The sequence below is a fragment of the Bradyrhizobium sp. MOS002 genome (assembly GCF_003020115.1).
In the GTDB taxonomy this organism is placed as follows: Bacteria; Pseudomonadota; Alphaproteobacteria; order Rhizobiales; family Xanthobacteraceae; genus Bradyrhizobium.
Map to the genome: position 1 here is coordinate 114,689 of NZ_PYFX01000003.1, position 115,343 is coordinate 230,031.

The following is a 115,343-nucleotide window of genomic DNA, read 5'->3' on the forward strand; positions in this document are numbered from 1 at the left end:
CGCTCGACGACGTCTTTCGACACCACCACCGCGGCAACCGCTGCCGCACCGCCGCCGAGCGATTTTCCAAGCGTCACGATGTCAGGACGGCTTTCGGCGCCCTGGAACGCGAACCAGCGCCCGGCGCGACCCGCACCGGTCACCACTTCGTCGGCGATCCAATATGAACCAGCCTGCCGCGCGCACCGCGCCACCTCATCCTGATAGGCGCCGTCGTAATAGATGCCGCCCTGCGTGTAGTCGATGATCGTCGCTGCGGTATCCGAAAGCAGGCGCGTGGCATCGGCCAGATATTCGCTGGGGGGAACATTGTTGGCCGGCGCGCCGTAGATCGCGCCATCCGGCGCCGGCAATATCCGCACCGGCGCCATCGGCGCCGGCAGCTTGGAGCCGCCGGAGTGCACAGCGAGGCCGCCATGCCATTGCGGCTGCACCGTCATGCTGCGCGACAGGCCGGTGATGCCGTGATAGGCGCGTTCGCGCGTTGCCAGCGCGGACCGCTGCGTCAGCGCCTGGCACAGCGACAGCGCCATGTCGTTGGCCTCGCTGCCGCTGATGCAGAAGCGCACCGCACCGACCCACTCCTCTTCGCCCTTGAAGGCGGTCGCCATCAAATCGTCAGCGGCCTGCTCGCGGCCGACCCAGGTCCAGCCTTCGTTCACGACGGGGGTGTCCGCGGCACGGCGGATCGCCTCCACCATCGCGGGATGGCGATGGCCCAGCCCGCCGCCGGTGTTGCTGCCGTCGATGAGCTTGCGGCCGTCTGACAGATGAAAATAGACGCCCTCGCCGCCGACCACGGCCATGGGCGCGCTGTCGCCGGCATTCAGCCCGGTTCGCAACAATCTGCTCATTGCAATCCCTTCATTCCGCGGCCCCGGCGCCGTAGCCACCGCCGCCGCAGGTCTCGATCGTGACGAGATCGCCTTGCTGCAGCACCAGGTTCGACTTGCCGTCGATCGCGACGTTCGCGCCCTGCCTGATCAGCGAGATGCGACAGGCCTTGCCGGGCTCGCCGCCCTGCATGCCGAACGGCGCTATCACCATGCGCTCGATGCAGGTGGTCAGGTGCATCGACGGCGCCAGAATCCGATAGGTACGGATGACGCCGTCCCCGCCGCGATGGGCTCCCGTGCCGCCGGAATGCCGGCGAATGGCCTGCTGCTCGACTTGGATCGCGTAGTTCGCCTCGATCACCTCGACCGGCGTGTTCGAGGTGTTGGACAGATGCACCCGGGTCGCCGAGATGCCGTCTCGATCGTGACGCGCGCCCTCGCCACCGCCGTGGACCTCGTAGAGCATCTTCCACGAACCGTTTTGCCGCGGTTCGGCAAAAAACAAGACGCCCGCCGTGGTCGCACCGCCGGCAGACAGGCGCTCCGGAATGGTATCCTGCATGGCGCGGAAGATCGCATCGACGATGCGCATCGACGTCTCGTGGTTGCCGGCCGCCACCGAGGCATTCCACCCCGGCTCCAGGATCGAGCCCGGGCGCGTGATGATTGTCAGCGGCCGCAGCGCGCCCGCGTTCTGGTGCATGTCGCGCCCGCTCATGATGCGCGCGGCATAGGCCACTGCGGAGCGCGCCATGAACGGCGTCGTGTTGCAGAAATTCGAGACGCGGTCGCAGCTTCCCGAGAGGTCGAAGGTCGCTTCGTCGCCCGCAATGGTGATCTTGACATGAATGCGCGCGGGCGCGTCGTTGACGCCGCCGTCGTCCAAATAATCCTCGCCCTCGTAGATGCCATCAGGCAGATCGCGCAACGCCTCGCGCATCTCGAATTCGGAGAGATCGTGCAGGCGCGACTGCGCCGCGGTGAAGACCGCCTTGCCGTGCTCGCGGCAGAGCTCGACGATCCGCTTCTCACCGGCTTTCGTTGCGGCGATCTGGGCGAGAAGATCGCCCTCGCAGGACTCGGGATCCCGAACATTGGCCTTGAGCAGCTGCACGATCGGCGTATTGACGCCGGCTGCCGTGGCGATCAGAACCGGCGGAATGCGCATCGCTTCCTGGAAGGTGTCGATCGCTTTCGCAAAATAGCTGCCGGGCCAGGTGCCGCCGATATCGGGCCAGTGTGCGAGGCTGACCACGAACGCCACGATTTCGCCGTCGACGAAGACGGGGCGCACGACCTTGACGTCGTTGAGATGGTTGCCGCCGAGCGGCCCGACATTGTAGATCAGTGCGTCGCCGTCGTTCAGGCTGTCGCGCGGCACCACCTTCAGCAACTCGAGGACCGTATAGGCCATCGCGCCGAGATGGATCGGGATGTCGCGGCCCTGTCCGACCAGGTCGCCGCGGCCGTCCGTGATCGCCGACGACAGGTCGCCGGCCTCGCGCAGCAGCGGCGAGCGCGCCGAGCGCGTCATCACCAGGCTCATCTCCTCGGCCGCGGCCGAGAGCCCGTGCCTGATGACTTCGACGACGAACGGATCGAGCTTCATGAGGCCCCCCGCGTCAGGAACAGATTGCCTGAAACCTCCGGCCGCGCCTGCCAGCCGGGGGGGACCACCACGGTCGACCATGCGTCTTCGATGATGGCCGGGCCGCTGACGATCTCGATCAGCGAGGCGCGATCGATGATGCTTGTGGCGATGTCGTGAAAGCCGTCGAACGAGCAGATGCGCTCGCCGCTGGATACTGTCCTGACCGCGACGGCCGGCCGGCTCACGACGGTGCTCGACGGGCGGCGTGCCTGCACCCGCACGGATTCGATGACGCAGCTCTCGCCCGTCGCATAGCCGAACAGCTCGTGGTGCCGGGCCAGAAAATCCTTCTTCAGCGTGTTGACGTCGAGCGGTCGCACGAACGGTACCGGAATAGCGTCGTTTTGCGCCGCGTAGCGCATCAAGGCCACCAGCTCGACCTGAATCTCGGTCGCGGCAACGCCGTTGGCGATGAGCGGCGCCGACGCATCGTCGATCAGCACTCCGATCCGCTCGGACACCCGGGCGAGGTCGATGCCGTCGAGCGCGGCGCGCAGGGTTTGCTGCTGGAGGAAGCTGAAATCGGCGGTGAGACAGCCCAGCGCCGAAAACGCGCTGGATGCGCTGGGAACGACGACGTCGGCGATCCCGTAGAGATCGGCAAGACCCGCGGCGTGCATCGGGCCGCCACCGCCAAAGGCGAGCAGCGTGCAGTCGCGCCCGTCGATGCCGCGCTCGACCGTGACACGGCGAAGTGCGCGGGCCATGGTCGCATTGGCGACCTTGATGATGCCGAGCGCGGTTTCGGTCAGGCTCAGCCCCAGAGTGCGCGCGATCGGCGCGATGACATCACCGGCGGCCTTGATGTCGATCCCGATCCGGTCGCCGAGCCTGGTTTCGGGATTGAGATAGCCGAGCACGGCGTTGGCGTCGGTGATGGTCGGCTCGGTACCGCCGCGGCCGTAGCAGGCCGGTCCCGGCTCGGAGCCGGCGCTTTCCGGTCCGACCGTCAGGCCGCCGGGGCCGTTGCGGACGATCGATCCGCCGCCCGCCCCGATCGAGTGCACCGCGAGCATCGGCTGGCGCAGCGGCTTGTCGCCGAGCATGCGGCCGTCCGTCATCTCGGCCTGGCCGTCGACGATCAGGCAGACGTCGGTCGTGGTACCGCCCATGTCGAAGGTCAGCATCCGCGATGTGCCGAGCTGGCGCGCGATGCTGACGGATGCGGAGACGCCGGCCGCGGGGCCCGACATAGCCATCACCAGCGGCCGGCGCTTCACGGCCGAGATCGGAACCATGGCGCCGGCAGAATGAAACACCTGCAGGCCGGGGCCGATCGGCAGCCGCTGCTCCAGCTCGCTGAGATACTCCACCGCGATCGGCATGGCGGCCGCGTTGAACACGGTCGCCGAAGTCCGCTCGTATTCGCGCGCTTCGGGATTGACCTCGTGCGACAGCGAGACGTGAGCAACGACGCCCTTGAGCCGCTCGCCGAGCATTTTCTCGTGCACGGGATTGGCATAGGCGTGAAGCAATGCGACCGCGACACTCTGCACGCCGGTCTCCTTCAGCCAGGCCACCAGGCGCCCGATCTCCGCTTCATCCAGCGCCTTCAGCACCTTTCCTTCGTGATCGAGGCGCTCGGCAAGCCCGAAGCATCGTTCCGGCGGCACCAGCGGCGGTGATTTCGGCGGAATGTCGAGACGGTAGAGATCGCGGCGGCGATAGCGCGCAATCTCCAGCACGTCGGCAAAGCCCTCGGTCGCCACCAGCGCCACTTTCGGCAGCCGTCCCTCGACGATGGCGTTGGTCACGCGCGTGGTGCCGTGGACGAAGCGCTTGACCTCGCTCTTGCGCAGGCCCACCGCCTCGATCGCTTCCAGCATCACCTGAACCGGAGCCTGTGGACGCGATGGCACTTTCGCGATCCTTGCCTCCGCGGGGGAGCGCCGGATCGCGATGATATCGGTGAAGGTGCCGCCGATATCGGTGCCGACCTCCCAGTGATTTTCGTCAGTGCTCATGTGTGGGGTCAGCTACGGCCGACGTTCGAACCGGACGCCGGGTGCTTCGCGTCGGTCGCCAAGTTCAATTCCAAACCGAGAGCGCTCATCATCATCCCCTGTCATGCCACTGCTTGCGAGCGTGCGACAGAGCGATGGGCTCGGGATAGGGCCGGAGTTGTCGCAACGCACAGGACCAGCCCGGGACCGGCGCGGCGCGCCGAGGCACATTTTAGTGCAGCTCTGCCCGCATCGAGAGCACGTCGGTGCGGATCGTTTCAGGCGAGATAAGTGCAGCGCACCACGAATTTCCCCGGACGAAACGCGATATCCGTTGCATTGCAATCCAGGCGCGGCGTACGGACTGTCTAATTTGCAGGCGATCAACCGGCGCTACGGGCCATGCGATTGCTCATGAGCTATGCATGGCAGTCGGCTCAGCCTCTCTTTATTGTACGATCAGTAAGCGGTATTTTGCCCGCTCAACGCATCGCGACCTCGCCCCGGCTTTCAGGCTGCGAATGACGGACGCAGGCGGCGCCAGCCGATAACGATGCCCGTGATGGAGAACAGAAAGCCGAGGGCGCAGAGCCCGACGACCAAACCGTCGCGCAGCAACGGATGCGCGACGAGGACCGGAAAATCCAGCGTGTGCAGCGCACCGTAGAACCAGCGATAGGCCCGCCGCGATGGATCCAGCCTTTGCAGCAAATTGCCGTCGGCGCCGTCGATATCGAACCAGAGCTCGCCGCAGTGCGAGCGGTAGACCGGGCCACCCGGGACGGTGGACTGCGCGGGATAGTTGTCGTTGTCGCCAAGTGCGGACGGTGCGCCGCAGCCGGCCGCGAGGCGCGCGGTCAGCACTTGGACCTCATGCCCATCCAGATATCCCGTTGGTCCATCGCGGGGCGCATCTCCTGCCTTGATCAAGGTCTGACCGGCAAGGCCCGTCCGATCCCGCCGATAGAGAGTGCCGTTGAAGGAAAACCATTCGATTTCACGGGCCGACGGCGATACAGGCTGCCGATCGAGCGATGGGGCAGCTGTCCAGTTCGGTGGGGCGTTCATCACGCTGGATTCAGCCGAAATCAATTGCCCGCGCGAGAACAGCCGCCCGTGATCCATGGAGAGCCAGCCACTGAAAATCCAGGTCAGCACGAAGACCATCGATGCGAGGCCGATGAGATGATGCAGGGCATGCCAGCCCCGATAGGGCGAGCCAATCAGACCGCCGCGAGGTTTGATCCGCGCAAGCCCGAGCACAGCGCCAAGCAAAGCTGCGATTAGGGCCAGCAACGACAAGGTCCAGACCACGCGATCCCACAGCGACCAGTTGCTTCGCAGGACCGTTGGATAGATCCAGTGCAGCACACTCCCGACCAGATTCCAGGCGCGCTCGTAGCGCGTCGTATCCAGGACGATCTCGCCGGTGAGCGAGGAGACATAGACCTCCGTTGCGGCGGCGTCGCCCAGGCCAACCCGAAACAGGGGCCGGTGGCGGTCGAAGCCGTTCGGCACGCTCCATTGGTCATAGTCCGAGCGCGCAACGATCGCGGCCCGCGCGGCCCGCGCGGCCTCAAGCCCGCGGCTGCTTGCGTGATCTCGCGCGATGGCCAGCGCGACGTCGGAAGACGCGACCGACGCGTCGCCCCCATCGGAGGCGCGGACTGCGCCTGCGCGCGATTGCCCCGTGACGACATAGACCGGTCCGTCGCTGCGCTGGATCAGGCGAACGCGCGTCGCATCCGCGATCCCGCTCGCGGCCACGGCATTGTCGACCGCAACCCTCGTCCCAGCGCGATCCAGCGGCACGAGTCCGGCAAAGCGTTCCGCTTCCGTCAAGGACGGAAACGGAACGAAGTGCATCACGATTCCCGTCGCGAACCACATCGCGAACAGCAGGCAGAACGCGATCCCGAGCCATCGATGCAGCAGGACGATCGCGCGCATCATCGATCAGTGTCCTACCATTTGAACGCAGCCGAGATCTCGTAGGTCCGCGGCGCGCCCAAGAGGATCTGGTCGGGATAGAACGGATCGCCCCAGATCGCGTAACGCTTGTCGGCGATGTTGCGCACCCGGAAGGTCAGGCGGGCCTGGTCGACCGCATTGAACACCGTCTTGGGGATGTCGACGAAAGCATAGACGTCCGCGACAGTGTAGGCCTTCAGCGTCACGGTGTTGGCATCGGTGTTGTAGCGGTCGCCGACATGGCGGCCGGTGATACCGAGCTCGACTGCCCAGGGCGTGAAGAACCGATACGACGCGCCGGCATTGGCGACGACGCGCGGCACGTTCGGCGGCGTGTTGCCGGAGAACGAGCCGCCGACAAAATTGTAGTCGGCGTAGCGCGCATCGACATAGGCGATGTTGCCCCAGAGACGCACAGGCTCGATCGGGCGGACCGAGGCGGCAAGCTCGACGCCCTTCGACTCCTGCCGTCCGGCGAGGTTGAGCTGCATGCCGCCGGCGGCGGCATAGACGTTCTTGCGCAGGATGTCGTAGGCCGAGAACGACCACTCCGCCCGGTTGTCCCAGAACAGGTGCTTGACACCGGTCTCATAGGTGCGCGCGGTGGTCAGGTTGAGCGGATCGGTCGGATTGAGCAGGAAGATGTTGTTGGCTGCGATGTCGGCGCCGGTGGCGTACTGGCTAAAGAAGGTCAGGCCCGGAACGGCTTCCCAGGTGTAGCCGATACGCCCCGTCGTCGGGACCCAGGATTGCGAGAACGGGAAGTTCGCCTTCTCCAGACCGAACTTGTCGGTCGAATTGCGGTCCAGCCCAATATGCTCGACACGCAGGCCACCAACCAGCGCAAAGCTGCGCGTGAGCTTCAGCCGGTCCTCGAATGACAGCGCCTCATTGTCGATGCGCGCGGTCTGCTGCTGGATGGTGAGCAAGCCGTAGTAGCCGCGAGGCGGATCGACCAGCGGAACGGAATCGCCGGGGAAATTTGCGGCGCCCGGCCGCACGAAATCAAGGTAGCTTGAGGACAGCGTCGTGACCAGGCGGTTGTCAAAGCCGGCGATATTCGCGTCCCAAATTAGGTCGGTGATGTTGCCGACCAGGCGTTGGCTGTGCGCGACGTAGAAACGCTCGCGATCCACCATGTTGGTACCGGAATTGAATGCCTCGACCTCGTTATTGAACCACGTGCGCTCTGCGCCGTAACCATAGGCCTGACTCTTCAGCGTCAGGTCTGGTGCGAGCTTCAGCTCGAAACCGCCGCGCAACCACACCTCCTGCGCGACGTTGCGATTGTCGAGGACGTTGTAGTTCGTGTTGAAGGTGCGGTCGTCAATCGTGACGGCGCCGAGATTGGTTTTGTTGTAGTTCGAGACATAATTGCCGGACACGATCCCCGTCGTCGCGTGGGAGCCGCTGAAGGCAATCGGCACCAGCGGCGAACCCCAATAGGCTTTCGAGCGATCCTCGCGGTACTCGATCGCGCCCCAGACCTTGAGGCTATCGGAGATGCGGTAGTTGAGCTGGCCCGACACGTCGAGCGTCTTGGTGTTGGTGTCGTCGGCAAAGCCGTTGAGCGAGGAACGACTGACGTCGAAGCGGTAGTCCAGCCCCTGCACATTGGTGCTGCCGCCCGAGCCGTAATGCGCGCGGAACGAGTTCAGCGAATCCCAGGAGAAATCCGCCTCGTTCCGGATCGCTCCGGTGTGCGGCTGCTTGCTGACGAAGTTGATCGCGCCGCCGGCGGCGCCCTCGCCTGACATCAGTGACGCCGGACCCTTGAGGAATTCGACAGCCTCCAGATTGGCCGTGTCCATGATCCGCGAGGTCATGTTCTGCGGACCGATCTTGATGCCGTTGTAGAGCGTATTGATCTGGCTGTTGGTGAAGCCGCGCATGGAGAAAGCCGAAGGCTCGGCCGGATTGTCGCCGGCTGTGACGCCCACCGCGCCCTGCGCGACGTCGGACACGGTGCGATAACCCTGCTCGCGCATGGTTGCGGCCGAGATCACCTCCACGGTCGCGGGCGTTTCGCGCACGGTCAGGCCAAGGCGCGAGGCGCTTTCGGCGACGGCATTGGTGTTGAGCGGCGATTGCGCCGCTGCGATCGGCACGACAGGCTTGGGCACTGCGGATGCAGTCACCGGCCGGCGCGCTGCTGCGCGGCGTGAGCTCTGCGCGTCCCGTGCGGCCGGGCTGGCCTGCCTGCGGGCTTGTGGCGCCGAGACCTCGACAGGCGGCAGTGGCTCGCGGGCCTGCTGCGCCAAGGCCGCTGGCATGTCGATGGCGACAAAAGATGTGAGCGCGGCGGATGCGAGCAGGAGCGCGCGCGGTCGTACAATGTGAACAGGAGACACGGTCTTGGACCTCGGTATGACGTCAGTGGCACGTCACAGCGAACCAAGGTCCCATCTTCCGGCTTGTAAGCCTTCCGATGAAGCCGAATGTCTGTACTCCCCGACCGACATCTTCGCGTGTGACCACGGCTGACGGCAGGTCTCCTGGCTCGCGGGTCAGTACCTTGCGTCGCCTTCCCGGGACCGAGACACCCAGTGGCACGTGACGCAAGATTCGCCGCTTACAGTTGCGGGGGCAGCCACGGCATTGGGGACAACTTCCCCGCACCGCATTCCCTTTTCATCCCCTCTCGGGGAAACCGTCGCGAGCATCTAGGATTACGATCCAGACAGAGTCAATGTGTCAGGTGCGGCGTTATTGCCACAACGAGCAGTTTCCTTGGAGATAAGCATGGAAGGCGAGACCTTCCTCTGGCTGATACGGCACGCGCCCGTCGATGGCGTCACCGGGACCATCCATGCAGCCGACGCGCCGGCCGATCTCGGCGCTCGGGCCCAGCTGGAGGCGCTGCGGCAGCGCCTGCCGCGGGACGCCGCGAGCTATGTGAGCCCCGCGCGGCGCACGGTCGAAACGGCCCGCGCGCTCGGGCTCGAGCCGGTGCAGGTGGACGAATTCAGCGAGCAGAACTTTGGCGACTGGACCGGCCGTCGGCATGACGAACTCGCCGCCACCGGTGGCGAGGCCTATGCACGGTTCTGGAGCGATGCGGCGCGTGGACGGCCGCCGGGCGGCGAAAGCTTTGAGGATCAGGTCGCGCGGGTCCGGCTGGGTCTCTCGCGGATCGCAGCCGGGGCCGCAACGCTCGTCGTGCATTCCGGCACGATCCGCGCGGCGCTGTGCATCGCGCTGGATCTGACGCCACAAGCGGCCCTGCGCTTTGTGATCGATCCGCTGTCGCTAACGCGGATCGACCGGCTCGCGACCGGCTGGCGCGTCGTCTACGTCAATCAGCGGACGATTTGATCAGGCCGGACGATCAGGCACATTGGCTTGCGCAAAGGTCGCCATCCCGTTGTGGAGCGCGCAGGCCGACCGCACCAGCGGCAGCGCGATGGCAGCACCCGATCCTTCGCCGAGCCTGAGATCGAGGCTGATCAGCGGCTGCACGTTCAGCGCGCGAAGCACCAGCCGATGCCCCTGCTCCGCGGATTGGTGCGAGGCCAGCAGGAACGGCTGGCACGAGGGATTGAGCCGCGCCGCCACCAGCGCCGCGACCGACACGATGAAGCCGTCGATCAACACGGGGATGCGGCGCTGTGCAGCCGCGATAATTGCACCACAAATCGCCGCGATCTCGAGACCGCCGACGGCGCACAGGATCTTTTCGGGCGAACCGCCCGCAATGCCATGACGCGCGATCGCGGCGTCGATCACCCGCGCCTTGTGCGCACGCCCGGCCGCGTCGACGCCGGTGCCGCTGCCCGCGATCTCCTCCGCGCTCACGCCGAGCAAGCCGGCCGCGATCGCCGCCGATGTCGTGGTGTTGCCGATGCCCATCTCACCGAAGATCAAAAGATCGGGTTGCCCGGCCTGCGCGCGCGTCACCGCACGTAGGCCGGCTTCGAAGGCGAATGCCAGCTCTGTGGGGGTGAGCGCAGCTTCGGCGCTGAAATCGCGCGTGCTGCTGCGCGGTTTGTCGGTCACGATTCCAGCCATCTCCTCGTGCGCCAGCGTGCCGGCGTCGACGACCTCCAGGCTGGAGCCCAGTTCACGCGCGAGCACCGAGATCGCGGCACCGCCGGAGGCAAAGTTCGCCAGCATCGCGATGGTCACTTCTTGCGGATAGGCCGAGACGCCCTGGGCAACGATGCCGTGATCGCCGGCGAAGATAATGATCGGCACCCGCGCCGCGCGCGGTTGCTCGGTTGCTTGCAGGCCCGCAAGCTCGATCGCGAGCTGCTCGAGCCGGCCGAGCGCGCCGGTCGGTTTCGTCAGTTGCGCCTGCCGCGCCACCGCCGCCTCGCGGTGGACTGCGGAGCTATCGGGGCACTGTTGGTAGACCCATTCGGGGAGCATACTGCCTCGCTTGCCTCACGGCCTGCGCTTGAGGATGTAACTGTCCATGATCCAGCCGTGCCGTTCGCGCGCTTCCTGCCGGACGGCGACGATACGCAGGCCGATCTCGCCAAGCGCGCCGGACATGACGACCTCATCGGGCATGCCGAGATAGGCTCCCCACCAGATGTGCAGGCCCGCCGGATCAAGCGACTGGAACGCCGTGCCGCCGTCTAGCATCACCACCACGGTATCGACACCTGCCGGCCAGCCGCCATCGCGCAAGCGACGTCCCGTCGTGACCAGAAAGGGCTCGCCGATGTCATTGAGCGGCAGCGCATGCGCCGCACACAGCGCCTGGATCGAGGTGATGCCGGGCACGACATCGATGTCAGGCAAGGGATTGAGCCGCCGCGCAATGCGCAGCGAGGAATCGTAAAGCGAGGGATCGCCCCAGATCAACAGCGCGACCTTGCCCTCGCCTTTGAGATGATCTGCGATCGTCTGCGACCAGGCCGCGGCCACGGCATCATGCCAATCGTCCACGCCCTTGCGATAGTCCGCTTCAGCGGCGTCGCGGACGGGCAGATCGAACTCGGCGATGCGCGTCGTGTCGCTGGTGAGCACATCGGCACAGATCGTCCGCCTGAGATCGGCGAGGTCGGATTTGGCCGTCCCCTTGCGCGGGATCAGGACGAGATCGGCCGCGTTAATGGCCGTGATCGCGGCGCGCGTGAGCTGCTCGGGATCGCCGCAACCGATGCCTATCAGGGAGAGCGTGAGCATCGTGGCTGCGAAGGGCGGCCATCACGGCCGCCCGTTCGCTTGTCTCTAGGCCGCGTTGTGCAAACGCGGAGTGACGAGGCCTGCTGCGGTGACGCCGCGCAGCGACTTCGCCAGCGCCAGCACGCCGAGATCGGCGAGCGGCTCGATCACGATGACCAGCGCATAGGACGCCGCGAAGGTCGCGATGTTGGCGAGATTGGTCGCACCGAAGCCGGAGCCATAAATCGCCCAGAACGCCACCCAGGCGATGACGCCCGCCTGATAGGTCGTCGAAAGTGCCAGCGCCTGGCGGTACTTCAGATCGACATAGGCCGTGTTGCGCGAAATGATTCGCGTGGCGATCGCCTGGATCCCGAACAGCGGAACCAGCAGCGTGGTGACGTTCATGCCATATTGCGGCAGGTCGGGCGGCTCGAAGAAGATGCCCTGGAACAGCAGGCCGAACGCGAGGCCGAAGGCCGCAGGCGCAGCTCCAAACAGCAGGAACAAGGTCGAGCCGAGGATGAAGTGCACTTCGGAGACGCCGACCGGGAAGTGCGGCAGGATCTCGAAGAAGATAAACACGAGTCCCGTGGTGGCGAGTGTGCGCGCCGCGAACGACGTGATGCCCTGCTCGCGCACGGTCTCGACGGCGAGCTTCAAGGCAACGCCGCCGACGGCGACGCCGGTTGCGTAACTCAACACGAGCTTGGCGTCCGAGACTAGTCCTGGTTCGATATGCATGGCTCAGATCCTTCTTGCCGTCACACCCGACGGCCTTGGCCTCAAAACGTGCACGGCCGGTCTCCTGGCTCGCGGTTCACTGGGAGTCTCCGGCCTTCCCGAACCTTGCGGCCCAGTGGCTGATCGAAGTCCCTCACCGCTTACAGTCGCGGGGGCGGCTGAGGTTTTGGGCGCCGCAACTGGGTCCGCCCATCCCCATTCCCGATTATGCTCCGGCGCTTTGCGCCGCGTCGAGCACCATGCCTCTCCTGTGTGCCCCTTTCGCCAGCCGGGCGTCAAGTGGCGAAGGGCGGCCGAGACCGTCATGACGGATAATCCCCCGCCAGCGCGCCGAACAGGATGACGGCCGCCGTGGAGGCCGCCCCGCCCCGCGCAAGCTGCTCGGCAAGCTCCGAAATAGTGGTGCGGACCAGCCGCTCATCGGCACGGCCGAGCGATTCGGCGAGCAAGGCCGGCGTGGTTGGGGCGAGGCCGTGCTCGATCAATTTTGCGACAAGGGCCGGAAACGTCCGGCGGCCCATATAGACCACAGTCGTCGCTTCCGGATCAGCCAGCGCCACCCAGTTGAGGTTTGGCGGCAGTTCGCCGGTGATGTCCGCGCCGGTAATGAACTGCACCCGGCGCGCGGTATGGCGCCGGGTCAGGGGAATCCCGGCCTGGGCCGCAGCGACGCAGGCCGTCGTGACGCCCGGAATGATCTCATAGCCGATGCCCGCTTCACGCAACGTCTCGAGCTCCTCCTCGAGCCGGCCAAAGATGCCGGCATCGCCCGACTTCAATCGCACCACGCGCGCGCCTGTTACGGCGTAGTCGACCAGCAGGCGGTTGACGTGGTGCTGCTTGGTCGAGGCCCGCCCTGCCCGCTTTCCCACCGCGACGAGATTGGCGCCGGGCCGGGCCAGATCGAGGATCGCGCCCGAAGCAAGATCGTCATAGAGCACGACGTCGGCTTCGCGCAGGCGCGCGGCACCCTTGAGCGTGAGGAGCTCGGGATCGCCGGGGCCGGCGGAGACGAAGGACACAAAACCGCTCACCGGTCCTCCGCGATCAGATGGAAGAACGTGCCGGTAGCTTGCCCCCGCCGCGAGCCGGTCTCGGCGATGACAGCGCCTGTCGCGTCGTGCACGACCGCCAGCGGCGTGTCGGGCTGCGCCAGAATCGTCGAATAGTGGAATTCGTGGCCACGCAGGCGTGCACCCGCCTGATGCCCCGGCATCGGTGCGGCGAGCTCGGCGAGACGATAGCCCAGATGCATGCGGCGTTTGGCAAAGCTCGTCTCCAGGCCGAGCAGGCCCGTCATCTCGTGGCTGATGCCGTCGGCGTCGGTCAGGGCGCTGCCCAGCACCATATAGCCTCCGCATTCGCCGTGCACCGGGCGCGTCTCGGCGAAGGCGCGCAATCCGCTGCGGAAGCGCGCATTGGCCGCGATCTTGCCGGCCTGCAGCTCGGGATAGCCGCCAGGCAGCCAGCACACATCGGCGCCCGGATCAGGGCCCTCGTCAGCGAGCGGCGAGAATGTCGAGATCTCGGCGCCCGCCGCGCGCCACGCTTCCAGCATATGCGGATAGACGAAGGAGAACGCGGCGTCACGGGCCAGCGCAATGCGCTGGCCCGGCGGCGTCACGTTGACGTGGCTTGCGGCAGGTTGCGGCGACCAATTAGCAGCCGAACGCAGCACCGCGTCGAGATCGACATGTTCGGCGACGAAGCGCGCGGCCTCGTCGATCAGCTTGCCGATCTCCGCCTGCTCCTCGGCCTGCACCAGTCCGAGATGCCGCTTCGGCAGGCTGATTTCGGCATGGCGCGGCAGTGCGCCGAACACGGCGATGCCGGCATCCAGCAGCGCGCGTCGCACGAGGGCTTCGTGGCGCGGGCTGGCAACGCGATTGAGCACGACGCCCGCAAGGCGCACGCCGGGACGGTAGTCACGAAGGCCCGCGGCGATCGCCGCCGCAGTTTGTGCCTGTCCCGAAGGATCGATCACCAGCAGCACCGGCCAGTCCAGCATCTCCGCGATGTCGGCGGTCGCCCCCGTGCCGCTGACGCCACGCGCGGCGACGCCGTCGAACAGGCCCATCGAGCCTTCGGCCAGCACGACATCGGCGTCAGTGCCGCGGCTGACGAGATGCGAGATCGTCCCGCGATCCATCGCCCAGCTGTCGACGTTGACCGAAGCGCGTCCCGTAGCGGCGGCATGAAATGCGGGATCGATATAATCGGGGCCACTCTTGAAGCACTGCACCCGCAATCCGCTGTTGCGCCAGGCGCGAGCAAGCGCCAGCGTCAGCGTCGTCTTACCGACGCCGGAGGCCGGCGCGGAGATGACGAGCCCTGCCGCCATCACGACACCTCCGGAAAGCGCGGCTCGGCGCCGACCGGCCGGTAGCGGCGGTCATAATCGGCAGCATAGAGACGGCTCTCGGAAAAATCCGCCGAGCCCAGCGTCTTGCCGACCAGGATCAGCGCGGTGCGCTCCATCTCGCTGCCGACGGCAGCATCGAGTGTTGCGAGCGTGGCGCGGACGATGCGCTGGTCGGGCCAGCTCGCACGCCAGACGATCGCGACCGGGCAATCCGCGCCGTAATGCGGCGTCAGCTCGGCAATGACCTTGTCGAGCAGATGGATCGACAGATGGATGGCGACCACCGCGCCCGTGGCGGCGAAGGCGGCGAGCTTCTCACCTTCGGGCATCGCGCTGGCGCGGCCCGGCGTGCGCGTCAGCACCACCGATTGGGCAAGGCCGGGCAGCGTCAGCTCGGCCTCCAGCGCAGCCGCGGCGGCCGAGAAAGAGGGAACGCCGGGCGTGATGGTGTAGGGAATGCCGAGCGCGCGCAGGCGGCGGAGCTGCTCGCCCATCGCCGACCAGATCGAGAGATCGCCGGAATGCAGCCGCGCGACGTCCTTGCCGTCGGCATGCGCGGCAGCGATCTCCGCGACGATTTCGTCGAGCGACAGCGGCGCGGTATTGACGATGCGCGCACCGGGCGGGCAATGCGCCAAGACGCCCTCGGGCACCAGCGAGCCGGCGTAGAGACAGACCGGACAGGCGGCGATGAGGTCGCGGCCGCGCAGCGTCAGCAAGTCAGGAGCACCCGGCCCGGCGCCAATGAAATGCACCGTCATGCGCCGTCTCCTTCCGCGATCGCCGCGGTTGCGGTGCGATCCTGCGAGACCACCCGCGTCGCGATCAATCGCGCGCGAGGCCCGGCCGCAGCGAGGGCCGCCGCTTCGGCGACCGATCCCGTCCCGAACTTTTCCGCGACGAGTTTTGACTGCGTCGGCGTCTCGATGCCGGCCAGCATTTCGGCGGCGACCGCCTTGATCGGCACGCCGCATTCGCGCGCAAGCTGCTTCAGCGCGTCCGCGTCGGCCTTGTCGCTGATAGTCGCTACTGCTGCGAGGCCTTCGGGACCACCGGCCGCCAGAAGCGCCTCACGCAGCGAGGCCAGCGTGACATCCTTTTTGAATCCGAGCCCAGCGACCTTCATCGGACCGCGCTCCATTGCACCACGGGCCGCACCGCCGCCCAGGACCGGTAGCGGCCAAGCGGAGTGGCATGCGCAATCTCGACCCGCATCAAGTCGCCGCCGTGGCGCTGGTGCAGCTCACCCAGCAGCGCTTCCGTTTCCAGCGTTACTGAATGCGCGACCAGCCGCGTACCGGGCGAGAGTCGCGACCAGACCGCGTCGAACATCGCGATGTCGAGGCCGCCGCCGATGAACACGGCGTCAGGCGCGTCCAGCGCAGCAAGGGCTTCCGGCGCTTCACCTGTAACGATGGTGATCCGATGCGCCAATCCGAACGCGGCCACATTGCTGCGGATATTGCCGGCACGATCCTCGCGCGCCTCGATTGCGATCGCCGTCCCGCCGCACAGTGCCCACTCGACCGAAATCGAGCCCGAGCCCGCGCCAATGTCCCACAGCCGTTCACCGGGACGCGGCGCCAGCGCCGAGAGCGCGAGCGCACGGACGGGTCGCTTGGTGATCTGGCCGTCATGGGCGAAGAGTTCGTCCGATAGTCCGGAGCTGCGAGGAAGACCCTGCGTTCCTCTCGCCTCCACGGCCACCGCGACCAGACTTCCGGCAAGATCGCCTGCGAAGCTGTCGGCGCGATGCGCGTTGATCCTTTCGCGCGGCCCGCCAAGCGCGGTGAGCGTCCAGAATGCCGAGGCACCCCATCCGCGCGCCGTCAGCCATTTCGCGAGATCGCCTGCCGCCTTCGCGTCGCGCACGAGGCAAATGATGCGTGCACCTTGCGCCAGATGCGGTACGAGACGCTCGAATGGCGCGGCATGGAGACCGAGACAGGCAATCGCTTCGAGGCGCCAGCCTAGTCGCGCGGCGGCGAGCGAGAAGGTCGACGGCGCGGAATGTGCAATCCACTCGCCGGCGTCCAGCCTCTCGGCGAGGCTCGTGCCGGCCCCGTGCCAGAACGGATCCCCGGAGGCGAGCACGACCGTTGGCTCGCCGCGGCGGCTCAGCACGATCTCTGCATCGAACGGCACCGGCCATGGACGGCCGCGCCCGCTCACGCCGGCCAGTGCAAGATGCCGTTCACCGCCAAAGACAGTTTCGGCCTCATCAAGCGCCTTTCGGCTTGCTTCGGACAGCCCGGCGAGGCCATCTTCGCCGATACCGATGATGGTCAGCCAGGGATCAGCCATGACGCGCGCCCTCATTCTGGGCGGAACGGCCGACGCGAGCCTGCTCGCGGCGGAGATCGCGCGCGCAGGCATCGGCGCCGTTTATTCCTATGGCGGCCGCACACGCGCGCCCGCCGGTCAGCCGCTGCCGACACGTATCGGCGGTTTTGGCGGCGTCAGCGGTCTTGCCGATTACATTCGCAGGGAAGACATCACGCATGTGATCGACGCGACGCATCCCTTTGCCGCCGAGATGAGCCGCAATGCGGTCGCGGCATGCGCGGAAACCGGCACGCCGCTGATCGCGCTGGAGCGCGCGCCCTGGATGAAAGCGCCCGGTGACAACTGGATCGAAATTCCTGACGTCAACGCCGCGGTCGCCGCACTGCCCGAGGCGGCGGCAAATGTGTTCCTCGCCATCGGCCGCCAGCACATCGCGCCGTTCGCGACCAAGCCGCAGCACGCCTACACGCTGAGATTCGTCGATCCGCCCGATGCGCCTCTGCCCTTCGCCGCGGACGTCATCGTGTCGCGTGGGCCTTTCACGCTCGAGGGCGAGCTGGAGATGATGCGCGCGCGAGGCATCACCCGGATCGTCGCCCGCAATTCGGGCGGCGACGGCGCGCGCGCCAAGATCGGCGCAGCCCGCAGGCTCGGCCTGCCCGTGATCATGATCTCGCGACCGCAACTGCCGGAACGATTGCGGGTCGAGAGCGTGGCCGCGATCATGCAGTGGCTGGGTCATCGGGCCTGCCTCGGCGCATAGACCCAGCGGCCAACGCGGCGCGTCTGCGAGTTGCCGACGATCACCAATGTACGCATGTCGGCCATTTCAGGCGTCGCTTCGTTCAGCCTGACGGTCTCGATCTTTTCATCAGAGCCGCTGATCGCGCGCGCGAAGATCACGAGGCGCTCGCCGCAGCCGGCCTCGTTCAACACTGCCAGCGCTCGGCCAAATCCTTCCGGACGGCTCGCCGAGCGCGGGTTGTACATCGCAATCGCAAAATCGGCTTCCGCGGCGAGCCGCAGGCGCTTCTCGATCACCGTCCACGGCTTGAGATTGTCCGACAGGTTGATCGCACAGAAATCATGGCCGAGCGGCGCGCCGGCGCGCGCGGCAGCCGCCAGCATCGCAGTGACGCCGGGCAGCACCCGGATCGGCAGCTCCTGCCATTGCGGCGCCTGTTCGAGCGTCTCGAACACGGCGGAGGCCATCGCGAAGACGCCGGGGTCGCCGGAGGACACGATGACGACTTGCCCGCCTTCGGCCGCGCGCCGCAGCGCCTCGCTCGCGCGCTGCAGCTCTTCGCGATTGTCGGAGGGATGCAGCGTGAGTCCCGGTCGCGGCGGCACGCGCGCGACATAGGGCGCGTAGCCGAGAATGTCGGTCGCGGCGGCAAGCGCGGCGGAGACCTCGGGCGTCACCAGCGCATCGCTGCCCGGCCCGAGGCCTGCGATGGTCAGCGTGCCCGTCATTCGGCGGCGTCCGGATGCCGGCCCTTGCCGTGCACGAGCACGATCGCGAAATACGGGCAGTCGGCGGCATCGATCTCGGCGAGCCGCACCACGCGCTCGCCCGGCATGGTGCCGCGCTCGACCAGCCACGCGTCGTCCAGCCGTCCGGCGGACGCGAGCGCGCGGCGCACCTTTGCGAGATTGCGCCCGGTCTTCATGATCACGAGCGCATCGGAATCGCGCATGCGGCGTTCGAGCTCGTCCTCGGCGAGCGTGCCCATCAGCACCGTCGTCACGTCATCACCGAGCGCGATCGGCTGTCCGACGCCATTCCAGCAGCCGACCATGCCGGGAATCCCGGCGATCACCTCGATCTCGACGCGGCCCTGCAGGCGCGTGTGCAGATGCATGAAGGAGCCGTAGAAGTAAGGATCGCCCTCGCAGAGCACGACGACATCGACCGCGCGCGCCAGCCGCGCCAGACGTTCCGACCATTCGTCGTAGAAGCCAGCCAGCAGCTGGACGTATTGGGGCGTGTCGAAGGCGATCTCGATGGTGACCGGATATTCCATCGGATATTCGGTGACGTCGGCAGCCAACATGCCCTCGACGATGCGGCGCGCCTGGCCGGGCCGGCCCTTCTTGCGGAAATAGGCGACATGCCTCGCGCCGCGTACCGTGCGATCGGCGCGCACGCTCATCATATCAGGGGCACCGGGGCCGAGACCACAGCAGATGATGCGTCCCATCGCTATTCGCTCCGGCTCGCCAGCGCGTTGACGGCGGCGACCGTGATCGCGGAACCGCCGAGGCGGCCCTCGACCGTGAGCGCCGGCACCGGCGGATCGGCCATCAGCGCAGCCTTGGATTCGGCCGCGCCGACAAAGCCGACGGGACAGCCGATGATCGCCGCGGGCCGCGGGCAGTCCCGGTTCTCCAGCATGTTGAGGAGATGAAACAACGCGGTCGGCGCGTTGCCGATCGCCACGATCGCGCCGTCGAGATGCGGCCGCCACAGTTCCAGAGCCGCAGCCGAACGGGTGTTGCGCATGGACTGCGCGAGCGCGGGAACGGTCTCGTCGCCCAACGTACATACGACGGCGTTGGCCGCGGGAAGCCGCGCGCGCGTAATTCCTTCGGAGACCATGCGCGCGTCGCACAGGATCGGTGCGCCCTTCTGCAAAGCTGCGCGCGCAGCGACCGCCATACCTGATGTGAAGCGGATATGCGCCTCCAGGCCGACCATGCCGGCGGCATGGATCATCCGCACCACCACCTGCTCCTCGTCCGGCGTGAAGCGCGCAAGATCGGCTTCGGCCCGGATGGTCGCAAAGGACTGCCGGTAGATCGCAGCGCCGTCGGTCTCGTACGAGTGCGGCATCAGTGCCCTCCCATCAGGATGGAGGGATCTCCGACGATGTCATCGCGGTTCAGTCCCCGCAGGATGGGCTCATCGCGTGTCGACCCACCGCGCACGAGGTCGAAGCCCGCGCCGGTCGCGACCAGAGTGATGGCGGCCGGACCGGAATGGGCGCAGCCCTTGGCACAGCCGGAGACGTGTAACCGTGCGGCCGCGCCGATGTTCGGGGCCAGGGCCGCGGCAAGGCCGCGGGTATCGGCATGCGCCTCGCGACAGCGTGGCGCACCGCTGCAGGCGATGACGCGCAGCGCAGGGTCGTAGGGTTCGGTGATCAGGCCTGCTGCGCTCGGCATCGCGCGCTTGCCTTCGCTCAAAACCATCCGCCATGGCGTCATGCGCAGCGCATGTCCGCAACCGGCGAACTGGTTGAGCGTCGCATGCGCCATCTGTCCGAAGGCGACCCCGACCATCGCGCCTTGCGAATAGAGGCCGGGCCGCGCCGCAGCCATGATCGGCGCCGGCTCGGCTTCGCCGCGCAATGACGCCGGCAGGACTGCACCGGCGGCAAGATGCGCCGCCATCCGCCCTCGCCCACCCCTGGCGCCGCCTGAGATCACGAACCAGTTGGCGAATGCGAGAGCGGTGGTCACGGCCTCGCCACGCGCGACGGAGCGGCCGCATTTGTCGCCATCAGCCCGCACCAGCAGTCCGCCGGAACGATCGCGCTCGATCCGCACATCCGCGGAATCGCCCGCAAGCACGCGTGAGGTCCCGTCATCGATGGCGAAGCCGAACTTGGTTGGAAGTTCGAGCTGGCTGTCGACGAGCGCCTCCTCGAGCTCGGCTGCGAGCGATTGGGTCGCGTCGCCGGCACGCCAGAACGGCGTCACGAGGATGTTGCGACGGGATTCGGTCTCAGCATCCTGGTCGAGCAGCGCCAGTTGCGAAAGGCCGTCGAGCAGCAGCCTGTGGCTGGTCTCGTTGACGCCCCTGATCTGGAGATTGGCCCGGCTGGTCACGTCGATCAAGCCGTTGCCATGGCGTTCGGCGAGATGGGCCAGTCCGGAGATCTGGGCCGCATCGAGCCGTCCGCCGAACGGACGCACGCGGACCACGAGCCCGTCGCCCGATTGCATCGGGCGCAGCGCGCCGGGACACCAGCCCTTGACCACCGAAGCGCTCATGACGCCTCCCGCAGCGCCGCCGCGATCGAATTGCGGCGCGTTCGCCAGAGCGAGGCCTCATGCAGGCGCGTGAAACACGTCTCCATCGCGGCGAGGGCCGCCGGATTTTCGCGGGCCATGAAGGCGCGGACGTCGTCATGGCCGAGCGTCGCATCGTAGTAGAGGTCGAACAGATGCGGCGGCACCGCGCCGGCCAGATGCGCGAAGGCGGCCATGTGCTCGAGCGTTGCGGTGATCTCGGCGGCTCCGCGAAAACCGTGGCGCATCATGCCGGCAATCCAGGCCGGATTGGCCGCGCGCGCGCGGACGACACGGGAGATTTCCTCGGTCAGCGTACGCGCATGCGGCTGCTCGGGGCGCGTCGCATCGAGATGATAGAGCGATGGCGCTGCCGCGCCGAGATGTGCCGCGGCGGCCGCAATGCCGGCTTCATGCGCGGCATAGTCGGCGGCGAGCAGAAGATCGGTTTCCGGCAAATCCTGCACGTGCACGAAAGCATCGGCGGATGCGAGCCGCTTCTCGATACCGGCACGATCGAGTTTGATTTCGCCGTCGGCCGAGAACGCCCATGACGATGCCGAGAGCCACGCTTCGCCGGCGGCTTCGCGCGTCTCGGGCGTAAAGGCGTCCGGGATTGCCGAGAGACCCACGCCGTATTGTCCGGGACGCGGCGCGAACACGCGCGAGGTGCGATGGCGATATGGATTTTCGTCGCCCTCGTCCTCGCGGGCCGACAGCGCCTCGGCTGCCGCCTCGAACAATTGCGCAAGGCCCGAGAAGACGTCGCGAAACAGACCCGAGACGCGCAGCGTGACGTCGATGCGGGGCCGGCCAAGCTCGGCAGGTGCGATGATGTCGTAGCCGGTCACACGGCCGGAAGCGTGATCCCAGCGCGGTGCGAGGCCAGCCAGATGCAGCGCCATGGCAAATTCTTCGCCCGCTGTGCGCATCGTCGCCGAGCCCCAGAGGTCGACGACGAGGCCCTTCGGCCAGTCGCCGTGATCCTGCAGATGACGACGGAGCAATTCTTCGGCAAGCTTGATGCCTTGCGCATGCGCCGACGGCGTCGGCACCGCGCGCGGATCGACGGCAAAGAGATTGCGTCCCGTGGGCAGCACGTCCTGGCGGCCGCGATAGGGTGAGCCTGACGGCCCCGGCGCGACGCGCCGTCCTGCAAGCGCCGCCCGCAAAGCGTCGCGTTCCGCGTCACCGCAGGCGCCACGGCCGAACACGTGCAGGCCGTCGCCGAACTGGCTTTCCTTGAGATCGCAGACGAAGCGGTCGATCCGCGGGATCGCTTCGGCGGGCGCGGCCGCTGCATCGAGACCAAGATCGTCCTCAAGACCGGCAGCACGCGCCTCGTCGCGGATCGCGGAGATCAGACGCTGGCGGCGGGCGGGATCGAGGCCATCGGCCGTCGAGTACTCGTCGAGGAGCTGTTCCAGCCTGCGCAGCCCGTCTGGCACCGCCGATGCTGCAAGCTGCGGCGGCAGATGGCCGATCGTGACAGCACCCAGGCGCCGCTTGGCCTGCGCGGCCTCGCCGGGGTCGTTGACGATGAAGGGATAGATGACGGGCAGATCGCCGATCAGGGCTTCCGGCCAGCACGCCTTCGACAGCGCCACGGATTTTCCGGGCAGCCATTCCAGCGTGCCGTGCGCGCCCATGTGCACAACGGCATCGCAGCCCTGCCCTCGGAGCCAGAGATAGAACGCGAGATAGGCGTGGCCCGGCGTGCGGGCGAGATCGTGATAGTCGGCATCGCGCGTGGTCGCATCGCCGCGCTCCGGCTGAACCGCGATGATCGACCGGCCACATTGAATCGCGGCGAAATGGAACGCGCCGTCGCGACAGCCCGGATCGTTCTCCGGCGCGCCCCAGGCTTGCGCGAGATCATCCTGCAAGGATTGCGGAAGGCGCGAGAGCGCAGCGCGGTAATCGGCAACGCTCCAGCTCAAGGTCTGCTTGAGCAGCGTCTCGCCGAGTCCGTGGACCGGCGCGACATCGAAGCCGGCCTCCGCGAGGTCCGACACGAGGGCCTCAACTGAGGCGAGCGCATCGAGACCGACCGCATGCGCGATCTGATGCGGGCGGCCCGGATAGTTGGAGAGCACGAGTGCCATCCACTTTTCGGCGGCCGGCTTCTCCACAAGGCGCCGCCAGGCCGCAACGCGCGCGGCGACGGCCTTCACGCGCTCCTCGTCGGGCCGGTGTGCCAGATGCGAAAATTGCAAATCGGGATCGCGCATCGCGGCCGATTTGAAGCTGACCACGCCCGCAAACAGGCGGCCGTCGACCTCGGGCAGCACCACATGCATCGCGAGGTCGCCGGGCGACAGGCCGCGGAGCGAGCTCGCCCAGTCTTCGCGCCGGGCCGTGGAGAGTGCGACCTGGAACACCGGGCAGGATGCGGCATCGAACGGCGTCGTGCCGTCGTCGCCCATCGCCGAGAACGCCGTCGCATTGACGATCGCGGCCGGTGGATTTTGAGCAAGATACGTGCGCAACCAATCCGCAACGCCTGGAGCCTTCAGCGAGGTGATGAAGAAACCGTGCGCATCAAACCCCTTCTCACGCAGTGCGGCGATCAGGGCATCGACCGGGCCGGTGTCGGCAGCGGTGAGATAGGAGCGATAGAAGGCCACGAGCGCGCGTGGCCTGCCCTCGCCCGACGCCGGCGCGGCAATGACACCGCGCGCCGGATCGTAAAAGCCCGTCTCGGGCACGGTCATCTCGCCGATAACAGGTCCCGCATAGAGGCCCGAGGCCAACGCAAGCTGCGCGATCGCGGCTTGCGATGCGACGGGCCCGCCGGTGTCGCAGAGCACCTTGAGCCGCCGCAGTGTCGAGACCGGCAAGGTCGAATACGCATCCAGACGCGTATCGTCGCGGCCGTCGGCCGGCAGCACGGCCAGCACGATGCCGCGCTCCTTTGCCAGTTGCTGCAGGGCCGCGAGTCCATACGACCAGTAGGATTCCCCGCCGATCAGACGCACGAGAATGCCGCGCGCCTGCGCAAGCGTGCGCTCGATATAGGTGTCGACCGAGAGCGGGTGACGGAGTTCTGCGAGATTGACGAGCCGCAGCGACGGCAGGCTGTCGCGGCCACGGCGCCAGCCGGCCGCGAACGCCGCCAGATCGGAATCCGAATACGAGAGCACCACGAGATCGGCCGGGCCCTGGCCGATGTCCCTTGGTATCGCGGTCTCCTCGAGACCGCGGCTCTCGCGGAAGACGACGTGCATCAGACACCAAGTCCCACTTTGATCGCGGCCTCGTCGATATCGCCGTGCTCGCCGATCACGACCAGCTTTGATTGCCTCGCACCCGCGCCCCAGGGTTTGTCGAACTGGTGGCGCACGCGCTCGCCAACCGCTTGCAGCAAGAGGCGCATCGGCTTGCCTTCCACCGCGATGTAACCCTTGACGCGCAGCACGTTTTGCTCGCGTGCCAGTCGCTGAACGGATTCAACCAGCGCGTCGATATCGGTGACCTCGGGAAGGTCGATCACGACGGAGGCAAAATCGTCGTGCTCGTGATCCTCCTCGCCGTCGTGATGCGAGGGACGCGCGGCGAGATCGTTCTCGGCGGCAGCGCCGAGGCCGAGGATGAGGCGCGCGTCGATCGCACCGTCGGTGATCGCCAGCATGGGCACCCGGCGTGACATCTCGGCGGTGATCGCCGTCTTGGCGGCTTCAATGCCCGCGCTGCCGGCAAGATCTGCCTTGGTCAGCAGCACGATGTCGGCGCAGGCGATCTGGTCCTCAAACACTTCCGACAGCGGCGTCTCATGGTCGAGACTCCCGTCCGCCGCGCGCTGCGCCTCGACGGCGTCAGGGTCGGGCGCGAAACGGCCGGCGGCGACGGCTTCGGCGTCGGCCAGCGCGATCACGCCATCGACCGTGATACGCGAACGGATCTCCGGCCAGTCGAACGCCTTCAGCAGCGGCTTGGGCAGCGCCAGGCCCGAGGTCTCGATCAGGATGTGATCGGGCTTGACGGCCCGCGACAGCAACTTCTCCATGGTCGGAATGAAATCGTCGGCGACGGTGCAGCAGATGCAGCCATTGGCGAGCTCGATGATGTTCTCTTCCGGGCAATTCGCATCGGCGCAGGATTTCAAAATCTCGCCATCGACGCCCTCGCTGCCGAACTCGTTGACGAGGACCGCGAGCTTCTTGCCGTTGGCGTTGGCAAGCAGATGCTGGATCAGCGTTGTCTTGCCGGAACCGAGAAAGCCCGTGACGACCGTGACCGGGACTTTTGCGAGCGAATTCATTCGGCGGCCTCCGGCACGACGGCCAAGGGGGGAATGGGGGGAATGCGGGCAAGCGATTGCTTGCGGAAAATCTCCGGGCGGCTGCGCCAGGGTACGAGGCCATCGGGGGCGGCCGCATAGGCCGCGGCGCCCGCGACCACGTCGTTCGCATGCGCATCCGACAGACGGCCATAGACATAGGACCAGCGGCCGGGCGCGCTGAGCGCGACCGAGCAACCTTGGTTGCATGCCGACAGGCATTCGACGGGAACCACGCTGACGCCATCTGGCACGCCGGCCTCGAGGATCGCGCCATGCAGGCGCTGGCCCGGCGTCGTCTCGCCCTCGCCAAGCGTCTGGCCGGCGCGGCAGGTGATGCAAACATGAAGTGTGACGGTCATCGCTTCTTCCAGAATAAACAGCGGGAAGCGAAGAGGCCCACGAACCGTTCTTGCGAAGGCCCGTTTCCCCGTCGCGGAACACCCCGTCCGCCGGTCCAAAATCGTCCGCGCTGGCAGGTCTCCCGGCTTCCGGAGCAGGGTTTCCCCTTCGATCCCCGCCTTCCCGATCCCCCAGGGGATCAGTGGCTTCGGGCATCTCTCCGGTCACGGTCGCGGGGGCGGCTGCATTTTGGAACCAAATCTTGCCGATTCGGACCCTATCGCATTCCCTCTTCGCCTGTCGTAGGACAGGAACCAACGCGGGGTCACCATTTGCCCCCGACCGCCTCTTGTCAAGCCGAAGGACCCCGTCCGATGACGTCAGAACCGGATACCCAGACGGCCGACGAAACCGACGCCCGCCACGCCTCGAAAATGGCGAAGAAGAAGGTCGCCCGCGACAAGATCATGGCGACCAAGAGCGGCGAAAAGGGCCTCATCATCGTCCACACCGGCGCAGGCAAGGGCAAGTCCTCCTCGGCCTTCGGCATGATCGTCCGCTGCGTCGCCCACGGCTTCCCCTGCGCGGTCGTGCAGTTCATCAAGGGCGCCTGGGATACCGGCGAACGCCGCATGCTCACCGGCCATTTCGGCGACCTCTGCCAGTTCCACGCCATGGGCGAAGGCTTTACCTGGGAGACGCAGGACCGCGCCCGCGACATCGCGGCCGCGCGCGCCGGCTGGGAGAAGGCCAAGGAGCTGATCCTCGACCAGAATCTCCGCATGGTCGTGCTCGACGAGATCAACATCGCGCTGCGCTACGACTATCTCGACATCGCCGAAGTCGTCGATTTCCTGGTGACCTCGAAGCCGCCGATGACGCATGTCGTGCTCACCGGCCGCAACGCCAAGGACGAGCTGATCGAGATCGCCGATCTCGTCACCGAGATGACGCTGGTCAAGCATCCTTTCCGCTCCGGCATCAAGGCGCAAGCCGGCGTCGAGTTCTAAGACACTCGCGATGGCGCGCGCATTGATGATCCAGGGGGCCGGCTCGGACGTGGGCAAATCGCTCATCGTCGCCGGCCTCGCACGCGCCTTTGTGCGACGCGGCCTGCGCGTCCTTCCGTTCAAGCCGCAAAACATGTCGAACAATGCGGCCGTCACCGTTGACGGCGGCGAGATCGGCCGCGCCCAGGCGCTCCAGGCGCTCGCCGCCCGCGTCGAGCCGCATACCGACATGAACCCGGTGCTGCTCAAGCCCGAGACGGATGTCGGCGCGCAGGTGATCGTGCAGGGAAAACGCATCGCGACCGCGCGTGCGCGTGAGTATGCGGCGATGAAACCGTCATTGATGGGGGCGGTGCTGGAGAGCTTCGAGCGGCTGAAGGCGCGCGCCGATCTCGTTCTGGTGGAGGGTGCCGGCAGCCCGGCCGAGGTGAACCTGCGCAAGGCGGACATCGCCAATATGGGCTTTGCACGCAAGGCCGACGTGCCGGTCGTGCTGGTCGGCGATATCGACCGCGGCGGGGTCATCGCGCAACTCGTCGGCATCAAGACGGTGATCGACCCGGATGATGCCGCGATGATCCAGGGATTTGTCATCAACAAGTTCCGCGGCGATCCCGAGTTGTTCGACGACGGCTACAAGCTGATCGAACAAAAGACCACATGGCGCGGCTTCGGCGTGCTGCCCTGGTTCGCGCGGGCCGGCGAGCTGCCGGCCGAGGATGCACTGGGCCTGAGCGATGCGCGCAAGCCGGGCCAATGCAAGATCGCCTGTCTCGCGCTGTCGCGGATCGCCAATTTCGACGATCTCGATCCGCTCAAGCTCGAGCCCGGCGTCGATCTCGTGATGGTGCGGCCGGACGAGGCCATTCCCGGCGACGTGCGCCTCGTCATCATCCCCGGCTCGAAATCCACGCGCGGCGATCTCGCCTTTCTGCGCGCCCAGGGATGGGACATCGATCTCCTGGCGCATTGCCGCAGAGGCGGCCATGTGCTCGGCCTCTGCGGCGGCTATCAGATGCTCGGACGCAGCGTCAGTGATCCCGATGGGATCGAGGGCCCCGCCGGCGACACAGCGGGTCTCGGCCTTCTGGATGTCGAGACCGTGATGAGCCCGCAGAAGACACTGACACGTGTTGCGGCCGTGCATGCAGCGACGGATCAGCCGATCGAGGCCTACGAAATCCACATCGGCCGCACGGATGGGCCGGATCGCGCGCGGCCATTCGCAAGGCTGAACGGCGAACCGGAAGGCGCGATCTCGCGCGACGGACGGGTGCAAGGCAGCTATCTGCACGGCCTGTTCACGTCGGATGATTTCCGCAAGGCGTTTTTGGCGAAGCTCGACGTTCCCGCCGGCGCCGAGCCCTATCACGCCAGGGTCGAGAGCGCGATCGATGCGCTCGCCGATCACATCGAAGCCCATCTCGACGTCGAAGGCCTGCTCGCGCTAGCGCGCTAGCGCCTCGGCCAGGTGCTTCCATTCGGATTCGCTGCCCGGAATCCCAAGGCGCAGCCATGTCGGTTCTCGCGCGAACACGCGCGACCAGATGTGGCGACGCGCCAGCTTCTCCAGCGCGGCAAGCGCGTCAGGCGTCTCGTAGAGACGAAACAGCTGCGTCCCGCCAACGAGCGTCCAGCCTTGCGACTGCACCATGCTGTCGAGACGAACGCAGTCTCGCGCGAGCCGCGCGGAGGTGGCCTCGGCCCAGGCATCGTCACGCAGAGCACGGCAGCCGATCGCGATCGCCGCTCCCGAGACCGGCCAGGGCCCCGACATCGATGCGATCCTGGCAATGTCGGACGGATTGCCGAGCGCGAAACCAAGCCGCAGACCGGCAAGGCCGTAAAACTTTCCGAAGGAGCGCAGGATCAGCAGCCCCGGCCGGTCCTCGGATGCAAGCGACAGCTGCGGGGCCACATCGGCAAAGCTCTCGTCGATGACGAGACGACCGACGCGCGGCAGCAGCGCCAGCAAATCCCTTGGTGTGTGGCATCGGCCGTCAGGATTGTTGGGATTGACGACAATGGCGACGTCGGCGCCGACCAGCGCGTCGAGCTCCCCGACCTCCTGGACCTCCCAGCCTGCGGCCGAGAGGACCCCGGCATATTCGTTGTAGGTCGGCGCGAGGATGCGCGCGTGGCCGGGTGGTGCGAATTGCGGCAGCAGTTGAATCGCGGCCTGTGCGCCGCCAAGCGCGACAACTGCCGCGCTCGTGCGGTAAGCGTGGCGCGCCGCCCGATGCAGCGCCTCGATCTCAGCGCGCGACGGCAACGCGCTCCACGCGCGCGAGCTCACCTCGCCCACGGGATAAGGCAGGCGGTTGATCCCGGTCGACAGATCGATCCAGTCCTCCGCGCGACCGCCGAAACGCTGCTGGGCCTGATCGAGATTTCCACCGTGCTCGCGCATGCGCTGTTCTTTCACGCGAAGGCCAGGATCGCAAGGATGCCGGCGACCAGCAGCATGGCGCGGCGGTAAACCGTCAATCCCCGATCGATGTCGGCGGCAAGCGGATCGCGCGCACCTTCATTCAGCCAGGGCTCGTTCGTGGTGCTGCCGTGATAGATCCGCGGACCGCTGAGCCGCACACCCAGCGCACCCGCCATGGCTGCTTCCGGCCAGCCGGCATTGGGCGAGCGGTGACGTCGGGCATCCCGCGTCATGCACGACAGCGCCTCTGATCGCCGTGGCGCCAGCAGCACGAACAGAAATCCGGTCAGCCGCGCCGGAATGAAATTGGCGACATCGTCGATGCGCGCCGCGGCCCAGCCGAAAGCTTCGTGACGTTCGCTGCGATGGCCGATCATGGAGTCCAGCGTGTTGATCGCCTTGTAGCCCAAGATGCCGGGCAGGCCGAACAGCGCGCCCCAGAACACGGGGGCGACGATGCCGTCGGATGCATTCTCGGCGAGGCTCTCGATCGCCGCGCGCGCGATGCCGGCCTCGTCGAGCGTCAGGGGATCGCGGCCAACGATGCGCGAGACGGCCTCGCGTGCGGCGACGATGTCACCGGCCCGCATCGCGTCTGCGACGGCAGCAACGTGGTCGTAGAGCGAACGCAAGGCAACCAGCGGCCAAGCGAGAACGCCGACCAGCACGATCTGGATCCAGCCCAAGGGAAGCAGGCACTGAAGCGCCCAGCCGAGCGCGACGGCGAGCGCGATCACCGCGAGCGCTGCGGCGAGACCAGCGGCGCGGCGAAATGCCGGCGGATCGGACGCACGATTCCAGGCGGTGTCGATGGCAGAGATCAACCGCCCCAACCAGGTGACGGGATGGCCGATCCGCGCGAACACCCACGACGGCCAGCCCAACAGGGCATCCACCGCCATCGCCACCGCCATCGCACCCGCAAAACCCACACCCGTCTCCTGTTCCGCCCCTGTTGCGCAAACCACAGCCGGAGCGCAAGCCCCCAACTGCCTGATTTCGGCTTTGTCTTTGGCCGCGTTTGGTGATTAGTCAGGCCCACAGGAGACCTTTATGGCCGTCATCTTGATCACGGGCGGAGCGCGATCGGGCAAGAGCAAGCGCGCGGAAATGCTCACGCGCGCCTTTCCCGGGCAGCCGGTCTATGTCGCGACGGCCGAGGCCCTCGATGGCGAAATGGAGGCGCGCATCGCCAGCCATCGTGCGCGCCGCGAGACCGACTGGATCGAACGCGAGGTGCCGCTCGATCTCCTGCCCGCGCTGCTCGCAACAGACGGCGGCGGCGCGCGGCTCGTCGATTGCCTGACGCTGTGGCTCTCCAACCTCATGCATGCGGAGCGCGACTGGGAACGAGAGGTGAGCGAACTCGTCACCGCCCTGCCCCGCCTTAAGAGCCCCGTCGTCTTCGTCACCAACGAAGTCGGCCTCGGCATCGTCCCCGACAATCCGCTGGCGCGGAGCTTCCGCGACGCCGCCGGGTTCATGAACCAGGCCATCGCGGCCGTTGCCGACGAGGTCGAGTTCGTGGTCGCCGGCCTGCCGATGAAGCTTAAATGATGCCGCGCGACGAAATCTTGCGAGAGGTCATCAGCGATCTCAGGATCGCGGCATCGTTCGTGACGATCCTTCCCGTCGCCTCGTCGAAGCCAGCCGGCGATGGGGCCATCGCGCGCGCGACCTGGGCGCTTCCCGTTGCGGGGCTGGCGGTCGGGCTTACCGGCGCTTTGGTTTTTGCGAGCGCCAGCCGTTTCGGGCTGGCACCGAACCCTGCCGCCCTGCTCGCGCTGGCCGCGACCGCCCTCGTCACCGGCGCGCTGCACGAGGACGGCCTTGCCGATACTGCCGACGGGCTCGGCGGTGGCCGCACGCGGGAACGCAAGCTCGAGATCATGCGCGACAGCCGGATCGGCACCTATGGCGTCTGCGCGCTGATCCTGTCGTTCGGCCTGCGTTGGAGCGCGCTCGCGGCGATCGCCAATCCGTGGGCCGTCGCGCTCGCGCTGTGCGCTGCGCACACTGCTGCCCGCGCGGGATTGCCGGCCTTCATGTCGCAGGTCGCACCTGCGCGACCTGACGGGCTGTCTGCGAGTGCGGGATCACCGCCGGGCCGCAGCATCGCCATCGCCTTCGCTGTGGGGATCCTCGCGCTCGTGCTCGCGCTTGGGCCGGGCAAGGCGCTGGTGAGCCTGATTGTGCTCTCCCTCGCCGGCCTGATGCTGGCGCGACTTGCCATCCGCCAGATCGGCGGGCAGACCGGCGACATCCTCGGCGCGTTCGAGCAGATCGGCGAGATCCTGATCCTGCTGGTTGCCGCAGCCTTCCAGATCGGAGGCTGACGCGATGGTCGCGTTCGACGACACCTTCCGCCAGCACTTGCGCGAGCTGTTCGTGTGGCGCCGCGACGTGCGCCGTTTTCGCACCGACCCGTTGCCGGACGGCGCCATCGATCGCCTGATCGAGACGGCCTGTCTCTCACCCTCGGTCGGCCTCAGCCAGCCCTGGCGCTTCGTCATCGTCGATGACGCCGCACGGCGTCGCGCCGTGATCGACGACTTCAAAGCGTGCAACGCCGACGCGCTGAATGCCTATACCGGTGAACGCGCAGCGCGCTACGCCACGCTGAAACTGTCGGGTCTCGAACAGGCCCCCGGCCACCTCGCCGTGTTCGCGGACAAGGCCAGCGATGTCGGTCACGGCCTCGGCCGCGCGACGATGCCGGAGACGACGGAGTATTCCGTGGTGGCGGCGATCACCGCGATGTGGCTTGCCGCGCGCGCCGAAGGCATCGGGCTCGGCTGGGTATCGATCCTCCATCCGGATCGCATCCACGCCAGCCTCGACGTGCCGGACACCTGGAAATTCATCGCGTATCTCTGTATCGGCTACCCGGAAGTCGAATGCGACCGGCCCGAGCTGGAACAGGCGGAGTGGGAGCAGCGGCGGGGCGCGGAAGAGTTCACGCTGCGGCGTTAATCAGACCCGCATCGCAGTCCATCGCCTGTCATTGCGAGCGCAGCGAAGCAATCCAGAATCTTGCCGACGAATCAGTCTGGATTGCTTCGTCGCAAGAGCTCCTCGCAAAGACGACGGAGAGAGCTTCAGCTACGACCTGCTCCTGCCGGCGACCGCCGCCACAGGCGCGGGGGTTTCCTGCTTCTGGAACATCAACAACGGCCGGAAGATGACACGGCCGTAGGCCTCGTAGTGGTTCTGGGTCGAGACGGCCATCTTCAGCGGCGTCGCGTAATTTGCCTCGAACGTCATGAACGATGCGTAGGTCCAGGAGAAGCCGACGCCAACCGAGCCCAGCTCGGTGATCCCTGGGAACGTCGAATACACCGCGCCCCAGTCGGTGAAGATGTAGGTGTCGAAACCCCTGAGCCATTGCGACCAATTGTAGTGCAGCTCGGCGTTGAAATAATAGCCGCTGTCGCCGGACGCCGAGTTGGAGGGATAACCGCGCACGGTGGTGGGACCGCCGATCGAGAAGATCTGATCGCCCGGCAGCAGCTTTTCCTGTGTGTACTGCCAGCTCGCCAGCACATTGGTGCTGAAATTTGCAGGCCCCGCGGCGCTGGTCGCGATCAACGAGCCTGTATAGGTGTTGAACGCGCGGTTGTTGCCAAGCACGTGGTCTTGCCATGCGATGTAGTTCACCGCCGGCGAGACCGTGATCGAATAGGTGTTGCCGGAATTGGTCACCGAGAGGCCCGCCGTGGCCTTGTCGTAATGATCCTGAGTCACGGCGACCGTGGCGAAGCGGCTGACCGTCTTGCCCTCGGTCTCCGCGGCGTTGAGCAGCACCAGCCAGTTCTGCGTCACCCAGACCGGCTGGCTGAAATTGACTGCGGCCTGGCTCGAGCGTCCGGTAACATCGAGCGCGACGAACGGTCCCTGGATGATCTTGATCTTGCCTTCGGTATAGCTGACGCCGGCGCGGCCGCCCCAGGGATTGACCGGGATGCTGTAGGCGACGTTGCCGTTGAGGTTGCCGTCGGAACGAACGCCGTAGAAGGTCAGGCGGTCGTCGACGCCGAACAGGCCGTGGCGCTTGTAGAAGGCCCCACCCTCCCAGCGCCCGGTGTTTTCCGCCCCCTGGTTGTCGGTGAACAGCTGCAAGGTGTCGACCGGCGGCTCGATCACGGCGAACTGGAGATCGGTCAGGCCGAAGCTCGTGCCGGGCTGGAGCAGCGCCTTGATCTGCACGTCGTTGGTCCGGTTGAACCAGATTACGTCGCGATTGAGTTTCGGAACGTCGAGGATCTCGCCTTCGGGCTCCTTCACGCGCTGGAGGATGTACTCGGTGCGGGTCTGCTTGTTGCCCTCGATGCTCGTCTTCTGGAGCCGGCCTTCGGTCAGCTTGACGCGGACGATGCCGCCCTTGGCATCCTGCTCGGGCAGCGTCGCTATGCCCGTGACGATGCCGCGCTCGGTATAGATGGCGTTGATGTCGGCGACGAGCTGCAGCAGCGAGGCGATGTCGACGCTCTTGCCGACATACTTCTTCGCGATCTCGTCGAGCTCGGCCGGAGTGATGAACTTGGAGCCGTCGAACTCGACCTTGCGCAGGCGGAATTTCGGGCCGCCCGGCTTCAGGAGCTGGGACTTCTCCCGCTCGCCGCCAATCACCGCCGGCCCGTTGAGCTTGGGCGGCGCGCTCTGCTGTTCGAGCTGCCGGCGTTGCCGGTCGACATCGTTCTGAATCACGCCCGGATTGATCGACGGAATCTGCGCCCGCGCGGGAGCGATCCAGCTAGCTGCCAGCCCAACCCCTAACGCTGCCCCCCAAATCCGCATCCCTGGTCCCGTTACCATGCCTGTGCGAGACGGCCGACGGCCGGCTTCGCCGCCTCGATCGCCGCGTCCTTCCAACCGGCGCGTCCCACGCGCTGACCCTGCCGGCGCAGCTTGCGCATGTCGTTCAGTCCCTCGACGTTGACGGCGGGACCAGAGCCGATGGTCTCGACCGGCCGCGGCGTCAGCAGCGCATCGAGCCGCGCCTTGCCGGAGAGACCGAGCAGGTAGAACGTCCCCCCATCCTTCTTCGCGAGCCAGGTCTCTATGTTCTCGCTGCCCTCGCCGTCGACCGCGATGTTGCGCACCATGCTGGCGCCGGTGAAGTCGTAGCAGCAGGTGTGAGTCGGCCCATAGTTGCTAACGGTTGCCGAGACGTTGCCGGTGTAGAACACCACATAGGCGTTGCTGACATTGGCATTCCCGACCTGGCTCATCGTGAACACGCCACCCGGCTGGTAGAGCTGGAGCGACGGCCAGTTGGACGGCGCCGGCGTGCGGTTGTTGAGCAACACCTGCTGGGTTGCCGTGGTCAGCATGAGCTGGCCCGGCACATAGCCGTTCAGGATCGCGACCGCGTGCGCGTCGGTCCAGAAATTGGCGTCTACCACCTTGAACTGGTTGATGATGATGCTGTCCGGATCGATCGAGATATTGGCCGAAGTCGCGACGCCGCCGTTGTAGCCCGTGATGTTCATGATCAGCGGAACCGACGGGTTCGAGCGGACCTGCTCGCCCTTGACGTTGATGGTATCGGCGGCGAGATCGAGCTCCTTGACCACGCTGACCCAATCGATAGTCAGGTCGCCCGATGAAGTCAGCTTGATCACATTGCCGCTGACCCGGTCGAGCGAGACCGATCCGGCCACATCGAAATGCGTATCGCCGCTGGCCGAGATCGATCCGCCGCGGAGCGAGCCGGTGTCGGACTTGACGTTGAGGTCGCCGGCATCGCCGGGTATGCCTGTCGTCGTGAGCTGGTTGAAGACGATGTCGTTGACGGCGTGCAAGGTCTGTGTGCCGCCACTGATGGCGGTGCCAACGGTAATCCCCCCGGCAGTCGCGGTGACGTCGAGTGTGCCGCCGGCCGAGAGATTATCCCAATGAACGATGGTGCCGCTCAGGACCGCGTTGCCGGTCGTGGCCGTGAGGTTATGACCGGTGTTGGTGCCCGCCGCGATCAGCCTTGCCGAGCCGTTGGCCGAGACCGAGCCCAGCGTCGGCACGCCGCCCGACATCACCGTCTGCGCCAGGATGAAGCCGTTGTCGGCCGCGACATTGATGTTGCCGACGTCGCCGCTGTTGCCGGTGGCCGCGAGCGACTTGAACGTCACGTTCTGGGTGGCGTGAACCGTCTGCGAGCCGCTGCTGTCGGCGGTGCCGATGACGATGCTGCCACTGTTCGCGACGGCGCTGAAGGTGCCGCGCGCGCGTGCATCCGTACCTGCCAGCACCTGGTCGAGCGTCAGGCCGCCGGTGCCGAGGATGTCCACGCTGCCCTTGGCCGCCGAGAGCAGGCTCGCCTCGGTGTCGGTCAGAGACTTCAGATAGATGTCGCCGGCACTCGTGCTTGCCGACAGCCGCGCGGCACTGAGGATGAACCGGCTCGCCGCGTTGCCGATGCCGTTGGATGCGCTCAGCGAAACTTCGGCGCCTGAGCCGGACGCGACGAATTTGGTCTGGCCGTCGCCATTGTCGACGATCGCTCCGAGCGAGGCGACGCCGCCGGCGGTGACGATGATCGAAGGCGCGTTCGAGGCCGCCGCATAGGACAGCGACGAATTCAGCTGGCCGATGGTCGCGTCGCCGGTGGTGGTCACGGAGATCACGCCGGCCGCGTTGATGGCGGAGTAAGCTCCCATCGACAGCGTCGCGGCCACCAGCGTCACCCCGCCGGAGCTGCTGGTCGCAACCACCGGCGCCGCGCCGGTGCCGGCCGCGAAGGTCATGCCCCGGTTGGCGAGGAGCTGCATCAAGCCGCCGCTGGCGAGGTCGGCATTGATGGTGAGCGCGCCGCGCGAAACGTTCAGCGTCAGTGCGCCGCCGGATGTCAGCGTCCCATAGGTGCCGCTGGTGCCGACCACGAGATCGCCGGTGACCGCGAGGATGCTGAGATCGCCGACCGCAGAGCCGGTCACGGCGCCGGAGATATTCACCTGCACGGGCTGGAAGGTCGAGCCGTTGAAGCCGATGCTGCCGCCGGCGCGCAGATCGAGGTCGGTGCCGAGAATATGGATCGCGGTACGGTCCGTGAAGCCGGATTCGGCATAGATGCTGCCGGCCGCCGCGAGCTGGATTGCATTGCCGGCGGCGATGTTGCCGAGAATGAGGTCGCCGGTGGTCTGCTTCACATAAATGCCCTGCGCCGACGAGACCTGGTCGAGCTGATCGTTGGCCGGGTCGGCGAAGGCGATCTGGATCGCGTTCGCGTTGGTCGCGGGATTGCTTCCGGCAGCCCCGGGGGCGCCGACATTGCCGTGCTCGGCGATCAGGGTCAGGTTGCCGATATCGCCGGAGATCACCGGTGTACCGGTCACGCCGGCAGCGGCGGTGATGCTGGTCACGGCGTCGAGCTTGACGTCTCCGCGGCCGGTCACCTCGATGCCGTTGGCCTGCGCGGCCGCGATCGGGCCGTAATTCGCAGTGATGCCGCCGAGCGTGAGGCTGTTCTTGCTGCCGAGATAGACATTGGTCAGTGCCTTAGCCGAGATCGCGATCGGGTTGTCGACAACGACGAGGTTCTGCTGCGACAGGCTGACCGTATAGGTCACGACCTGGGTCGTCGGATCCGTGACCGCGCCGACGGTGAGCTGACCCGGACCGGCCGTCGCCAGCAATCCCCTCTGCGCCGACGTCAGCGACGAGGAATCGACGCTGGTGAAGGTGAACGTCTGGGGCGCCGCCGAATTGCCGACCGAGCCGTGCGGCGCGTAGAGCATGATCTGGTTGGCGCTGACATTGGCCACGACGTTCTCGTCGATCGGCGGCGGTGCGGCGCCGACGGCCGACGACGACACGGTGTAGGCGAGCTGGCTCTGCGTCCACTGCGCGCCCGCGGTGATGATGCCGTAGACCCGCTCGGTCGACGCGAGCGCATAGGCGTAGTTCGCATTGTAGGTGTTCAGTGCCGTTTGCAGCGCCGTATTGCTCGGCAAGCGCTGATTGGCTGTCGTTACGCCGTCGAACAGTTTCGTGAACAGGGTCGCCGACAACGAGCTGCCGAACACGGTCCCCAGCGGATCTGCCGGTGCGGTGCCGAGCAATGTCGTCAGCGAGGTCTTGAGCTCGTCGGTCGTGATCTTGCCGAGCAGGAACTGATCCCTCAGGAACCGCGTCGTGGCCTCGACCTTCATGTCCGTCGTCGAGACGTTCGCGGGATCGATGCCGAGCTTGGCCGCCACTTGCGCCCGCAGCACGGTCAATCCCACCGAGGTCGGGTTGTAGGTGCTGCCGTTCGCGAAGGCGATGTTCTTGAGCTGGAAGTAGTCGTTGTAGGCCGACGTCACCATCGACTGGTAGCTGTTGACGGCGTTGGTGGCGGCGTTGCCGCTGAGCAGGTCGAGGCTGGTCCAGACGTCCTGGAGATGCTGGCTCTGCGCCTGGGTGAGACCGACCGCTGCCCTTCCGTTCAGGATGCTGGCCTGGTTGCCGTCCGAGCCGGCCGCCTCCAGGAACACCGGGCCGCCGCTCGACTGGACCGTGCCGAGGCGCAGATCGCCCTTGGACTGCACGATGTAGGTGCCGGTCGCCGAGGCGCTGTCGAGAACCCCGCCATCGACATTGCCGCCGGCCTGAATCGTGCCCGTCGCCTGGATCACGAGCGGATTGATGTTGGTCAGCGTGCTCGCGCCATTGATGACGGCGCTTGTCGCGCCGATCGCGCCGGCGGTGGAGTTGATCTCGACGTTCTTGCCGATCACGACGGGGTTGGCGACGTCGTAGGGCGAGGCCGAGTTGATGTCGCCGGTCGCCGAGATAAAGACGCTGCCCTGCGGCGTGCTGCCTGCCGAATTCACCTTCACCTGATTGATCGAAAGCGAGCCGACGGCCGCGATCGCGATGTCGTGGTCGATCGAACTGGCCGTCAGGCTGCCGCCATAGACCTGCACCTGGACGGGAACACCGTTCGCGCCGATCGTGCCGATGCCGCCATCCGCCGAGAGAATGACGCTCCGTCCCGATATCGTCGGGTTGTTCGCGTTCGTGCCGCTGGTGATAGCCGAATTGGCCCCCGTGGCGCTGACCGTCGTCGTACCCGAGAGGTTGTTGATCGGACCGTTGACGACGATGCCGGAGTTGGAAGTGACCAGAACAGTGCTGTTGCCGCCGCCGCTGAACGAGATGTTGATCGGGTTCGACGCCTTGACCGTATTGGTCAGCGTCAGGGTCAGGTGATCGTAGATATTCTGGTACCAGTCGTATTGGCCGTCCGCTCCGCAGCACTTGTCGGAATGGGTGTTGCCGCCGCCGGTGTGATAGGAACCGGTCGCGGTGACGACTTCCTGGAAGTTCGAGGTCTGTGGGCCAGTGCTGCCGCCGCCGCCCTGGGCCTGCTGCACGTCCGAAACCAGGCTGATGGTGCGGGTCCAGTTCTGCCCGGTGGCCGAATTGGGCGTATAGTGCCATCCGTAGTCGAACTGCGTCGAGCTCGTCGGACGATCCAGCGTAGCCGTATCGACCCACTGGTAGAACATGTTTGCCTTGGTCGCGTACTGGATACCCGCCGTGCCGCTGAGGCTGGTCAGCATCGTGTCTGTGTACTGGCTCGCATTGACGCCGCTCGTTTGATACGTCGACACCTGCTGGCCGCCCGCAGCGGACGGATTGTAGACGTACCACGTCGTCTGCTGCTTGAGCTGATCGACGATCTCGATCACGCTCGGCGCGCTGACGCCGGTATTGATGGTGTTGGTGACGAGCTGCAGGCCGGTTGTGTTGTTGACCGTGATCGAGCCGGCGCCACCTTTGACCGCAATAGTGCCTTGGGAGACACCGTCCTGGGTCGAGGTCGAGATGATCTTGCCGTTCAGATAGACGTAGCCGCCCGAGCCCTGCACCACGCCGTTCACGAGGATCTGGTCGGTGAGAGCGTTGTACTTCACCCCGATCTTGATGTCGCCGGCGGCCTCCGTCGTCGCAGACGCCGTGATGTCGTAATAGCTGCCGTTCCGCGCGTTGACCTGGGCCTGGGCGAAGTCTGCGCCCGCATTGCGGCTCTTGAGGTCGTTGATGGCGGTCAACGTGGAGCCGCCGATGTCGACCGAGTAATCGCTGCTCGTGCCGCTCTGGATGGTGCCGTTGATGTTGATGACCCCGGCCGAGATGATGATCGCCTTGCCGAAGATAAAGGGCGCGTTGGCCGGCGGATTGGTCCCCGTGCTCGAGTTCGCGGCCGAGTTCGAAGACGCGGTCTTCGGCGTAATCACGTCGGGCTGGATATTGACGACCTGGAAGTAGGCAGAGCACCCCGCGCAATTGAATGGCGAGTAATACGTAGCCGTGTGGTTGGTGGTGGTGGTGTTGCCCTGTGCATCTGTCGATGTCGTGGTGTAGTCGTAGGTCGAGTTGCTGTAGACGCCTTGGCCGGTATAGGTATTTCGCTCCCACGGCGCGGTGGAGATGGTCTGAGCCGTCGGCCCCTCCATGATCGCGAGCGTCGCGGCGTTCGGCACACCGCCAACGTTCGGGTTACCGTTGCCGGGCGCACCCTGGCCCATCGGCAGGAAGATCGCCGAATAGAGCGACAGGCCGTCGTAGTACAGATCCAGCATGCGTGCGGTGAAGATGGTGCTGTTGCTCGCCGTTTGCTGAACGCCGTTATTGCCGTCGACGCAGCAATAGTAGGAATACGGGTGGCCGCCGCCCGCGCCGATGTGCGGGCTGTTCGCGTAATCGCCATAGGCGCCGAGATAGGTCGCCGCCGCCATCACCGCCGTCAGCGTGTCGTTGTCACCCGGCTTGAATTCGACGCCGGCCCATTGCGAGAGAACATCGTGATTGGAGGTATAGAAGCTGCCGATGCCGCCGAGGAAGACGAACGAGCCGTTGGGCGCCACCATCTGGACGGTCGCGGCGTTGAGCGACTGTGACGCGACGATGCTGCCGAGATTGTTGGTGATCTTGAGCAGGCCATTCTCGTTGTTGACGACGCCGTCGAAATAGATGTCGGGCGTGCGGGTCAGCTGGTTGCCGTTCTGGTCGACGCCGAGCCCGCTGGAGGGATCCAGGCGGTTGTAGGTGGCCGAGATGTCGATGATCGGCGTCGCGCTCGGCGTGGCGGTGAAGGTTACATTGGAGTGCGAATCCGGGTCGACATGGTCGATCTGGCGGTAGGTGATGTTTCCTCCGGTGATATTGGTGACCGTGAGGTTGGCCAGGTCCATGAAGTCGAGACCCCTGTTCTCGATCTTGATCATCGGCGAGCTGCGCGCGATGACCGCCGGCGCAATCGGATTGGTGCCGCTGTTTCCGGTCAGCTTCTGCGCCAGGATCGAGACATTGCCGGCGGACACCAGCATGTCGCCAAACGCGAAGGCGTTGCCGGCAGCGTCGGAGGTATACGGCGCCTGCTGGATCAGCGCGTTGATCTGGCGCTGGAAGTCGCCGGTCGGATCGGTGCCGGACGGCGACATCGTGGCGGGCGCCGCGGGCGTCGCCGCCGCGAGCTGCGAGCGGATCTGCGTCTCGGTCAGGCCGGTCAGCGTGGCGAGCTGGTTGACGACGCTCTGATAGGGATTGAAGCCGCCGACGATGGTGTACTGGACCACCTGGTGGTTCCAGCTCATCATCGGGTTGAAGTGATCGACGTCGGCGACATATTCGAGCGTGGGTGTCGACGAACCGCCGGACAGCAGTGACGAGTAAGGACTTGTCGTGCTCGCGGTCGGCGCGCCCGCACCGATGTCGATCGTAATGGTGATATCGTTGTTGATGCCAGCGACCACCAGGCCGTTGAGCGCGACATCGCCGGTTCCGCTGGTGTGGCTGTGATTGTCGCTGTTCTTGGCGCTGAAGATGTCCAGATACGGATTGTAGTTGCTGCCGTTGCCGGAGGCCGTGACCTGACCCTGGGTCGCTCCCAGGGAAATGTTCTGGACGCCGAGCCGCTCGAGGTGTTGGCGAGCGTCAGGCTCGTGGTGTCGTCGGCGTTGGCCGTGCCGCGGTAAAGCGTGGAGATCGGAATGGCGGTGTTGTTGTAGACGACCGTCGTCGCGGTCGCCTGCACGCTGCTGAAGATGATGGTATCGCCCGACATGCCGGCAAAGATGTTGATCTGGCCCCAGGCCTCGACCTTGGCGTTGTTGCCGACGTTGACGGCCTGGTTGGCGTGTACCCAGCTGTTGGTGCTGGCGCCGACGCCGGCGATCGCGCCATAGAGACTGGCATTGGCGTTGTTGGACGCCGCCATCTTCGCAGCCGTGCCGATATAGATCTTGCCGGCGCTGAAGAGTTCGCGGGCATTGATGTTGACCGCGAGCGTGGCGTTCGCCGTCATGTTGGATTCGGCGCCGCCGCCGGCGAAGAAGGCGGCCGTGGCCAGGCTCGCCGTGTCGTTGGTATTGAGCGTGTTGTAGGCCTCGATGTTGATCACCGCCGCCGATGTCCGCGGATCGCCGTTGAGGCTCAGCACCGTCCCGGCGCCGATGTTGGTGGTGACGGTCTGGGTGACATGCGTGTTGCTCAGTGCCGCAGCACCCGCGAACACACCACCGGAGCCCGACCGCGCGCCGCCACCGGCCTGGTTGACGATGTCGTTGGCGATGACGACCATGTCGCCGCCCGCCGAGTTGATGATCAGATGAGGTCCAATGTCGACGGTGGTGGTCGCGTTGACGTCGTTCTGCGCGCTGCCTCCGGAGACGCCGGCCGTGGACGCCTGGTAGGCATCGCCGCTGGCGGCATAGTTCGTGGTGTGCTTGGCCTGGATGTTGAGGCCGCCGAAGAAGAGCGTGTCATCCGTTGCGCCGCCGTCGAACCGCGCATTGGTCACGGCGGTCGAGCTGGTCGTCGCGACCGCGGCAGCGCCGGCATAAGTGCCACCCGCGCCAACCGTCGCGTTGGAGACGTTGATATCCTTGCCGGTCGCCGTGATCTGGAGGATCCCGGTGTAGTCGGTGTGATTCAGATGGGTCGCGTCCATATCGTCAGGCGCGCCCAGATAGGCGTAGGTGTGCGCGCTCGACGACGCCTGGGCAACCGTCGCACCCACTGCCAGGAAGCCGGTCGAAAGGCCGGTCGCCTGGGCGTATTGGCTGCTGTCGTTCTGGGCCGTGATGACCACGTCGGCGTTGGGAAGCGTAATCCCGGTGCCGCCATACGCGCTCACCGTCGCATTCTCGGACGCTCTCGCGTAGCTGCCTTGTGCGCCGATCAGCGAACCGCCGCCGCCCGCGAGCGACCAGGCGTAGGTTGTCGTGCCGCTCGTCGGAACCAGCGCCATCGCGGTCACGGCGAGCGCACCGCCGGAGAAGCTGGTGTTGTCGCCGACATCGGCCGTGACGGTAGCCGTCACCATGGATTCCGCGACCGACACGCCGATGGCGCCGCCGCCGACCGCGACGCCGATCGCTTCGCTCGAAAGATTGGGGGTGAGCGATGCCGACACCAGCGTGCCGACGCCGGCCGCGGAGGTGGTGATCGAGGCGCTGGACCCGATCTCGGCCAGAACAGTGGAATTTTCCTTCGCGGTGGCGACTGCGCCGTCACCGGCGACGATGCCGCCGGCGACCGCGGTCGCGGAGGCCGACATTGCGCCGGCCTCGGCTGCGCCAACCGCAAGGGTTGAGCTGTTCACCGTCGCGTTCGACAGCACCTTTGCCGCGACTGAGCTGGATCGTCCCGTAGTGGCGATCGACACCCCGATGGCCGCAAGGCCACCGGTGCCGCCGCCCGCGGTCACGCTCTGGGTCGAGCTGTCCATCGCCATGACGGCGACGCCGGTGCCGCCCGTGCCGGTCACGGAACCGCCGAGCTGCGCCGTGACGGTGTTGGCGACGTTGCCAACCGCCACGGCGGCATCCGCGCCTAAGTAGAGCGCTGCACCGCCGGCGATCGCCTCGCTGTCGACGGTCTTGCCCGAATAAGGTCCGGTGTCGGCGTCCTTGACCCGCGCGGCGACCGTCACGGAAGGCGCCGCAACGATCGCGCTCAGATTGGCGAGCACGCTGCTGTTGACGCTGGTGTAGCCGATGCCGGCACCGATCCCGACATTCTTGCCAAAGCCGGCGCCGAGCAGGAACATCTTGGTCGCGTTGGCGCTGGTGGCGGCGACGTTGACCTGCGTGCCGGTGACATTGCCGCCCGCGATCTGGGCGGTGACGCCGTCATTGCCGCCGGTCAGCACGGTGCTGACGTCGTAGGTCGAGGTTGCGTTGGCGTTGCTCGGATTGCCCGATGTGCCGCTCGCGACCGCGTCGCTGCCGTGCGAGGAATTGGTGCCCGCGTTCACCGACGCGATGGTGCCGTTGTTGCCCTGATTGAGCTGGCCGGTTTGCTCGCCCTGCGTATCCGGGTCGGCGGTGTTGGTGCCGATGATGATGACGCCGACGGTCGCACCGATGCCGACGCTGCCGCCGATGCCCGCGGTGACGGCGTAAGACAAGACTTCCTTGGTGCTGATCGCTCCGACATTGATCGCGCCGGAAGAATTCAAATTGCTGTTGCGGCTTTCCGCAATGGTCTGGCTCTTGAAGACGATGACGTTGGCCGCAGCGCCAACGCCGACGCCGGACCCGCTGGCGGCAATCGAGAGTGCGCCGGCAATCTCCTTGATCGCGACGTCCTCGGTGGCGTTGATGGTCACCGTGCCGGCCGCGCCGCCCGTGGGCGACTGCAGCGTGGTATCGTAGACGCCCGCGATGGTGGTGTTGTTGGCGATCTCGATGTTGGCCATGCCGGCGATCGCCGCCGTGCCGGTCGAAAGCGCCCCGCCGATCGAATAAGCCTGGAAGCGGTTTTTCGTCGTCGCCTGGACGTCGAGCGCACCGCTCAGATTGACCGCGGTGGTATGCGCCGCGCCGTTGCCCTGGTAGTGGAACTCGTCGCCGACATAGGCCTCGGTCCGGTTCGCCGAGACCTGAACCAGGAACGCCGCCCCGATCGCGGCCTGGCTGCCATAGGCGCCCGAGCCGTTCGCCGACGCGATCCCGGTGGCGTCGTAGGCATTGACCGTGAGCGACGACGCCGTGAGGGAGCCGCCGTCGACATAGGCCTCGGTGGTTGCGACGAAGACGTTCAACCCGACCGAGCCGGTGCCGAAACCGACCGCGATCGATGACGCGTCCTGCTCGGCATTGGCTTTCACGGTGACGGCGCCCACCGTTGCGCTCGCCGACTGTACGCCGCCAACGGTCGCATTGGTGATGTAGGCCTCGGTGTCACGCGACATCGTCGTGCTGAGAATGGTCGCGCCGCCGCCCCCGCTCCCGGTTGGCGGCACCACGCCAGCGCCGAACGCGCCCGAATAGGAGAAGCTGCTGGCGGCCACGTCGATCTGCGGGTCCAGGGTCGAACTTGCCAGCCGCGTGTCGATCGCCGCGCCGTCGATATAGGCCTTGGTGGATCCGCTCATCACATTGGTGATCGGATTGATCATGATGGAGATGCCCGAGCCCGCAGACAAGGTGGCGACGTTGGTGACGACGGCCTGGTGCGAGCTGGCGACGACGGCGAGGCCGCGTACACTCTCCTGGGTCTCGCTCAGATCGGGCGTGGTGTCGCTGGGTGCGCTGAAGCCGCCGAGATCGATCGCGTGCGCGAGCGTGCCGCTGTTGACCGAGAGCACGTCGCTCGTGCTGGTTCCGAGCGCATCCACTTTCGTCGTCGTCCCGCTGATATAGGCCGCGGTGGTGCCCGTGATCTTGTTCGTGACCATCGAGCCCGCGCCGCCGGCTGCGCCTTTGCTGATGGACACGGCGCCGGCGAAAACCCCTGCTTTGTCATTATTGCCGGCAATCACGGCAACGTTGTTGTTCGCGGTGACGTCGGCCCCGCCGGTGATACTGGCGGTAACGTTGGTTCCCATCAGGTTGGTGGCGACCGAACCTGCAAGCCCGATCTGCGACGAAATCGCAATACCGACGGCAACCGTCGAGATGCTGGCGTTCGAGTTGGCGTTGACGGCAACGCTGCCCGATGCGGTCAGCTTGGAGCCGGTGACGCCGGCGCTGACATTATTGGCGATGCTGCTGTAGACGAGTGCCAGGCCCGCGGCGCTGCCTTGCGTCGAGGCGCCAGCGACGGCGGCTGCTCCGGTGATGCTGGAATTCTCCGTCGCGGTGACCGAGATGTTGGAGGCCGTGACGGTCGATTGCGTCGTGTCGGACAGGTTGTTGCCGATAGCCGCCGAAACATTATTGGCGATCGAGCTGATCGTCATGCCGCCAACGCCGGCAAACTGGCCGCTCGACAGGCCGAATCCGATCGTGACCGACTGGATCTTCGTGGTGTCGACCGCATTCACGCTGACAGTGCCAAGGGCCGACATCCGGACGTTGGCGATATAGGCCGAATGCGTCGTCGCGATGGTATCGTACACCATGGAGGCGCCGACATTGTTCTTGCCGGCCTGGATGGTGCCCGCAACGGAGATGATGCCGGCGCCCGGACCGTTACCCGTGCCGCCGTTGAGCGCCGCCGCGCTGAAATCGATACAGTTCTGCGTACCGTTGCCGGCGGCGGCCGTGCACGTGTCCGATGCGAGATGACCGCTGTTCGACTTCTTGACGAGATTGCCGAGCGCCGTATCTAGGTCCGACACAGCGCCACTGTCCGCCAGCACCGTCACGCGCCCGACATTGATGTTCACCGTCGCGCTGCTGCTGATATAGGCCGTGGTCGTGGGCGTAATCTCGTCGACGACGATTGCCCCAGCAAGTCCGTTGGCGTTGCTCCCTGCCCCGCCCGAGGCCGCACCGGCCGCAATCACGCTGGCGCTGTCGGCCAGCACCAGCAGGCTGTCATAGTTCGAGATCGACGTGTTGCGGATATGCGCGTCAGTGGCGTTGCCGCCCGAGGGATCGGCAATCGACGCATAGGTCAGCGCGATGCCGACACCGGCCTTGCCGCCAGACAGATAGAGCGAACCGCCGCCGATTGCGATGTTCGTGGTCTGATAGGCATCGACCTCGATCGCGCGATTGGTCCCCGTCGCGAAGCCCGTGATCGTCGAGTTCTCGATATAGGCATTGGCACTGTCGGTGACGATGCCGACAGATCCCGACAGCGCGAGCGCATTGGCTGACGTTCCGCCGGCCACGCCGAGGGCGACGACGGTTTCCGACCCGCCATTGAGCGCCTGCACCGTCACAGACTTCTGGTTCTGCATCGTGGTGTCGGAGATGTAGGCGAGCGTGGCATTGTTGGACATCGCCGCCGCGATGGCGGCGCCGATCGCGGCGCCCTGAGACGACCCGCCCGACATGTTGGCTGCGGCGGAGCCGGAGCCGTTGCTGAGGATCGTGTCGTTGAGCGCCTGCACGATCGTATTCGTGTTCACCCCGCCCGCCGCGGTGAACTTGTTGACCGACGTGTTCTTTATATAGGCGCTGGTTCCGAGAGAGACGTCGCTCACGGACGAACTGCCAGCAAGGTCCATGGTGAAGCCGCTCGTGCTCGATCCCGAGCCCGAGCTGATCTTGTTTGCAGCCAGCGCAATCCCGGCCGGCCCGCCGGTCGCGGCGGCACCGGCGGCGTTCGCCTTGTCGGCGAAGCTGGACAATGACGGCTCGCTAATCGAAGCCGCGACGGCCGCGGACGTGATCCGGCCGGAGGTGGTGGCGCTGATCGTGAGGTTGTCGGCGTTGACGAAGCCGCTTCCGCCGCTGTTACCGGCAAACGGATCATTGCTGCTGAACGGCCCCGGCCGGATGTCGGAATGGTTGTCGCCGATATAGGCGGACGTATCCATATTCGCGCCCAGATAGGCAACGGACAATCCAACCGCGGAACCGCCGCCGACATTGACCGCGCCCGCGATCGTCACGACCGACAGGTCCTGTTGCGCCAGGATGTTGAGCGTCGGCGCAAAGACGCTGGCCTGGCTGGAGATCGAGGCGTGCGTCGTGTTGTTGAGGAAGCCGAGCGAGGTGATGCCGTTCAGCGCCAGCGCACCGCCGGCCTTTCCGGACGACGGCGCGACCGCGACGAACTGGTCCGAGGTGATCGCGTTGACGGCGATGTCGTCCGCCGCCCGCAGCGACGCACCGTCCGAAACGCCCGCGATCGTGCTGGTGTTGAACTGGACGAAATTGAGCGAGCCGCCCACCGAGGAGCCGCCCGACGTGTTGCCCGGCAGGAAGCCGAGCGTACCGACATTGCCGGCGGCGTCGATCGACGCCGTCGTCGTCGTCGCCGCGATCTGGATGCTGGCGTCGTAGGTGTGGACGTCGCCGTTGTTCACCGTCGCCGACCAGCTGCTGCCGCAAGCCGTCGTGCATGTCGCGGTCAGGCTGGCGCTGCCGGCCACCCAGGCCGTCGTATCGTTGTTCACGACGAAATGGTTCACCGAGCCGGCGACGGCGGCGGTATCGCCCGCGTCGGCCGTGGCGTTGGCATAGCTGGTCAGGATGTTGCCGCCGACGCCGAGATTGCCGTTGAGGTGACTGAGAACCTCGGTCAATCCGTCCCACTTCAGCCAGGTATTGGTGATCGGCATCCAGGTGCTGGCGTCGACGGCGATGTTGGCCGCATTGATCACGGTGCCGCCGCCGACATAGGCGTTCGAATTGTGATTGAAATTGCCCCATGCGACCGCGGCGCTGATCGCAACGCCCTCGCCGCTCGTGGGGTCCGAGGCGATCGCGGAAGCCGTGGCGTTGCTGCGCACGCCTCGGTCGACGAGGGTGCTGACGACGGCGACGTTGCCACTGACATAGAGGTTCGGTGCGCCGCCGCTCGGATTCTGGCCGATCGACGCAATGGCGTTTTCGGTGCTGTTGGCCAGCGACAGCGCGGCGGCGGCCTTCAGATTGAAATTCACCGGCATCAGCGGGATCATATGCTGGGCGATGATCGAGCCCGGGCTCGCCGTGGAGACCATGAAATCCTGGATCGCGCCGACCACGGCCGGCGTGCCGACGATGGTCGAGGCCATGGTCGAGTTGCTCGTGGTGTTCGACGTCGCCTCGACCATCACGGAGCCGTTCATCCGGGACGACGTGCTGGTACCCAGTGACGCGCCGAGCTTTGCGATGGCGGACGTGGTGACGTCGCTGATGGCGAGCGCCCCGCCGATGCCGCCGCTCGCGTTCGGCGTGCTCAGCGCGACCGCGGTGGCACTGGTCGCGAACGAGTTGTTGTTGATCGCACGCACCGTCAGTGCGTTGCCGGATGCAATCACGTTGCCGACGGAAAGGTTCGCGCCGGTCGCGACATTGGCCGTGGTCGAGACCGAGCCGGTGGAATAGGCAACGGTCGCGACGAATTGCGCGCTGGATGTCGCCGCGACCGCAGTCACGTTCAGCGTGGCGTCATTGATGGCGTGGATGTTGAGGTTGCCGCCCGCGCTGATCGTGGCGCCGGAGGCCACGTTGGTGGTGACGTTGCCGTCGAGCTTGCCGACGACGGCGGCGGCGCCGATCGGCGAGCCGCCGAGCAAGGTGCTCGCCAGCGCCGGATCCTGCGCCGTTTCCGAGCCGTGCGACTTGATGTCGACATTGCCGGCGCCGTTGATGTTGGCGTGGCCGTTGATGTTCACCGTAGCCGTGGCACTCGCGGCCACATAGCCGCCGTTGAGGCCGAGCAGCGAGGCCGCGAGCGTGGTGCCGACCAGCGTGAAGAGGCCGGGGACCGAGCTCGTGAAGCTCGATATCGCCGTCGAGGTCGCGCCGATCGAGATGTCGCCGCCCGTTATCTGGCCGTCGATCGTGATTGCTGTGGTCGCGGTGGCCTGGCCCGACAGCTTGGTATCAGTCGCCGTCGCGGTCAGCGTGACACTGCCGCTAGCGTAATTCGTTCCACCAACATTGATCGCCTGGGCGAGAATCTTCGCTCCGTTGACGATGCTGATGGTCGGCGCATCGATCTCGACATTGATGGCGTTACTGACGGAATGGGTCTTGGTGGCGTCGAGGTTGCGGGCATCGATCACCGCATGCGCGGCCAGCGTGACCGAATTGTCGGCCTGAACCAGATAGGTGCCGCCAGCGCTGAGCGCCGCAATGGCGTTGGCGACGGACGTGTTCCCGAGGGTTACGCCGACGTCGCCCTGGCTGGCATCGCCGATCACCACATCGGTCGGGTCGATCAGCAGCGTGCCGGCCCGGCCGTTCGGTGCGGCAAGGTTGATCGTAACGCCGCTGCCGACGTCGATGACGCCGTTTCCGCTCAGCTCGACCAGGCCCGCATTGCCAATTTTCGAGCTGGCATCGATCTTCGCGCCGGTCTTCACCGTCACGTCGTTGCCGGCCTTGACGAGGACGCCGCCGGCATCCGCAGTCCTGCTCGCCGTGCTCAACCGCGCATTCTTGCCGAGTTCGGCTTGGTTGCCGGCCACGACCGTGATGTTGCTTGGCGTGGTGGTTTTGCTGCGCGCGGTGAGCCGACCGTTGACGCTGGCGTTGTTGACCGCGCCGATGTGAATGGAGCCATTGCGCACGGAAATCGCGGCAGCGCTCCGCAGCCCCTTGGAATTGACCGAGGCTGCGAACTTCGCGGCGTGATCGAGATTGGCGATGTCGCGCTGGCTGGCACCACCGACAAGGACGTTCTGCCCGGTCAGGCGCACGCCGTCGATGGCATTGACCCGGCCGTAGATCCGGATGTTGCCGTCCGGCGAGACCGGGAACGAGCCCGCCATCAGATTGGCGACGGCCGAACCGTTGATCTGCCCCTGCGCGCCGATCAGGCTGTCGGTGAACTCGCGCGTCGGCGTCGAGACGTTGAGGCTGCCGACATTGACCGTGCCGCTGCGGCCGACCACGAAACCCTTGGGATCGGCAAAATAGACGTTACCGCCGATCGCCCCGTTCATGTAGGAGTTCAGTGTGCCGTTGATGTAGACCGGAGCGTCGCGAACGATGTTGACGAGATTTTGCGTGCCGGTCGGCAGCTGCAGATTGACGGTGTTGCCCTGCCCGACGCTGAACTGCGAGAACGAGTTGAAGGCACTGGTGCCGGAGACGGTCGACGTCGTGACGTTGGTGACGCTGCCGGAGGTCTGAAGGCTGGTCCCGGTGCGGCCGTCCGGCGTGATCACGTTCGCCGGCTGCGCCTGCAGGCGAACGCTGAACACGGGCAGGAAGACCATCTGCATCGCGCAGAGCAGTGACATCGAACGGAAACGCGCAAGCCCCCGCAGCGTCAGCTCGTCATTGTCTCGCCTTGCAGATGGTCGGCGCATTTCAGATCCTCTTCATCGGCACTGGGGCCGATCCACAACCGGGTGGGAGAATGTCGGGGGAGCGCGCCATCAGAACTGGCCGGGCGGCAGCTTGAAGATGTCGGGGCTCTTGGCGTCGGCCACGTAGAACAGCAGCAAGCTGGTCGGCGTCAGCACTCGCTGGTTGTTGTCCTTGTTCTCGAACGTGCCCTGCAGAAGCAGGATGACCGAGCGATCCTTGGCGTCGCTGCCGCGGAACATCACGATGCCGCCGTTGACGGGCATGTTGACCGCGATGGAATCGGGCTTGAAGCCCTCGCTGAGGAAATGGGCGCGCAGGATGTTGGCGTTGGAGAACAGCTTCTCCGGCGTGATCGCCGTGTCGGTGGCCTTCGACCAGACCGCCCCGACCTGGATCAGAGATTTCGACTTGTAACCGAACACGTAGGAGAGTTCGGCGGTGCCGCCGTTCGGCGGCAGCTCGGGCGCCGAATAGAGCAGGCTGTGCGTCAGCTCGGAGGCATTGTCCTGCGCCCGGACGGCGTCGGGCTTTGCGCCGAAATCCTTGGCTATCGCCACGCGCACGTCGGCCTCGTTCATGCCGAACTTGGCCGAGCGGAAGCCGTCGATCGCCTTGGAGTCGATCGCCTTGGACTTGTCGTCCGGGGCCGATGTCTCGGCGGCGGCTGCCGACGTCGCGCCGGCAGCGACCGGCGTACCGGCTGCTGCGGGAGCGGCCCCGGCGGCTCTCGGGGCCGGCGCAGCTTTCTGCTTCGGTACGGCGCCCTGGGCCGCAAGGGGTCCCGCTGCAACAGAGGTGAGCAGGCCAATGAGGGCCGGAACGAGATAGATTTTGCGCATCGAAAACCTTCGAAAAAATTTGAAACAACGCTTCAAAAATCGGCAGCTGCGAAATCGGCCTCCCCGAACCGTCATCACGACCGAGACGGAAAATGTTGCAACGCCGCAGGGCGTTACAAGGTGTCACGGAGGAGACAAGGTTCGAAACAGCGACTCTTTGGCGGCGTAGGAATACGGTATCGGGCTGCCAAACGCTGCGAATGAGCAGTCACAAACGCGATTTTTCATCAATTGTGGATGCCGGCTGTTCGCGCTAAGCATCCGCTTGGGGCAAGCCACATGCAAAGAATGTCATGACCGAACGGCCTTCCGCTCTCGCGGTGGATCGCCGCGGGTTCATTCGCCTTGCGAGCACAACCGCCGCGGGGTGGCTGGCGCTCGGCGCAACATCTGATCGCGTGCGGGTCGTGGCATCGCTGACGGCGTTGCCGCTCGACGACGAACTGACCAGAAGGAGCATGATCGACAGCCCGACCTCCCGCCTGGGTGGCCTCATCGTGGGCTTGAGGCAGCGAGGCTGGGTCGAAGGCGTCAATTTCCGCCTCGAGCTCCGTTCGACCTTCGGCGCGCCGGATAAGCTGAAAACCGCGGTTCAGGAATTGCTGGCGCTCAAGCCGGACGTGATCCTGACCGGCTCGACGGTCGAAACCGCGGCCGTCCTGGAAGCCACCAAGACCATCCCGATCGTGTTCGCGACCGCCAACGATCCCGTCGGCAACGGCTTCGTCGAAAGCCTTGCTCATCCCGGCGGCAACGTGACCGGCTTCACCAACAGCACCGCCGAGATGGGCGGCAAATGGCTTCAGCTCATCCGGGAGGCCGTGCCGGATCTCGCGCGCGTCGGCATTCTGTTCAACCCGGCAACCACACCTCGCGGCGGCCGCTTCTTCCTCGATTCCATCGAGCAAGAGGCCGCGCTGTCCGGCGTGTCCGTGGTCCCCGCTCCCGTCAGCGCGCCGACGGAGATCGACGAAGCTGTCAGGCCTTTTTCCGAACCGCCCAGGGCGGCGATGATTGCGCTGGTCGACAGCTTCCTCGTGGTCCACCGGCAGGCTGCGGTGGCGGCGGCGGCCAAATATCGCATCCCTACGATTTACCCGTTCCATTACTTCATGGATGCGGGCGGTCTGATGAGCTATGGGCCGACGCTCGAAGTGCGCTCGGCCGACTATGTCGATCTCATCCTGCGCGGCACCAAGGCCGGCGATCTGCCGGTGCAATCGCCGCGGAAATACGAGCTCCTGATCAACCGCACGGTCGCCCGCGCGCTGGATTTGACGATACCATTCACGCTGCTCGCGCGGGCCGACGAGATCCGCGAGTGAACGAGACGATCGACCAGGGAGATTTGCGGCCACCTCCCGGCCGGCTGTTCCGCAAATACCTCTACTCGATCGTCGCGCTCGCTTTTGCCGCGCTCGCCATCAACACCGGCTTCGACGTCTGGTTCTCCTATCGCGAGCAGAAGCAGCTCCTTGCGGCGACCCAGCGCGAGCAGGCAGCAAGCGCCGCCATCCAGATCGGCCAGTTCATTGGCCAGATCGAAAACCAGATCAGATGGCTTTCGCGCCTGCCCCCGGAGCTGTCCACGAACGAGGACCAGCGTCTGAACGCCATCCGCCTCCTGCGCCTCTCGCCCGCGATCGCGGAAATCGCCGAGCTCGACGCCCGCGGCCGCGAGCAGGTGCGCGTGTCGCGCCGCGTCGCGGACAGGATCGGCAGCAAGGCCGACCTCTCCGCTTCGCAGGCCTTCCGCGGCGCTAACGAAAGCCGCGCCTATTACGGACCGGTCTACTTCCTCGGTGACACCGAGCCGTTCATGACGCTCGCCACGCGCGGAACTGGCCTCGCGCCCGATGTGATTGTCGCCGAGGTCAATCTTCGCTTCATCTGGGACCTCGTCGCCGGGATCAGGGTCGGCAACACCGGCAAGGCCTATGTAGTCGACCGGATGGGGCTGTTGATCGCGCATCCCGATTTGTGGCCGGCGTTGCGTCGCAGCGATCTCTCCGGCCATCCGGACGTCCGGGCCGCGCTCGATGGCGTCGGGCCGCCCTCGGGCGGTCTGGTCAAGGAGGATCTGTCCGGTCAACGCGTGCTGTCGACCTACGCGACGGTCCCCTCGCTGGGCTGGTTGGTGTTCGTCGAGCTGCCGCTCACCGAAGCCTACGCACCGATCTACGCGTCGATCGGACGCTCGACTTTTCTCCTGGTCATCCTGCTGGCCTGTGCGGTGCTGGTCTCTCTCTTTCTGAGCCGGCGCATGACCGTGCCGATCCAGATCCTGACGCAGGGCGCGCGTCGGATCGGCAGCGGCGACCTCGGCCTGCGGCTCGCGATCAAGACCGGTGACGAGCTGGAGGCGCTCGGCGATCAGTTCAACCGGATGGCCGCTCACTTGCGCGAATCCTATGCGACGCTCGAGCGCAAGGTGATCGAGCGCACCTCCGAGCTTGAAAAGACCCGCGACCAGGCCCTTGCCGAGCACGATGCGGCCGAGCGCGCGCGCAGCGCGGCGGTCGCGGCCAACGAGACCAAATCGCGCTTTCTCGCGGTCGTCAGCCACGAGCTGCGCACGCCGCTGAACGGCGTCATGGGCGTGCTGCAACTGCTCGACGACGGCAGCCTCGGCGAAGCGCAGCGGCGCCACCTCACGACCGCGGCCGCGTCGGGCGAAACGCTGATCGCGCTGGTCGACGGCATTCTCGAATATGCGCGCCTGGAGGCCAGCGCCGAGACTCTGGAGACCCGCGATTTCCGCCTCGACCAGCTCATCGAAACGGCGGCCGACCTGATGCGCCCGCAGGCCTCTCACAAGGGCCTGTCCTTCGATCTCGCCTGCGATGCGACGGTCAATACCTCCGTGCACGGCGATCCGGTGCGGCTCAATCGCATTCTGCTGAATCTGATCGGCAATGCGATCAAGTTCACACCGCGCGGCGGCATCGGCTTGAGCGCGGCCGCCGAGGCACATGACGATCATGTCCTGCTGCGCATCACCGTTCACGATACCGGCATCGGCATCGCGCCCGACATGCACGAGCGGATTTTCGAGGATTTCGTCCAGGCCGACGACAGCATCGCGCGGCGGTTCGGCGGCACCGGCCTTGGACTGGCGATCGCGCGGCGCCTGACCCGCCTGATGCGCGGCGAGTTGACGGTGGCGAGCACGCCGGGCACGGGCAGCTCGTTCATGCTTGAGGTCCCGCTTGGCCTCGCCGCGAGCGGCATCGCGCAAGGCGCGGACCAGCCGCCATCGCGGCAGCTTCGCGTGCTGCTGGTCGACGACGACCCCGTCAATTGCGAGGTCGGCGAAGCGATGTTGAAGAGGCTCGGCCACCCCACCACCATCGCCACGAACGGCGCGTCGGCCATCGCACTCGCCCGCGATCAAGCCTTCGACATCATCCTGATGGATCTGCACATGCCCGATATGGACGGCGTCGAGGCGGCATCGCGGATTCGAAAGCTCGGTCTGCCTATGATGCCGCGCATCATCGCGGTGACCGCCGACATGTCGCCCCGCGCCCGAGAGCGACTCGCGGGCGCGGGCATTGCCAGGATCGTCAGCAAGCCGATCTTGATCAACGCGCTGCGCGAAGCGATCGAGGACGATGCCCAGAACCAGCCAGCCGCGCCGCAACTCGCCGCAGGCGCCTTGATCGACCGGCATTTCCTCGACGACCAGAAGGAGCTGCTGGGCGCGGCGCAGATCGCAAAACTCCACGACCTGCTGGAAGAGACCAGCGAAAAGCTGGTCGAGGACATCGCCAAGGCAGCAGTGACCGGCGATCCCGCGCAGCTGGCGCGCTGCGCGCATCAACTCGGCAGCGGCGCGAGCGCACTCGGCCTCGTCCGCCTGTTCGAATTCTGCCGTGAGATCGAGCTGGCGGCAGTCACGATGTCCCCGCCCGAATGCCAGAGCGCCGCCCGCGAAATCGCCGCGCTTCGGAAGGCCTCGATCAGCGCGCTGGACGATCTGCTTCGGTCGGCCTAACAGCGTTCGGTCACTGACTGAAATACAAGATGATTGGAGGCGCCGGTGCGCGCAAAATGTCTCGCCATTGTTCTCATGCTGCTCGCTCCTGCCGCGCGCGCCGAGGTCGAACAGTTCCCGTCCAGCTTCAAAACCAAAACCATCGCGGCCAACGGCACGCAAATTCATGTTCGCGTCGGCGGCCAGGGGCCTGCCGTGATCCTGATCCACGGCTTTGGTGATACCGGCGACATGTGGGTCAAGCTCGGCGCTGACCTCGTGCGCGACCACACCGTTGTCGTGCCCGATCTGCGCGGTATGGGCCTCTCGAGCAAGCCCGACAATGGCTACGACAAATGGACCCAGGCGGCCGACATGCGGGCCGTTCTCGCAGCGCTCGGCATCGAAAAGGCCGCCGTCGTCGGCCACGACATCGGAACCATGGTGGCCTATGCCTACGCGGCCCGGTATCGCGACCTGACCGAGAAGCTGATCGTCATGGATGCTCCGGTCCCCGGGGTGCCGCCGTGGGACGAGGTCGTTCGCAGCCCGCAGCTCTGGCATTTTGATCTCGGAGGCTCCGACATGGAGCGGCTGGTCAAGGGCCGCGAGCGCATCTACCTCGACCGCTTCTGGAATGACTTCGCGGGGACGCCCTCCAGGATCGCGGAAGCGACACGCCGTCATTACGCAGAGCTCTATGCGCGGCCGGGCGCCATGCGTGCTGCGTTCGCCCAGTTCAGGTCGATCCGAAACGACGCCGAGGACAACAAGAAGGCGATCGCGACCAAGTTGACCATCCCCGTGCTGGCCGTCGGGGGCGAGAAATCCTTCGGTGCGACGGAGGCCGTCGTGATGCGAAACGCCGCGACTGACGTCACCGAATTGGTCATTCCGGACGCCGGTCATTGGCTGATGGAAGAGCAACCGGCGGCAACCGTGAAGGCGATACGCCAATTTCTAGATACCAAAAAATAGAGCAGCGAGCCGCGCGGAGCCGACATATCTCGGCTCGGTCCTTCCGCGCGGGTCATTTTAATCGGCCCGGCGCTTCATCCTCCCGGCCAAACCGCTCAACCAGGAAATCGATGAACAGCCGCACCTTCACCGACAGATGCCGGGTCGGCGGATAGACCGCATAGAGCGCAAGCGGCGGCGCCGAATACTCGTCCAGCACGGTCCGCAGCTCGCCTTTCCTCAAGGCGTCGGCGGCGATGAATTCCGGGAGCAGCGCGAGCCCCCTGCCCTTGACCGCGACATCACGCAGCACTTCGGCATTGTTGACGCAGAGGGACCAGGCCGGCTGGATCCAGTGATCGCCGTCGGTGCCGGTGAGCTTCCACTGATTGCCCGTCAGCAGGAAGCCGTAGGTCAGCGAGGCGTGCCCGCGCAGATCCTGCGGATGTCTTGGTGTGCCGTGACGTGCGAGATAATCGGGTGAAGCGCAGATCATGCGGGCCACCGGCATGATCTTTCGCGCGATCAAGCTCGACGATTCCAATTCCGCGATCCGCAGCGTCACGTCAAAACCGTCCTGGACGGGATCGAGCAGATCGTCGCTGAGCACGAGCTGGAGCTGCAGCTCCGGATATCGCGCCATGAAATCGGCCAGCACCGGCCCGAGCCGCAGGGTGCCGAACGACATTGGGGCGTTGACGCGCAACAGGCCGCGCGGCGCCGACTGGGCTTGCGTCACGGCCTGGTCGGCCGCCTCGATCTCCGACAGGATCACGACCGCGCGCTCGAAATAGCGCTGGCCGTTCTCGGTCGGGCTCGCATGGCGCGTGGTCCGGTTCAGGAGCTGCACGCCCAGGCTCTCTTCGAGGTCGGCGATGTATTTGCTGATCGCCGAGCGTGACAGCCGCAACTGCCGGCCCGCCTCGGCAAAACTGCCGCTTTCGACCACCTTTACGAAGGCTCGGAGACTGGCGACCTTATCCATGGACTGGCGCCGGCGATTGTTTCCAAATCGTAGACATAGACGTCATATTTGCATGGATTGTCTCCAATCCAAAGCGGAACGATATTTCCGGTCAGAGCAAGACCGCTCCCCGAGCTTTGGAGGACGACAATGTCTGGACTGCACCACGTGACCGCGATCGCCGGCGACCCGATCAGGAATTTCGGCTTCTACACCCGGGATCTCGGCCTGCGCTTCGTCAAGAAGACGGTCAATTTCGACGATCCCGGCACCTATCACTTCTACTACGGCGACGAGACCGGCCGGCCCGGCACCATCCTGACTTTCTTTCCCTGGGCCGGCGTGCCGGCCGGGCGCCGCGGCGTGGGCGAGACCCATCAGACCGCCTTCCGCGTGCCGCAACGCTCGCTCGGCTATTGGACGCAGCGCTTCGTCGAGAAGGGCATCGCTTACGAGGCGCTGGAGAAGCGCTTTGGCGAGTCCGTGCTGCCGTTCACAGACCCTGATGGCATGGCGCTCGCGCTCGTCGGCATTCCCGGTGCCGAGAGCGAGCCGGGCTGGAGCAATGGCGACGTTCCCGCCGAACATGCGATCCGCGGCTTCCACGGCGTGACCTTGCTGCTCGACAGCGCGGCGAAGACGGCTGCCGTCCTCACCGACGTCTTCGGCTTCAAGGAGACGGCGCGCGAAGGCTCGGTGATCCGCTTCAAGGCACAGGGCGACGTCGAAGGCAGCGTCGTCGACATCTACGAGGCCAAGGGCTTCTTGCGCGGGCACCAAGGTGGCGGCTCCGTGCATCACATCGCCTTCCGCGCGGCCGACGACGCCGAGCAGGGAAAGATGGCGCAAAAGCTCGTGAGCAATCACGGCCTGCACCCGACCGAGCAGCGGGACCGCAATTACTTCCGCTCGATCTATTTCCGCGAGCCCGGCGGCGTGCTGTTCGAGATCGCGACCGATATCCCCGGCTTCGCCGTCGACGAGCCCGTCGCGACGCTGGGACGCGACCTCAAGCTGCCGAGCTTCCTCGAAGCGCAGCGCAAGCAGATCGAGGGTGTACTGCCGAATTTGGAAGAGAGGGTGTCGTGACCGAGAATTCATTCATCCATCGTTTCGAGCCCGCGACCGGCGCGGGCTCCTCTCCGCTCCTGCTGCTGCACGGCACGGGTGGCGACGAGAACGACCTGCTCGGGCTTGGCAAGATGATCTCGCCCGGCGCTGCCCTGCTCTCGCCGCGCGGCCGCGTTCTCGAGCACGGCATGCCCCGTTTCTTCCGCCGTCTGGCCGAGGGCGTGTTCGACGAGGACGACGTGCGCCGCCGCGCGCACGAACTCGGCGGCTTCGTCGCGGAGGCGCGGCAGCGATATGGCCTCGCCGCGCCGGTCGCGGTCGGCTTCTCCAACGGCGCCAACATCGCAGCCGCGCTGTTGCTGCTGGAGCCGGACGCGCTGGCAGGCGCGATCCTGCTCCGCGCCATGGTGCCGCTGTCGGATCCGCCGAAGGCTGAGCTCGGCGGCAAGCCCGTCCTGCTTCTGTCAGGGCAGGCTGATCCGATCGTTCCGGCGAGCAATTCGGCGAAGCTTGCCTCGCTGTTGTCGGAAGCCGGAGCGCGGGTCGCACACAAGGTGTTGCCGGCGGGCCATCAATTGTCACAGGCCGATTTGACGCTCGCCCGCGACTGGATCGGCAAATGCGCCGCCGAGGTCGCCTGAGCCCGAAAAGCGGCGCATCGTTTTCGAACGGTGCGCCACGGCTTCATTCGAACCAGCCGCGCCGCTTGAACCAGATCAGCGGCAGCACGCCGCTGGCAATGATGGCGAGCGAGGCCAGCGGATAGCCGAACGTCCAGTCCAGCTCCGGCATGTGCTTGAAATTCATGCCCCAGATGCCGACCAGAATCGTGGGCGGCACGCCGACGACCGAAACGATGGTCAGGATCTTGAACAACTCGTTCTGCTGGATGTTGATGAAGCCGAGCACGGCATCGAGCAGAAGTTGGATCTTATCCGACAATCGCGTCTCGTAATCGCCGAGCGAAGCGACATCTTTGGAGACGGCCTCGAGGCGCTTCTTCGACGCGGCCGTGATCCATTCACTCCCGACATCGCCGGCAAACGAGGCGACGCGGCCGACGCCAAGCAGGACATCGCGCGCCTTGGCGAGCCGATCGGCCAGTTCCCCGATGTTCTCCAGCGCCTCGCGCATCCTGCGGCTGGAGCGGACCGGCCGCTTGGTGCGAACGAGCCCGCCCTTGAAGACATCCCGCGAAAGCCTGTCGACCTTCGCGCCGAGATGCTCAAGGACATCGGCTCCGCGATCGACCATGGCCTCGACCAGACTGGTGAACACGCACATGCCGTTCTCCAGGCTGTCATCGGAACCGATGCGCTTGCCGATGTCCTCGAAGATCGGCAGGTGCGCGAAACGCACCGTCACCAGCACGTGCGGACCGATGACGAATCCCACCGGCGTGATCTCGGCCTCGTTGTTCTCGTTGAGCCGGACCGCCGGCGAGCTGAGATAGAGCGTGCCGTTGTTGAGGATCAGGCGGCTCGACGCTTCGATCTCGCTGAGCGAATCCTCGGACGGGACGCGTATCCCGAGCAATCGTTCGACGAACTGCTTTTCCTCCGCGGTCGCGTCCAAAAGATCAGCCCAGATGATCTCGGACGGCATCTCCCCGCCGATCTTCTGCCAATCGTCGGATGGCCACCTGTACAGCTTGAGCAAGAACCGAACTCCGCATACCCTCGCGCCGGATCGCACGGCATGCGGCCATCCTGCGCCGAGCTAACGCATGAGGGTTCCGAACGTTCAAAGCCGGGGGGAGCATCGGGCCGGCGCAATCAACCAAGCGGGCGCGGCCTCCTTCGATGATGCCATCATGCCAGTGTTTTGCCCGACGGGTCAACGGCATCGCGCAACGCAAAGCCATTCGATCGCGTGGCGCGCAAGCCATTGAAATCACTATCCCCGGCTACTGTGCATGGGGTTGTTTTTCAGGTTTTTGTTTGGACCGGGGTCGTGACGATCTCTTCCGTTGGGAGAGATCGTCACCGACATCACGCAATCGACCTGCGCCCTTACTCCCACGCCCACGTCGAGAAATCGTTCTCGTACTGGGGCACGTCCTTCCAGACGCCCTTCAGCTTCTTGTTGGTGATGGTGATCAGCTGCGGCTGGTACAAATAGCCCGAGACCGCGTCAGTGGCTAGCATGCGCTGGGCGTCGCCGAGAAGCTTGACCCGGGCAGCTTCATCCGGCGTCGACACGATCTGCTTGTAGAGCGCGTTGAAGGCGTCGTTGTTGTAGCCGAGATAGTAGTCCGGCTCGGTGATCTTGACGAGATCGAACGGCTCGACATGGCTGACGATGGTGAGGTCGAAATTGTGCGGACCATTGCCGGCGAACACCTGCGACAGCCATTGCGCCCATTCGACGTTCTCGATCTTGGCGATGATGCCGACCTTGGCGAGCTGGGCCGCGAGGATCTCGCCGCCCTGCCGCGCGTAGGACGGCGGCGGCAGCTTCAGCGAGAGCTCGAGCGGCGTGGTGATGCCGGCCTCGGCGAGGAGCTTCTTGGCCTTCTCGGGATCGTAGGGGTTGATGCCTGTGGTGTCGACGTAGCCGAGCGCGGTCGGGACGTAGAAGCTGCCGATCGGCGTGCCGAAACCATCGACCGCGCCGTCGATCATCGCCTTGCGATCGATCGCGGCGAGGATCGCACGGCGCACGCGGACATCGTCGAGCGGCTTCTTGCGATGGTTGATGCCGACGATGGTCTTCGCTCTGGAGCCGCCGACCATAACGTTGAAGCGCGGATCGGCCTTGAATTGGGCGATGGTGCGCTGGGCCGACACGCGCGGAAACGCGTCGACGTCGCCCGACAGCAGCGCCGCCGTCTGCGCGGACGGATCGGAGATGAAGCGGATCGTCACCTTCGAGAGCTTGATCGCGGCGGCGTTGCGATAGTCGGCCCATTTGGTCAGGGTCATCGAGGAGCCCTTGGCCCAGGCGCCCAGCTGATAGGGCCCGGTCCCGACCGGCTGCGTGATATTGGTGGCAGCGCTCTTCGGCTCGACGATCGAGCCGCTCGCCTGCCCCAGCAGGAACGGCAGGTTCGGCTCGGAATTTTTCAAGGTGATCACGACCGTGTCAGCGTCGGGCGCGTCGACCTTCTCGAAGGCCTGGAACAGGCTCTTGTCCTTGTTGGTGCTGGTGGCGACAGCGTTGCGCTCGAACGAGAACTTCACGGCGGCGGAATCGAACGGCTCGCCATTGTGGAACTTGACGCCCTTGCGCAGCTTGAACGTATAGGTTTTCAGATCGGGCGATGCGGTCCAGCTCTCCGCCAGCAGGGGCGACGTGGTGCCGTCCTCGTTGATCTTGGTCAGGGTCTCATAGATGTTGTAGAGCGTGACCTCGGCGATCGCGGCGGCGGCGGCGTTGGTGGGATCGAGCCCCGGCGGCTCCAGCGCCATCGCCATGACGACGCTGTCCTTCTTGCTCTGCGCCAGCACCGGCAACGGCGCCGCGGCAAGCACGGCGGCGAATGCGACGATCGATAGTTTCCTGAACATGCGTAACTCCCCGGCCTTGTCTTGTCTCAAACCTACGCCAATCCCGCCGCGGACGCTAACCTTCCACGGGCAATTGCGGCAACGCCATCACGGCTTCCGCCTTGTGGCAGGCAGCCAGATGCGTCTCGCCCACCTTGCGTAGCTCAGGCAGAACCTCGCGGCAATGCTGGTCGGCGAGCGCGCATCGTGCGGCATAGGGACACCCGGTCGCGGCCCCCGATTGCGAGGCGATCGCCTGGGCCCCGCGCCGGCGCCGGCCGCCGCCGGCGCGCACTCGCGGCACGGCCTCCAGCAGCGCTCGCGTATAGGGATGGGCGCAGCGCTCGAACAAATCCTCTGGCCGGCCCTGCTCGACGATGCGGCCGAGATACATCACCGCGACCTCGTCGCAGAGATAGTCGACGACGGCGAGGTCGTGGCTGATCAGGACGTAACTCAGGCCGAACTGCTCCTGGAGATCCTGCATCAGGTTGAGCACCTGTGCCTGCACGGAGACGTCGAGCGCGGAGACCGGCTCGTCGGCAACGATCAGCTTCGGTTGGGTGATCAGCGCGCGCGCAATGGCGATGCGCTGGCGCTGGCCGCCGGAGAATTCGTGCGGATATTTCTCCATGTCCGCATCGCGCAAGCCGACCTGACGCAGCACCGCGGCGACGCGGTCGCGGAAGGTGGTGCGGTCGGCGCCATCAAGCACAGTGAGCGGCTCGGCCACGATGCGCGCGATGGTCTGGCGCGGGTCGAGCGATCCGTAGGGATCCTGGAACACCATCTGGAAATCGCGGCGGGCGCGGCGCAGTTCGTCCGCGGAGATGCGGTTGAGGTCGCGGCCGAGCAGCGCAACCTGGCCCGCTGTCGGCCGCTCCAGCGCCATCACCACCCGCGCGAAGGTCGACTTGCCGGAGCCGGATTCACCGACGATGCCGAGGCTCTTGCCGGCATCGACCCGCACGCTGACACCGTTGAGCGCGCGCACCTGCCCCGGCGGGCGGAACACGCTTTCGCGCGGCAGCGTGTAGCGCTGCTCGAGCTCCTTCACGTCGAGAAGAGGTGCCGTGCTCATGTGGGCAACGCTCCGACATTCGCGGCCATGGACACGTCGGTCCGGATGCAGCGCACGAAGTGGCCGGGTCCGACGTCCACCATCAGTGGAAGTGCGGCCCGGCACTGCTCGATCACGAGCGGACACCGGTCGGCGAAGGTGCAACCGGACGGCAGATCGGCGAGCTCCGGCACCGTGCCCGAGATCGTCGTCAGCCGCGTCCCCTTGCGTGCGCCGAGCTTCGGTCGGGCGCGGAACAGGCCCTGCGTGTAGGGGTGTCCCATCCGGCGGAACACCTCGTTGGTCGGTCCGCTCTCGATGATCGTGCCGCCGTACATCACCATCATGCGTTGCACGTTCTCGGCGATGACGCCGAGATCGTGCGAGATCAGGATCATCGACATGCCGCGCTCTTCGACCAGATCGGCGACGAGGTCGAGGATCTGGCCCTGAATGGTGACGTCGAGCGCCGTGGTCGGCTCGTCCGCGATCAGAAGGTCCGGCTCGCAGGCGAGCGCCATCGCAATCGTGACGCGCTGACGCTGGCCGCCGGAAAACTGGTGCGGATAGGCGTCGACGCGCCTGGCCGGATCAGGCAGCCCGACGCGGTCGAGCAAGGCGATCGTTTCTCGCCGCGCCTGCGAGGCGGAGTATTTCCTGTGACGCCGCAGCGGCTCGGCGACCTGATGGCCGATCGTGTGCATCGGGTTGAGCGCGGTCATCGGCTCCTGGAAGATCATGCTGATGCGGTTGCCGCGCAAGCGACAATATTCCGCGTCCGACAATCCGGCGAGTTCGCCGCCATCCAGCTTGATGCTGCCGGTGACGACCGCGCTGTCCGGCAGCAGCCCCATCAGCGACAATGCCGTCACCGACTTGCCGCAGCCGGATTCGCCGACGAGCCCGAGCGTCTCGCCACGCTTCAGGGCAAAGCTGACGCCGCGCACGGCCTGCGCCGGCCCGCGGCTGGTGTTGAGGCGCACGCCGAGATTGGCAACCTCGATCAACGGCATGGTCGGGCGCTCGCCCATTCTCATCGCTCCCGCGCCAGTCGGGGATCGAGCAGATCGCGCAATCCGTCGCCGAGCAGATTGAGGCCGAGCACCGCGATTGCAATCGCAGCGCCCGGATAGACCGCGAGCATCGGCGACTGGAACAGCAGCGTCTGCGCGTCGTTCAGCATCCGCCCCCACGACGGCTGCGGCGGCTGCGTGCCAAGACCGAGATAGGACAGCGCGGCCTCCGCAAGGATTGCGAGCGCAAACTGGATCGTCGCCTGCACGATCAGGATCGACAGGATGTTGGGCAGCACGTGCTCGATGGTGATGCGAAATTTGCCCTTCCCCGCCGCGCGCGCGGCCAGCACGAATTCGCGTGCCCAGATCGCGTTGGCCGAGCCGCGCGTCAGCCGGATCAGCGTCGGGATCTGGAAGATGCCGATGGCGACGATCGAGGTCACCATGCCCGGCCCCACGACCGCGGCGAGCATGATCGCGGAGAGCACGGCCGGAAAGGCAAAGGTGAAATCGGAGAATCGCATGATGATCTCTTCGGTCCAGCCGCGCCTGGCCGACGCGATCAGGCCTAGACAGACGCCGAAGGTGAGACCGATGCTCACCGCGATGATACCGACCATGATGGTGGAGCGGGCGCCGGCGAGCAGCAGCGAGACGATGTCGCGGCCGAAGACGTCGGTGCCGAGCCAGTGCGCGGCCGAGGGCGGCCGGAGCTTTGAGGCGATGTCGATCTCGTAGGCCGACCAGGGCGTCCACACCAGCGACAGCAGCGCCGAGGCGAGCACCAGCAGGCTCAGCGCGCCGCCGAGCACGAAGCTGCGATGACGCAGCGCGCGGCGCCAGAAGGTCCGGGCCGGCAGAGGACGCGCCAAGGCCGGCGCGTCGACGAGGGTGGACAGCGGCACGCTCACAGATCGTGGACCTTGATGCGGGGATCGACGAAGGCATAGAGCACATCGACCACGAAATTGACGATGACCACCATGGTCGCGAGCAGCATCACGCAGTTGCGCACCACGATGAGGTCGCGGTTGGCGATCGACTGGAAGATCAGGCGGCCGAGGCCCGGCAGATAGAACACGTTCTCGATCACGATGGTGCCGGCGAGCAGATTGGCGAATTGCAGGCCCATCACCGTCATCACGGGGATCATGGCGTTGCGCAGCACGTGACTCCACAGCACCTCGCGCTTGCCGAGCCCTTTTGCGCGCGCCGTGCGGACGAAGTCTTCGCGCAGCACTTCCAGCACGGCCGAGCGCGTGACGCGTGCCAGGATCGCGGCCTGCACCACCGCGAGCGAGACCGCCGGCAGCAGCAGCGACTTGATCCCGAGCCAGATGCCGTCCTCCCAGCCGGGAAAACCGCCCGCGGAGAGCCATTGCAGCCGCACCGAGAACAACAGCACCAGCAGGATCGCGAACCAGAAATTCGGCAGCGCGATGCCCACTTGCGTCAGCGACATCACGCCGACGTCGCCGAGCTTGTTGTGGTTGGCGGCGGTGTAGATGCCGGCCGAGAGCGCCAGCGTCACCGTGATCAGCATCGACATCATCGCGAGCGGAATGGTCAGCACCAACCGCTCCGCAATCAAGGCGGCAACCGGCGTGCCGTAGACATAGGAGTTGCCGAGATCGCCGACGAGCAGCCCCTTGATCCATTGCAAATAGCGAACCGCCAGCGGCTGGTCGAGCCCGAGTTTGACGGTGAGCGCGCGCACCGCGTCGGCCGAGGCATCGGCGCCCATCAGCATCTGCGCGGCGTTGCCCGGAAGCGCATCCAGCACCAGGAAAATGATCACGGACGCGCCGACCAGCGTCGCCAGCAAGGTCAGGACACGTCGGAGGACAAATACGCTCATGCGCGCTCGGATTCATGGGGCATCCGCGGCACGATCAACATGTCCGAGCGCCGGAGGCAAGTGCTTTGCTGCATCGCCATCTGCTCAATCGGGCCAGCGGGACAGAAGGCTTTGCGAGGCCTCGAACTGCGCGCTCACGCGCAGCAAGTCCGCATCGGCGCGGAAGCGGCCCACGAGTTGCAATCCGATCGGTAGGCCATCGCGGCCGAAGCCGCAGGGCAGACTGATCGCGGGGTGTCCGGTCATGTTGAACGGCATGGTCCAGGGGAACCAGTGCGGCCGGACGCTGTCAAAGTGCTTGCCGTCGATCTCGATGGTGCCGAACAGGTCCTGATCGATCGGCAGCGCGGTGCGGGTGATGGTCGGCATCGCCAGCAGATGCCCGCGCGCAAGCAGGGATTGCACCCGGCCGAACAGCGCCGTGCGCGCGAACATCGCCTCCTGATAGGCCACGCCGCTGACGTCGGTGGCAAGCGCAAGCTGCTTCCGGAAGGCCTCGCTCAGCGCGTCCCCATGCTCGGCCGCGAGTTTTGCAAAGCGCGTCCGCCAGACCGTGTGATTGATGGCGCGCCAGATCGGCTCGATGTCGAACCCCTCGCCCGAAAACTCCTCGAGCTCGCCACCCAGGCCCGCGAGCCGATCGAGGCTCGCCTTGAAGCCGGCCTCGACATCGGCAGAGACGGGGCGTCCGGGCGGCGACAGGCAGTACAGGATCTTCTGCCCACGCAGATCGCCGCGCGGGGCGGCCGTGCCGATAAAGTCGGGCACGGGAACGCCGATCGACCAGGGATCGCAAGAATCCTCGCCGGCCATCGCCTGCATCATCAGCGCGGTGTCGGCGACGGTCCGCGTCATCGGCGTGACATAGGTCTGGTTGCCGAACACGTCCAGCGCCTGGCTATGCGGGATGACGCCGTTGCTCTGCTTCAGCCCGACCACGCCGTTGCAGGCGGCGGGAATCCGCGTCGAGCCGCCACCATCGGTCGCGATCGCAAGCGGCGCGATGCCGCTCGCCACCGCCACCGCCGCGCCGCCGCTGGAGCCGCCCGACGAGCGCTCGGCGCTCCACGCATTGCGGGTTCGGCCGAACAGCGGCGAGTCGGTCAGGCACTTGCTGCCGAATTCGGGCGTGGTCGTCTTGCCGATCAGGATCGCGCCCTGCGCGCGCAGCCTTGCAACCGCGACGGCATCCTCGGTCGGAACATTGTCCTTGTAGGGAATGGCGCCGAAAGTGGTCTTCACGCCCCTGGTGTTGACGATGTCCTTGACGGTGACGGGGATGCCGTGCAGCAGGCCGAGCGGCTCGCCGGCCATCACCTTGCGCTCCGCCTCGCGCGCCTGCGCCATCGCCTCGTCGCCACACAACGTGATGAAGCAGTTCAACCGGGGCTGGAGCGCCTCGGCGCGCGCGAGCACGGCGCCGACGAGTTCGACGGGGGAGACTTCCTTGCGGTCGATGCGCGCGCGCAATTCGGTGGCGGACAGGAAACAGAGATCGTCGTTCATGGAAGGACCGGCTCGCGTCAGGGTGCGCAGACCTTGCCAGCGTGCACCGATCCTGTCCATTTCGGCTTGCGCATGGCCGCAGTCCACCGAGACAACTCGGAAGTGGGGCGAGGCCTGATGCCCCAGCTACCAGCTCCAGTTGATCTCATGGCTCCACGGCGGGTCGGCACCGGGGCGGGTGCAGGTCAGGCCGGCGCAATTGGCGGCAAAGGACAGTGCACGGTCAAGCTCTTCTGCGCCGATATCCTTCAGTTGCTGTCGGGCGAGACGTCCCTGCTTGTGCAGGGCGAACAACAACGCCGCTTGAAAACTGTCGCCCGCGCCGATGGTGTCGGCAACCGCGACCTTGGGCGCGGCGACCTCGATCTGCCCTGCCCCCGCGTGCCACGCGATCGCGCCGTTGTTGCCGCGGGTGACGACGACGAGGCTCGCACCCCCTGCGAGCAGCGCGCTCGCACGCCGTTGATACGGCTCGTCGCCGAACATGTAGGCAAAATCGACGTCTGACATCTTGATGAGATCGGCGCTGGCCGCGAACTCGGTCATGCGCGCGAGATAAGCCGGCTTGTCCTTCACGAGGTTGGGCCGGCAGTTCGGATCAAAGGAGATGGCCGAGGACGGTCGTGCGTCCGCGACAAGCGCCCTGGTCTCGGTCGCGCCCTGGTCGTTAACGAGCGTGGTCGAGCCGACATGGAGGGCTTCAACCCTATCGAACGGAATGGAGCCGCGCCGGTAGGTCCAGTTCCGCGTCGCGGTCTCGGCATCGTAGAACGCGTAATGCGACTCGCCGGCGACGATGCGAACGAAGGCGAGTGTGGTCTGGTAATCGCTGCTTGTGGCGAGGGCGAGTTCGACATTGGATGCTGCGGCGTGGTCGGCGATCATGCGCCCGAACATGTCCGTCGAGATTCCGCCGACAAAGCCGGTCGGCGCGCCGAGCCGCGCCATGCCGATTGCGACGTTGAGGCAGGAGCCGCCGACAGCCGGCATCACCGCTTCGCGCCCGGCGGGGTTTCGCGTCGGGACGAAATCGATCAGCGCATCGCCGCAGGAAATCAGCATCCGTTTCACACTCCCACTCGCATCGCGGCGCGACTGCCACGATCGACCTCACGCAGCAACTTGTAGACCTCGCGCTTGCGAGCGTGAAAGGAGGCGATGTCGGGCGTGGTCGGCTCACTCTTCCGTCCCAGCGCCGACATTCTTGCCATGGTCTCCCCGATCGAGGCACAGGCGCCGCCGGCGACCGCTCCGAGCATCGCAGCGCCGAGCAGCACCGGCTCGCTGGTCTGCGGCAACGCCACGGTGAGGCCAGTGGTATCGGCCATGATCTGCCGCACCAGCGGACTGCGGCTGGCGCCGCCGCCCATGATCATGATGCTGGCATGGACGCCGTGCGCGGCAAAGGCCTCGATCACCTCGGCAAGCCCATAGGCGAGCCCGCACAGACCGGCGACGAACAGCCGTTCCATCGAGGCGATGTCGGTGTCGAGATCGAGGCCCGCGATCACCGCGCGCGTGTCAGGGTCGGCGTAGGGCGAGCGGTTGCCGATGAACTCGGGAAGCACGTGGACGTCGCGGGCCAGCAATGTGGCGCGGCTGGCGCCGCCTGCGCGCGCGATGATGCGGCGCTCGAGAAACTCGATGAGGTCGAGGCTCTCGACGCGCGCAGCCGCGCTCGCTTCGGCGTGGCCGGGATGCGACTTGAGGAGATGATCGATCGCCGCGCCCGCAGCCGACTGACCGCCTTCGTTGAGCCAGAAATCCGGTACCATGCCGGAGTAATAAGGACCCCACACACCCGGCACGAAGCACGGCTCCCTGGTCGTCGCCATGATGCAGGCCGACGTTCCCATGATGTAGGCAAGGCGATCGGAGACATCTGTCGCGCCGTCCGATTCATCGCGTCCGCCGATGGCGCCGACGCCGCCGGCATGCGCATCGATCAGGGACGCTCCGACCGGTGTACCCGCTGACAGGCCGAGATCGGCCGCGGCAGTGCGGGAGAGACCTGCACCCAGGCGCGTACCGGGGGCGACGATCTCGGTGCCGATCCGGGCGTATTTCTCGTTGACGAAATCCGACAGGCCAATGCGCTTGAAGAATGGCGCGCTCCAGCCGCCGCCATCGTGGGCAAGATAGTTCCATTTGCAGGTGACTGTGCAGGTCGAGCGTTGCAACGAGCCGGTGGCGCGCCAGGTCAGATAATCCGCCAGATCGAAGAAGTGCCCTGCAGCGTCGAAGCTCGCGCGCATGTGCCGCTTCAACCACAGCAGCTTCGGCATCTCCATCTCGGGCGAGATCGAGCCGCCGACATAGCGCAGCACGGCATCACCGGTTTCGTTGATCAGCCGCGCCTCGGCCGTGGCGCGGTGATCCATCCAGACGATGACGTTGCGCTGCCTGTCGCCGGAGGCGCTGACGGTGAGCGGCTCGCCTTGCCGATCGAGCACCACGAGAGAACAGGTGGCGTCGAAACCGATACCGCCGATGCTGTCGGGCGCGATGGCAGCTTCCGCCATCGCGGCGCGAACCGATGCCGTGCAAGCGTCCCAGATATCCTGGGACGACTGTTCGACGATGTCGCCGGCCTCGTGCCATATCCTGATCGGATGCCGTGCGATTGCCAGCAAGGTGCCGGCCTCGTCAAACACCCCTGCCCGCGTGCTCGTGGTCCCTACATCGACGCCGATATACGCTCGCGGCATTGTCGCTCCCGGAAGCTCTCGTCAGTTTTGACGCAAGCCTACCAGCAAGTGTAGCCGCCATCTACCAGCACGATGCTGCCGGTCATCAAGCTCGCGGCCTCCGAGGCAAGGAACAGCACGACTGAGGCGATCTCATCGACCTGCCCCATCCGTGCCATCGGGGTTCCACCGATCCAGGCGTCGTACATTCTCGGATTGCTCTTCACGAAGGCGTTGAGCGGCGTCTCGATATAGGTCGGCGCCACCGCGTTGACGCGGACGCCACGCGCGCCCCATTCGGCAGCCAGCGATTTCGTGAGATGGTGCACGCCGGCCTTGGACGCATTGTAGAAGCACTGCTCCTGCGGCTTGTTGACGATGAAACCCGACATCGATCCGATATTGACGATGGCGCCGCTCTTGGCGTTGAGCATGTGCTTGCCGAACTCGCGGCAGCACCAGAAAGTGCCGTTGAGATTGACGTCGATGACGTTGAGCCAGTGCTCGTCCGTCACGGTCTCCGCGGGCGTCTCGCTGCGGGCGATGCCGGCGTTGTTGACCAGGATGTCCACCTTGCCGTGACGTGCGACGAGGTCACTCGCGACCTCCGCCACCCGCTTGGTGTCCGTGACGTCCATGATCGCCGTCTCGGCGTCGAAGCCCTTTGCCTTCAGACTGGCTTTCGCACTGTCGGCGACCTTGCTGTCACGATCGCCGATGACAACCCTGGCGCCGGCTTCAGCCAGCGCTTCGGCGCAGGCAAGCCCGATGCCCTGCCCGCCGCCGGTGATGAACGCCGTCTTGCCGTTCAGCTTGAATTTTTCCAGGTACATGTTGCTCTTTCCGCCTCTTGCCGTTTCTTGCCGTTTCTTGTCAGCGCCTGATAGCGTTGCCGCTTGCGTCGAAGCGATGGATGCGCGCAGGCTCCGGCACCAGCGATACATGGTCGCCGGCGTGCAGGCTCAATTCGCCGATGTAGCGCGCCGTCAGCATGCCGAGCTGTCCGGCATCGACATAGAGGAATGTGTCGCTGCCGAGATGCTCGGCCACTGCGATCGTGCCCTGCCAGCCGCCGGCACCGTCACGCTCGATCTTGAGATGCTCCGGCCGTACGCCGATCGTGGCGGCGCCCTTCTGCAACGCGTGCTCGCCGGTGACGAAGTTCATCTTCGGCGAGCCGATGAAGCCGGCGACGAAGAGGTTGGCCGGCTTCTCGTAGAGCTCCAGCGGCGAGCCGTACTGCTCGATCTTGCCGCCGTTGAGTACCACGATCTTGTCGGCCATGGTCATGGCCTCAACCTGGTCGTGGGTGACATAGATCGCGGTGGTGCCGAGCTGCTTCTGGAGCCGCGTCACCTCGATCCGCATTTGCACGCGCAACGCCGCGTCGAGATTGGAGAGTGGCTCGTCGAACAGAAAGGCCTTGGGCTCGCGGACGATGGCACGCCCGATCGCGACGCGCTGGCGCTGGCCGCCGGAGAGCTCGCGCGGCTTGCGATCGAGATAAGGCGTAAGGTTCAGCGTCGCGGCGGCAGCCTCGACCTTGCGGTTGGTCTCGTCCTTGGAAAGGCCCGCCATCTTCAGGCCGAAACCGATATTGCCGCGCACGCTCATATGCGGATAGAGCGCATAGGACTGGAACACCATCGAAAGCCCGCGTTTGGCCGGTGGCGTGTCGACCACGTTCTTGCCGTCGATCAGGATCTTGCCGCCGGAGACGTCCTCGAGCCCCGCGATCAGCCGCAAGAGCGTTGTCTTGCCGCAGCCCGATGGCCCCACGAACACCACGAACGACCCATCGGCGATCTCGAGGTCCGCGCCCTTGATGATGTGCACGGGGCCGAAGGATTTCTGCACGTCCTGAAGTGTGATCTGACCCATGATCCGGCAGCCCTTCTTACTTTACCGCGCCAAAGGTGAGCCCGCGGACGAGCTGCTTCTGGCTGAACCAACCGAGGACGAGAATGGGCGCGATCGCCAGCGTCGACGCCGCCGACAGCTTTGCCCAGAACAGCCCTTCCGGGCTCGAATAGGACGCGATGAACGTGGTGAGCGGCGCGGCGTTCGAGGTCGACAGATTGAGCGTCCAGAACGCCTCGTTCCAGGCCAAGATCAGGTTCAGCAGCATGGTCGATGCGAGCCCCGGGATCGCCATCGGCGTCAGGACATAGACCAGCTCGCGGCCGATGGTGGCGCCGTCCATGCGCGCGGCTTCCAGGATGTCGCGCGGGATCTCCTTGAAATAGGTGAAGAGCATCCAGATCACGATCGGCAAATTGCCGAGGCACAGGATGAAGACGAGACCGATGCGGGAATCGAGCAGGCCGAAGGACTTGTAGATCAGGTAGATCGGCACCAGCACGCCGACCGGCGGCATCATCTTGGTCGAGAGCATCCAGAGCAGGATGTCCTTGGTGCGCTTGGTCGGCGAGAACGCCATCGACCAGGCGGCGGGGATCGCGATCAGCAGTGCGATCAAGGTCGAGCCGCCGGCGATGATGATCGAGTTCATCGCGTGGAGGAAATAGTCGCTGCGCTCCTGCACGGTCGCGTAGTTCTCCGTGGTCCAGTGGAAGAACAGGAACGACGGCGGAATCGCGAAGGCCTCAAGTTCGGTCTTGAAGCTCGCCAATACCATCCAGAGGATCGGGAAGAAGATCAGGAAGCCGAAGAACCACGCCCCGATCGTCGAGATCACCACCCGCCGCGTCGTCGCCATCCGCGCCATGTCTCATGCCTCCAGATTGCGGCCGACGATGCGGACCAGGAAGAAGGCTACGACGTTGGCGATTGCGACAGCGACGAGGCCACCCGCCGAGGCGGTGCCGACATCGTACTGAATCAGTGCCTGCGAATAGATCAGGAAGGCGATGTTGGTGGTCGACAGTCCCGGGCCGCCGCCCGTGGTAACGTAGATCTCGGCAAAGACGGTGAGCAGGAAGATCGTCTCGATCAGGATCACCACCGTGATGGGACGCGCGAGGTGCGGCAGCGTGATGTAGATGAAGGTCGAGACCGCGCTGGCACCGTCCATTTCAGCGGCTTCCTTCTGCTCCTCGTCGAGCGATTGCATCGCGGTGAGCAAAATCAGCGTCGCGAACGGCAGCCATTGCCAGGACACGATCAGAATTACGGCCAGCAGCGGCGCGTCGGTAAACCAGTCGATCGGCGTCAACCCGAACACCGACGCGATCCAGGCAAACAGCCCGGATACCGGATGCATCAACAGGTTCTTCCAGACCAGCGCGCTCACCGTCGGCATGACGAAGAACGGGGCGATCACCATCAGCCGCACGATGTTGAGGCCGATCACGGGCTGGTCGAGCAACAGCGCCAGCGGAATTCCGAGCAGGACGGTCAGCGCCAGCACCGAGCCGACCAGCACCAGCGTGTTCTGAAGCGACGCGAGGAACGCGGGATCGGTGAGGAAGTAGCGGAAATTTTCCAGCCCAACGAACGTTTCGGAGCCGGGATCGAGCAGGCTGTAATGCAGCGTCGAGAAATAGATCGTCAGCGCGAGCGGGACGATCATCCAGATGAACAGCAGCCCGACCGCCGGCGTCAGGAGCGTCCGTGCGAGAAGCTGCGTCTGCCGGGTTGCCATTGTTGGCTTCTCCGCTTGCGGGAAGAAGGCGGCCATCCATCTGGAGCGGTGGATGGCCGCAAGTTTGAGCTCAGGAGGGAGAGCTCGAGCTCACTTGATGTAACCCGCGCGCTTCATCTCGCGCTCGGTTGAAGATTGCGCCGCGGTGAGCGCGGCATCGACCGTCATCGATCCCGCAAGCGCGGCCGAGAATTGCTGGCCCACCTGCGTGCCGATGCCCTGGAATTCGGGGATCGCCGCATATTGCACGCCGACATAGGGCACCGGCTTCACCGTAGGCTTGTTCGGATCGGCGGCATCGATCGAGGCCAGCGTCAGCTTGGCGAATGGGGCGACCTTCAGATATTCAGGGTTCTGATAGAGCGAGGTTCGGGTGCCCGGCGGCACATTGGCCCAACCCTCCTTCGCAGCCACGACCTTGGTGTAATCCTTGCTGGTGGCCCAGGCGATGAACTTCTCGGCGGCTTCCGCCTTCTTCGAGCCGGCGGGGATTGCGAGATTCCAGGCCCACAGCCAATTGGCGTTCTTGCCGAGGCCGGTGTTGGGCGCCATCGCAAAGCCGACCTTGTCGGCGACCTTGGAGTCCTTCGGGTTGGTGACGAAGGACGCCGCGACGGTGGCATCGATCCACATTGCGCACTTGCCGGCATTGAACAGTGCGAGGTTCTCGTTGAAGCCGTTCGAGCTCGCGCCGGGAGGGCCGGCCTGCTTCATCAGGTCGACATAGGTCGTGAGCGTCGCCTTCCATTCCGGCGTGTTGAACTGCGGCTGCCACTTCTCGTCGAACCAGCGCGCTCCGTAGGAATTGGCCATGGCGGAGAGGAACGCCATGTTCTCGCCCCAGCCGGCCTTGCCGCGCAGGCAGATGCCGTAGACGCCGGCGCTCTTGTCGGTGAGCTTCTTGGCGGCGTCGACGACGAAATCCCAGGTCGGGCTTTCCGGCATCTTGAGGCTGGCCTTGTCGAACAGGTCGGTGCGGTACATCACCATCGAGCTCTCGCCGTAGAACGGCGCGGCGTAGAGCTTGCCGTCGACGGAGACCGCATCCTTGATCTTGGGCAGGAGGTCGGCGATGTCGTAGTCGGCGCCGAGATTGGCGAGCGGCACCAGCCAGCCCTTCTTGGCCCAGATCGGCACCTCGTAGGTGCCGATGGTGAGAACGTCGAACTGGCCGCCCTTGGTGGCGATGTCGGTGGTGACGCGCTGGCGCAGCACGTTCTCCTCGAGGGTCACCCACTTGACCGATATATCGGGGTTCTTCTTGGTGAATTCAGCGGTCAGCCCCTGCATGCGGATCATGTCGCCGTTGTTCACGGTGGCGATCGTCAGGGTCGTTTCGGCCATCGCGGGGACGGCCAGCAACAGGCAAGACGCGCCGCAAACGGCGCCGAGGACGTGTTTCACGGAGACCTCCCTAGGATCGCGTTTTGAGCATATGCCCACGCGTTGGGCGTATGTTCGACTGAGGGCAGGCCGTTGTCAAGCAGACACAAAGATGTTCGCGCAACTTATGAGTGCTGCGATGCGGCAGGGCAGCTCTCGCCTCGGCCTCCCCGTCATGCCCCGCGAAAGCGGGGCATCCAGTACTCCGTGCCGTCTGTTGGTTTGCCCCAAGCTTGGCCGCGGCGTACTGGATCGTTCGCCTTTGCGGACGATGACAGTGTGGTGTGAGGAAAGACCGCCCGCCTCGCCGCCACGCAGAAACAGCGAGCCCGCCTCAGCGCTCCAGAATCGCCCTTGCGGTCGCCTCGTCCGTGATCAGCCCGTTGATCAACCGTCCGTTTAACGCCGCCGCGATCGCCGCGACCTTGGCCGCACCGACCGCAGCGCCGATCGTCGTGGTCTTCGCCGGGACCTCCGGCGGGATGCTGGTCAGGCGCCTGTTGGTGCCGGCTTTCAGCAGGCGGCCCTTGGAATCATAGGCCCAGCCGGTGATTTCGCCGATCGCCCCTTGCCGCATCATCTCGAACAACTCGTCGCGGGTGACGAAGCCGTCGACATGGACCTGCGCCTTCTGATCCATCTGGCCGATGCCGACGAGGCGCAAATCCGCCTTCGCCGCGACCGCCTTCACCTTCGCGATCGGCTCGATCCGAACCATCTTGTTGCGCTCGTCCTCGGACGACATCAGGAACGGCAGCGGCATCGGATAGTGCCGCGCGCCGGTGCGGTCGGCGAGCCGGCCGACGGTATCGTAGAAGCTCGCCGAACCGTCGGCGGAGATATTGCCGACCAGCGAGACGATCTGGTGATTGGGCCGGTCGATCGGCGTGACGCGCTCGACCGCGGCGCGCACCGCTCGGCCCGTTCCAAGCGCGACGATGACGGGGGTCTCCGAACGCAGGGTGGAATCGAGCAGGTTGGCGCAGCGTTCGGCAATGCCGGCTGTGGCCTGCGGCGCGGCGGGATCGGCCGGCACCACCTCGCAATGGGCAAGGTCGAAACGCTCCTTCAGACGCGCCGCCAATTCCATGCACGCGGCGATGGGATGTTCGAGCCGGAAGGTGATGAGCCGTTCGGCCAGACACAGCGACACTAGCCGCTGCGCCGACGCGCGCGACACCTGGAGCATCTTCGCGATCTCGTCCTGGGTGTGACCGGCAATGAAATAGAGCCAGCCGGCACGCGCGGCGTCATCGAGCCTGGACTTTTCGTTCTCGGCGGCCATGGCGGGCGTCAGGCGTCCTTCCAGAAATCGAGCATGCGCGCGAAGACCCGGTCGGCCCCCGCACCCGACAGTATAGCCTGCCCGTCGCGTCCGCGATAATGGCTGCCGCCGGCAAATCCCCAGACCGTCATGCCGGCCGACTTGCCCGCCTGCACGCCGCTCGCACTGTCCTCGATCACCAGCGTGCGCGCAGGTCGCGCGCCCATCTGCTCGGCCGCGTGGAGAAAGAGATCGGGCGCCGGCTTGCCGTGCCTGACCATCTGCGCGGTGTAGATCCGGTCGCCGAAATGCGCCCGCAGGCCGGTGACGTCAAGGGAGAGCGCGACGCGGTCGATGTCGCTGGACGAGGCCACGCAATATGGCATGCGCAGGCCGGACAGGACGGTCTCGACATCCAGAACCGGACGGAGCGCCTTCTCGAAGGCGGCCAGGACGCGCGATTTCAGCCGCAGAGGAAAATCGACCGGCAATGTTTGGCCGAGCACGAGATAATGCTGCGTGACCGCGCTCGTGCTTCGGCCGAGAAACAGATCGAGCGCCTGCGCAAGCGTCAGGGATATCCCGGATACGGATAGCTCGTCGGATAGGCACTGGCAGCTCAACAACTCACTGTCGACGAGCACGCCGTCGCAATCGAAGATGATCAGATCGAACTGGCCGTGGTCCATCCGGCCATTCGATCATATGCTCAACTGTTGGGCAATAGCTCACCGAAGCCGATCGTGGTCGGCGGCTGCCCCCTATCTCCGCTGATTATAAACGTCGATGCACACCGCGCCGAGCAGGACCAGACCCTTGATGACCTGCTGATAGTCGATGCCGATGCCGAGGATGGACATGCCGTTGTTCATCACACCCATGATCATGGCGCCGACCACGGCACCGCCGACGCGGCCGACACCGCCATAGGCCGAGGCGCCCCCAATGAAGCAGGCGGCGATGACGTCGAGCTCGAAGCCGAGACCCGCCTTCGGCGTTGCGGTGTTGAGGCGCGCGGCGAAGACGAGGCCGGCGAGCGCGGCGAGCACGCCCATGTTAACGAAGGTGAGGAAGGTCAACCGTTCCGTCTTGATGCCCGACAGGCTTGCGGCCTTGGCGTTGCCGCCGACCGCATAGATTTGCCGGCCGATCACGGTGCGGCGGGTGACGAAGCCGTAGAGCGCGATCAACGCCCCCATGATCACCAGCACGTTGGGCAGGCCGCGATGCGAGGCAATCAGATAGGTGAAATAGAGCACGGCGCAGGCGAGTAGGATGCTCTTGCCGAGGAAGAACGCGTAGGGTTCGACTTCGATGCCGTGCAACTGCTCGCGCGACCTTCCCCTGGCGCTGGCGTAGACGAGGCCGAGCGCGAGCACCGCACCGATCAGCATGGATGTCGGATGCAGTGTGCCGGCCTCCGGCAAGAGCTCGGGAATGAAGCCGGAGGACAGTTTCTGGAAGGTCGCCGGGAACGGTCCGAGCGACTGGCCCTGCAACACCGCGAGCGCGAGGCCCTTGAACACCAACATGCCCGCCAGCGTCACGATGAAGGACGGTATCTTGAAATAGGCCACCCAATAGCCCTGCGCGGCGCCGATTGCCGCGCCCAGCAGCAGGCAGGCGATGAAGGCGAGCGTATAGTCGACCTTGTATGTCACCATCAGCACGGCGGCGACTGCGCCGACGAAGCCCGCGACCGAGCCGACTGAGAGGTCGATATGGCCGGTGACGATGACGAGCAGCATGCCCAGCGCCATGATGACGATGTAGCTGTTCTGGAGCACCAGATTGGTCAGGTTGAGCGGCTGCAGCAGCGTGCCGCCGGTCATGACCTGGAAGAACAGCATGATCGCGATCAGCGACATCAGCATGCCGTAGTTGCGCAGATTGTTTTTGATGAAGCTGCCCTGCCGGCGCTCCTCGGGCAGCGAAACCGTCTTGTCGGTCATGGCTGCGATCCTCCCATCTCGGCACCCGCCAGGGCGCGGCTTCCATAATTTCTATCGTTGCGCATGATGGCGCGCATGATCTTTTCCTGCGTCGCTTCGGTGCCGGGGAACTCGCCGACGAAGGCGCCGTCGTTCATGACACAGATGCGGTCGCAGATACCGAGCAGCTCGGGCATCTCCGAGGAGATCACCACCACGCCGCGGCCGGCTTCTGCAAGCTCGTTGATGATACAGTAGATCTCGTATTTGGCACCGACGTCGATGCCCCTTGTCGGCTCGTCCAGGATCAAGACCTTGGGGTCGGTCATCAGCCATTTCGACAGCACGACCTTCTGCTGGTTGCCGCCGGAGAGCTGGCCGGTCTCCTGATAGACGTCCGAGCAGCGGATGCGCATCCGGTTGCGGTAGTCGCTGGCGACCTTCAGCTCGGCGATGTCGTCGATCACGCGGTTCGGCGCGACCTGGTCGAGGCTTGCGAGCGTGATGTTCTTCCGGACGTCGTCGGCGAGGATCAGTCCGAGCTGCTTGCGGTCCTCGGTGACATAGGCAAGGCCGGCGTCGATCGCGGCCGCGACGTTCGGCAGCACGATCTCGTGGCCCTCGAGCCGGATGCGACCGCTGATCGTGGTGCCCCAGGACCGGCCGAACAGGCTCATGGCGAATTCGGTGCGGCCGGCGCCCATCAATCCGGCAATGCCGACGACCTCGCCGCGTTTCACGCTGAAATCGACGTTCTTGATCACCTGTCGCTCGGGATGGATGGGATGGTAGACCGACCAGTTCTCCACGGTGAGGACGGGCTCGCCGATCTTTGCGCTGCGCTCCGGAAAGCGATGGGCGAGATCGCGGTTGACCATGCTGCGGATGATGCGGTCTTCCTGGATCGGCTCGGCGCGGCAGTCGATGCCGTCAACAGTGCGGCCGTCGCGCAGCACCGTGATGTGGTCGGCGACGCGGGCAACCTCGTTCAGCTTGTGCGAGATCAGGATCGAGCCGATGCCCTGCTCGCGGAAGGCCATGAGACGTTCGAGCAGCGCGGCACTGTCGGCCTCGTTGAGGCTGGCGGTCGGCTCGTCCAGGATCAGCATCCGCACCCGCTTGGACAGCGCCTTGGCGATCTCGACGAGCTGCTGCTTGCCGACGCCGAGATCGGTGATCAGCGTATCCGGCGATTCCTTGAGGCCGACCTGCGCCAGCAGGTCCCGCGTGCGCCGATAGACCTCGTCGCGATCGATGACGCCGAGCTTGGACGGCGGATGCGACAGGAAGATATTTTCGGCAATCGACATCAGCGGGATCAGCGCCAGCTCCTGATGGATGATGATGATGCCGAGCGCCTCGGAATCGTTGATGTCGCGGAAGCGGCGCTCTTCGCTATCAAAGATGATGGTGCCCTCGTAGCTGCCGGCCGGGTAGACGCCGCTGAGCACCTTCATAAGCGTCGACTTGCCGGCACCGTTCTCGCCGACGAGGGCGTGGATCTGCCCGGCTTCCACCGAGAAGTTGACATCGCGCAGCGCCTGCACGCCGGAAAAGCTCTTGCTGACGTTGCGCATCTCCAGCATCGCGGTCATGATTTCACGTCCCTGCAAATTCACCGTCGTTCCGGGGCGCCCCAAAAGGGCGAACCCGGAACCTCGAGGTTCCGGGTTCGATGCTTCGCATCGCCCCCGGAATGACTGAGCAAAACAGACTCCTACTGGAACTGCGCCTTCTTGTAGTAGCCGCTGTCGACCAGGACCTTCTCCCAATTGTCCTTGTAGACCACGACCGGCTTGAGCAGATAGGACGGCACGGTCTTGGCGCCGTTCTCGTAGGTCTTGGTATCGTTGACGGTGACCTGCTTGCCGGCAAGCGCAGCGTCGACCATGTCGGCGGTCACCTTGGCGAGATCGCGGGTGTCCTTGAAGATGGTCGAATACTGATCGCCGCGCAGCATCGCCTTGATCGAGGGCACCTCGGCATCCTGGCCCGAGATGACAGGCATCGGCTGGCCGGCGCTGCCATAACCGACGCCCTTCAGCGAGGAGATGATGCCGATCGACAGGCCGTCATAGGGCGACAACACCGCGTTGACCTTCTTGTTGCCGTAGTAGGCGCTGAGCAGATTGTCCATGCGGGCCTGCGCGGTGGCGCCGTCCCAGCGCAAGGTCGCGACCTTGTCCATGCCCATCTGGCCGGAGACGACGACGAGCTTGCCGCTGTCGATGTACGGCTTCAGCACGCTCATCGCGCCGTTGTAGAAGAAGTAGGCATTGTTGTCGTCGGGCGAGCCGCCGAACAGCTCGATGTTGAACGGACCCTTGCCCTCCTTGAGGCCGAGACCCTGCACGATCGAGTCGGCCTGGAGCACGCCGACCTGGAAATTGTCGAAGGTCGCGTAATAGTCGACGTTCGGCGTACCGCGGATCAGGCGGTCATAGGCGATCACGGTGATGCCTTTTGCTTTGGCCTGCTTGAGCACGTCGGACAGCGTGGTGCCGTCGATCGCGGCGATCACCAGCGCTTTCGCGCCCTTGGTCACCATGTTCTCGACCTGCGAAAGCTGGTTCGGAATGTCGTCCTCGGCATATTGCAGGTCGGTGTTGTAGCCGCGCTCTTTCAGCACCTTGACCATGTTGTTGCCGTCGTCGATCCAGCGCGCCGACGATTTGGTCGGCATGGCGATGCCGACAGTTGCCTTGTCCTGGGCTGAGGCGGTGACGCCCGCGGCCATTGTCGCAGCGCCGGCCAGCGCCAACGCGAGGAATGTCGTCTTCAGTTTCAACATGTTTCACTCCCTTGGGTGTCAGATTGTTTCTTCGTAGAGTCGAGAACGTCGGTCGTGTGTGGCTTCGAGCCTCCTATGCGAGCTTGACGTCGGGCTCCGCGCGACCGCGCGCGGATGCCTCCAACAGAAAGGTGTGGCCTGCTTGCGGATCGGCGGCACGCGCCGCCGCGTCCATGTCCTGCCAGGCCGAGGTGACGAGGAGACGCGACAGATCAGGGCCGACGAAAGCGGGGCAGCTCGCCTGCTTTGCCGGCACGCTCAGCGAACGCAGCCGCTCGCCTTGCGGAGAGTAGACATCGATGCGGCTCGCGCCCCAACAGGCGTTCCAGATGTTTCCGTCGGCGTCGCACACCGAACCGTCGAGGCCGCCGATGCCGGTGTGGCGCAGCAACACCTTCGGCTCGCCGCGCGGCAGGCCGGTGACGGGATTGAGCGGCACCGCGTAGAGCACCGCGCGCGCGGTGTCGGCGAAGTAGCCGGTGGCGCCATCGGGCGAGAAACAGATCGAATTGGGAATGCTGATGCGCGGAAACAGCATCGAGATCTCGCCGTGATGGAACGCGTAGATCGCGCCTGCCCCTGCTTCCGCCTTGCGGCCCATGGTGCCGATCCAGAACGTGCCGGAGGGATGCACGCGGGCGTCGTTGGAGCGGGTCGCGGGATTGCCGGCTTCGAGCGGACAGAGCAGCGTCATCGCGCCGTCGGCAATTTTGCGGATATAGAGGCCGTCTTCCGCGACGATCAACTGCCGCTCGGTATCGATCCGCCCAAGTGCGCTCGCCATCCGGCCCAGCGCATGAACGCGAATGCTGCCACGGCCGAGCTGCGCCTCGAACAGTCGCCCCTCGCGGATATCGAACCACCAGGCCGTGTCGGTCGTGACGTCATAGGTCGGCCCCTCGCCGAGATGGCAGGGATCGTCCGAAAGAACCGAGGTTGGCACCTGTTCCATCATGGCCTCCTCACTGCAAAGCGATAGACAGTGTGATGGCGATAGACCTCGCCAGGCGCAAGACGCGGGCTCGGGAAATCCGGCCGGTTCGGTGCGTCCGGCCAGATATGCGGCTCCAGGCACATGGCGTCCGACTGACGGTAGAGCTTGCCGCCCTTGCCCGAGATCGTGCCGTCGAGATAATTACCCGAATAAACCTGCAGACCGGGCTGATCGGTGAACAGCTCCATGACGCGCCCCGAGCGCGGCGCCTCCAGCCGCGCCGCGAGCGCAAGCTTGCCGTCACGCGCGAGACAGTAGGTGTGATCGTAGCCCCTGCCGTTGCGCAATTGCTGGTCGCTCTCGCGGATGCGCTCGCCGACGGGCCGCGGCTCGCGGAAGTCGAACGGCGTGCCGGCCACGCTGCGCGGCGCCTCCGGCAATGGAATGGCCGTGGGATCGATCGCGAGGAAATGCCCGGCGGCGACCGTCAGCTTGTGATCGAGAATGGGCGTGCCTGATGTCGCGCCTTCCAGATTGAAGAAGCTGTGGTTGGTCAGGTTGACGATGGTCGGCCGGTCGGTCCGCGCCTCCATGAGAAGCGACAACTCGGTCGGGCCGGTGACGCGATAGGTCAGCCGAACGTCGAGACGACCGGGATAATTCTCTTCGCCGTGCGTGCTGACATAGGTCAGCGTGACCGCGGGCTCGGCGCCGACGTCGATCTCCGCAATGTCCCAGAGCTTGCGATCGAAGCCGTAAAGGCCGCCATGCAATGCATTCGGACCGTTGTTGACGGGAAGCTGCACCGCCTCGCCGTCGAGCGAAAATTGTCCGTTGGCGATACGGTTGGCGTAGCGGCCGACGGTGGCACCGAAGAACTTCCGTTCAGCGAGATAGCCGGCGAACGCGTCATGGCCGAGCACGACATCGTCATGGCCACCCTTCGCATCCGGCGCGATCAAGGCCTGCAAGACTGCACCGTGGGTGATGATGCGCGCTTCGAACCCGCCCTCGCCGCGCAGCACGATGCGGTCCACCTTGCGGCCGTCCGGCAGCGTTCCGAAGACGTCTCTTTCTGTTTTCGATCCAGCCATGATCAATCCACAAACGGTTCGACGATCGTGCGCCTGCCGAGCAGGAAGGCGTCCGCAACGAGACGAAGCGGCGCCAAATCGACATCGCTCGCGCCTGTCGCGGCGAGCGTGACGAAGCGCCGGTAAAGCTCCCGATATTCCTCATCGGGCGCCTCGGCAACGGTCTTGCCGTCGATCTCCATGATCCGGCCGCCGCGGGATAGCGTCATCCGGCCCTGGTCGGTTTCGACGAGGATATCCCAGCTCTGCGGCCCGGTCTGGCGGAAATCGAACTCGGCGGTCACAGGCAGGCCGTCGATGTCGGTCAGCGTCAGGTTCGCGGCGATCGGCGCCTGGCAATTGGCGGGGAAGGCGAGCTCGGCCGCGGTGACGAACACGGGCTTCGGCAGGACCCTGGTCAGGATCGACAGCGCATTGATGCCGGGATCGAACACCCCGAGCCCGCCCGGCTCCCAGATCCAGGCCTGCCCGGGATGCCAGACGCGGACGTCCTCCTTCCAATTGATGTGGACGGAAGTGATGCGCCGCGCCGCGAGCCACGCGCGCGCCGGCTCGACCGCCGGCGCATGGCGCGAATGCCAGGTCGCGAACAATGTTCGCTTGGCCTCATCCGCCATCGCGATCAACGGATCGAGCTCGGCGACGCCGGCGCCGGGCGGCTTCTCCAGCATGACGTGCTTGCCGGCTGCGAGTGCGACGACGGCCTGGGCGCGGCGCACTTGAGGCGGCGTGCAGAGCGACACTGCGTCGATCGGCGGACCTTTTTCCAGCAGCTCTTCGATGGTCGCGAAATACGGCAGATCCGGCAGCGAGGCATTGCGGCTGGCGACGGCCGCCAGCGTCGCGCCGGGAACCGCCGCGATGGCCCCGACATGCTGGTCCCGCGCGATCTTGCCGAAGCCGACGATGGCGATGCGAAGTTCAGTCACGATCTTTCTCCAGCTTCGGCGGACGGCAGCGCTTCGGCCGGTACAGTCTCGATCACTGTACCCTCATGGCGGCGCATGCCGTTGTGAATGACGTAGACCATCGCCTCCGACGCAGTCGCGGCATCACCGGCGGCGATGGCATCGACGATCTTCTGATGCCAGAGCAGAACGGTGTCGCGGTCCTCCGGTTCGACCGGTGCGCTGAGCAGGAACGAGGCGCGCAACGCAGCCTCGATGACGTGCCCGATCGAGCGCATGAACAGATTACCGGACGCCCGCGCCACGCCGACATGAAGCGCGAGGTCGGCATCGGCAAAGCCGACGGAATCGGAAGCTTCAAGCCGCATCCGCTCCATGCAACGCCGGAGCTCGGCGAGGTCCTGCTCCGACCGCTGCGCCGCCGCCAGCATCGCCGCGCGCGGCTCGACCGCGAGGCGGATCTCGGCGAGGTCGTTGAGGAAGCGCTTGTCGATCCCGGCGTCCAGGTGCCAGGCCAGCACGTCGGCGTCGAACATGTTCCAGGCGACGCGCTCACGCACGACGGTGCCGACGCGCGCCTTGGTGGTGAGCAGGCCCTTGGCCACCAGCGTCTTCACGCTCTCGCGCAGCACCGGCCGCGACACGCCGAACATCGCGATCATCTCGGCATCGCCCGGCAGCCGCGTCCCCTCCGCGTAACGGCCGGCGATGATGTCGACGCCGATCGAGCGGGCCACCTCCGCGTGATTGGAGTGCGCCCGGCGCGTCGGGATGACGAGGATGCGCGAGGTGGTCATGAGACTGCTCCCGCGCGCTTTGCCACCGGCCGGCGCGCGAGCGCGACCAACCCCTGTTGCAAGGCGATGAAAGCGAACAGCAGCACGCCGGTCGCGATCTTGGTCCACCAACTCGACAGCGTCCCGTCGAAATTGATGTAGGTCTGGATCATGCCCTGGATCAGCACGCCGAGGAAGGTGCCGATCGCCGAGCCTTGCCCGCCCGTGAGCAGCGTGCCGCCGATCACGACGGCCGCGATGGTGTCGAGCTCGACGCCGACGGCGGAGAGCGAGTAGCCGGCGCTGGTATAAAAGGAGAAGACGATGCCGGCGATGCCTGCAAGCAGACTCGACAGCATGTAGATCTTCACCGTCATCCTGCCGACGGCGACGCCCATCAGGCTCGCGGTCGCCCGGCTGCCGCCGAGCGCATAGACATTGGCGCCGAACCGGGTGAGCTGCAGCAGCAATGCGCCGCCGATCACGATCGCAAGCATGATGATCGCGACCGCCGTCAAGCGTCCACCGCCGGGTAGTCGCAGGGCGAAGTCCGACACGGTGGAATAGATCGGTGCTGTGATCGGCACCGATTCCGTCGAGAGCAGGAAGCTGGCGCCACGGGCCAGGAACATGCCGGCGAGTGTCACGATGAAAGGCGGCAGATCGAAGACATGGATCACCGCGCCCATCGCCGCGCCGAAGGCTGCCGAGAGCGCGAGAATGGCCACGAAGGCGACCAGGGGCGGCATTCCCCAGCGCTCGATCGCCAGCGCGACGAACACCGTGGTGAAGCCGATCACCGAGCCGACCGAGAGATCGATGCCGCCGGAAATGACGACGAAGGTCATGCCGGTCGCGACGATGCCGAGGAAGGCGTTGTCGGTGAGGAGGTTGCCGACCACGCGGGTCGAGGCGATGTTGGGAAACTGCACCGCGCAGAGCGCGAATCCCGCGACGAGCACGATCGCCGTGATGAGGACGGGCGGCAGGCCTTTCATGCCTTGGTCCCCCGCAGCCGCGTCACGACTCCGGCAAAGCCGGACAGCTTCGGCGATTGCAGCAGCAGCACGGCGAGCACCACCACCGCCTTGACCAGCAAATTGAACTCCGGCGGATAGCCCGACAGCAGAATGCCGGTGTTCATGGTCTGGATGATCAGCGCGCCGAGCACGGCCAGCACGAGGCTGAAGCGGCCGCCGAACAGCGAGGTGCCGCCGATCACCACCGCGAGGATGGCGTCGAGCTCGAGCCAGAGGCCGGCATTGTTGGCATCCGCGCCCATGATGTCGGCCGCCGCGATGACACCGGCCAGCGCAGCGCAAACGCCGCACCAGACATAGACCGCCAAAATCATTGCGCGCGTGCCGACGCCGGCAAGCTCGCTCGCCCGCGCATTGCCGCCAGTTGCCTCGATCAGCAATCCGAGTGCCGAGCCGCGCACCACCGCGCCGGTGAGGATCAACATTCCCAGCGCGATCGCGACCGGCACCGGCAGGCCTAGAATAGAGCCATTGCCGAGCCAGACCAGATCGGGCGAGGAGAAGGTCACGATGCGCCCCTCGGTAATGAGCTGGGCGACGCCGCGTCCCGCGACCATCAGGATCAAGGTCGCCACGATCGGCTGCATGCCGAGCACCGCGACGAGAAATCCATTCCACAACCCGCAGATCAGGCCCGCGCCGAGCGCAGCTGCCAGCACCACGGCCAGACTATGGGTGTCGGCGAGGCTCGCCGCGATCGCTCCCGAGATGGCCATGACCGCGCCGACCGACAGATCGATGCCCCGCGTCGCAATCACCAGCACCATGCCGAGCGAGAGCAGCGCCACCGGCGTGCCGCGGTTGAGCACGTCGACCAGGCTGCCGAACAGCCGGCCGTCCTGGAGGCGCAGGTCGAAGAATTGCGGCGACACCACCCGATCGACCGCAAGGATGACGATCAACGCGAGGATCTGGGCAAGGCCGCGGCGCGGCAACAGGCCGGTCATGCCCGTCCCTCATGCGCAACACTGGCGCCATCGGCGGCGATGGCGGCGAGAATGCTGCCGACGTCGATGGCCTCGCCCGCGAGCTCCTCGACATGGGCGCGATCGCGCAGCACCACCACGCGATCGGAATAGGTCACGATCTCGTCGAGCTCGGAGGAGATCACGAGCAGCGCAAGCCCGTCGTCGCAGAGCTCGCGGATCAGGCGGATGATCTCGGCGTGCGCGCCGACGTCGATGCCGCGGGTCGGCTCGTCCAGCACGAGCAGCCGCGGCGAGGTCGCAAGCCAGCGTGCCAGCAGCACCTTCTGCTGATTGCCGCCGGACAACAGGCCGACGGGACGCTCCGGATCGGGCGGGCGGATGTCGAGCATCTTGACGTAACGGCTTGCGATTTCGTCCTGCTCGCGTCGCGACAGAGGCCGATGCAGACCGCGCTTGGCCTGGAGCGCGAGCACGATGTTCTCGCGCACGGTGAGCTCGGCGACGATGCCGTCGGTCTTGCGCTCCTCAGGGCAATAGCCAAAGCCGTGGCGCACGCCGTCGCGCGGCGACTGAAGCCGGACAGGCGCGCCTTCCACCCTCGCCTGCCCGCGATCGGCGCGCTCGGCGCCGAACACCAGCCGCGCCGTTTCGGTCCGGCCCGAGCCGAGCAGACCGGCGAGACCGACGACCTCGCCATGCCGCAGCTCGAGATTGAACGGCGCGACATAGCCGGCCTTGCCGTAACCCTCGAAGCTCGCACAGACTTCACGCGTCGTCTGTGCGCCTGCCGATGCCCGCGCGCTGGTGGTCTCGGCCAGCTCGCGGCCGAGCATCATCCGGATCAGCTCGAGCCGCGACAGCGACGCGGTCTCGCGCTCGTCGACCAGGCGGCCATTTCGCAAAACGGTGATGCGATCGGAAATCTCGTAGACCTGGTCGAGAAAATGGCTGACGAAGACGATGCCGATGCCGCGCTTGGCGAGCTGGCGCATGATGCGAAAGAGGATCTCGACCTCATGGCGGTCGAGACTCGCGGTCGGCTCGTCCAGGATCAGCACGCGCGCCGACAGATCGACGGCGCGCGCAATCGCGGTGACATGCTGGATCGCCACCGAATAATTGCCAAGCGGCGCTGATACGTCGATGTCGAGACCGAAATCCGCGAGCAGCGTTTTCGCACGGCGTCGCATCTCGCCTTCGCGGACGATGCCGAAACGCATCGGCTGGCGGTCGAGGAACAGGTTCTGCGCCACCGAAAGGTTCGGCAGCAGATTGACCTCCTGGTAGACGGTGGCGATGCCGGCCTGAAGCGCGGCCTTGGCCGATCGCGGCGCGACCTCCTCGCCGCCAAGCCGGACAATGCCGGCGTCGCGCGGAAACACGCCGGTGACGACCTTGATCAGCGTGGACTTGCCGGCGCCGTTCTCGCCGAGCAGCGCATGGATCTCGCCGGCGCGCAGCGTGAAGTCGACCTCCTGCAACGCGCGAACCGCACCGAAACTCTTGCTGATCCCGCGCACCTCCAGCAGGGAAGCAGCAGGATCAAGGCTGTTCTCCATAACGACGTCACTCCCACCGGCGCCCGCTTGCGATGCGGACGCCCCGCCTATTCGTTCGCGCAGCGGATACGAAGGGGGTGCCGGACCACAATGGTGGTCCGGCGAGGCGCCCGCCTCAATAACCGAGGCCCTTCTTGCTGTCGTATTCCTTCTGCGGATTGTCGGTGGCGGTGAGAAGGCGGGATTCGGTCTGAATCCATTTCGGCGGAACGGTGCCCTTCTCCTTGAACGCCGCGACCGCATCGAAGGCCGGACCGGCCATGTTCGGCGTCAGCTCGACCGTGGCATTGGCTTCGCCGGCGACCATCGCCTTGAAGATGTCGGGGACCGCATCGATCGAGACGGTGAGGATCTCCTTGCCCGGCTTGAGGCCGGCTTCCTTCATCGCCTGGATCGCGCCGACCATCATGTCGTCGTTGTGCGCATAGACCGCGCAGATCGACTTGCCGCCGCCTTCGGCCTTGATGAAGCTTTCCATCACTTCCTTGCCCTTGGCGCGGGTGAAATCGCCGGTCTGGCTGCGCACCACCTTCAGGTTCGCATGCTTGGCGATGGCGGTGTCAAAACCTTTCTTGCGGTTGGCGGCGACGCTGGCGCCGACCGTGCCCTGCAATTCGACGATGTTGCAGGCCTTGGCCCCGACGGTCTTCGCCAGCCAGTCGCCCGCGACCTCGCCTTCATGCACGCTGTCGGATGTCACGGCGGTGAGATAGAGCTCCTTGCCGGAGGGATCGATGTCGCGGTCGAGCAGCACGACCGGGATCTTGGCCTCCTTGGCTTCCTTCAGCACCGAGTCCCAGCCGGTCGAGACGACGGGCGCGAGGAAGATCGCATCGACGTTCTGCGCGATGAAGGAGCGGATCGCCTTGATCTGGTTCTCCTGCTTCTGCTGCGCGTCGGCGATCTTGAGATTGACCTTGCGCTTGGAAGCCTCCTGCTTGGAGACCGAGGTCTCGGCCGCGCGCCAGCCGGATTCCGATCCGATCTGCGAGAAGCCGATAGTGAACTCGGCGGCGTTCGCCGGCAGCGCGAGCAGCAACGCCGCCGAGGCAGTTGCCGCAAAGAGGGCTTTGAGGGTCATCAGGCGTGTCTCCCAAAATGTTATCCGGGGCGCCAAGTTGGTAGCATCGCACCCGCAGGCCGACCTTTGAGGCGGCGGGAGGGACTATTTCACGGAAGTTTGGTTCCGACTAGTCATATTATCTGACTATTTGGAGGGGAACACGCGTTGGCAGGATGGACGGCTCTATGACACGCCCAGAGCGATTTTGTTCCAAGGATGCAACGGGGAGATGAAGGAAAATTGTGCGGGCTGACGCGATAACAACGGCGCGCTCCCGACGGGGAAAGACGACAGTTACCCTCGCAAGCTCTCCTCCTCGTCATTGCGAGCGTAGCGAAGCAATCCAGAATCTTTCCGCGGAGGGACTCTGGATTGCTTCGCTGCGCTCGCAATGACGGTGTGGATGGAGCTCTGCGTAGATCGACCAAATCGACTCGTGGAGAGTCCCCCTCACCCTGAATTCGCGCCTCGCGCGAATTCAGGCCCCTACCCGCACACGGGGAGAGGCGAAGGAGCTAGATCAGCTTCCGCTGCGCCAGATTCTTCATCAGCGCACTGATGCCGAACGTCCAGGGCTCGCATTCGTCGCTGGTCCGCATGCGGTTGACGAGCTTGCCGAGCTGGGGCGCCGAGATCGTGACAATGTCGTCGCGCTTGTGGGTGAACCCCTGCCCCGGCGCGTCGCGATCCTTGACCGGCGCGAACATGGTCCCCAGGAACAGCACAAAGCCATCAGGGTATTGATGCACCTTGCCGATGGTCTGCTCGACCAGATCGGTCGGATCGCGGCTGATCATGCTGATCGAGGAATGGCCGTCGAGGATAAAACCGTCCTGCCCCTTTACGTTCAGGCTGATGTCGAGCTTGCGGGCATCGTCGAGGGTAAAGCTGTCGTCGAACAGGCGTAGCAGCGGGCCGATGGAGCACGAGGCGTTGTTGTCTTTGGCCTTCGACAACAGCAGCGCCGAACGGCCCTCGAAGTCGCGCAGATTGACGTCGTTGCCGAGCGCGCCGCCGACGATCTTGCCCCGGCTGGAGACGAACAGCACCAGCTCCGGCTCCGGGTTGTTCCAGGTCGACTTCGGATGCAGCCCCGCATCCATGCCGGTGCCGACCGACGACAGGGTCGGCGCCTTGGTGAAGACCTCAGCATCGGGGCCGATGCCGACTTCGAGATACTGGCTCCAGGCGTTCTGGTCCATCAGCACCTGCTTCAGGTGCATCGCCTGGTCCGAGCCGGGCTTGAGTTTTGACAGATCGTCGCCGATCAACCGTGTCACTTCTTGCCGGATCGCTTCGGCCGAGGCCGGATTGCCTTTCGCCCGCTCCTCGATCACGCGCTCCAGCATCGAGATGGCGAAGGTGACGCCGGCCGCCTTCAGGGTTTGGAGATCGACCGGCGCGAGCAGCCACGGCTTTTTCGGATCGCGCTGATCGGGCGCCGTGTTGGCGACGATGGCCTCGAGATCGCCGATGCGCTCGCCCTTGGTCGCGGCAAGCGCCATGGCCGGATTGTCTTCCTCGCAGAGCGCGCTGACGGTCGGGAATTTCGCGGTGACGTCGAACACGCCATCGCCGCGCACGGCGACCACGGCCGGGCCGTTCGCCTGCGGCAGCCAGACGCGGCCGACGAGCGTTCCCCGCGTGCCGTCCTCGGGAAGAAGGTCCTTAACCGTCAATGTCGTCATGGGCGCGTCCTCGCTCTTTTCGGATCGGCGCGCTCACAGAGGCCGATCACGTTGGCGAAGACCAATAAACGTCTGGGACGGGAAGTCCAGAGCGACAGCCCGCCGCGCTTCTATGCCCCCGCCCGCGCTTTTCGAGCCGCAATCTGCTGAAGCGCCCATCGCGCGTTCTTGCGCACCTCAGGATCGGGATCGTCGGCGATGACGGCAAGGAAAGCTTCGCCGTCGGGATGGGCGATCTCGCCGAGCGCAGCAGCCGCCTCTTTCCGCAAATTGGCCTGGTCGTGGTTGACGCAATTGCCGATCGGGCGAACCGCGCGCTCGATCTTCATCCGGCCAAGGCTGCGGATGGCCTTCAGCCGCACCTGCCAGAATTCGTCACCGAGCGAAGCGATGAGCTGGTCGGCGGCGATCGAGCCGTTGACGTTGAGGCCCAGCGTTTCCGCCGCCATCTCCCGCACCATCCAGTCCGAATCCTTCAGAGCGCGCGTGATCATCTCGGCCGCGGGCTTCATTTGCGAGAAGGCGAGCGCGCTGACGGCGGCACGGCGCACATGCGCGTCGGGATCGTTGATCAGCGCGGTCAGCGCCGGAATGGATTCCTCCAGCTTGAGGAACCCGATCACGCCGATCGCCTGCACCCGGACGGCGGCGTCGGAATCCTGGAGCGCTTCCAGCGCCGGCTTCAGCGTATCCTTGCAGCGCAGCTCCTTCAGCGCACGCAACGCGCCCATGCGGACGAAGGCGTGGCCATGCTTGACCAGCGGCAGGATGATTTCGGCACAGGCCGGATCCTTGAACTCGGCCATGCTGTCGGCCGCGGCGGCCGCGACGATCCTTTCAGGGTCGACCAGCAGCTTCACCAGCGCGCTGGCGGCCTCCGGCCCGTCGAACTCGCCGAGCGCCATCGCGACCTGCTGACGCACGCCGGCATCGGGATCGGCGACCATATTGGCGAGATGGCCCACCGCGGCGGGATCGCCGGAATGGCCGAGCGCGATGATGGCGACGCGGCGCTCGCCGGGGTCGGCGGCCTGAAGCCGCTCGTCGGCGTCTTCGAGATCGTCGTAGGATTCGAACGGGCTCGACATGACTACCTCAGCAGATAGGGAATGTTGACGGTGACGGCGCCGGTCGGGCAATCCGCCTCGCACGGCATGCAGTACCAGCATTCGTCATAGGCCATGTAGGCCTTGTTGGTCATGTCGCTGATGCGCAGCACGTCGAGCGGACAGACGTCGACGCACACGGTGCAGCCCTTGTCCGCGATGCATTTGGCGTCGTCGACGACCACCGGAACCGATGTCTGATAGGAAGCGAGAGGCATCGTATGTCTCCTGTTACTTGTGCGGCGGGTCAGGCTGTCGCGCGGATGCGCTGCTTGTCGTAGAGATCCTTCTCCTCGTCGGCGATCGGTACGATATAGGGCTCCACGGCACGCTTCTCGCTGGTCATCTTGCCGTCCTGCTTGCTGAGCAGCGTGTGGCAGAACCAGTTCTCGTTGTCCTTCTCCGGGAAATCCGTCCGCCAGTGATAGAGGCCCCAGCGGCTTTCCTCGCGGTAGAGCGAGGCATGCACCGCCATGTCCGCGCAGTCCATGATCGACTGGACCTCAAGCGCGCGGAGCAGCTCGTGGGCATTGCGCGCGATCATGCGCTCCTGCATGTCTTCCCTCGCTTCGGCGAGCCGGCGCATGCCGAGCTCGTATTTGCGCGTGACTTTCGGCGGCTGAAGATAGTCATTGACGAGACGCCGGGTCTTGTACTCGATCTGGTTCGGTGGAATGCCGTCCTCGCGTTTGGTCGGCGCCATCACGCGGTCACGTTCGCTGGCGACATCGGCCGCGTCGAATTCCGCGAAGTCGTGATTGTCAGCGAATTCCATCGCGTCGATGCCGGCGACCGAACCGTTGGTGAAGGCGCCGAGCATGTAATTGTGCGGTACGCTGGCCATGTCGCCGGCGGCATAAAGGCCCGGCACGGTTGTGCGCGCATTGTGGTCGACGAACACGCCCGACGCACTGTGACCGGAGCAGAAGCCGATCTCGGAGATATGCATCTCGATCGACTCGCTGCGGTAGTCGACGCCGCGCCCCTGCTGGAACAGGCCGCGTGTGGGACGCTCGACCTTGTGCAGCGTCGATTCGATCTCCGAGATGGTGTCGGGGTGAAGATGCTTGAGCTGGAGAAACACCGGGCCCTTGCCGGACAGCAGCTCGTTGTAGAATTCCAGCATCATCTGGCCGGACCAGTAATCGCATTCGATGAAGCGATATCCCTCGTTGTTGGCCGTGAAGGCGCCGAATGGACCGGCGACGTAGGCGCAGGCCGGGCCGTTATAATCCTTGATCAACGGATTGATCTGATAGCATTCGAGGTTCGCCAGTGCCGCACCGGCGTGATAGGCCATGGAATAGCCGTCACCGGAATTGGCAGCATTCTCGTAGGTGCCGAACATGTAGCCGGAGGTCGGCAGGCCGAGTCGACCGGCGGCGCCCATGCACAGGATCACGGACTTGGCCTTGATCACCAGCATCTCGGCGGTGCGGGTGTTGACGCTGATCGCGCCGGCAATGCGGCCGTCGGTGGATTTGAGCAGCCGCGTCGCCATGTAGCGGTTGGAAATCAGGATGCGGGCGCGGCGGAGCTGGCGATACAGCGCCTTCTTCACGGTCTCGCCGTTCGGCATCGGCAGCACGTAGGTGCCGATGTGGTGCACCTTCTTGACGGCGTAGTCGCCGTTCTCGTTCTTCAGGAAGCGGATGCCGAAACTGTCGAGTTCCTCGATGATCGAGTAGCAGTTTTGCGCGTATTTGTAGACCGCCTTCTGATCGACGATGCCGTCGTTGGCGATGGTGATTTCCTTGGTGTACTGCTCCGGCGTCGCGTAGCCGGGAATGACGGCGTTGTTCAAGCCGTCCATGCCCATCGAGATCGCTCCGGAGCGCTTGACGTTGGCCTTTTCGAGCAGGACGACGTTGGCCTTCGGATTCTTCAGCTTCGCCTTCAACGCCGCCATCGGGCCGGCAGTGCCGCCGCCGATCACCAGCACGTCGCAGGAAACCTCCGAAAGTCCGTCGACGATCTGATCTAGTGCCATCGCTTGCTCCTGGTTCGCCGGCAGGTCCGGCGGCTTTGCATCAGATTTGTTCAGCAGGCGTCCCGGCGATAGCAATTAGTTGTCGCCGGGGTGCGATTTGCGCATTAGCGCTCGACAAAAGCCTTTTCGATCACGAAATGGCCGGGCCGGCTGTGATTGCCCTCGACAAAGTCGCGTGCGGACAACATCGCGGGAAGTTCCTCCAGCATCGCGGGGCTGCCGCACAGCATGATGCGGTCGGTCTCGATATCGAGGCCTGACAGACCGATGTCGTCGAAGAGCTGGTTCGACGCGATCAGGTCGCTGATGCGGCCGCGGTTCCTGAACGGCTCGCGGGTGACGGTTGGGTAGTAGACGAGCTTGTCGCGGATCAGCGGCCCGAAGAACTCGTGATTGCGCAGGCCTTCGACGAGGTGCTCTCCATAGGAGAGCTCGGAGACCTGGCGGCAGCCGTGTGCGAGCACGATGGTCTCGTAATTCTCGTAGACGTCTGGGTCCTTGATCAGGCTGGCGAACGGCGCGAGTCCCGTTCCGGTCGAGAGCAGCAACAGGCGCTTGCCGGGAATGAGATTGCCGGTGATCAGCGTGCCCGTGGCCTTGCGGCCGACCAGGATGACGTCACCCTCCCTGATCTTCTGAAGGCGTGAGGTCAGCGGACCGTCCTGCACCTTGATCGAGAAGAACTCGAGCGCCTCCTCGTGATTGGCGCTCGCCATGCTGTAGGCCCGCAGCAACGGCTTGCCCTCGACTTCCAGCCCGATCATCGCGAACTGGCCGTTCTGGAAGCGGAAGCCCGGATCGCGCGTCGCGGTGAAGCTGAACAGGCTGTCGGTCCAGTGCCTGACCGACAGGACCGTTTCCTTTTGAAATGCGCTCATCGTCTCTCCTGATCTCGATTGCGCACAAGGTTTCGGAGAGACATGAATCCGGCAACGCCGAACTGAAATTCCGGGTCGATTAGTTTCACATTTCGTGGCGATGATCGAAGAGCGGGCAGCGAAGATCAGCGCCTCGCGCCTGCGCCTGGCAATTAGTTGCTATCGCAGCAGCACTGCGGCAACGTAGAGAAGGGTCGGAGACACGTCATGACCTTGGTGGCACCGACCGTGGCAGATTACGAAGCAAGCGCCGACCTCGCGACGCTGCGCGTCCGCACCGCCAAGGACGACACGCTGGACTTGCCGGCTGAAACGCTCCGCCTCTCCTGCAAATGCGCCCACTGCACCCGCGCCCGCTTCGACGGCCGCTTCCCCGAGCGGTTTCCAGGCATCGCGATCACCGAGATCGGCGATCTCGGTTACGGGCTGAACATCTCGTTTTCGGATGGGCACAATCGGGGGATCTACCCGAAGCCGTATTTGTTGAGCCTGGCGGGGCGGTAGGGACTGGACCACCCACTTGCTCCGCCGTCATTCCCCGCGAAGGCGGGGAATCCAGTACGCCGTGGCCCCTCCGTATCCCATTGCTTTCTCTGGAATACTGGATCGCCCGCCTTCGCGGGCGATGACAGGCGAGTGATTGGCACGGACATTGCTCCACTTTAGAACGGTTTGAACGTTCCGGAGGCAGGTGATGTTGCAGGCGGCGGCCAATGTGGTTCGCGGGACGGTCCCCGCAACGGTCCGGCCTACTGGCGGTTCCTCGCTGCTGCTCACCGAGAACCAGCAATGGATCGGCGGACCGCCGGCATTGATGGACAAGCTCAGCCAGCGCGAGCGGGAGCTGGTGCTGAAGCAAGGCCGCCGAAAAGTGCTCAATCGTGGCCAGACGCTGTTCAGCCAGGGGGGCAAGCATGACGGTATCTGGTTGATCGAGAGCGGCCGGATCCGGGTGTTCTACACCTCCCCGCTTGGCCGCGAGATAACGCTGGCCTATTGGCATGTCGGCAATTTCGTCGGCGGGCCGGAAGTGTTCGAAGGCACCGTGCATCAATGGTCGGGCGTTGCATCCAGCAATTGCAGCGTGGTGCATCTACCCGGAAAGGAGCTGCGATCCCTTGCCGTCGAGATCCCGAACCTTGCGATCGGCCTGATCGAAGGCCTGACCTTCAAGGGCAAGTGCTATTCGGCGCTGGCCCAGATGCTGGGAACGCGCTCGATCACACAGCGCCTTGCGCATCTGTTGCTGCATCTCGTCGACCTCTATGGCGTCGATGACGCCGACGGCCGGGTGATCGCGGCCGCCTTCACCCATGCTGATATCGCCCACATGGTCGGTGCCACCAGACAATGGGTCACGATCAGCCTGAAGCGCATGCAGGAAAAGGGAATCGTGCTGACCAAGCGTTCGCAGATCGTGGTCTGCCGGCCCGACGTGCTGGAAGAGATGCGGGGGCAAGCGTCTGAGTAGGGCCGATGCCCATGCAAGCGGCTTTATAGTGCAGGACTGCCCAAGGAGTATGCAATCAACTTTTCCCGGCAACTAATCGACTGTGGCGCTCATTCCGGATTTGCCCTGCCCTCGCCCTCACCCAATCATGGCAACCACAGCACATCCAACCGAATGAGGATGAGAATGGTCCGCCATCTTCCCACGCTCTCGATCGCGATGTCGGTGACGTCGCTGGCGCTTCTCCTCGCGCAGCCGGCCGCGGCGGAAACTGTCACGCTCGGTATCGGAACGCAGGACACCACGACCAACACGGTGACCGCCGGCGTCGTCATCCGCCAGCTCCATCTCCTCGAAAAATATCTGCCGAAGGACGGCAAATACGCCAACATCAAGTTCGAGCTGGAGTGGCAGAATTTCACCTCCGGTCCGCCCGTTACCAACGCGATGATGGCGAACAAGCTGCAGATCGGCATGATGGGCGACTATCCGCTGATCGTGAACGGCTTCACTTTCGACAGCAATCCGGAGAGCAAGAGCCGGCTGATCGGCATCGCCGCCTACAGCCTGTCAGGCTCCGGCAATGGCATCGTCGTTCACAAGGATTCACCCTACTACGATCTCGCCGATCTCAAAGGCAAGCTCGTCAGCGTGCCGTTCGGATCGGCCGCGCACGGCATGGTGCTGAAGGCGATGCAGGACCGCGGCTATGCGTCGGATTTCTTCCAGCTGGTCAGCCAGAGCCCGGAGGTCGGCTCGACCAATCTCCAGGAGAAGAAGATCGACGCGCATGCCGACTTCGTTCCGTTCGCCGAGCTGCTGCCGTTCCGCGGTTTTGCGCGAAAGATCTTTGACGGCGTCGAGACCAATCTGCCGACTTTCCACGGCATCGTCGTGCGCACCGATTTCGCCGAGAAATACCCCGAAGTTGTTGTTGCCTACTTCAAGGCGCTGATCGCCGCCAATCAGTGGCTGCGCGACGATCCCAAGCTCGCCGCCGAGAAAATCCAGGAATGGACTGGCATCAACAAGGAGGTCGTCTACATCTTCCTCGGCCCCAGCGGCAACATGACGACCGATCCCTCGATCAAGCCGGCGCTGATCGACGCCGCCGCGGCCGACGTCAAGGTGCTGCAGAACCTTGGCCGGATGAAGGAGTTCGATCCGAAGAAGTGGGTCGACGACAGCTACATCCGCAAAGCCTATGCCGAGATGAAGCTCGACTACGACGCGCGGCTCGCGAGCGCCAGCAACTACGAGATCTCCGGCGACGATTCCTTCTGCAAGAAACCGATCTCCGACCCGCGCAAGGCCGGCGAGGTCTGGATCGACGATTCAGGCATCATGCCCTTCTCGTCGGCCAGTTGCACGCTCGGCGCCTACGCCGACTACAAGGCCAAGGGCAAGAAGATCAACGTCGCCTACGTCTTCGATACTACCCGCGGCATCAAGCTGTTCGCCGACCAGGCTTTCTTCGCGGTCGGCAATGGTGAGGTTGCGCCATTCCTGCTGAAGAAGGACGCCGAAGCCTATGCCATCAAGATCAGCGGCAAGGTGCTCGGCTTCGACGACGCGGTGAAGGCGGCGGTCGGCGGGGGCAAGACGTGAGCAGTCCCGCCCTCCTCAGACATTCCGAGGACAGCATGCCGGCACGTGCAATCGCGGAGGCAAGCGCCATGCCCGCCTCCACTTCACCCGCGTCCCCACCCTCCTTCGGGACGCTCGCACTGCGCTGGTACCGGCTCAACCGGGGCGGGCTGCGCGCGACCGCGATCGGGCTGATCTCACTGCTCGCCTTTCTGCTGGTGTGGCATTTGCTCACGACCTATCGCGTCGTGTTCTTCGTGCGCTTCATCAACGTTCCCTCGCCGCTCGCTGTGTATGCGAGCTTCACCAAGGCGATCCACGATCCGAAATTCCTGCTGCACGTCCTCTTGAGCTGCCGGCGTATCTTCTTCGGCTTCTCGCTCGCGGCAATCGTCGCGGTGCCGCTCGGCCTGATCATGGGCCGCTTCAAGCTCGTCCACGAGATCATCTTCCCCGTGGCCGAGGTGCTGCGGCCGATCCCGGCGATCGCCTGGGTGCCGATGGCCATCATGCTGTGGCCAACCAACGAGCAGAGCATCGTCTACATCACGTTCCTCGGCTCGTTCTTCCCGATCCTGGTCAACACGCTGCATGGCATGTCGCTGGTTGACCCCGTGCTGGTGCGCGCCGCGCAATGTCTCGGTGCGCGGGAGCGCTCGATCTTCCGCGATGTGTATTTTCCGGCCTCGCTCCCGCACATCTTCACCGGCCTCACCGTCGGCATGGGCGTGGCCTGGGTGTCGCTGATCGCCGCCGAGATGATCTCGGGGCAGTACGGCATCGGCTATTTCACCTGGGAGGCCTATTCGCTGGTTCAGTATGCCGACATCGCGCTTGGCATGATCGCGATCGGCGTGCTCGGCCTCGGATCGAGCATGCTGATCCGGGGGGCCGGACAATTGGTGATGCCGTGGAGGTCAAGATGAGTGAGATCGTTGTCAAGGCACCGCAGGGCCATATCGAGGTCAAAAACTTCTCCCTCAGCTACGACAGCATCGAGGGGCCAGTCGAAGCCGTCACCGATACGCAGATTCATGTGAAGCCCGGCGAGTTCGTCTCGATCGTCGGTCCCTCCGGCTGCGGAAAGTCGACGCTGCTCAACGCGGTCGCCGGCTTCCTCAAGCCGACCACAGGCATCGTCACCGTCGACGGCGAGAAGGTGAACGGCCCTAGTGCCGAGCGCGGCATGGTGTTTCAGCAATATTCGCTGTTTCCCTGGAAGACGGTGCGGGAGAACGTCGAGTTCGGCCTGAAGATGCGCGGCATGCCGCGGTCGCAGCGCGAGCGCGCCGCACGCACGCTGCTGGGACTCGCGGGCCTCGAAGCCTTCGAAAAGCATTACCCCGAGAAACTCTCGGGTGGCATGAAGCAGCGCGTGGGCATCGTCCGCGCGCTCGCGACTGGCCCCAAAGTGTTGCTGCTGGACGAGCCCTTCGGCGCGCTCGACGCGCAGACCCGCGTCATCATGCAGCAGATCCTCACCAACATGTGGCAGCGGCTGAAGATCTCGGTGCTGTTCGTCACCCACGACATCGACGAGGCGATCTTCCTGTCCGACCGCGTCTACTGCATGACCGCACGCCCCGGCTCGATCAAGGCGGAGATTCCGATCCCGCTGGAGCGGCCGCGGCAGCAGTCGATGATGATGTCGTCGGAGTTTTTGGCGCTGCGCCGCGGACTGATGTCGCTGATCCGCGAGGAAAGCATCAAGGCGATGGGCGGCGAGCTCAACGACATGGGCATGCAGGGGCTGAACATCGAGCTGCACGGGCATTCGCTCGCGGATGTGATTTAGGGATTCTCGACGCTTACCGTCTTACTTCCCTTCTCCCCTTGCGAAAGGGGAGAAGGAAGAGGAGTTCGCGGCTACAGCCAGCCGCACTCACTTGAACCAATGCACCAGCGCGATGCTGATGCCGAGCAGCAGCATCAACGACAGCGTCACGGCGGCCGTCACCCGTCCCCCGACATTGGCCAGCACCTTCACATCGACGCCGAGGCCAAGCGCGGCCATCGACACCACCGTGAGAAAACCCGTGATCCGCGTAATCGGGGCAACCACCGTGGACGGCACGATCTCGAGCGAGCGCAGGGTCGCGAGCGCAAGGAAGCCGAGGATGAACCACGGGACCAGGCGAAAGAAGCCGACATTGGTCTTCTTGGCGTCGCTGTGCCAACGCGAGGCCGTCAGCGAGAGGCCGACGACGACCGGCCCGAGCATCAGCACGCGCATCAGCTTGACGAGCGTGCCGATCTGCGTCGAGACGAGCCCCGCCGGCACCGTCGCGGCCAGCACCTGCGGCACGGCATAGACGGTGAGGCCCGCGAGGATGCCGTATTGCGTGGCCGATAGCTGCAGCAGCGGAATCAGCAGCGGCAGGCCGAGCACCATCATCACGCCGAGGATCGCGGTAAAGGAGATCGAGGACGCGATCTCGTCATTGGTGGCTCCGATGATCGGCGCCACCGCCGCGATCGCCGAGTTGCCGCAGATCGAGTTGCCGCAGGCGATCAGGATCGAGAGCCGCGTCGAGAGACCAAGCAGGCGGCTGATGCCGAAGGAGACGCTGAGTGCGATCACGACGACCGCCGCGATCGATGCCAACAGCGCGACGCCGGACGCCGCGATAGCAGCAAAGCTGATCGAGGCCCCCAGCAGCATGACGGCGACTTCGAGCAGCTGCTTGGCGCTGAAGGCGATGCCGGACTGCCAGCGCGGCGCGGGCTTCCAGAAGCTGCGCACGGCCATGCCGAGCAAGATCGCCATCACCAGCGCCTCGACATAGGGATGCTCGAAGACACCCAATTCCGCCCGTTCGAGCAGGGCCGAAACGCCGGCCACGGCGATGCAGAGGAGAATCCCGGGAATCAGCGCGACGATGCGGCCTGTGGCCGTGGTCGGCTTGGCGTCGGCCGGGCTGGATGCTTGATTCTGCGACACAAATCTCTCCCAGAGGAGAAGGATTTATACGCAGCGCCACCCGATTGGGAAATAAGTTTTCGATATATCAGGGCCAAGGTAAGTTATATCCTCAGCCCGGAATAATCCAGCTCAGGAGATCAGGCGCGCCTTAGAAGATCAGGCTCTTGGCCAGCGAGGCGACGCGGCTGAAGCCGTCGTAGACGCCGGGCTCGAAGAAGGCCGCACGCGCCAGCACGATGCCGGCGACCAGCGACCAGAACAGGCCGGTGCCAACCCGCAGCAGCAGCTTTGACCCGCGCGAGCGCGGCTGCGTGTCCGTTGCGGACACTAATTGCTCGCCGAAAGGCTCAAACCTGGTGCGTTCCATAGCAGTCAATCCATCAATTTCTCACGGAAATGTCGTCGTTTCGACCCCAAACAGCAATGGAAGCGATTGGCTTTTTTGCCTCCCGGAGGGGAAACTCCTTCCGCCGGGCGGACCCGGGGCAATAGTTTTCTTCTTCCGGCCTATTTGGACACCGGCGCCCCGGCGAGCAGGTATCGCCGCGCGTATGAAAGGAATCTGCCAATGCCAAGCCCCCGCGTGCGCGTCTACACCGACTACAAGAGCCCCTACGCGTTCGTGGCCAACAAGCGCCTGTTCGAACTGCAGGAGACGCACGGCGTCGAGCTCGAATGGCTGCCCTATACGCTGCGCGTTGCCGAATTCATGGGGACCGTGGAAGAGCGCACGCCGCATTTCTGGCGCAAGGTGCGCTACGCCTATATGGACGCGCGGCGCTATGCCAATGCGCAGGGCCTCGTCATGAAAGGGCCCCGGCGGATCTACGACGCGTTCTATTCCAGCGTCGGCATGCTGTTCGCCCAACAGCACGGCTTCTTCCATCCGTATCACGACACGGTGTTTCGTCGGTTCTGGAGCCATCAGCTCGAGATCGACGATCTCGCCGCAATCACTGACGTCATCACGTCCTGCGGTGGCTCAGCCAGTGAGTTCGAAGCCTACGTCCATGGCCCCGCACGCGCCGAGCATGACCGCATCATCGACGAGGCCGAAGCGCTCGGCGTATTCGGCGTGCCGACCATGGTGTTTAACGGCGAGTTGTTCTGGGGCGGCGACCGCATCGACATGCTGATCGCGCGCATCGAGAAGCCCGAGACCATCGAGGCCGCGCTCGGCAGCCGCCATCGCAAGCCAGTATGAGCAGCAACGCTATGCCGCCAGCCCACTCTCCACCGGAGCAAACTCCAGCCCGAGGCTCTCCGCCACCGCCTTGTTGGTGATGCGGCCGCGATGCACATTCAGCCCGTTGCGCAGATGTGGATTTTCCAACACCGCAGCAAAACCCTTGTTCGCGAGCATCAAGCCGAAGGGTAGCGTCGCGTTGTTCAGCGCCTGGCTCGACGTCACCGGCACTGCCCCGGGCATATTTGCCACGCAGTAATGCACGACGCCGTCAACCACATAGGTCGGATCGGCATGCGTGGTCGGGTACGAGGTCTCGAAGCAGCCGCCCTGATCGATCGCGACGTCGACCAGCACGGCGCCCGGTCGCATCGATGTCAGCATCGCACGCGTGACGAGCTTGGGCGCGCTCGCGCCCGGCACCAGCACCGCGCCGATCACGACGTCGGCAGCGAACACCTCCTCCTCGACCGACTCGATGGTGGAGAAGCGGGTGCGCACGCGCCCGGCAAAGAGATCATCAAGCTCCCGCAACCGAGGAATCGAACGGTCGATCACGGTGACTTCGGCGCCAAGGCCCGCGGCCATGCGCGCGGCTTGCGTTCCCACTACGCCGCCGCCGAGCACGACGACCCGCGCCGGCTGCACGCCGGGAACGCCGCCGAGCAGCAGCCCGCGGCCGCCGGCCGAGCGCTTGAGCGCGGCGCCGGCAGCCTCGATGGCGAGGCGGCCGGCGACTTCGCTCATCGGCGCAAGCAGGGGGAGGTGACCGGCCGCGTCGGTGACGGTTTCATAGGCGATCGCAGTACAGCCGGAGGCGAGCAAACCCCTGGCCTGTTCGGGATCCGGCGCGAGATGGAGATAGGTAAAGAGGATCTGGCTTTCGCGGAGCTGGGCCCACTCGCTTTTCTGGGGCTCCTTCACCTTCACGATCATCTCGGACTTCGCGAGGATGTCGCGCGCGCTCTCGGCAATGATGGCCCCTGCCCGCCGGTAGACTTCGTCGGAGGCGCCGATGCCGTCGCCCGCACCGGTCTCGATCGTCACCTCGTGCCCCGCGGCGACATATTCGCGGACCGCACCCGGGGTGAGCCCGACGCGATATTCCTGCACTTTGATTTCCTTGGGCACACCGACGCGCATCCCGGGCCTCCTTTTGATTCACCCCAAGATCGTAGCGACGTGCCCGGTTTGGTTTCGTGCAAATATCCGCTAGCTTTGGCCTCCCTGCGCCGGTTTCCGGCGCGCAAACGCCCTTTCACGCTGGAAACGAAACTTTGGCCCTGGACCGGAAAGATCTCGCTATCCTCGCGGAACTCACAACCAATGCGCGGGCCAGCCACACCGAGCTCGCCAACAAGGTTGGCCTGTCCAGCACCGCGCTCGCACGGCGGCAGAAGGTGCTCGAGGACAACGGCTACATCCAGGCCTATCAGGCCACGCTCGACCTCGCGCAATTCGGTCTCACGACCACGGTGCTGGTCCGTATCGCGTTGGAAAGCCAGAGCGACGAGGCGTTGAAGGCGTTCGAGGCGGAGGTGGTGAAATGCCCGTCCGTCGTGCGCTGCTTCCTAATGTCAGGGACCGATGACTACATCCTGATCGTGCTCGCCCGCGACATCCAGGATTTCGAGCGCATCCACCGCATGGAGCTGTCGCGCCTGCCGCGCGTGGCTCGGGTGCAATCGAGCTTCGCGCTGCGCGAGGTTGTCAACCGCGCCGTGCCGAATGTGGTGTTCGGCGAAGCAAAGCGCTGACCGCAACCGCTCGGAAACGCGAACTGCAGGCAAGGGAATCAAAGGAACCAACCGGTCGGTGGTCCGTTGGGCGCTATTGGCCGGCGGAGGCGTGCCCCCGCGTCAACACGGCTGACGTCCGGCACGGTCGCCGTCGCAGGGAGCAGGACATGGGCGATGTCACGCATCAGATTTCCGAACGCATTCCGATCCGTCTTGTCGTCAACGGCGTCAGTCACACGCTCGATCTCGTGCCGTGGACTACGCTGCTCGACGCCTTGCGCGACCATCTTGCGCTGAGCGGCACCAAGAAGGGCTGCGACCACGGTCAGTGTGGCGCCTGCACGGTGCTGGTGGACGGCCGGCGCGTCAATTCCTGCCTCACGCTCGCCGTCATGAAGGACGGCGCGGAGATCACAACCATCGAAGGCCTTGCCACCGACGGCGCGCTGCATCCCCTGCAACAGGCTTTCATCGACCACGACGCCTTCCAGTGCGGCTATTGCACGCCTGGACAGATATGCTCGGCGGCCGGACTGCTCGTCGAAGGCCGTGCCCGGGATGCCGACGAGATCCGGGAGCTGATGAGCGGAAACCTCTGCCGCTGCGGAGCCTATCCGAACATCGTCGCCGCCATCCAGCAAGCAATGGGCCAGCCATGAACAACTTCCAGTACGCCCGGGCCACTGATGTCGCCGACGCGATTCGCCTGCTCGCCGATCCCGGCGCCAAGCTGATTGCCGGCGGCACCAATTTGATCGACCTGATGAAAGAGAATGTCGAGCGCCCCACCCGGCTGATCGACATTTCCCGCCTGCCGCTCCGCAAGGTCGAGGAGACGGCGGACGGGTCCTTGCGCATCGGCGCCTTGGTGCCGAACTCGGACCTCGCCTACCATCCATTGATCGAGCAGCGCTATCCCCTGCTCGCCAGCGCCATCCTGGCCGGCGCCTCGGCGCAATTGCGCAACATGGCCTCCGTTGGCGGCAATCTGATGCAGCGAACGCGTTGCGCCTATTTCTATGACACGGCCACGCCCTGCAACAAGCGCCATCCCGGCAGCGGCTGCTCGGCGATGGACGGCCTGAACCGCAACCATGCGATCCTGGGCACGAGCGCATCCTGCATCGCGACCAATCCCTCCGACATGAGCGTGGCGCTGGCCGCACTCGGTGCGCTCGTGCACATCGCGGGTCCCTCCGGCGAACGCGCCGTCGCGGTGACCGATTTCCATCGGCTGCCCGGCGATAAGCCTCATGTCGATACCAGCCTCGGCACCGGCGAGATCATCACGGCGATCGAACTGCCGCCGCGCGGTTTTGCTCAAAACTACAGCTATCTGAAAATTCGCGACCGGATGTCCTATGCTTTTGCTCTGGTCTCGGTTGCCGCCGCGCTCGAATTGGAGGGCAACGCGATCAGCGGGGCACGCCTGGCGCTCGGCGGCGTGGCTCACAAGCCCTGGCGCAGCCTCGAAGCCGAAGCGGCGCTGCGCGGCCAGGCCGCGACGCCCGATCACTTCTCGCACGCCGCGGATGTCCTGCTCCAGGGAGCAACGACCCGCTCACATAACGGCTTCAAGGTCGAGCTCGCACGCCGCGCCATCGTGCGGACGCTGACACAGGCGACGAACGCCACGCCGCAATCCCAGGCCCACAAGAAGATCGCGTGAGGACCCTATGAACGCTTATGTCGGAACGCCAACGTCGCGTGTCGACGGACGGGCCAAGGTCACCGGGGCCGCCAAATACGCCGGCGAATTTCCGGCGGACAAGCTGCTCCATGGCTTCGTCGTCGAGGCCACCATTCCATGCGGGCGCATTGCCCGCCTCGACACCAGTGAGGCGCTGCAGGTCGAGGGCGTGCTCGACGTGCTCACGCACGCCAACCGTCCGCCGCTGGCTGACAAGGTCGAGCCGTGGAAGGACGAGGTGGCGCCCGAGAAAGGCTCGCCTTTCCGTCCGCTTTATGATGACACGATCAAGTTCAACAGCCAGCCGATCGCACTTGTCGTCGCGGAGGACTGGGAAACCGCGAAATTCGCAGCCACGCTCGTGCGGGTCGAATATGAGCAGCGTGGCTTTGCGACCGACCTCGAAGGCGAGCGCAGCAACGCCGCCGAGAAGGACAAGCCGCATAAGCCGCGGGGCGACGCCGCAGCCGCCCTTGCGGGAGCCGATGTGCGCCACGAGGCGGACTACGTCATCCCGACCGAGCATCACAACCCGATGGAGCTCTATGCGACCACGGCGGTCTGGGAGAGCAATGGCAAGCTCACGATCTACGACAAGACCCAAGGCGTCCAGAACGTCCACAAGTTTCTATGCGGCGTGTTCGACAAGAAGCCGGATGACATTCGCGTGGTCTCGCCCTACGTCGGCGGCGCCTTCGGCTCCGGCTTGCGGCCGCAATATCAGGTGGTGTTGGCAACGCTTGGCGCGCTCGCGCTGAAGCGGTCCGTTCGCGTCGTGCTGACGCGGCAGCAGATGTACGGGCTCGGCTACCGGCCGATGACAATCGAACGCGTCGCGCTCGGCGCAAAATCCGATGGCACGCTCGATGCGGTTACGCACGAGGCCATTGCCGTCACCTCGCGCTACGAAGATTTTGCACGCAACGATACCGGCTGGGCCGAACAGCTCTACAAGAGCCCGAACAGCCGCTTCTCCCACAAGCTGGTTCACCTCGACGTCTCCACGCCCTCCGACATGCGCGCACCGGGGGCGGCATCGGGCGTCTGCGCGCTCGAATGCGCCATGGACGAGCTCGCCGTCGCGCTCAAGCTCGACCCGGTCGAACTGCGGCTGAAATGCTATTCGGATCGCGACCAGAGCGAAAACCTGCCCTACACCAGCAAGCAGTTGCGCGAATGCTACGCGCGCGGCGCGGACGCCTTCGGCTGGAGCAGACGCAATCCTGCGCCGCGCTCGATGCGCGACGGCAAGGATCTGGTCGGCTGGGGCATGGCCACCGGCGTGTGGGAAGCATTGCAGATGCCGGTCGCCGTCCGTATCGCGCTGACATCGAACGGACATGCCGAGGTGTCCTGCGCCGCATCCGACATCGGCACCGGCACCTACACCATTGTCGCGCAGGTCGCAGCCGACGCACTCGGCCTGCCGATCGAGAACATCAGCGTCCGGCTCGCCGATTCCAGTCTGCCGCAGGCGCCGGTCGAGGGTGGTTCCTGGATGGCCGCCTCGAGCGCACATGCGGTGCTCGCAGCCGCCGAGGAGGTGCGCAAGGAGCTGTTACGCTTGGCCGGGAAGATGCCAGGCTCGCCGCTCGCCGACACCGAGTTGGCCGATACGGTGCTGAAGGACGGCAGCATTGCGGGGGCCAGCGACAACAGCCGCGCGGTCTCGATCGCCGACGCGATGCGCCATGGCGGCATCGAGCGCATCGAGAAGGAAAAGCTCAATCAGTTCGAGGAGGACAAGAAGCACGCGCGCAATACCCATTCGGCCGTGTTCGCCGAGGTCAAAGTGGACGAAGAGCTGGGCGTCATCCGCGTCACGCGGGTCGTGAGCGCCGTCGCGGCCGGGCGGATTCTCAACACCAAGACTGGCCGCAGCCAGATCATGGGCAGCGTGGTCTGGGGAATCGGGATGGCCCTGCACGAGGAGACGGTGATGGACCACCGCTTCGGCCGGATCATGAACGCGAACATCGCCGAGTACCATATCCCGGTGAATGCGGATGTTTACGACATCGACGTGATCTTCGTCGACGAGCCGGACGATCGTATCAACAAGCTCGGCATCAAGGGACTGGGCGAGATCGGCATCGTCGGCGTCCCCGCCGCGATCGCGAACGCCGTCTATCACGCCACCGGCAAGCGCATCCGCCGCTTCCCGATCACTCTGGACAAGCTCTTAGACTGATCGCGCCGTCACACTGCCCCGCTCGGTCGGCGACTGTCATCGAACTGTCATCGAATGTGTCGAGAGCTGTTTCTCTCGCACATTCGGGACATGACATGGACTATTTCAAGCGCTTCAACTTTCTGTTCGCCGCACCTGTGTTCGACGCCGACGACCTCGAAGGTGTCCGCTTCAACCAGATCATCGAGGAGATCCAGCGCTCCGGCTTCGAGGTCGTTCGCGCCCGCAAGCTGGAGGACGCGGAGATGGCGGTGCAGACCGATGCCGCGATCGGTTGCATGGTGGTGGACTGGGGCAAGAAGGGCCTGGAGGGCAAGACCTCGGCGCTGATCAATTTGATGCGGCGACGCGGCCTCGATTTCCCGATCATCCTCCTGATCCGGCGCAAACGGTTCGAGGATCTCCCAGTCGAGGTGCTCGACTTCATCGACGGTTATGTCTTCCTGTCCGAGGAGACACCGACCTTCATCGCCAAGAACCTGATCAGCCGTCTGAAGCAATATGCGGAGACGTTGAAGACGCCCTTCTTCGGCGCGCTGGTCGACTATGCCGAGGAGGGCAACCAGCTCTGGACCTGCCCGGGCCACAATGGCGGCGTGTTCTACAACCGCAGCCCGATTGGACGGGTGTTCGTCGAACATCTCGGTGAGTCCGTATTCCGCGACGATCTCGACAATTCCGTGCTCGACCTCGGCGACCTCCTCACCCATGAAGGACCGGCGTTGAAGGCACAGAAGGAAGCTGCCCAGATCTTTGGTGCGGAAAAGACCTATTTCGTGCTCAACGGAACCTCGACCTCGAACAAGGTTGCGCTCGGCGCTCTCGTCACCGACGGCGATCTCGTGCTGTTCGACCGCAACAATCACAAAGCCCGCCCATCATGGCGCGCTGATGATCAATGGCGGCGTCCCGGTCTACGTGCCGACCATCCGCAATGCCTGGGGCCTGATCGGCCCGATGCGGTGGGACATGCTCGACGAGAAAACCTTGCGCGAGGCGATCCGCAATCATCCCTTGGTGACGGACAAGGACGCTTGGCGCAAGGAACGGCCGTTCCGCGTTGCCGTGGTCGAGCAGTGCACCTATGACGGCACCATCCACAGCGCCGAAATGATCTTGAAGCGCATCGGCCATCTCTGTGAGTACATCCTGTTCGACGAGGCCTGGGCCGGCTTCATGAAGTTCCACCCGCTCTATGCCGGCCGCTTCGCCATGGGACTGGCGAACCTTTCCCCCGAGGCACCCGGCATCATCGCGACGCAATCGACCCACAAACAGCTCGCGAGCTTCTCGCAGGCCTCCCAAATCCACATCAAGGATCGTCACATCCGCGGCCAGAAGCGGCGCGTCGAGCACCGCCGCTTCAACGAAAGTTTCATGCAGCACGCTTCCACGTCGCCATTCTACCCGCTGTTCGCCTCGCTCGACGTCGGCGCACAGATGATGAAGGGCCGCTCCGGCGAAGTCCTGTGGGACGACACGATTCGGCTCGGCATCGAGCTGCGCAAGAAAATCCGCGCGATGCGCCGGGAGTTCGAGGAGAAGGAGCAGAATCCGGACCGGGGCTGGTTCTTCGAACCCTTCGTCCCCGATCGCGTCGCGATTCCCGATGTCAGCCGTCCCGGTGCTGCGCACAATGTCGCCTGGGAAACGCTCTCGACCGATGAGCTCGCCACCAACCCCGCGCTGTGGCAGCTCTCCCCCGACAGCGCCTGGCATGGCTTCCCTGGCCTCAGTGAGGGCTTTGCCATGACCGATCCGAACAAGCTGACGCTGCTCACGCCCGGCTTCGATCGCACCACCGGCGCCTATGTCGAGCACGGCATCCCCGCCCCGGTCGTCGCGCAATATCTGCGCGAGAACCGCATCGTCCCCGAGAAGAACGACCTCAACTCGCTGCTCTTCCTGCTCACCCCGGGCGTCGAGGCAAGCAAGGCGGGCACGCTGATCTCCGGTCTCGTCGCATTCAAGCGGCTGCATGACGACAATGCGCTGCTTGCGGACGTCATCCCGGAGTTCTGCCAGCGGCGGCAGGCGCGCTATGCCGGCGTGCGGCTGCGCGATGTCTGCGGCGAGATGCACCGTTTCTTCCGCGCTGCCGACGTCAGCGCACTCCAGGCCCGGCAGTTCATGCCCGAGCACATGCCTGACATCGCGATGTCGCCTCGCGAAGCCGCCCGCTACCTGTTTCGCAACGATGTCGACTATCTACCGATCGAAGCGATCACGGGCCGCATCGCCACCACGCCATTCGTGGTCTATCCGCCCGGCATCGCCACCATCGTGCCCGGCGAGCGACTGACGGAGCGCGCCAAGCCCATGGTCGACTACCTCAAGATGTTCGAGACCTGCTTCAACACGTTCCCCGGCTTCGATGTCGAGATCCAGGGCGTCTACAAAGAGGTCGACGCCCAAGGCCGCATCGGGCTTTATACCTACGTCGTTGCCGAGTAGATGCCGATGAACGAAACAGCCGCACTGCGCGCGGATGACGAGCCGGTCCTGGTCCGGCCCTCACGCGAGAATGATATCGAGGCGATGCTGGCGATCTATCGCCATCACGTCCGTAACGGGGTGCCACGCGATGTCGAGGGAACCGGCGCGCCGGAGCTGGACGATCTGCGCGACCGGCGCAAGAACTTGAAGCAGACCCGCCTGCCGCATCTGGTCGCGACCTATCGCGGGGAAGTCGTCGGCTATGCCTACGCCGTGCTGTTTCGCAAGCGCCCGGCGTATCGCTATACGGCCAAGCATTCGATCTACGTCCACCACGCGCATCTCGGTCGCGGTGTGGGACGGCTTTTGCTCCAGGACATGATCGACGCCTGCGCGGCGGCCGGCTTCCGCCAGATGATCGGCTATATCGATGCCGACAATGCGCCTTCGCTGGCGCTGCACGAAAAATTCGGCTTCGCGCGCGCCGGCCTGCTCTGCGGTGTCGCCTATCGCCACGGGCACTGGTCCGACACCGTCATGGTGCAGCGGTCGCTCGGCGCCGGCGTCACCGCACCACCGCCCGTCACGGCGCCCGGCCGCTAGGCCCTCATGACGGAAAGTCAGCCGGTCTGACCTGGATGCGGTCGGCATGCAACGACCAGTGGTGCAACGCCTGGTCCTCGCAAAACCTCGCCTTCGCCCGCTCTCTGGCTTCGTCCTCGTCGGAAGCGTCGATCTCGAGCGTGCCCTGGCACACCTCGATCTGCCGGCCGTACTGGCCGAGCACGTCCTTCATGAACCTGACCACATAAGTTGACATGGGACCTCCTGCCTGCCCCGGCGGCGCTCAATCTAATCCCATTTAGCCGGATTGCGGGAGGGGGATTTTGACGCGGATCAAAGTCGGGCGCGGTTCCCGTCCGCCGATCATTGGGCAGCAGGAGAGTCGCCCCAGGAAGGACAAAAGCGCCTGCTGACTACGCCGGCGTCACACCAAACGCCTGTTTGAAGCGCTCCGCGTAACGTGGCCAGACCTCGGGATTGATGATGCGCGGCGGGCGCTTGCCGTCGAGCGTCTGCAGCACCTGCTCAGCGGCGATGCGGCCCATGTTCTGCCGCGCCTCGATCGTGACGCCCGCAGTATGCGGGCTCGCCAGCACGTTGTCGAGCTGGAGCAGCGGATGCTCCGGCGGCGGCGGCTCCTTCGACCAGACGTCGAGACCGGCGCCCGCAATGCGCTTGTCGCGCAACGCCTGGAGCAACGCGTCCTCGTCGTGAATGAAACCGCGCGCCGTGGTGATAAAGTACGCATGCGGCTGCATCAACGCGAACTCGCGCACGCTGATCATGTTGCGGCTGCCCTTGTTAAGCGGGCAGGAGATCGAGACGAAATCGGCGCGGCGCAAGAGCTCGTCGAGCTCCACCTTCTCTCCGCCCCGCTTGGCCATCACCTCGGCGGTGAGGTAAGGATCGTAGGCCAGCACCTTCATGCCGAGCAGACCCTGGCACAACGCGGCGATGCGACGGCCGACATTGCCGAGGCCGATGATGCCGACCGTCTTGTGTTCGACCTCGTTGCCGACGAGCTCGTTGCGGTTGACGTCGCGCTCGCGGCGCAGCCGGCGGTCCGACTGAATGATGCGCTTAGACAGCGTCAACATCATCGCCAGCGCATGCTCGGCGACGGAATGGGCATTGCCGCCGGACTGGTTGACGACCAGCACGCCCGCATCGGTGCACGCCTCGACGTCGACGGGGTCGAAGCCTGCACCATTGCTCGAGACCAGCAACAGGTTCGGCGTGCGCTTCAGGAAGGCGGCATCGACGTGGAAATGCGGGGCGAGTTCGTCCCGGGCGGCGCCGATCTGGTAAACATGAGCGGCACCGATGATCGGCGCGTAAACGTCTTCGAGGGTCTCGTTCTCGATGCGATCGAGCCGGACGTCGGGTCGCGCCTTCAGGATGTCGATATAGATCGGGTTGGCCAGATACTTGACGTAGAAGACGCGCTTGCTGTTGACGGACATCAGGACCCTTCCGGCTCTCTCCTGGAGATCCGCAGGGCCAGCGCGGCGCGCGCTCCTTCCATGCGTTCCTCCGTTCTCTTGTTATTGCCGCTTATGACACGGCGCCGCCGGCCGCGGCAGGCCGCCTGGCGCAGATCACGGTGCAGCCCGGACATGTTGACAATCCCGCTGCCTGCGTCAAGTTCGGCAGACCGCCGCGACGGCCAAGACAACGACAAAGACCAAGAAGCATGCGCGGCCGAAGGGAGAACGCAATGCCGATTGCGGAGCAACATACCTCGTCCGAGGCGGCGCAGACCTCCAGTGACAAGAGCTGGCACGGCATCGTCCTGCAAACCCTGAAGCGGAACGAGATCAGCCTCGTCCCTTACGTCCCCGATCGCGTGCTGACGCCGCTGATCAAGAATCTGCACGCCGATCCCTTCTTCACCACCTTTGCCACCGCCCGCGAGGAGGAGGCCGTCGGCATCGTCTCGGGCGCATGGATGGGCGGACGACGAGGCGCGGTGTTGATGCAGACCTCCGGCTTTGCGACGCTCGCCAACGTGCTGGCCTCGCTCGCGGTGCCCTACCAGATCCCGCTGATCATGTTCGTGTCCGAGCGCGGCACGCTCGGCGAGTTCAATTACGGCCAGTCACTGGTCTGCCGCACCATGCGTCCGGTGCTGGATTCGCTGGCACTGGAGCACCACACCATCACCCGGCTCGACGAGCTCGAATTCATTGCCGACCGTTCGATCAAGCAGGCCGTGACGACGCAGGCGCCGGTGGCGCTGATCCTTAACCCGCTGCTCACGGGCGGCAAGGTCTTCGACAAGTGAGGCCGGCCCAAATGGATACAGACGCGCGCAACACCAAAGTGATGAACCGCTTCGACGTCACCTCGCGCCTGATCGCGAAACTCGAGCGCGAGGAAGCCGTGATCGGCGGCATCGGCAACACCAATTTCGACCTCTGGGCCGCCGGCCACCGTCCGCAGAATTTCTACATGCTCGGCAGCATGGGGCTCGCCTTCCCGATCGCGCTGGGCGTGGCGCTGGCGCAGCCGGACCGGCGCGTCTTTGCGCTCGAAGGCGACGGCTCGCTGCTGATGCAGCTCGGCGCGCTCTCGACGATCGCGGCGTTGAAGCCGAAGAACCTCATCATGATCGTGATGGACAACGGCATCTATCAGATCACCGGCGCACAGCCGACACCGGCCGCGAACGTGGCTGACATCGTCGCCATCGCGACCGGCTCCGGGCTTGCCAACAGCGCCTGGGCCGCGGACGAGGAGGATTTCGAGCGTCTGGTCGAGGAAGCCATGTCGGCGTCCGAGCCCAGCCTGATCGCCGTCCGTATTGATGACAAGCCCGGCGTCGGCGCCACCCGACGCGATCCCGTGCAGATACGGGAACGCTTCATGCACGGCCTTGGCGTTCGCGAGCCACTTTAACGTTTCGTCATTAACTACACGGCGATCTGATCCCGGCGCCTCGGCAAGCTGCTGCAATCCGTGCTAAGCGGTGAGGATGTCCATTTTGGTTCGCTCCTCTGCCTGGCTGCTTGCCGCCGCCGTCGCCTTTGCAACCCTCGGCCCGCCTGGCCTGCGGCCCCATTCCGACCTTGGCCAGGACGGCGAACACGCCCTTGCTTTCGTCCTGGTGGGACTAGCCTTCGGCCTCGCCTATCCGCGCCGCCGGCTGTCGACCACGGCCATCGCTGTGGTGCTGATCGGCCTGCTCGAACTGATGCAATTCTGGGCACCGGGACGGCATGCGCGGCTGGAGGACTTTCTGGTGGATGCCGGCACCACATGCATCGGCTTCGCGCTGGCGGCCATCGCCGATTGGGCCATGACGCGGTTTCGCGCAAATTCGGCCCTGTCGAGCCAAGGCCCCGCGGAGTGACGCTCCGCAGGGCCCGTCTCTTCAAAGCTCACGCTCCGATCGATCAGTCGATGATCTTGACGACGCGACGCGTGCGCGGCTCGACGATCACGCGGCGATCATTCACGACCGCATAGCGATACTCGGTGTAGTTTGGCACGGGGCGCAGCACCACGGTCGGGGGCAGCGGCTCGCCGACCACGACGCGCTCCTCGACGACGACGGAATCACTGCGCGGGATTCCTCCCAGAACAGCATTCGGAATTTCCAGACCGGCGCCGACGGCTGCACCGACGGTGCCGCCGACCATTGCGCCAACCGGACCGCCGATATCGCCACCTGCGCGCGCGCCGTCTCTGGCGCCCTGTTCGGTCGTCGACTGGGCAAAGGCTGCGCTCGACGCGAGCAGCGACACGGCAGCCAACGAAATTGCAAGACGGGTTTTCATGTCCACACTCTCCAGTGATTGTTCTGCGCCTTCAACCGCGGAGGTGGACCATTGTTCCGGTTCCCATGTGACCAAAGACGCGCCAAATCCGGAGAGTGTTACTGCGTAACACTCATGCCGCAGCGATCTCGTGCCCTGCCATCAGTTCCAGCGCCCGCACCATCGCCGAGTGATCCCAACCCTTCCCGCCATGGGCGGTGCAGGACGAGAACAATTGCTGCGCCACCGCCGTGCTCGGCAGCGACAGGCCGAGCGCGCGGGCGCCTTCAAGCGCGAGGTTGAGATCCTTCTGGTGCAACTCGATGCGGAAGCCGGGATCGAAATTGCGCTTCACCATGCGCTCGCCATGCACTTCCAGAATCCGCGACGACGCAAAGCCGCCCATCAGGGCCTGCCGCACCAGCGCCGGATCCGCGCCGGCTTTCGAAGCGAACAGCAGCGCTTCGCTGACCGCCTCGATCGTCAACGCGACGATGATCTGATTGGCGACCTTCGTCGTCTGGCCATCGCCATTGGCGCCGACGCGGGTGACGTTCTTTCCCATCCGGTCGAAGATCGGCTTCATGGTGTTGAAGGCGCGCTCGGGGCCACCGACCATGATGGTGAGGCTTGCCGCCTTGGCCCCGACCTCCCCGCCCGACACCGGTGCGTCGAGATAATCCGCGCCGAGTGCCTCGATCTTCTTGGCGAACTCCTTGGTCGCCAGCGGCGAGATCGAGCTCATGTCGACCACGATCTTGCCCTTGGAAATGCCGCCCGCGACACCGTCCTTGCCGAACAGCACGGCCTCCACATGCGGCGTATCCGGCACCATGATGATGACCGCATCCGCCTCCTCCGCGACCTCCTTGCCTGACTTGCCGACAACGCCGCCGCCGGCGATCAGCTCGGGTGCGACCGGCCCGACATCGTGCAGGAGAACGCGATGGCCTGCGGCCAGAAGATGGCCGGCCATCGGCCGTCCCATGGTACCAAGTCCGATGAAGCCGATGTCGATCATGTCTACGTTTCCTCAGGTCTCGAAAGTCTGCGCGGCGTGCCAGGACAGGCCTTCCACCGTGGTGGTGCGCGGCTTGTATTCGCAACCGATCCAGCCGCGATACCCGATCGCGTCGAGATGGCGGAACAGGAAGGGATAGTTGATCTCGCCGGTGCCAGGCTCGTGGCGACCGGGATTGTCGGCGAGCTGGATGTGCGCGATCTGCGGGAGATATTCCTGCATCGTACGGGCGAGATCGCCCTCCATGATCTGCATGTGATAGATATCGTATTGGACAAACAGATTGTTGGAGCGCACCTCGGAGATCAGCTGCAGGGCCTGCT

Annotated in this window: 92 protein-coding genes, 1 pseudogene and 3 riboswitches (2 of these 96 running past the window's edge); of the genes and pseudogenes, 27 read left to right on the forward strand and 66 right to left on the reverse strand. The window is 65.3% G+C overall.

Annotation, left to right across the window (positions count from 1 at the left end; all coding sequences use genetic code 11):
* From C7G41_RS09390 to C7G41_RS37710, 5 genes are all read right to left on the reverse strand, one after another.
* Positions 1 to 854 carry the 5' portion of an aminotransferase class III-fold pyridoxal phosphate-dependent enzyme gene (locus C7G41_RS09390; RefSeq protein WP_106942306.1) on the reverse strand. It extends 439 nt beyond the left edge of the window, so 854 of the gene's 1,293 nt are visible here — the first part of the coding sequence; the start codon lies at positions 852 to 854; its stop codon lies off the left edge, out of view.
* Positions 855 to 864: 10 nt separating this feature from the next.
* Positions 865 to 2,445 (reverse strand): hydantoinase B/oxoprolinase family protein, encoded by a 1,581-nt coding sequence (locus C7G41_RS09395; protein WP_199198273.1) that lies wholly within the window; start codon positions 2,443 to 2,445, stop codon positions 865 to 867.
* Positions 2,442 to 4,451 (reverse strand): hydantoinase/oxoprolinase family protein, encoded by a 2,010-nt coding sequence (locus tag C7G41_RS09400; protein ID WP_106942308.1) that lies wholly within the window; start codon positions 4,449 to 4,451, stop codon positions 2,442 to 2,444. The genes C7G41_RS09395 and C7G41_RS09400 overlap by 4 nt, the downstream gene beginning before the upstream one ends.
* Before the next feature lie 489 nt (positions 4,452 to 4,940).
* Entirely contained in the window at positions 4,941 to 6,383 is a 1,443-nt protein-coding gene (locus C7G41_RS09405; RefSeq protein WP_106942309.1) for a PepSY domain-containing protein, read from the reverse strand.
* An 11-nt stretch (positions 6,384 to 6,394) separates the two neighbouring features.
* A complete protein-coding gene (locus C7G41_RS37710; RefSeq protein ID WP_199198274.1) occupies positions 6,395 to 8,752 on the reverse strand; it encodes a TonB-dependent siderophore receptor in 2,358 nt (785 codons plus the stop codon).
* A gap of 116 nt (positions 8,753 to 8,868) precedes the next feature.
* Positions 8,869 to 9,071, reverse strand: a riboswitch (cobalamin riboswitch).
* A gap of 72 nt (positions 9,072 to 9,143) precedes the next feature.
* Here C7G41_RS37710 and C7G41_RS09420 point away from each other — a divergent pair.
* Positions 9,144 to 9,716 (forward strand): histidine phosphatase family protein, encoded by a 573-nt coding sequence (locus C7G41_RS09420; protein ID WP_199198275.1) that lies wholly within the window; start codon positions 9,144 to 9,146, stop codon positions 9,714 to 9,716.
* Here C7G41_RS09420 and cobT read toward each other — a convergent pair whose 3' ends face one another.
* From cobT to cbiT, 8 genes are all read right to left on the reverse strand, one after another.
* Entirely contained in the window at positions 9,717 to 10,769 is a 1,053-nt protein-coding gene (gene cobT / locus C7G41_RS09425) for a nicotinate-nucleotide--dimethylbenzimidazole phosphoribosyltransferase (RefSeq protein WP_106942312.1), read from the reverse strand.
* Between the two features lie 15 nt (positions 10,770 to 10,784).
* Entirely contained in the window at positions 10,785 to 11,534 is a 750-nt protein-coding gene (cobF, locus tag C7G41_RS09430) for a precorrin-6A synthase (deacetylating) (protein WP_106942313.1), read from the reverse strand.
* Between the two features lie 45 nt (positions 11,535 to 11,579).
* Positions 11,580 to 12,257, reverse strand: coding sequence for an energy-coupling factor ABC transporter permease (locus C7G41_RS09435; protein WP_106942314.1), 678 nt, complete (start codon positions 12,255 to 12,257; stop codon positions 11,580 to 11,582).
* 36 nt (positions 12,258 to 12,293) lie between these two features.
* Positions 12,294 to 12,514: riboswitch (cobalamin riboswitch) on the reverse strand.
* Positions 12,515 to 12,559: 45 nt separating this feature from the next.
* The gene (gene cobA, locus C7G41_RS09440) at positions 12,560 to 13,291 is read right to left on the reverse strand and encodes a uroporphyrinogen-III C-methyltransferase (RefSeq protein WP_106942315.1); all 732 of its coding nucleotides are present in this window, start codon (positions 13,289 to 13,291) and stop codon (positions 12,560 to 12,562) included.
* Positions 13,288 to 14,598 carry a cobyrinate a,c-diamide synthase gene (locus C7G41_RS09445; protein ID WP_106942316.1) on the reverse strand — a complete coding sequence of 437 codons (1,311 nt, stop codon included), beginning with the start codon at positions 14,596 to 14,598 and terminating at the stop codon, positions 13,288 to 13,290. The genes cobA and C7G41_RS09445 overlap by 4 nt, the downstream gene beginning before the upstream one ends.
* Complete coding sequence (gene cobM / locus C7G41_RS09450) at positions 14,598 to 15,380, reverse strand: precorrin-4 C(11)-methyltransferase (protein ID WP_106942317.1); 783 nt, start codon at positions 15,378 to 15,380, stop codon at positions 14,598 to 14,600. Before cobM ends, C7G41_RS09445 begins: the two co-directional genes overlap by 1 nt.
* Positions 15,377 to 15,745: a cobalamin biosynthesis protein gene (locus C7G41_RS09455; protein ID WP_199198276.1), complete on the reverse strand. Its 369-nt coding sequence runs from the start codon at positions 15,743 to 15,745 to the stop codon at positions 15,377 to 15,379. Before C7G41_RS09455 ends, cobM begins: the two co-directional genes overlap by 4 nt.
* Positions 15,742 to 16,923, reverse strand: a complete 1,182-nt coding sequence (cbiT, locus tag C7G41_RS09460; protein WP_106942319.1) for a precorrin-6Y C5,15-methyltransferase (decarboxylating) subunit CbiT — start codon at positions 16,921 to 16,923, stop codon at positions 15,742 to 15,744. The genes C7G41_RS09455 and cbiT overlap by 4 nt, the downstream gene beginning before the upstream one ends.
* Here cbiT and C7G41_RS09465 point away from each other — a divergent pair.
* Entirely contained in the window at positions 16,922 to 17,668 is a 747-nt protein-coding gene (locus tag C7G41_RS09465; protein WP_106942320.1) for a cobalt-precorrin-6A reductase, read from the forward strand. The genes cbiT and C7G41_RS09465 overlap by 2 nt on opposite strands.
* Here the strand turns inward: C7G41_RS09465 and cobJ are convergent.
* Genes cobJ through C7G41_RS09500 form a run of 7 tightly spaced genes read right to left on the reverse strand, consistent with a single transcriptional unit; the run spans position 17,644 to position 25,560 of the window.
* The gene (gene cobJ / locus C7G41_RS09470) at positions 17,644 to 18,378 is read right to left on the reverse strand and encodes a precorrin-3B C(17)-methyltransferase (protein WP_106942321.1); all 735 of its coding nucleotides are present in this window, start codon (positions 18,376 to 18,378) and stop codon (positions 17,644 to 17,646) included. The two genes, C7G41_RS09465 and cobJ, sit on opposite strands and share 25 nt — an antisense overlap.
* Positions 18,375 to 19,106, reverse strand: coding sequence for a precorrin-2 C(20)-methyltransferase (locus C7G41_RS09475; protein WP_106942322.1), 732 nt, complete (start codon positions 19,104 to 19,106; stop codon positions 18,375 to 18,377). The genes cobJ and C7G41_RS09475 overlap by 4 nt, the downstream gene beginning before the upstream one ends.
* A 2-nt stretch (positions 19,107 to 19,108) precedes the next feature.
* On the reverse strand, positions 19,109 to 19,738 hold the full coding sequence (locus C7G41_RS09480; RefSeq protein ID WP_106942323.1) for a precorrin-8X methylmutase: 630 nt from the start codon (positions 19,736 to 19,738) through the stop codon (positions 19,109 to 19,111).
* A complete protein-coding gene (gene cobG, locus C7G41_RS09485) occupies positions 19,738 to 20,901 on the reverse strand; it encodes a precorrin-3B synthase (protein WP_106942324.1) in 1,164 nt (387 codons plus the stop codon). Before cobG ends, C7G41_RS09480 begins: the two co-directional genes overlap by 1 nt.
* Positions 20,898 to 24,146 (reverse strand): cobaltochelatase subunit CobN, encoded by a 3,249-nt coding sequence (cobN, locus tag C7G41_RS09490; protein ID WP_106942325.1) that lies wholly within the window; start codon positions 24,144 to 24,146, stop codon positions 20,898 to 20,900. The genes cobG and cobN overlap by 4 nt, the downstream gene beginning before the upstream one ends.
* Positions 24,146 to 25,180 (reverse strand): cobalamin biosynthesis protein CobW, encoded by a 1,035-nt coding sequence (gene cobW / locus C7G41_RS09495; RefSeq protein ID WP_106942326.1) that lies wholly within the window; start codon positions 25,178 to 25,180, stop codon positions 24,146 to 24,148. The genes cobN and cobW overlap by 1 nt, the downstream gene beginning before the upstream one ends.
* The gene (locus C7G41_RS09500; protein ID WP_106942327.1) at positions 25,177 to 25,560 is read right to left on the reverse strand and encodes a DUF1636 domain-containing protein; all 384 of its coding nucleotides are present in this window, start codon (positions 25,558 to 25,560) and stop codon (positions 25,177 to 25,179) included. Before C7G41_RS09500 ends, cobW begins: the two co-directional genes overlap by 4 nt.
* 94 nt (positions 25,561 to 25,654) lie before the next feature.
* Positions 25,655 to 25,874, reverse strand: a riboswitch (cobalamin riboswitch).
* A 40-nt stretch (positions 25,875 to 25,914) separates the two neighbouring features.
* On the opposite strand from C7G41_RS09500, the gene cobO reads away from it, so the two are divergent.
* Positions 25,915 to 26,550, forward strand: coding sequence for a cob(I)yrinic acid a,c-diamide adenosyltransferase (cobO, locus tag C7G41_RS09505; protein WP_007608503.1), 636 nt, complete (start codon positions 25,915 to 25,917; stop codon positions 26,548 to 26,550).
* A gap of 10 nt (positions 26,551 to 26,560) precedes the next feature.
* Positions 26,561 to 28,009 carry a cobyric acid synthase gene (locus C7G41_RS09510; RefSeq protein ID WP_106942328.1) on the forward strand — a complete coding sequence of 483 codons (1,449 nt, stop codon included), beginning with the start codon at positions 26,561 to 26,563 and terminating at the stop codon, positions 28,007 to 28,009.
* Here the strand turns inward: C7G41_RS09510 and cobD are convergent.
* Positions 27,998 to 28,960, reverse strand: coding sequence for a threonine-phosphate decarboxylase CobD (gene cobD, locus C7G41_RS09515; protein ID WP_199198277.1), 963 nt, complete (start codon positions 28,958 to 28,960; stop codon positions 27,998 to 28,000). The two genes, C7G41_RS09510 and cobD, sit on opposite strands and share 12 nt — an antisense overlap.
* Before the next feature lie 11 nt (positions 28,961 to 28,971).
* Positions 28,972 to 29,913 carry an adenosylcobinamide-phosphate synthase CbiB gene (gene cbiB, locus C7G41_RS09520; protein ID WP_199198278.1) on the reverse strand — a complete coding sequence of 314 codons (942 nt, stop codon included), beginning with the start codon at positions 29,911 to 29,913 and terminating at the stop codon, positions 28,972 to 28,974.
* A 121-nt stretch (positions 29,914 to 30,034) separates the two neighbouring features.
* Between cbiB and cobU the strand changes: the two genes are divergently transcribed.
* From cobU to bluB, 3 genes are read left to right on the forward strand one after another with little or no spacing between them, the layout of a single operon-like run.
* A complete protein-coding gene (gene cobU, locus C7G41_RS09525; protein WP_106942331.1) occupies positions 30,035 to 30,538 on the forward strand; it encodes a bifunctional adenosylcobinamide kinase/adenosylcobinamide-phosphate guanylyltransferase in 504 nt (167 codons plus the stop codon).
* On the forward strand, positions 30,535 to 31,317 hold the full coding sequence (gene cobS, locus C7G41_RS09530) for an adenosylcobinamide-GDP ribazoletransferase (RefSeq protein WP_106942332.1): 783 nt from the start codon (positions 30,535 to 30,537) through the stop codon (positions 31,315 to 31,317). The genes cobU and cobS overlap by 4 nt, the downstream gene beginning before the upstream one ends.
* 4 nt (positions 31,318 to 31,321) lie before the next feature.
* Positions 31,322 to 31,954, forward strand: coding sequence for a 5,6-dimethylbenzimidazole synthase (bluB, locus tag C7G41_RS09535; protein ID WP_106942333.1), 633 nt, complete (start codon positions 31,322 to 31,324; stop codon positions 31,952 to 31,954).
* Positions 31,955 to 32,083: 129 nt separating this feature from the next.
* Here the strand turns inward: bluB and C7G41_RS09540 are convergent, their stop codons facing one another.
* The 3 genes from C7G41_RS09540 to C7G41_RS09550 form a co-directional block, all read right to left on the reverse strand.
* Positions 32,084 to 33,778, reverse strand: coding sequence for a ShlB/FhaC/HecB family hemolysin secretion/activation protein (locus C7G41_RS09540; RefSeq protein ID WP_106942334.1), 1,695 nt, complete (start codon positions 33,776 to 33,778; stop codon positions 32,084 to 32,086).
* A 6,781-nt stretch (positions 33,779 to 40,559) separates the two neighbouring features.
* Positions 40,560 to 50,114, reverse strand: coding sequence for a leukotoxin LktA family filamentous adhesin (locus C7G41_RS38225; RefSeq protein ID WP_245446495.1), 9,555 nt, complete (start codon positions 50,112 to 50,114; stop codon positions 40,560 to 40,562).
* A gap of 69 nt (positions 50,115 to 50,183) precedes the next feature.
* The gene (locus tag C7G41_RS09550; protein WP_106942335.1) at positions 50,184 to 50,954 is read right to left on the reverse strand and encodes a hypothetical protein; all 771 of its coding nucleotides are present in this window, start codon (positions 50,952 to 50,954) and stop codon (positions 50,184 to 50,186) included.
* Positions 50,955 to 51,247: 293 nt separating this feature from the next.
* Here C7G41_RS09550 and C7G41_RS09555 point away from each other — a divergent pair, with 293 nt between their 5' ends.
* The 3 genes from C7G41_RS09555 to C7G41_RS09565 all read left to right on the forward strand — a co-directional run bounded on the left by C7G41_RS09555 (position 51,248) and on the right by C7G41_RS09565 (position 55,908).
* On the forward strand, positions 51,248 to 52,279 hold the full coding sequence (locus C7G41_RS09555) for an ABC transporter substrate-binding protein (RefSeq protein WP_106942336.1): 1,032 nt from the start codon (positions 51,248 to 51,250) through the stop codon (positions 52,277 to 52,279).
* Positions 52,276 to 54,951 carry a hybrid sensor histidine kinase/response regulator gene (locus tag C7G41_RS09560; protein ID WP_106942337.1) on the forward strand — a complete coding sequence of 892 codons (2,676 nt, stop codon included), beginning with the start codon at positions 52,276 to 52,278 and terminating at the stop codon, positions 54,949 to 54,951. Before C7G41_RS09555 ends, C7G41_RS09560 begins: the two co-directional genes overlap by 4 nt.
* 75 nt (positions 54,952 to 55,026) lie before the next feature.
* Positions 55,027 to 55,908, forward strand: a complete 882-nt coding sequence (locus C7G41_RS09565) for an alpha/beta fold hydrolase (protein ID WP_106942338.1) — start codon at positions 55,027 to 55,029, stop codon at positions 55,906 to 55,908.
* A gap of 52 nt (positions 55,909 to 55,960) precedes the next feature.
* On the opposite strand, the gene C7G41_RS09570 is transcribed toward C7G41_RS09565, so the two are convergent.
* A complete protein-coding gene (locus tag C7G41_RS09570; protein WP_106942339.1) occupies positions 55,961 to 56,872 on the reverse strand; it encodes a LysR family transcriptional regulator in 912 nt (303 codons plus the stop codon).
* A 129-nt stretch (positions 56,873 to 57,001) separates the two neighbouring features.
* On the opposite strand from C7G41_RS09570, the gene C7G41_RS09575 reads away from it, so the two are divergent.
* Both C7G41_RS09575 and C7G41_RS09580 read left to right on the forward strand, forming a co-directional pair.
* A complete protein-coding gene (locus C7G41_RS09575) occupies positions 57,002 to 57,940 on the forward strand; it encodes a ring-cleaving dioxygenase (protein ID WP_106942340.1) in 939 nt (312 codons plus the stop codon).
* Positions 57,937 to 58,563, forward strand: a complete 627-nt coding sequence (locus tag C7G41_RS09580) for an alpha/beta hydrolase (RefSeq protein ID WP_106942341.1) — start codon at positions 57,937 to 57,939, stop codon at positions 58,561 to 58,563. Before C7G41_RS09575 ends, C7G41_RS09580 begins: the two co-directional genes overlap by 4 nt.
* Before the next feature lie 43 nt (positions 58,564 to 58,606).
* Here the strand turns inward: C7G41_RS09580 and C7G41_RS09585 are convergent, their stop codons facing one another.
* The 32 genes from C7G41_RS09585 to C7G41_RS09740 form a co-directional block, all read right to left on the reverse strand.
* Positions 58,607 to 59,581 carry a magnesium transporter CorA family protein gene (locus tag C7G41_RS09585; protein WP_106942342.1) on the reverse strand — a complete coding sequence of 325 codons (975 nt, stop codon included), beginning with the start codon at positions 59,579 to 59,581 and terminating at the stop codon, positions 58,607 to 58,609.
* Positions 59,582 to 59,934: 353 nt separating this feature from the next.
* A complete protein-coding gene (locus C7G41_RS09590) occupies positions 59,935 to 61,431 on the reverse strand; it encodes an ABC transporter substrate-binding protein (protein ID WP_106942343.1) in 1,497 nt (498 codons plus the stop codon).
* A gap of 55 nt (positions 61,432 to 61,486) precedes the next feature.
* Positions 61,487 to 62,491 (reverse strand): ABC transporter ATP-binding protein, encoded by a 1,005-nt coding sequence (locus C7G41_RS09595; RefSeq protein WP_106942344.1) that lies wholly within the window; start codon positions 62,489 to 62,491, stop codon positions 61,487 to 61,489.
* Positions 62,488 to 63,501, reverse strand: a complete 1,014-nt coding sequence (locus tag C7G41_RS09600) for an ABC transporter ATP-binding protein (RefSeq protein ID WP_199198279.1) — start codon at positions 63,499 to 63,501, stop codon at positions 62,488 to 62,490. Before C7G41_RS09600 ends, C7G41_RS09595 begins: the two co-directional genes overlap by 4 nt.
* A 2-nt stretch (positions 63,502 to 63,503) precedes the next feature.
* Positions 63,504 to 64,397, reverse strand: coding sequence for an ABC transporter permease (locus tag C7G41_RS09605; protein WP_106942346.1), 894 nt, complete (start codon positions 64,395 to 64,397; stop codon positions 63,504 to 63,506).
* Positions 64,394 to 65,344, reverse strand: a complete 951-nt coding sequence (locus tag C7G41_RS09610) for an ABC transporter permease (protein ID WP_106942347.1) — start codon at positions 65,342 to 65,344, stop codon at positions 64,394 to 64,396. Before C7G41_RS09610 ends, C7G41_RS09605 begins: the two co-directional genes overlap by 4 nt.
* A gap of 84 nt (positions 65,345 to 65,428) precedes the next feature.
* The gene (locus C7G41_RS09615) at positions 65,429 to 66,850 is read right to left on the reverse strand and encodes an amidase (RefSeq protein ID WP_199198280.1); all 1,422 of its coding nucleotides are present in this window, start codon (positions 66,848 to 66,850) and stop codon (positions 65,429 to 65,431) included.
* Between the two features lie 126 nt (positions 66,851 to 66,976).
* Positions 66,977 to 67,912: a carbohydrate kinase gene (locus tag C7G41_RS09620; protein ID WP_106942348.1), complete on the reverse strand. Its 936-nt coding sequence runs from the start codon at positions 67,910 to 67,912 to the stop codon at positions 66,977 to 66,979.
* Between the two features lie 5 nt (positions 67,913 to 67,917).
* On the reverse strand, positions 67,918 to 69,558 hold the full coding sequence (locus C7G41_RS09625) for an FGGY-family carbohydrate kinase (RefSeq protein WP_106942349.1): 1,641 nt from the start codon (positions 69,556 to 69,558) through the stop codon (positions 67,918 to 67,920).
* 38 nt (positions 69,559 to 69,596) lie between these two features.
* Complete coding sequence (locus tag C7G41_RS09630) at positions 69,597 to 70,370, reverse strand: SDR family NAD(P)-dependent oxidoreductase (RefSeq protein WP_106942350.1); 774 nt, start codon at positions 70,368 to 70,370, stop codon at positions 69,597 to 69,599.
* A 40-nt stretch (positions 70,371 to 70,410) separates the two neighbouring features.
* Positions 70,411 to 71,418 carry an ABC transporter ATP-binding protein gene (locus C7G41_RS09635; protein WP_106942351.1) on the reverse strand — a complete coding sequence of 336 codons (1,008 nt, stop codon included), beginning with the start codon at positions 71,416 to 71,418 and terminating at the stop codon, positions 70,411 to 70,413.
* 16 nt (positions 71,419 to 71,434) lie between these two features.
* A complete protein-coding gene (locus C7G41_RS09640) occupies positions 71,435 to 72,265 on the reverse strand; it encodes a carbohydrate ABC transporter permease (RefSeq protein WP_106942352.1) in 831 nt (276 codons plus the stop codon).
* Positions 72,266 to 72,268: 3 nt separating this feature from the next.
* Positions 72,269 to 73,141, reverse strand: a complete 873-nt coding sequence (locus C7G41_RS09645; RefSeq protein ID WP_199198281.1) for a carbohydrate ABC transporter permease — start codon at positions 73,139 to 73,141, stop codon at positions 72,269 to 72,271.
* 90 nt (positions 73,142 to 73,231) lie between these two features.
* The gene (locus C7G41_RS09650) at positions 73,232 to 74,545 is read right to left on the reverse strand and encodes a sugar ABC transporter substrate-binding protein (protein ID WP_106942354.1); all 1,314 of its coding nucleotides are present in this window, start codon (positions 74,543 to 74,545) and stop codon (positions 73,232 to 73,234) included.
* Between the two features lie 313 nt (positions 74,546 to 74,858).
* Positions 74,859 to 75,809, reverse strand: a complete 951-nt coding sequence (locus tag C7G41_RS09655; RefSeq protein ID WP_106942355.1) for a sugar-binding transcriptional regulator — start codon at positions 75,807 to 75,809, stop codon at positions 74,859 to 74,861.
* A gap of 8 nt (positions 75,810 to 75,817) precedes the next feature.
* Entirely contained in the window at positions 75,818 to 76,477 is a 660-nt protein-coding gene (locus C7G41_RS09660) for an HAD family hydrolase (RefSeq protein ID WP_106942356.1), read from the reverse strand.
* Positions 76,478 to 76,549: 72 nt separating this feature from the next.
* Positions 76,550 to 77,740 (reverse strand): multiple monosaccharide ABC transporter permease, encoded by a 1,191-nt coding sequence (gene mmsB, locus C7G41_RS09665; RefSeq protein ID WP_106942357.1) that lies wholly within the window; start codon positions 77,738 to 77,740, stop codon positions 76,550 to 76,552.
* Complete coding sequence (gene mmsA / locus C7G41_RS09670; protein WP_106942358.1) at positions 77,737 to 79,314, reverse strand: multiple monosaccharide ABC transporter ATP-binding protein; 1,578 nt, start codon at positions 79,312 to 79,314, stop codon at positions 77,737 to 77,739. Before mmsA ends, mmsB begins: the two co-directional genes overlap by 4 nt.
* 122 nt (positions 79,315 to 79,436) lie before the next feature.
* Positions 79,437 to 80,510: a multiple monosaccharide ABC transporter substrate-binding protein gene (chvE, locus tag C7G41_RS09675; protein ID WP_106942359.1), complete on the reverse strand. Its 1,074-nt coding sequence runs from the start codon at positions 80,508 to 80,510 to the stop codon at positions 79,437 to 79,439.
* A gap of 73 nt (positions 80,511 to 80,583) precedes the next feature.
* Positions 80,584 to 81,462 (reverse strand): SMP-30/gluconolactonase/LRE family protein, encoded by an 879-nt coding sequence (locus tag C7G41_RS09680; protein ID WP_199198282.1) that lies wholly within the window; start codon positions 81,460 to 81,462, stop codon positions 80,584 to 80,586.
* A complete protein-coding gene (locus C7G41_RS09685) occupies positions 81,462 to 82,538 on the reverse strand; it encodes an aldose epimerase family protein (RefSeq protein WP_106942361.1) in 1,077 nt (358 codons plus the stop codon). Before C7G41_RS09685 ends, C7G41_RS09680 begins: the two co-directional genes overlap by 1 nt.
* 2 nt (positions 82,539 to 82,540) lie before the next feature.
* A complete protein-coding gene (locus C7G41_RS09690) occupies positions 82,541 to 83,467 on the reverse strand; it encodes a Gfo/Idh/MocA family protein (protein ID WP_106942362.1) in 927 nt (308 codons plus the stop codon).
* Positions 83,464 to 84,243 (reverse strand): FadR/GntR family transcriptional regulator, encoded by a 780-nt coding sequence (locus C7G41_RS09695; RefSeq protein ID WP_106942363.1) that lies wholly within the window; start codon positions 84,241 to 84,243, stop codon positions 83,464 to 83,466. The genes C7G41_RS09690 and C7G41_RS09695 overlap by 4 nt, the downstream gene beginning before the upstream one ends.
* Complete coding sequence (gene yjfF / locus C7G41_RS09700) at positions 84,240 to 85,220, reverse strand: galactofuranose ABC transporter, permease protein YjfF (protein WP_106942364.1); 981 nt, start codon at positions 85,218 to 85,220, stop codon at positions 84,240 to 84,242. The genes C7G41_RS09695 and yjfF overlap by 4 nt, the downstream gene beginning before the upstream one ends.
* Entirely contained in the window at positions 85,217 to 86,209 is a 993-nt protein-coding gene (locus C7G41_RS09705) for an ABC transporter permease (protein WP_106942365.1), read from the reverse strand. The genes yjfF and C7G41_RS09705 overlap by 4 nt, the downstream gene beginning before the upstream one ends.
* Entirely contained in the window at positions 86,206 to 87,750 is a 1,545-nt protein-coding gene (locus C7G41_RS09710; RefSeq protein WP_106942366.1) for a sugar ABC transporter ATP-binding protein, read from the reverse strand. Before C7G41_RS09710 ends, C7G41_RS09705 begins: the two co-directional genes overlap by 4 nt.
* 115 nt (positions 87,751 to 87,865) lie before the next feature.
* Positions 87,866 to 88,831, reverse strand: a complete 966-nt coding sequence (gene ytfQ, locus C7G41_RS09715; RefSeq protein WP_106942367.1) for a galactofuranose ABC transporter, galactofuranose-binding protein YtfQ — start codon at positions 88,829 to 88,831, stop codon at positions 87,866 to 87,868.
* A 497-nt stretch (positions 88,832 to 89,328) separates the two neighbouring features.
* Positions 89,329 to 90,501 carry a fumarylacetoacetate hydrolase family protein gene (locus C7G41_RS09720; protein ID WP_106942368.1) on the reverse strand — a complete coding sequence of 391 codons (1,173 nt, stop codon included), beginning with the start codon at positions 90,499 to 90,501 and terminating at the stop codon, positions 89,329 to 89,331.
* A gap of 110 nt (positions 90,502 to 90,611) precedes the next feature.
* Positions 90,612 to 91,589 carry a HEAT repeat domain-containing protein gene (locus C7G41_RS09725; RefSeq protein ID WP_106942369.1) on the reverse strand — a complete coding sequence of 326 codons (978 nt, stop codon included), beginning with the start codon at positions 91,587 to 91,589 and terminating at the stop codon, positions 90,612 to 90,614.
* A 2-nt stretch (positions 91,590 to 91,591) separates the two neighbouring features.
* Complete coding sequence (locus tag C7G41_RS09730) at positions 91,592 to 91,825, reverse strand: ferredoxin family protein (protein WP_007593252.1); 234 nt, start codon at positions 91,823 to 91,825, stop codon at positions 91,592 to 91,594.
* A gap of 29 nt (positions 91,826 to 91,854) precedes the next feature.
* Positions 91,855 to 93,597, reverse strand: a complete 1,743-nt coding sequence (locus tag C7G41_RS09735) for a fumarate reductase/succinate dehydrogenase flavoprotein subunit (protein ID WP_106942904.1) — start codon at positions 93,595 to 93,597, stop codon at positions 91,855 to 91,857.
* Positions 93,598 to 93,701: 104 nt separating this feature from the next.
* Positions 93,702 to 94,475 carry a ferredoxin--NADP reductase gene (locus C7G41_RS09740; RefSeq protein WP_106942370.1) on the reverse strand — a complete coding sequence of 258 codons (774 nt, stop codon included), beginning with the start codon at positions 94,473 to 94,475 and terminating at the stop codon, positions 93,702 to 93,704.
* 207 nt (positions 94,476 to 94,682) lie between these two features.
* On the opposite strand from C7G41_RS09740, the gene C7G41_RS09745 reads away from it, so the two are divergent.
* The 5 genes from C7G41_RS09745 (at position 94,683) to C7G41_RS09765 (ending at position 99,307) form a co-directional block, all read left to right on the forward strand.
* Positions 94,683 to 94,979: a gamma-butyrobetaine hydroxylase-like domain-containing protein gene (locus tag C7G41_RS09745; protein WP_027569172.1), complete on the forward strand. Its 297-nt coding sequence runs from the start codon at positions 94,683 to 94,685 to the stop codon at positions 94,977 to 94,979.
* A gap of 190 nt (positions 94,980 to 95,169) precedes the next feature.
* Positions 95,170 to 95,946, forward strand: coding sequence for a Crp/Fnr family transcriptional regulator (locus C7G41_RS09750; RefSeq protein ID WP_106942371.1), 777 nt, complete (start codon positions 95,170 to 95,172; stop codon positions 95,944 to 95,946).
* A 165-nt stretch (positions 95,947 to 96,111) separates the two neighbouring features.
* Positions 96,112 to 97,533, forward strand: coding sequence for an ABC transporter substrate-binding protein (locus C7G41_RS09755; protein WP_199198283.1), 1,422 nt, complete (start codon positions 96,112 to 96,114; stop codon positions 97,531 to 97,533).
* Positions 97,530 to 98,438: an ABC transporter permease gene (locus C7G41_RS09760; protein WP_106942373.1), complete on the forward strand. Its 909-nt coding sequence runs from the start codon at positions 97,530 to 97,532 to the stop codon at positions 98,436 to 98,438. The genes C7G41_RS09755 and C7G41_RS09760 overlap by 4 nt, the downstream gene beginning before the upstream one ends.
* Positions 98,435 to 99,307, forward strand: a complete 873-nt coding sequence (locus C7G41_RS09765; protein WP_027517023.1) for an ABC transporter ATP-binding protein — start codon at positions 98,435 to 98,437, stop codon at positions 99,305 to 99,307. The genes C7G41_RS09760 and C7G41_RS09765 overlap by 4 nt, the downstream gene beginning before the upstream one ends.
* A gap of 87 nt (positions 99,308 to 99,394) precedes the next feature.
* Here the strand turns inward: C7G41_RS09765 and C7G41_RS09770 are convergent, their stop codons facing one another.
* Both C7G41_RS09770 and C7G41_RS09775 read right to left on the reverse strand, forming a co-directional pair.
* Positions 99,395 to 100,453 carry a YeiH family protein gene (locus tag C7G41_RS09770; RefSeq protein WP_106942374.1) on the reverse strand — a complete coding sequence of 353 codons (1,059 nt, stop codon included), beginning with the start codon at positions 100,451 to 100,453 and terminating at the stop codon, positions 99,395 to 99,397.
* Positions 100,454 to 100,583: 130 nt separating this feature from the next.
* On the reverse strand, positions 100,584 to 100,763 hold the full coding sequence (locus C7G41_RS09775; protein ID WP_231171117.1) for a hypothetical protein: 180 nt from the start codon (positions 100,761 to 100,763) through the stop codon (positions 100,584 to 100,586).
* A 240-nt stretch (positions 100,764 to 101,003) separates the two neighbouring features.
* On the opposite strand from C7G41_RS09775, the gene C7G41_RS09780 reads away from it, so the two are divergent.
* Entirely contained in the window at positions 101,004 to 101,639 is a 636-nt protein-coding gene (locus C7G41_RS09780) for a 2-hydroxychromene-2-carboxylate isomerase (RefSeq protein ID WP_106942375.1), read from the forward strand.
* 9 nt (positions 101,640 to 101,648) lie between these two features.
* Here the strand turns inward: C7G41_RS09780 and ald are convergent, their stop codons facing one another.
* Positions 101,649 to 102,764, reverse strand: a complete 1,116-nt coding sequence (gene ald / locus C7G41_RS09785) for an alanine dehydrogenase (RefSeq protein ID WP_106942376.1) — start codon at positions 102,762 to 102,764, stop codon at positions 101,649 to 101,651.
* Positions 102,765 to 102,898: 134 nt separating this feature from the next.
* On the opposite strand from ald, the gene C7G41_RS09790 reads away from it, so the two are divergent.
* From C7G41_RS09790 to C7G41_RS09815, 6 genes and pseudogenes are all read left to right on the forward strand, one after another.
* A complete protein-coding gene (locus C7G41_RS09790; RefSeq protein ID WP_199198285.1) occupies positions 102,899 to 103,378 on the forward strand; it encodes an Lrp/AsnC family transcriptional regulator in 480 nt (159 codons plus the stop codon).
* A gap of 149 nt (positions 103,379 to 103,527) precedes the next feature.
* Entirely contained in the window at positions 103,528 to 104,019 is a 492-nt protein-coding gene (locus tag C7G41_RS09795) for a (2Fe-2S)-binding protein (RefSeq protein WP_199198286.1), read from the forward strand.
* On the forward strand, positions 104,016 to 105,029 hold the full coding sequence (locus C7G41_RS09800) for a xanthine dehydrogenase family protein subunit M (RefSeq protein WP_106942379.1): 1,014 nt from the start codon (positions 104,016 to 104,018) through the stop codon (positions 105,027 to 105,029). The genes C7G41_RS09795 and C7G41_RS09800 overlap by 4 nt, the downstream gene beginning before the upstream one ends.
* 7 nt (positions 105,030 to 105,036) lie before the next feature.
* The gene (locus C7G41_RS09805; RefSeq protein WP_106942380.1) at positions 105,037 to 107,241 is read left to right on the forward strand and encodes a xanthine dehydrogenase family protein molybdopterin-binding subunit; all 2,205 of its coding nucleotides are present in this window, start codon (positions 105,037 to 105,039) and stop codon (positions 107,239 to 107,241) included.
* A 95-nt stretch (positions 107,242 to 107,336) separates the two neighbouring features.
* Positions 107,337 to 109,695, forward strand: a pseudogene (locus tag C7G41_RS09810) (Orn/Lys/Arg decarboxylase N-terminal domain-containing protein).
* Positions 109,696 to 109,701: 6 nt separating this feature from the next.
* On the forward strand, positions 109,702 to 110,280 hold the full coding sequence (locus tag C7G41_RS09815) for a GNAT family N-acetyltransferase (RefSeq protein WP_199198287.1): 579 nt from the start codon (positions 109,702 to 109,704) through the stop codon (positions 110,278 to 110,280).
* 4 nt (positions 110,281 to 110,284) lie between these two features.
* Here C7G41_RS09815 and C7G41_RS37715 read toward each other — a convergent pair whose 3' ends face one another.
* Both C7G41_RS37715 and C7G41_RS09825 read right to left on the reverse strand, forming a co-directional pair.
* Positions 110,285 to 110,497 carry a hypothetical protein gene (locus tag C7G41_RS37715; protein ID WP_007608382.1) on the reverse strand — a complete coding sequence of 71 codons (213 nt, stop codon included), beginning with the start codon at positions 110,495 to 110,497 and terminating at the stop codon, positions 110,285 to 110,287.
* Between the two features lie 157 nt (positions 110,498 to 110,654).
* Positions 110,655 to 111,704, reverse strand: a complete 1,050-nt coding sequence (locus C7G41_RS09825; RefSeq protein ID WP_106942382.1) for a hydroxyacid dehydrogenase — start codon at positions 111,702 to 111,704, stop codon at positions 110,655 to 110,657.
* Between the two features lie 254 nt (positions 111,705 to 111,958).
* On the opposite strand from C7G41_RS09825, the gene C7G41_RS09830 reads away from it, so the two are divergent.
* From C7G41_RS09830 to C7G41_RS09840, 3 genes are all read left to right on the forward strand, one after another.
* Positions 111,959 to 112,525 (forward strand): thiamine pyrophosphate-binding protein, encoded by a 567-nt coding sequence (locus C7G41_RS09830; protein WP_106942383.1) that lies wholly within the window; start codon positions 111,959 to 111,961, stop codon positions 112,523 to 112,525.
* Between the two features lie 11 nt (positions 112,526 to 112,536).
* On the forward strand, positions 112,537 to 113,139 hold the full coding sequence (locus tag C7G41_RS09835; protein WP_106942384.1) for a thiamine pyrophosphate-dependent enzyme: 603 nt from the start codon (positions 112,537 to 112,539) through the stop codon (positions 113,137 to 113,139).
* Positions 113,140 to 113,215: 76 nt separating this feature from the next.
* The gene (locus tag C7G41_RS09840) at positions 113,216 to 113,593 is read left to right on the forward strand and encodes a VanZ family protein (RefSeq protein ID WP_106942385.1); all 378 of its coding nucleotides are present in this window, start codon (positions 113,216 to 113,218) and stop codon (positions 113,591 to 113,593) included.
* A gap of 43 nt (positions 113,594 to 113,636) precedes the next feature.
* Here the strand turns inward: C7G41_RS09840 and C7G41_RS09845 are convergent, their stop codons facing one another.
* From C7G41_RS09845 to hyi, 3 genes are all read right to left on the reverse strand, one after another.
* The gene (locus tag C7G41_RS09845; protein ID WP_106942386.1) at positions 113,637 to 114,020 is read right to left on the reverse strand and encodes a DUF1236 domain-containing protein; all 384 of its coding nucleotides are present in this window, start codon (positions 114,018 to 114,020) and stop codon (positions 113,637 to 113,639) included.
* Between the two features lie 112 nt (positions 114,021 to 114,132).
* Positions 114,133 to 115,020, reverse strand: coding sequence for a 2-hydroxy-3-oxopropionate reductase (locus C7G41_RS09850; protein ID WP_106942387.1), 888 nt, complete (start codon positions 115,018 to 115,020; stop codon positions 114,133 to 114,135).
* Positions 115,021 to 115,032: 12 nt separating this feature from the next.
* Positions 115,033 to 115,343 carry the end of a hydroxypyruvate isomerase gene (gene hyi / locus C7G41_RS09855; RefSeq protein WP_106942388.1) on the reverse strand. It continues 475 nt past the right edge of the window, so the window shows 311 of its 786 coding nt (coding positions 476-786); its start codon lies beyond the right edge, outside the window; its stop codon occupies positions 115,033 to 115,035.

Coding starts and splice junctions, on each gene's coding strand:
- cobG (WP_106942324.1), bottom strand. CDS start 20,901: ATGAGCGCTTCGGTGGTCAAGGGCTGGTGTCCCGGCGCGCTGCGCCCG.
- ytfQ (WP_106942367.1), bottom strand. CDS start 88,831: ATGACCCTCAAAGCCCTCTTTGCGGCAACTGCCTCGGCGGCGTTGCTG.
- C7G41_RS09575 (WP_106942340.1), top strand. CDS start 57,002: ATGTCTGGACTGCACCACGTGACCGCGATCGCCGGCGACCCGATCAGG.
- C7G41_RS09710 (WP_106942366.1), bottom strand. CDS start 87,750: ATGGAGAACAGCCTTGATCCTGCTGCTTCCCTGCTGGAGGTGCGCGGG.
- C7G41_RS09555 (WP_106942336.1), top strand. CDS start 51,248: ATGACCGAACGGCCTTCCGCTCTCGCGGTGGATCGCCGCGGGTTCATT.
- C7G41_RS09735 (WP_106942904.1), bottom strand. CDS start 93,597: ATGGCACTAGATCAGATCGTCGACGGACTTTCGGAGGTTTCCTGCGAC.
- C7G41_RS09755 (WP_199198283.1), top strand. CDS start 96,112: ATGGTCCGCCATCTTCCCACGCTCTCGATCGCGATGTCGGTGACGTCG.
- cobN (WP_106942325.1), bottom strand. CDS start 24,146: ATGCACGTCGTCTTCCGCGAGAGCCGCGGTCTCGAGGAGACCGCGATA.
- chvE (WP_106942359.1), bottom strand. CDS start 80,510: ATGTTGAAACTGAAGACGACATTCCTCGCGTTGGCGCTGGCCGGCGCT.
- C7G41_RS09465 (WP_106942320.1), top strand. CDS start 16,922: ATGACGCGCGCCCTCATTCTGGGCGGAACGGCCGACGCGAGCCTGCTC.
- cobU (WP_106942331.1), top strand. CDS start 30,035: ATGGCCGTCATCTTGATCACGGGCGGAGCGCGATCGGGCAAGAGCAAG.
- C7G41_RS09845 (WP_106942386.1), bottom strand. CDS start 114,020: ATGAAAACCCGTCTTGCAATTTCGTTGGCTGCCGTGTCGCTGCTCGCG.
- C7G41_RS09720 (WP_106942368.1), bottom strand. CDS start 90,501: ATGACGACATTGACGGTTAAGGACCTTCTTCCCGAGGACGGCACGCGG.
- C7G41_RS09610 (WP_106942347.1), bottom strand. CDS start 65,344: ATGAGCGTATTTGTCCTCCGACGTGTCCTGACCTTGCTGGCGACGCTG.
- cobO (WP_007608503.1), top strand. CDS start 25,915: ATGACGTCAGAACCGGATACCCAGACGGCCGACGAAACCGACGCCCGC.
- C7G41_RS09435 (WP_106942314.1), bottom strand. CDS start 12,257: ATGCATATCGAACCAGGACTAGTCTCGGACGCCAAGCTCGTGTTGAGT.
- C7G41_RS37715 (WP_007608382.1), bottom strand. CDS start 110,497: ATGTCAACTTATGTGGTCAGGTTCATGAAGGACGTGCTCGGCCAGTAC.
- C7G41_RS09615 (WP_199198280.1), bottom strand. CDS start 66,850: ATGAACGACGATCTCTGTTTCCTGTCCGCCACCGAATTGCGCGCGCGC.
- C7G41_RS09645 (WP_199198281.1), bottom strand. CDS start 73,141: ATGGCAACCCGGCAGACGCAGCTTCTCGCACGGACGCTCCTGACGCCG.
- cobM (WP_106942317.1), bottom strand. CDS start 15,380: ATGACGGTGCATTTCATTGGCGCCGGGCCGGGTGCTCCTGACTTGCTG.
- C7G41_RS09830 (WP_106942383.1), top strand. CDS start 111,959: ATGCCGATTGCGGAGCAACATACCTCGTCCGAGGCGGCGCAGACCTCC.
- cobF (WP_106942313.1), bottom strand. CDS start 11,534: ATGCTCACGCTCTCCCTGATAGGCATCGGTTGCGGCGATCCCGAGCAG.
- C7G41_RS09640 (WP_106942352.1), bottom strand. CDS start 72,265: ATGGCGCGGATGGCGACGACGCGGCGGGTGGTGATCTCGACGATCGGG.
- C7G41_RS09395 (WP_199198273.1), bottom strand. CDS start 2,445: ATGAAGCTCGATCCGTTCGTCGTCGAAGTCATCAGGCACGGGCTCTCG.
- cobT (WP_106942312.1), bottom strand. CDS start 10,769: ATGCTCCCCGAATGGGTCTACCAACAGTGCCCCGATAGCTCCGCAGTC.
- C7G41_RS09850 (WP_106942387.1), bottom strand. CDS start 115,020: ATGATCGACATCGGCTTCATCGGACTTGGTACCATGGGACGGCCGATG.
- C7G41_RS09730 (WP_007593252.1), bottom strand. CDS start 91,825: ATGCCTCTCGCTTCCTATCAGACATCGGTTCCGGTGGTCGTCGACGAC.
- C7G41_RS09695 (WP_106942363.1), bottom strand. CDS start 84,243: ATGACCACCTCGCGCATCCTCGTCATCCCGACGCGCCGGGCGCACTCC.
- cobD (WP_199198277.1), bottom strand. CDS start 28,960: ATGCGCGAGCACGGTGGAAATCTCGATCAGGCCCAGCAGCGTTTCGGC.
- cobW (WP_106942326.1), bottom strand. CDS start 25,180: ATGAATTCGCTCGCAAAAGTCCCGGTCACGGTCGTCACGGGCTTTCTC.
- C7G41_RS09620 (WP_106942348.1), bottom strand. CDS start 67,912: ATGCTGATTTCCTGCGGCGATGCGCTGATCGATTTCGTCCCGACGCGA.
- cobJ (WP_106942321.1), bottom strand. CDS start 18,378: ATGACGGGCACGCTGACCATCGCAGGCCTCGGGCCGGGCAGCGATGCG.
- C7G41_RS09445 (WP_106942316.1), bottom strand. CDS start 14,598: ATGGCGGCAGGGCTCGTCATCTCCGCGCCGGCCTCCGGCGTCGGTAAG.
- C7G41_RS09725 (WP_106942369.1), bottom strand. CDS start 91,589: ATGTCGAGCCCGTTCGAATCCTACGACGATCTCGAAGACGCCGACGAG.
- ald (WP_106942376.1), bottom strand. CDS start 102,764: ATGCGCGTCGGTGTGCCCAAGGAAATCAAAGTGCAGGAATATCGCGTC.
- mmsA (WP_106942358.1), bottom strand. CDS start 79,314: ATGACCGCGATGCTGGAGATGCGCAACGTCAGCAAGAGCTTTTCCGGC.
- C7G41_RS09635 (WP_106942351.1), bottom strand. CDS start 71,418: ATGGGTCAGATCACACTTCAGGACGTGCAGAAATCCTTCGGCCCCGTG.
- C7G41_RS09835 (WP_106942384.1), top strand. CDS start 112,537: ATGGATACAGACGCGCGCAACACCAAAGTGATGAACCGCTTCGACGTC.
- C7G41_RS09780 (WP_106942375.1), top strand. CDS start 101,004: ATGCCAAGCCCCCGCGTGCGCGTCTACACCGACTACAAGAGCCCCTAC.
- C7G41_RS09805 (WP_106942380.1), top strand. CDS start 105,037: ATGAACGCTTATGTCGGAACGCCAACGTCGCGTGTCGACGGACGGGCC.
- C7G41_RS09795 (WP_199198286.1), top strand. CDS start 103,528: ATGGGCGATGTCACGCATCAGATTTCCGAACGCATTCCGATCCGTCTT.
- C7G41_RS09400 (WP_106942308.1), bottom strand. CDS start 4,451: ATGAGCACTGACGAAAATCACTGGGAGGTCGGCACCGATATCGGCGGC.
- C7G41_RS09600 (WP_199198279.1), bottom strand. CDS start 63,501: ATGGGCGAGCGCCCGACCATGCCGTTGATCGAGGTTGCCAATCTCGGC.
- bluB (WP_106942333.1), top strand. CDS start 31,322: ATGGTCGCGTTCGACGACACCTTCCGCCAGCACTTGCGCGAGCTGTTC.
- C7G41_RS09550 (WP_106942335.1), bottom strand. CDS start 50,954: ATGCGCAAAATCTATCTCGTTCCGGCCCTCATTGGCCTGCTCACCTCT.
- C7G41_RS09745 (WP_027569172.1), top strand. CDS start 94,683: ATGACCTTGGTGGCACCGACCGTGGCAGATTACGAAGCAAGCGCCGAC.
- C7G41_RS09705 (WP_106942365.1), bottom strand. CDS start 86,209: ATGACCGGCCTGTTGCCGCGCCGCGGCCTTGCCCAGATCCTCGCGTTG.
- C7G41_RS09800 (WP_106942379.1), top strand. CDS start 104,016: ATGAACAACTTCCAGTACGCCCGGGCCACTGATGTCGCCGACGCGATT.
- C7G41_RS09660 (WP_106942356.1), bottom strand. CDS start 76,477: ATGGACCACGGCCAGTTCGATCTGATCATCTTCGATTGCGACGGCGTG.
- mmsB (WP_106942357.1), bottom strand. CDS start 77,740: ATGACCGACAAGACGGTTTCGCTGCCCGAGGAGCGCCGGCAGGGCAGC.
- C7G41_RS09765 (WP_027517023.1), top strand. CDS start 98,435: ATGAGTGAGATCGTTGTCAAGGCACCGCAGGGCCATATCGAGGTCAAA.
- C7G41_RS09405 (WP_106942309.1), bottom strand. CDS start 6,383: ATGATGCGCGCGATCGTCCTGCTGCATCGATGGCTCGGGATCGCGTTC.
- C7G41_RS09625 (WP_106942349.1), bottom strand. CDS start 69,558: ATGCCGCGAGCGTATATCGGCGTCGATGTAGGGACCACGAGCACGCGG.
- C7G41_RS09590 (WP_106942343.1), bottom strand. CDS start 61,431: ATGTTCAGGAAACTATCGATCGTCGCATTCGCCGCCGTGCTTGCCGCG.
- C7G41_RS09680 (WP_199198282.1), bottom strand. CDS start 81,462: ATGGAACAGGTGCCAACCTCGGTTCTTTCGGACGATCCCTGCCATCTC.
- C7G41_RS09565 (WP_106942338.1), top strand. CDS start 55,027: ATGCTGCTCGCTCCTGCCGCGCGCGCCGAGGTCGAACAGTTCCCGTCC.
- C7G41_RS38225 (WP_245446495.1), bottom strand. CDS start 50,114: ATGCGCCGACCATCTGCAAGGCGAGACAATGACGAGCTGACGCTGCGG.
- cbiT (WP_106942319.1), bottom strand. CDS start 16,923: ATGGCTGATCCCTGGCTGACCATCATCGGTATCGGCGAAGATGGCCTC.
- C7G41_RS09500 (WP_106942327.1), bottom strand. CDS start 25,560: ATGACCGTCACACTTCATGTTTGCATCACCTGCCGCGCCGGCCAGACG.
- C7G41_RS09740 (WP_106942370.1), bottom strand. CDS start 94,475: ATGAGCGCATTTCAAAAGGAAACGGTCCTGTCGGTCAGGCACTGGACC.
- C7G41_RS09750 (WP_106942371.1), top strand. CDS start 95,170: ATGTTGCAGGCGGCGGCCAATGTGGTTCGCGGGACGGTCCCCGCAACG.
- C7G41_RS09480 (WP_106942323.1), bottom strand. CDS start 19,738: ATGCCGCACTCGTACGAGACCGACGGCGCTGCGATCTACCGGCAGTCC.
- C7G41_RS09685 (WP_106942361.1), bottom strand. CDS start 82,538: ATGGCTGGATCGAAAACAGAAAGAGACGTCTTCGGAACGCTGCCGGAC.
- C7G41_RS09540 (WP_106942334.1), bottom strand. CDS start 33,778: ATGCGGATTTGGGGGGCAGCGTTAGGGGTTGGGCTGGCAGCTAGCTGG.
- cobS (WP_106942332.1), top strand. CDS start 30,535: ATGATGCCGCGCGACGAAATCTTGCGAGAGGTCATCAGCGATCTCAGG.
- C7G41_RS09630 (WP_106942350.1), bottom strand. CDS start 70,370: ATGTACCTGGAAAAATTCAAGCTGAACGGCAAGACGGCGTTCATCACC.
- C7G41_RS09455 (WP_199198276.1), bottom strand. CDS start 15,745: ATGAAGGTCGCTGGGCTCGGATTCAAAAAGGATGTCACGCTGGCCTCG.
- C7G41_RS09510 (WP_106942328.1), top strand. CDS start 26,561: ATGGCGCGCGCATTGATGATCCAGGGGGCCGGCTCGGACGTGGGCAAA.
- C7G41_RS09595 (WP_106942344.1), bottom strand. CDS start 62,491: ATGAGCACGGCACCTCTTCTCGACGTGAAGGAGCTCGAGCAGCGCTAC.
- C7G41_RS09825 (WP_106942382.1), bottom strand. CDS start 111,704: ATGTCCGTCAACAGCAAGCGCGTCTTCTACGTCAAGTATCTGGCCAAC.
- C7G41_RS09655 (WP_106942355.1), bottom strand. CDS start 75,809: ATGGCCGCCGAGAACGAAAAGTCCAGGCTCGATGACGCCGCGCGTGCC.
- C7G41_RS09475 (WP_106942322.1), bottom strand. CDS start 19,106: ATGGGACGCATCATCTGCTGTGGTCTCGGCCCCGGTGCCCCTGATATG.
- C7G41_RS09570 (WP_106942339.1), bottom strand. CDS start 56,872: ATGGATAAGGTCGCCAGTCTCCGAGCCTTCGTAAAGGTGGTCGAAAGC.
- C7G41_RS09815 (WP_199198287.1), top strand. CDS start 109,702: ATGAACGAAACAGCCGCACTGCGCGCGGATGACGAGCCGGTCCTGGTC.
- C7G41_RS09420 (WP_199198275.1), top strand. CDS start 9,144: ATGGAAGGCGAGACCTTCCTCTGGCTGATACGGCACGCGCCCGTCGAT.
- C7G41_RS09840 (WP_106942385.1), top strand. CDS start 113,216: ATGTCCATTTTGGTTCGCTCCTCTGCCTGGCTGCTTGCCGCCGCCGTC.
- yjfF (WP_106942364.1), bottom strand. CDS start 85,220: ATGAAAGGCCTGCCGCCCGTCCTCATCACGGCGATCGTGCTCGTCGCG.